This window comes from Pantoea sp. GABEPS69, assembly GCF_045780835.1.
Taxonomy (GTDB): domain Bacteria; phylum Pseudomonadota; class Gammaproteobacteria; order Enterobacterales; family Enterobacteriaceae; genus Pantoea; species Pantoea septica.
The window spans coordinates 2,433,565-2,546,882 of the sequence record NZ_CP118618.1 but is presented as its reverse complement, the minus strand read 5'-3'; the positions used below and the strand labels follow the sequence as shown (position 1 = coordinate 2,546,882).

The window sequence follows — 113,318 nt, the reverse complement described above, 5'->3', positions numbered from 1 at the left end:
GGGCGTGCTGAACGACAGCGTGCAGCTGACTTTAGGCGCGCGCCATCAGAAAGTGGTGGTGCGCAACTACAGCAACGCCACCGGCGCCGAAGATACCTCGAGCCGCTACACCGACAGCCGCTGGATGCCGACCTACGGCATTCTCTATAAACCGCTTGAGTCGGTGGCGCTTTATGCCAACCACACCGAGTCGCTGCAGCCGGGCGAGGTGGCGCCGAACAACGCCACCAACTACGGCACCACGACCGGCATCGCCCATGCGAAACAGAATGAGGTGGGCGTGAAGGTCGATTTCCAGCGCGTGGGCGGATCGCTGGCGCTGTTCGAGATCAAGAAGCCGTCGGGCATTCTTAACGGCGACGGCAGCTATGGCCTGGACGGCGAGCAGCGCAACCGCGGCGTGGAGCTGAATCTCTTCGGCGAGCCGGTGCTGGGCGTGCGTCTCACCGGCAGCGCGACCTGGATCGATCCAGAGATGACCAAAACCGAAAACGGCAGCTACAACGGCAAGGATGCCATCGGCGTGCCGCGCTACAACCTGGTGTTCGGCGGCGAGTATGACATCAGACCGGTTGACGGCCTGACGGCGACGGCCCAGCTGCAGCGCACCGGATCGCAGTGGGCGGACGCCGCCAACAGCAAAAAGATCGACAGCTATACCACGCTGGATCTGGGCATGCGTTACCGCATGAAGGTGAAAGAAAACGATCTGGTGTGGCGCGTCGGCCTCGATAACGTGACCAATGAGAAGTACTGGTCCTCTGTCGACGATACCGGCACCTACCTGTTCCGCGGCGACGGCCGCACGCTGAAGGCCGGCGTCAGCTACGACTTCTGATCCGCTAACGGGACGCGCTTCGCGTCCCGCTTTTTTTGCACAAGAAAAGGCTGGCGGGCGGCCCGGTTTCTATTACACTGGTCGCCGCCGCAAGCCTGCGGCGATCCACCGATTTCCGTTGAGAATCTATGCTTCCACTGTCGCCGCACGATCCGCAAGATGAGCCCCTTCGCCAGACCATGGACGATGCGCACTTCGCCATCGTGGTGCTTGCGGTGACCTCTGTTACGCTTATAATCTTCGTCCTGTTGGTGACGCTCTGGATGAGTTAAAGAGAGAATCGTAAGCGGCAGGGAGGTTCAGAAGGAGAAAGTATGGAATCGCGAGATGACAAACTGATCGCCATTATTGGTCTGCTGGCCGCCTGCTTGATCGGCGTGGTATTTCTCTTTGCTATGACCTGGCTCACCGATGTTCGCCATCCCGCCGATCCGTCGCTTGAAGTACAGAGCTGCACGCCGAAAAAACCGCCCGTTCACCCCTCCTGAAATCTGGTCTGAAACTTAATCTGCTGACTGCGCAACACCAGCGCCAGGCCCTCATGCAGCGTGCGGTTGCCGTTGGGATCGCCCAGCCCGAACAGCGCGCCCGGCGAACGGCGATCGTCAGCCCAGGCAGGATATTCCACCACCGGATAGAGGGAAACGCCCTCCAGGCCCACTCCCTGTTCGAGCGCCAGCATCACCTCTTCGCTGATATGCTGCAGCCAGGCGGCGCGCGCTTCGCCTTCCGCGCCGGTTTCCGCCAGCAGCAGCGGGCGCTGGTAGCGCTGCCAGCACTGCGCCAGCAGGCGATGCAGCGGCTGGCGCAGCGGATGCGTCGCCGACATCGGCTCGCCGGGAAAGAACCAGTGATTGTCGGGATAGTAGTTGAGTCCGAGAATATCGAGGCAATCCTCGCTGCCGCCGAGCTCGCTGTCGATGCGTCCAGCCAGCATATCCCAGGCCTCAAACTGCGCCTGATGCTGCACGTCGGCGTAGGGTTTGCTGTCGGGATTATGGGGATCGCTGGCGATCTGCACCAGCGGATCGGTGAGTACGAAACGCGCTTCGGGATAGACCTCGCGGATAGCGTGGATCGCCGCCAGCGAGGCGCGCACCAGCTGACGCTTTAACTCTCTGCCGCGATTGGCGACGTGGGGATTGAACCAGGCGACGTCGGCTCCGGCCCATGACCAGAATGAAATCTGGTTAATGGGCGTGAAAAACGGGCGCTCGATGCCCTCATCGCGCATTACCTGCGCCATAGCGCGGGCGAAACGGGCGAAATGCTCGATAAACGACGCCTTCCAGATATTCAGATGATCGGGATAGCCGAAGTGCGCCAGTTCCCAGATAATCTCCATCTCATGGCGTCTGGCCGCCTGCACCATCGGCAGGAAGCTGCTCCAGTCGTAGCGGTCCGGCTCTTTTTCAATCAGATACCAGCGTGCGCCGTCGCGCGCCGTATGCAGACGCTGCGCCGCGAGCGCGGCGTAATCTTTATCCAGCAGCATATCGTGGCCGCTGCTGATCACCATGTCCAGCCGCTTGCCCGCGGTGCGGCAGGCGGTAGAGCAGGGGAAGCTGCCCTGAAAAAAACTTTTAAACAGCCGGGGATGGTGGCGCTGAAGCAGGGATGAATCTGACGTCATGGTCCGCTCCTGTAACTGGCCGGTCGTGATAGTCTGGCTAAGTCTAGCTGAAAAAACGGCGCTGTCTGGCTGCTCTCAGACTGCGCGTATAGCCATATCCGGCGAAGCGTTAAATAATAAGAGCGTGTCGATTATTCAGGGAACCCCAATGACCGAAGCGTTAAATCTGCTGACCGAACTGCCTGACGTCAGCTGGCTTGAGGAGATTATCGGCCCGCGCAGTGCCCGCCACCCCGGCCTGAGCGGCATTCATCCGCTGGCGGACGGGCTCGACGCTTTTGCGGCCCGCTATCTGCTGATGGGCAAAGCGGAGCGCACGCTGGATGTGCAGTATTACATCTGGCAGAACGATATGTCGGGACGCCTGCTGTTTAGCGCGCTGCTGGAGGCGGCCGGGCGCGGCGTGAAGGTGCGGCTGCTGCTGGACGACAACAATACGCCGGGCCTGGACGATACGCTGGCGCGTCTCGATCGCCATCCCAATATCACGGTGAAGCTGTTTAATCCGTTCTCGTTCCGCACGCTGCGCGCGCTGGGCTATCTCTCCGATTTCGCCCGGCTGAATCGCCGCATGCACAACAAGAGCTTTACCGTGGACGGCGTGGCGACCATTGTTGGCGGGCGTAACGTCGGCGATGAATATTTCGCCACCGGCAGCGAACCGCTGTTCGCCGATCTTGACGTGCTGGCGATCGGCCCGGTGGTGGAAGAAGTCTCGGAAGATTTCGAACGCTACTGGCAGAGCAAACCGGTGGCACCGCTGAAGAGCGTGCTGGACGAGAGCGAGCATCAGGACGGCGCGGTGGCGCTGCCGCCCGACTGGCGCGACAGCGAGGCGGTACAGCGCTATCTGGCGCGGCTGGAAAGCTCGCACTTCGTCAGCCAGCTGGAGCAGGGCACGCTGAGCATGACCTGGGCGCGCGCGCGTCTGCTGAGCGACGATCCGCGTAAGGGGCTGGGCCGGGCGAAGCGCAGGAGCCTGCTGCCGCAGCGCATGCTGGAGGTGATCGGCGTGCCGCAGCGGCAGTTCGATATCATCTCCGCCTATTTCGTTCCCACGCGCGCCGGCGTCGCCCAGCTGCTGGCGCTGAAACGGCGCGGCGTAAAAATCGCGATTCTGACCAACTCTCTCGCCGCCAACGACGTGTCGGTGGTGCATGCGGGCTACGCCAAGTGGCGTAAAAAGCTGCTGCGGCGCGGCATCGAGCTCTATGAGCTGAAGCCGCAGTCGGGCGTGCCCGACGCGCCGCACGACCGCGGTCTCACCGGTAACTCCGGCTCCAGCCTGCATGCCAAAACCTTTACCGTCGATCAGGAGACGCTGTTTATCGGCTCATTCAACTTCGATCCCCGTTCGGCGGTGCTGAATACCGAAATGGGGCTGGTGATTGAGAGTGAAGCGCTGGCGCGGCAGACTCATCAGCGCTTTAGCGCCGCAATGCGCGATCGCGCCTGGGCGCTGCGGCTCGACAAGTGGGGACGCGTCAACTGGGTCGAGTATGCGGGGGAAGCGCAGGAGATTGTGCATAAGCATGAGCCGCGCTGCACCTGGGTGCAGCGCCTGCTGGTGCGGCTGGTGTGGCGTCTGCCGATCGAGTGGCTGCTATAGGCGTCGACCGCGCGGGCGGCAAAGCGTCCGCGCGGTGGTCTTGCTATTTTTTCTGCGGCTTGCCGGAAAACAGAAAGCGCAGCAGCGGGATGCGCAGATGAATTTCATAGAGCAGAAACGCCACGCCGAACACCATCGCCAGCCCGACAAAGAAGCCCAGCGTGTTGTTGCCGATCTGCGGCGTGATGAAAATGCCGTAGAGCAGCGTCAGCGGATGGTGTACCAGGTAGATAAACAGCGAGGCGTTCACCAGATACATAATGCGCGGCGAATGGGCGTTAAGCATGCGGTGGCCGAAGCTGAAGCAGACGTTGAGCATGCAGAGCCCCATCAGCGTGGTAATCAACGCGTCGAGTTCATAGAGCCAGCCGTCGCCGCTGCTGTAGCGCTGATTAAGGCTATAGGCGATGAAAACCAGAATCGCGCCGAAGCACATCACCGGATTAAAGCGCACGAACAGCTGCTTCAGGGCAGGGTGTTTCCACGCCAGCGCTCCCAGCATAAAGAAGGGCAAAAACAGCAGCGTCTGCATCACCATAATGCTGAACAGGCCGTCCATCAGCAGCGCCGGAAAAAAGGTAAAGATCGCGCGACGGAAAACGTCCCACAGCAGCGCATAGCCCATGATCGCCAGCGTCACCTTGCCCCAGCCGATGCGGCTATAATCGATATGCCGATGCTGGCGGCGCAGCCAGTTAAAGGTCAGCATGCCGAGCGCGGTAAGGATCACCAGCACCACCAGAAACCAGAGGTGCGAAATCAGCTCCCACATCAGGTTATTGAACTTGCCGTACAGCGTCAGCTGATCCCAGTTGCTCATCTTGTCCGACAGCGCGCGCAGCATAAAAAACTGCGGCAGCGTAATCAGCGGCACGGCCGTCAGCAGCGGAATGCCGACGCGCTCCATGCGCACTTTCAGCCAGCGCTTCGCTTCGTAGCGCAGGTAGAGCATGTAGGAAAAGTAGCCTGAGATAACGAAAAAGACCTGCATGCGGAAGGCGTGAATAAAATCATTCAGCACCGTCAGCCAGAGCGACGCTTCCTGACTATTGACGGCCCATTTTTGGGTGGAATAGATGAGGGAAACGTGAAACGGCACCCCCAGCAACATCAAATACGCCCGAATCGAATCGAGGAAATATTCACGTTCAGGTTTTACTGTACTCATAAAGTTCCAGTTTGTTAGTACGTTTCGGCCAGTTTCCCCCTGAAACTGGTTTATGCCGCAGGGAAATTCTACCCGCTGTAAACAGCGTATACTATCAGTTGATTCTGGAACGTTTAATTGTCCTAAAAGCAGGCGTAGCCCTGACGAAACCCTGGAACATTCTTTTGGATATGCTGTCGGAAAAGCGAATAATCCTTTAAGATAAATGGGTTTGTACTTAGCACACGAAAGGGGGGGATGTGCTGATTAATGTAGAAAAAAAAGGCGGACTGATGAAGATGCGCTGGCTTGGCGCGGCAGTTCTGCTGGCGTTGTACGCCAATAATAGCTGGGCGTTTAACCTTGATGATGTCGCAAAAGAAGCCAAAACGCTGGCAGGGAAAAGTTTTGAGGCGCCTAAGAGCAATTTACCCTCTCAGTTTCGTGAAATGAAATTTGCTGACTATCAGCAGATCCAGTTTAACCACGACAAAGCGTACTGGGGCAAACTGCGTACGCCGTTCAAGCTTGAGTTTTACCACCAGGGCATGTATTTCGACACGCCGGTAAAAATCAACGAAGTGACGGCCAACGCGGCGCGCGAAATCAAATACAGCCCTGACTATTTCAACTTCGGCAACGTTAAACACGACGCCGACTCGGTGAAAAATTTAGGGTTCGCCGGTTTTAAAGTGCTTTATCCGCTTAACTCGCGCGATAAAAAAGATGATGAGATCACCAGCTTCCTGGGCGCGAGCTACTTCCGCGTTATCGGCGCCGATCAGGTTTATGGCCTGTCCGCGCGCGGTCTGGCGATCGACACGGCACTGCCGTCCGGGGAAGAGTTCCCGCGCTTTAAGGAATTCTGGATCCAGCGTCCTAAACCGCAGGATAAGCAGCTGGTGATCTATGCGCTGCTCGATTCGCCGCGCGCGACGGGCGCCTATCGCTTTACCGTGCATCCGGGCAAAGAAACCACTGTCGACGTACAGTCGAAAGTCTATCTGCGCGACAAAGTCGGCAAGCTTGGCGTTGCGCCGCTGACCAGTATGTTCCTGTTCGGCGCCAACCAGCCTTCGCCGGTGACCAACTTCCGTCCGGAGCTGCATGACTCCGACGGTCTGTCGATTCACAGCGGCAACGGCGAATGGATCTGGCGGCCGCTCAATAATCCGCGCCATCTGGCGGTGAGCACCTACACCATCGAAAGCCCGAAAGGCTTCGGTTTGCTGCAGCGCAGCCGCGACTTCAACCGCTATCAGGATCTCGACGACCGTTACGATATGCGTCCGAGCGGCTGGGTTGAACCGCTGGGCGACTGGGGTAAAGGCCGCGTCGAGCTGGTAGAAATCCCGACCGCGGACGAAACCAACGACAATATCGTCGCCTTCTGGACGCCGGAGAATCTGCCGGATCCGGGCAAAGAGATGAACTTCAACTACCGCCTGCACTTTACGCGCGACGAGAGCCAGCTTCACTCCGACGATACCGCCTGGGTGAAAAATACGCTGCGTTCGGCGGGCGACGTGAAGCAGTCTAATCTGGTGCGTCAGCCGGATGGTTCTATCGCCTTCACCATCGACTTCGTTGGTAAAGCGATGAGCCAGATGCCGGATAACAGCCAGGTCGCGCCGCAGGTCAGCGTGGGCGAAAACGGCGAAGTGGTTGAGCAGAGCGTACGCTATAACCCGGTCACCAAAGGCTGGCGTCTGGTGCTGCGTCTGCGCGTCAAAGATAACAAACAGCCTACCGAAATGCGCGCCGCGCTGGTTAGCGGCGACAAGACATTGACGGAAACCTGGAGCTATCAGTTACCTGCCAATGAATAATCCGACATTTATTCCTAAAAACTACGTGGAAGCCCTGCCGCTGGATGCGGCAGGGAAGGCCCGGTTAAGCGCCTCGCTGCAGCACGCCGAGGCGTTTCACTTCATTCACGATACGCTTGGCCAGGATGTCGCCGCCAGCGATCGTCCTGACGATGCGCCGCTTAAGTCGGTCTCGGCCCGCGTCAAAATGGCGTGGCCGGATTCGCTGGCCGACGGCGAGCAGTTCGGCAAAGATTATCTCGATCGCACCACGCTGAAGGCGATGCCGAAGGTTAAACGCTCGCTGATGTTCCCGGAAGCCTGGCGGACCAACCCGCTGGTGCGTGCCTGGAGCTCGCTGCGCGGCGAAAAGCTGACGCATCGCTACGCCAATGCGGAAGAGCAGCGCGCCGAGGAGAAGTGGCGTCACGTCGGCTCCATTCGCCGCTATGTGCTGCTGATCCTTACCCTGTTTCAGACCGTCATCGCCACCTGGTACATGAAAACCATCCTGCCCTATCAGGGCTGGACGCTGCTCGATCCGATGGAGATGCTGAATCAGAACTGGCAACAGTCGGTGATGCAGATCCTGCCTTATGTGTTGCAGACCGGCATTCTGTTCCTCTTTGCCATTCTGTTCTGCTGGGTGTCGGCGGGCTTCTGGACCGCGCTGATGGGCTTCCTGCAGCTGCTGATCGGCCGCGATAAGTACAGCATCTCCTACTCGACGGTGGGCGACGAGCCGCTTAATCCTGAACATCGCACCGCGCTGATTATGCCGATCTGCAACGAGGACGTGGAACGCGTCTTCGCGGGCCTGCGCGCCACCTGGGAATCGGTCGCGCGTACCGGCAACGCAGAGCACTTCGACGTCTACGTGCTAAGCGACAGCTACGATCCTGATATCGCCATTGCGGAGCAGAAGGCCTGGATGGAGCTGGTGCGCGACGTGGGCGGGGCCGGCAAAATCTTCTACCGCCGTCGCCGTCGCCGCGTGAAGCGTAAGAGCGGCAACATCGACGACTTCTGCCGTCGCTGGGGCAGCAACTACAGCTATATGGTGGTGCTGGACGCGGACAGCGTGATGAGCGGCGAATGTCTTACCGGCCTGGTGCGCATGATGGAAGCGAACCCTAACGCCGGTATCATCCAGTCGTCGCCGAAGGCGTCGGGCATGGATACGCTCTACGCGCGCTGCCAGCAGTTCGCCACGCGCGTTTACGGTCCGCTCTTTACCGCCGGTTTGCACTTCTGGCAGCTTGGCGAGTCGCACTACTGGGGACATAACGCCATTATCCGCGTGAAGCCCTTTATCGAGCACTGCGCGCTGGCGCCGCTGCCAGGCGAGGGCTCTTTCGCCGGCTCGATCCTGTCGCACGACTTCGTCGAAGCGGCGCTGATGCGCCGCGCCGGCTGGGGTGTCTGGATCGCTTATGACCTGCCGGGTTCCTATGAGGAGCTGCCGCCGAACCTGCTGGACGAGCTGAAGCGCGACCGTCGCTGGTGTCACGGCAACCTGATGAACTTCCGCCTGTTCCTGGTGAAAGGGATGCACCCAGTGCACCGCGCGGTGTTCCTGACCGGCGTCATGTCTTATCTCTCGGCGCCGCTGTGGTTTATGTTCCTGGCGCTCTCCACCGCGCTGCAGGTGGTGCATACGCTGATGGAGCCGCAATACTTCCTGCAGCCGAGGCAGCTCTTCCCGGTCTGGCCGCAGTGGCGTCCTGAGCTGGCGATCGCGCTCTTCTCGACGACGCTGGTGCTGCTGTTCCTGCCGAAGCTGCTCAGCGTGGTGCTGATCTGGTTCAAAGGCGCGAAACCTTACGGCGGCGCGTTCCGGCTCTTTATCTCGCTGCTGCTGGAGATGCTCTTCTCCGTGCTGCTGGCGCCGGTGCGTATGCTGTTCCATACCGTGTTCGTGGTCAGCGCCTTCCTGGGCTGGGAAGTGGTCTGGAACTCGCCGCAGCGCGACGATGACGCTACGCCGTGGAGCGAAGCCTTCCGTCGTCACGGATCGCAGATGCTGCTTGGCATCGTCTGGGCAGTAGGCATGGGCGTGCTGGATCTCAACTTCCTCTGGTGGCTGGCGCCGATCGTCTTCTCGCTGATCCTGTCGCCATTCGTGTCGGTGATGTCGAGCCGCGCGACGGTCGGACTGAAGAGCAAGCGCGCGAAGCTGTTCCTGATCCCGGAAGAGTATGAGCCGCCGAAAGAGCTGGTGGACACCGACCGCTACCTGCAGCTCAACCGCGAGCGCGCCCTGAAGCACGGCTTTATGCATGCGCTGTTCCATCCGGCGTTTAACGCGCTGGCGACCGCGCTGGCGACCTCGCGTCACCGCCAGAGTCAGCTGCTTGATTACGCGCGCGACCGCCGCGTCGATCAGGCACTGAGCGATACGCCCGAGAAGCTGAACCGCGAACAGCGTCTGCAGCTGATCAGCGATCCGGTGGTGCTGGCGCGCGTTCACTCACGCCTGTGGGAGAACGGCGATAAGTATCATCAGTGGGTAGAGAGCTATCAGAAGCTGGCGCTCAATCCGCTGGCGCTACCACCTCAGGCGGGTTAATATTCGCCAACCTAAAGCGGCAGCGATGCCGCTTTTTTTATGCGCGCAATTTAACGCTATTATTACGTTTTGATAGCGTAAGCAGGCGACAAAATAGCTGCGCCATTATCTACACTAGCCGCTGGCTGAAATGAGTATCGCGAGTGAAAAGTTTGCTGAAAACAGTGATGATCGCGCTGATGGCGCTGATATTAAGCGGATGCGGCAGTATTATTAGTCGCGCCGTGCCCGGCCAGGGACACGGCAATCAATACTATCCTGGCGTGCAGTGGGATGTGCGCGACGGTCCATGGCGCGTGCTGACCATTCTCGATCTGCCGCTGTCGCTGGTGGTGGACACCATGCTGCTGCCGGTTGATGCCCACCACGGACCCTATGAGTAATCAGAGCAGGCGATCGGACTCGCTGTTGTCATCTTCCCACTCCTGCGCCGCCGCTTCGCCTTCTTCGCTGTCGATCGGCGGCTCAAGCTGAAACTCGCCCTCGTCCCACTCGTGCAGCGTATTTTCGGCTAACCACTCCTGGCGCAGCTCGACTTCGTCGAAATCGCCGTCAAATATCGCCTGCGCCGCCTCGCCGCTGCGTATAGGCAGACATTCGCCGCTTTCACCTTCCTCTTCAAAGAACTCTGCCTGCCACATAATATCGCCATCCTGCATCACATACTTCTGCAGGCCAAACTGACTGATGCTGGCATCCTCTTCTTCAATGTCGGGATGATCGGCGAGAAATTCTTCACGCGCAGCCTCGATGGCTTCTTCTAAGGTGCTGAACATGCTCATTACTCTTCTCCTTGCCTGATTAACGGGATGTCAGAGAAGGATAGACGAAATTTTTCAGGGGAAAGGGTGAAAAAGAGACGGCGGGCGAGAAACGCCTCCCGCCGTCATCGATCAGAGTGACTTTTGCGGGAAGTGCAGCACCGGCCGCACCGTTTCACGCATAACGGGCGCCGCATAGCGAATACAGCATTTAATACAGGGTTTGACTTTTTTAAAATTAATTCGCGCAATAGATAACGCCTGATTCAAATTATATAACGTGCCGATAAAAACGATGTCCTCTTTATCCGGCATACGTTTACACTCTTTGCGGTGTAAATAATGGTAATTATCCTGATCGGTACTGATTGTCACGTAGTAATAGATGCCTTTATTCATTTTTATGTTCCTGCTAGAGATTCGCTGTGTGTAATCTTTTTATATTTTTTGAAGGACAGTTAAATAATTAACTGTCACGATCGAAATTACCGATATGTGTCTAATTGTTCAAATTCCATAAAAGTATAAAACAGGCAGCTAATTGACATAATGCTTATATGCAACAGGTCTAATCAGACAATGCCTTGTAAAATAAGTTAATTTTACTGGATAGATAAGCTAAGGCAAAGAGTTATCATGGAAGAAATAGGAAAAGACCTGGGGTAATGACTCCAACTTACTGATAGTGTTTTATGTTCAGATAATGCCCGATGACCTTGTCATGCAGCTCCACCGATTTTGAGAACGACAGTGACTTCCGTCCCAGCCTTGCCAGATGTTGTCTCAGATTCAGGTTATGTCGCTCAATGCGCTGAGTGTAACGCTTGCTGATAACGTGCAGCTTTCCCTTCAGGCGTGATTCGTACAGCGGCCAGCCATCCGTCATCCATACCACGACCTCAAAGGCCGACAGCTGGCTCAGAAGACGCTCCAGTGTGGCCAGAGTGCGTTCACCGAAGACGTGCGCCACAACCGTCCTCCGTATCCTGTCATACGCGTAAAACAGCCAGCGCTGACGTGATTTAGCACCGACGTAGCCCCACTGTTCGTCCATTTCAGCGCAGACAATCACATCACTGCCCGGTTGTATGCGCGAGGTTACCGACTGCGGCCTGAGTTTTTTAAGTGACGTAAAACCGTGTTGAGGCCAACGCCCATAATGCGTGCACTGGCGCGACATCCGACGCCATTCATGGCCATATCAATGATTTTCTGGTGCGTACCGGGCTGAGAGGCGGTGTAAGTGAACTGTAGTTGCCATGTTTTACGGCAATGAGAGCAGAGGTAGCGCTGATGTCCGGCAGTGCTTTTGCCGTTACGCACCACGCCTTCAGTAGCGGAGCAGGAAGGACATCTGATGGAAATAGAAGCCACGCAAGCACCTTAAAATTACCATCATACACTAAATCAGTAAGTTGGCAGCATTACCAAGACCTGGAGTGAGTTTAAATCAGATCCAAATAAGATAAATCGCATACATTAATTTCTTAGCCGCTTATTAGCCATATTACGGGATAATGCCTGCTTTTGGCCACTATTAATTTAGCGCGCATGAACAATTAAAAAAAGGGATAAATCAATAGATGCTTCCCTTTAGTTTAGAGTGGATCTTATTAGCAGGCGTAAAAGATTTTTTCATTATGAAACAATAACTTGTTTGAAGTGGCGCACGGTTTTAAGCGTAAGCGAAGATGATGCTTACGGCCGGCGGACGACAGCGCGTCCGCCGGAAGGAGATCAGTAGCGAGAAGGTTCGCCTTCGGGACGGGTTTTGAAGCGACGGTGCAGCCACATATATTGCTCCGGAGCCAGCAGAACGCCTTCTTCCACCACTTTATTCATTTGCGCGGCGGTGGCGACATCGCTGTCGAGCGGGATCCGATCGCTGACGTCGGGCAGGATCAGCATCTGATAGCCGCGGCCGTGCGGCAGGCGGCGCGGAACAAAGGGAATGACGTGCGGCTTGCCGCTGCGGATCAGCAGATAGGTACCTACGGTCGTGGCAGCTTTTTCTACCGCGAAGAAAGGCACGAACACGCTGCTGCGCGGGCCATAATCATGGTCGGGCGCGTACCAGATAATATCGCCGTTTTTCAGCGCGCGGATCATGCCTTTCAGATCTTTGCGGTCGAGCATGCCTTTGTTGGAGCGCATCCGGCCCCAGGTCTGCAGCCAGTCGATCAGTTTGTTGTCATTAGGGCGATAAACGCCGATGCCGGGGTTATAGATGCCGAAAATACGCGCGCCCAGCTCCAGCGTCAGGAAATGCATGCCGATCAGCAGCACACCGCGCTGCTCATCTTTCGCTTTTTGTATATGCTCAAGGCCGGATACATCAAACCACTTCTTGATGCGCCAGTCGGGCCAGAACCACGCCATGCCGGTTTCAATCAGCCCCATGCCTACCGACTCGAAGTTATGCTTTACCATCGCTTCACGTTCGCTGGTCGGCATCTCGGGAAAGCAGAGCTCCAGATTGCGTCGGGCGATGGCGACGCGGCGTTTCAGAAAGCGTATCGCAATACGCCCTAATCCGCAGCCCAGCATATAGAGCAGCGGGTAGGGCAGCAGCACCAGCAGATAAAGAAAGGCGATGCCCAGCCAGGTCAGCCAGTAACGGGGATGAAGGAGTTCTCGGGAAAATTGCGGCAGTTGAGTCATATGAAAAAGCTTATCCTGCGTAATGCGCCTGATGGCGCCAATATCTCGTTGATTTTCCCCTATTGTGCCAGCTTTTCTTCTGCGCTGAAATAAATGCAGGGCGATTGCGCATTCGGCCATTTGAAAAGAAGCGCGCCTGCAGGGGGAATAAAAAGCGATCCAGATCAATTTTCTTTGCATCCTGGCCCATTGCTGTATCATGTGCCGCGCAAATTTTTATCCCAAACAGGAACGAACACCATGCCAGTGTTACATAACCTTGTTAACAATAAAGAGCTGAAGGCGCGCATGCTGGCGGAGACCGAACCGCGCACGACCGTCTCGTTCTACAAATATTTTCACATCTCCGATCCCAAAGCCTTTCGCGACGCGCTCTATCTTGGCCTGACCGGACTCAAGGTCTTTGGCCGCGTCTACGTGGCCAAAGAGGGGATCAACGCGCAGATCAGCGTCCCCGCCAGCCTCTATGAGAAGATGAAAGAGTATCTGTATGGCTTCGATCCGGCGCTGAACAATCTGCGCATGAATATCGCGCTCGACGACGACGGCAAATCTTTCTGGGTGCTGCGCCTGAAGGTGCGCGACCGCATCGTGGCGGACGGCATTGAAGATGAAAGCTTCGACGCCAGCGACGTCGGCACCTATCTGAAAGCGGCGGAAGTCAACGCGATGCTGGACGATCCCGACGCGGTGTTCGTCGATATGCGCAACCACTACGAATATGAAGTGGGCCGTTTCGATAATGCGATGGAGATCCCGGCCGACACCTTCCGCGATCAGCTGCCGATGGCGGTTGAGATGCTGCAGGAGCAGAAAGATAAAAAGATCGTGATGTACTGCACCGGCGGCATTCGCTGCGAGAAAGCGAGCGCCTGGATGCGTCATAACGGTTTCGACGACGTTTACCATATCGAAGGCGGCATTATTGAGTACGCGCGCCGCGCGCGCGAGCAGGGTTTGCCGGTGCGCTTTAAGGGTAAAAACTTTGTCTTCGACGAGCGCATGGGCGAGCGCATCTCCGATGATGTGCTGTCACAGTGCCATCAGTGCGGCGCGCCGTGCGATACGCACACCAACTGCGTTAACGACGGCTGTCATCTGCTGTTTATTCAGTGCCCGAGCTGCGCCGAGAAGTTCCACAACTGCTGCAGCCCGCTCTGTATGGAAGAGTCGCAGCTGTCGCCGGAAGAGCAGCGCGCGCGCCGCGCCGGTCGTGAAAACGGCAATAAGATTTTCAATAAGTCGCGCGGTCGTCTGACTATGGCTATCCCGGCTATCCCGTCGCCGGAGAAAGAGTAACTGCCTGAGCCTGACGCGCGTGCGTCAGGCTTTTTTATCGCTTCAGCGGGTAAAGCGAGCGAGCGAGAAGGGCGTGAGATCAAACGAAAAGGGTTTATCGAGCGCGAACTCCGTCGCCAGCTCCCCCAGCACGCTGGCGAACTTGAATCCATGTCCGCTCAGGCCGGTGATAATCAGACGATTCGGCTCGTCCGGCAGAGTATCGATAATAAAGTCTTCATCCGGACTGATGTCATAGCTGCAGGCTTCGCCGTGCAGACAGACCCCCACGCCAGGCAGAAATTTACGCAGAAACGCAAAGGCGTCGCTGCCGTCTTCGGCAAAGCTGCCGAAGGGTTTGCGATCTTCCGGCTGGCTCATCGGCTGGCCGCCGTCGTGACGTCCCACCTTCAGCGCGTTGTTATCCGCCGGAAAGCCGTAAAAGTGGCTGCCGTTTTCCATCTCTACCGTAAAGCCGGGAAACTTATTGTTTTCGCTATAGCGGCCGTCGGCCTGATACCAGGCGAACACTTTGCGCGTCGGCTTAAGCGGTAAATCCGGTACCAGCTTGCCGACCCAGGTACCGGCGCTGATTAGCATCTTGCGCGCGCGGAAGGTGCCGTCTGCCGTTACCACCTGCTGCAGGTCGCCGTCGCGGCCAATTTGCGACACGCCGCAGTTAAACAGCTGCGCGCAGCCCGCCTTCTCGGCAAGGGCGATCCAGCTGCGTACCGCCTGCTCGCACTTCAGGTAGCCCGACTGCGGTTCGAAAACGCCGATATAGCCGTCCGGCACGCTGATCTGCGGCCAGCGCTGGCGCACCTCTTCCGCCTGCAACAGCTCTACGTCCAGCTTCCAGGCCTGCGCGCTGTCGATAACGTTGCGGATGAATTCAGAGTGAATGGGCGCGAGGTTAATAATGCCGCTGCGGTGCATGATGCGTTCGCCAGCCTGCTGTTCCAGCTGGTCCCAGAGGGTCTGTGCGCGCAGCACCAGCGGAACATAGCGTTCGCCTTCGCCGTAGGCGTGACGGATCAGCCGCGTTTCGCCGTGATGCGCGCCCTGGGTATGGGGCGGATGGCTGGAATCGATCATCAGCACCGACAGGCCCGCCTGGGTGGCGTAAAAGCCCGCGGCGGCGCCAACGGACCCGCTGCCCACCACAATCAGATCATAAATCATTGAAGGATAACTCCTGAAAGCCGTAACACGCCCAGCAGCATACCAGAATCAGAAATGAAAAAGGCACCCCTGAGGGTGCCCGTTCATCTGGCGGAGACTAATGTTTGGACTGGTAACGCTCCATTTGCTCGGCCGATTCGATCTTGGCAATGCCAGCTTCAAGAATAGAAATAAATTGCCTTGCCACGTCTGTTGTCAGCCAGTAGGTCGGTCCGACGTCTGCTTCTTCTTCTTTTTGATCCTGCGAGGAGAGCGAATGCAAACGGATCATCATAGCGTCGTAGCTGTCTACGGTACTGATATCCCAGCCCACCAGCGGGTGAGTCTGAATAACGTCTTTATGATTACTGTCCATTATAACCTCCTTATTACTCGTTAAACGAAGTGCATGATGAGGTTCAATGCGGCTTTTTTATCCGATAGCGAGACAATTATAACAGAAAAAGCGTTCTATCCGATTAAAATGTGCGGCGAACAAAAAGTGAGCGAAATATTCGGCGTTAAAAAAGCGATTAAAAAAAATAAAATGCCTGACGCATCAGGCAGTTTTTTTACGCGCTCGCGCACCGGTAAAAATCAGGCCAGAGGGTCAGCCGGCTGAACGCTGTGAGGCTTTTGCAGCGTCAGCGCCAGACGGGCGAAGTGCTGCTGCAGAGGTTCGTCGTGATTCTGATTTTGCGCCTCAAGCGTCAGATGATGCACCAGCAGCTGGGCGGCGCGCTCGTCGAGGCAGAGGGTAAGGCTGGAGAAGGCGCTTTCCAGCACCGTCAGGCGACGTTGCTGATCGGCGATTAGCGCCAGCAGTTCACCGAAGGTCATGGCCTCTTCCGGGTTTTCTGTCATCATTTCATCTCACCTCCTGTTAAGCATAACGAGCGCAAGAATAGGCGATTGATCGATCAGAGTCTAGATGCAGGAAAAAGTTCTGGCGAGGGGAGAGAGTGATAAAAAAGCCGGATGGCGACACCCGGCAAAAACTGCGCAGTGGCGGTTAATCGGTAATGAACCAGTCGTCAGCGCTTTCCCAGGTTTCCTGTAAAATATCGCTGATTCGATCGCGCGTCTCTTTGCCGCCGCCCAGCACGCTGAGCTGGTTCGCGGTGGCATAGCGCACTTTGACGTGGTTCTGGCCGTCGGGAAATTCTTCATCGATACGGCGGGAAAGTTCTGCCGTCAGCGCTTCCATTGCGCCGGACGGAAGCGGGGACGTTTTGGCAACGGTAATTTCAACACGCATAGCAGCCTCCGGATTAGATGCTGTATATATTTACAGTATATTCAGTCCAGAGGCAAGCGAAAGCGCAGATCAGAGTTTCACGCGCCAGTTCAGAGTTTCGCCGGCGAGGAAGGGCACCAGCGCGTGCTCGCCCATGCTGATGCTCTCTTCGACTTTCCAGGGTTCGCGCACCAGCGTCACGGTTCCTTCGTTCAGCGGCAGGCCGTAAAAGCGTGGGCCGTTCTCCGAGCAGAAGGCTTCCAGCTGCGCCAGGGCGTCCAGCTCTTCGAAAACAGTGGCGTAGGCGGGCAGCGACGTCGGCGCGTTGAAAACGCCCGCGCAGCCGCAGCTCGCCTCTTTGAGATGACGCAGGTGCGGCGCGGTGTCGGTGCCGAGGAAGAAGCGCGGATGGCCGCTGGCGACCACCTTGCGCAGCGCTTCCTGATGCACGTTGCGCTTGAGGATCGGCAGGCAGTAGAGGTGCGGCCGCACGCCGCCCACCAGCATATGGTTGCGGTTGAACATCAGATGCTGCGGCGTAATGGTGGCGCCCAGCTTGTCATTGCCCGCCTCGACGTACTGCGCGGCTTCGCGCGTCGTGATGTGCTCGAAGACGACTTTGAGTTCCGGGTATGTTTTGCGCAGCGGCTCCATTACGCTGTCGATAAAGCGCGCCTCGCGATCGAAAATATCGATGTCGGCGTGGGTCACTTCGCCGTGAATCAGCAGCGGCATGCCGATCTTCTGCATGCGCTCCAGCACGCTGCTGATGGCGGCGATATTGGTGACGCCGTGGCTGGAGTTGGTGGTGGCATGTGCCGGGTAGAGTTTCGCAGCGGTAAACACGCCCGCGTTAAAGCCCTGTTCGATCTCATTGGGATCGAGCGAGTCGGTAAGGTAGCAGGTCATCAGCGGGGTGAAGCGATGTTCCGCCGGCAGCGCGGCCAGGATGCGGTCGCGGTAGGCGACGGCGGCAGCGACGCTGGTGACCGGCGGCACCAGGTTGGGCATCACGATGGCACGTCCGTTAACCGCGCTGGTATAGGGCAGGACCGTATTCAGCATCGCGTCGTCGCGCAGGTGAATATGCCAGTCGTCAGGGCGGCGGATAGTAAGTTGCTGAAGGTGTGCAGTCATCAGTGAAGCTCCGGCTAGTCAGGAAACGTAGAGGCGCGTTTTGGCCGGGTACAAAGCATAAGGTGTCGGGCAACCGTTTGCACTTCTTTTCTTGCAGGGAGGGGGAAAAGAACAGCGGGCACGGCGCCAGACCGCAGATGAGCTTACAGCGCAGGTGACATGGACCGAAGAGCAAAGCGTCCCGCGCAAGGGACAAAAACGCCGGGAGCGTTTTTGAACAACGCAGCGCGTTGGCCCGTTAACGGGCGCACCTCAGGGATGAGGTGCGTAGCACGCGGGCCGAGCCGCCAGGGATGGCGCTTTTGCGTCTTTGCTATCGGGCCATGTCACCCACGCCTGCACCTTGTCACTGCGTAAACGGAATTACCAGCTGGCCAGGCTCGACCTGAAGGCCCTTAGCGAATTTCTTCGCCAGCGCCTCGCCTTTGCTGCGATCGACGCTCAATACATAGGCCGGCTTCTGATTGAAGTAGCTTTTCAGCGACTGATTCAGATAAGGGGTCAGGCTTTTCATCACCGCGGCCATCTTCTCCGGCTGCACCTGCGCGTCGACGATCTCCAGATCGCGCAGATAGACGGCGCCCTGCTGCGCGTCAAATACCGGCTGCGCCTTCATCTTCAGCTGCATATCCGCTTCCTGCGGGCCAAACAGCGAAGTAACGTTGATTTTCGCCTTGCCGGTCAGCGTGACGCGGTCCGGCTCCTCGCGGCCAATCTGGCTGTTGAGGTCGGTCAGCAAAATATGGGCGTTCACCAGGCCGGCGACGCCGATATCCTTCTCATAATTGTTGTGCTTCGCCAGCGCCTGATTCACTTCCTGCTCGCTGATGGTGTATTGCGTAAGCTGATTACAGCCGCTAACCAGCACGGCGAAAAACAGGGCCGTCAGCCCCAGAAATGCCTTCTTCATTGTGTCCTCATCCAGATTGATGCTAATGCAGCGCATAGGGTGCCTGAATGCGGATGAGGTGTCATTAAGAAGGCGATGAGAAACGCCGGCGCGCCTCTCATCGAACGGCGTCAGAGGGCGATAGAGGAGAGCAGGTTGACCTGCGTCTGCTTCGCCATATTGTCGCGATAGTCTGCCACGCGGCTCGGCCAGTCGATGCCGGCCACCAGCGTCAGCGAGCGCAGCAGCGGAAAGAGGTGGATATCATCTTCCGACAGCTCGCCGTTGACCGCGTTCGGTTTGACGATCAGCTTATCGAGCTGGCGCAGATCGTCGCCGATCTTTTTGATCAGACCGGGCGCATGGCTCTTCAGCTCGGCGAAATCGCCGATCGCCGCCTCTTTCTTCTGGCGGAAATATTCGCGCGCCTCCGGCGTGGCGAATTCGGCGAAGGCGGCCTCTGCGATGCGCGGCAACAGCAGCTTATTAACGTAGCCGTTGACGCTGCGCAGCCAGTCGCCGATCGCCGGATTGATTTTGCCGTTCAGCAGCGGCTCCCGGTCGCTTTTATCGATAAAACGCACGATATCGAGGCTTTCCGGCATCGCGCTGCCGTCATCTTTTTGCAGGATGGGCGCCACCTTCTGGCCCACCAGCTTTTTCGGCGTCGCTTCATCGTCGTTTAGCATCACGATGAGCTCTACCGGCAGGTTTTTCAGGCCGAAAATCATGCGCGCTTTGACGCAAAAGGGGCAGTGGTCGTAGATGTAGAGTTTCATCCCGGTCTCCTTTGGCTAGTCAGGGCGACGGGCGTCACCCTGATTGAGGACGTGTCGGAAGTATGGAAGAGATTCCGGGCGAGGGCAAACCAATGCAGCGAGCAGGCCGGGATTTGCAAAATAAAATCAAGGCGTTTCACGCCGGCCGTTAACGAATATTTTACCGCAGCAGGGGCGGCGGTTATAGTGAAAGCAATGTTGTTGGCACCGCTTTCCTTAAGCCTCAGATTTCAGGAGTCATGATGTTTGGCTATCGTTCTGCCGCGCCCAGGGTGCGATTGACCACCGACCGGCTGGTGGTGCGTCTGGTTCACGAGCGCGACGCCTGGCGACTGGCGGATTACTACGCCGAAAACCGCGCTTTCTTAAAACCCTGGGAGCCGGTGCGCGACGAGAGCCACTGTTATCCCTCCGGCTGGCAGGCGCGTCTGGGCCTGATCACCGATATGCATAAAAGCGGCTCCGCTTACTATTTTATTCTGATGGATCCCGAAGAGTCCGAAGTGCGCGGCGTCGCCAACTTCAGCAACGTGCTGCGCGGCTCGTTCCACGCCTGCTACCTCGGCTATTCGCTGGGCGAAAAGTGGCAGGGACAGGGGCTGATGTTCGAGGCGCTGCAGGCCGCTATCCGCTATATGCAGCGCCAGCAGAATATCCACCGTATTATGGCGAACTATATGCCGCATAATCAGCGCAGCGGCGCGCTGCTGGCGCGTCTCGGTTTTGAAAAAGAGGGTTATGCGAAAGACTATCTGTTAATCGACGGCCGCTGGCAGGATCATGTGTTGACCGCGCTGACTCGTCAGGAGTGGACGCCGGACCGGCGTGGCTAATAAGGAGATCGGAATGAAAATGGCGCTTTCGCCGCTGGCGTTGCGTGTATTGGGTTGCCTGCTGGAGAAGCAGGTCACCACGCCGGAGCAGTATCCGCTGTCGCTGAATGCGGTGGTGACCGCCTGTAATCAGAAGTCGAACCGCGAGCCGGTGATGAACCTGACCGAAAGCGAAGTGCAGGAGGAGCTGGATCGGCTGACCAAAAAGCATCTGGCGACCGCCAACAGCGGCTTCGGCCAGCGCGTGGCGAAATATGAGCAGCGCTTCTGCAATTCGACCTTCGGCAACCTGCAGCTCAGCAGCGCCGAGGTGGCGATTCTGACGCTGCTGTTCCTGCGCGGCGCGCAGACGCCGGGCGAGCTGCGCACGCGCAGCGGCAGACTGCACGAGTTTGCCGACGTTGAGGAAGTGGAAAGCGTGCTGGCTGGCTTAACCGAGCGCGAGATGGTGACGCGCCTGCCGCGCGAGCCGGGCAAACGCGAAAGCCGCTATCTGCATCTGTTCGGCGACGAGCAGTCCGTCAGCCAGGCGGAAACGCCGCAGGAAGATAACGGCGATCTCAGCGCGCGCGTCGCCGTGCTTGAGCAGTCGCTCGCCGCCTTACAGGCGCTGGTGCAAACGCTGCTGCATAAAGGAGGCTGAGATGAAACTGCGAATTGGCGTTGTCGGACTGGGTTCGATTGCGCAGAAAGCCTGGCTGCCGGTGCTGGCACAGGCGGAAAGCTGGACGCTGGTCGGCGGCTTCTCGCCGAATCAGCAGAAGGCGCAGACGGTGTGCGACAGCTACCGCATGACCTGTTTCTCCTCGCTGAACGCGCTGGCGGACGCCTGCGACGCGGTGTTCGTTCACACCAGTACCGTCACCCACTACGAGATTGTCAAAGCGCTGCTGCTGGCGGGAAAAGATGTGCTGGTGGATAAGCCGCTGGCCGATAATTTTAGTCAGGCCGAGGCGCTGGTGGCGCTGGCGGAAAAGCGCGGACGCAAACTGATGGTAGGCTTTAACCGCCGCTTTGCACCGCGCTATCAGCAGCTGCGGCTGGCGATGCCGCAGGCCGCCAGCCTGCGCGTGGAGAAACACCGCAGCGACAGCGTCGGACCGAACGATCTGCGCTTTACGCTGCTTGACGACTATCTGCACGTGGTGGATACCGCGCTCTGGCTGGCGGGCGATCGCGCCGTTCAGCGTCATGGTTACATCCACACCAACGAGCGTGGCGAAATGCTCTATGCCGAGCACCACTTCGCCGCCGGCGCTGTGCAGATCGCCACCAGCATGCATCGCCGCGCGGGCAGCCAGCGCGAGCGCGCCAGCCTGGTCGGCGACGGCCGCTGCATCGACGTGCTGGAGATGCGCGACTGGCAGGAGGAGCGCGGCGACGGCGTGCGTATCGATCCGCCGCCCGCCTGGCAAAGCCATCTGACTCAGCGCGGCTTCAGCGGCGCGGCGCACCATTTTATCCAGTGCGTGCAAAATCAGACGATGCCTGAGACGGGCGGCGAACAGGCGCTGCTGGCGCAGCGCGTGGTGGAAAAAATGTGGCGCGAGGCGGAGAAGGAATAACGCCTTGTAACACTCCGCGCTGGTCATTTCCCGCCGTGGCAGTAGACTATCGCCGGGCGCCGCTGGGCGCCCGCGCTAAGTAGCTCATTTTGCCGACTCTTTTCAGGACGCGCCCCAATTATGAATCTGTTGAAATCGCTGGCAGCGGTCAGTTCCATGACCCTGTTTTCCCGCGTATTGGGTTTTGCCCGTGACGCCATTGTGGCGCGGGTGTTCGGCGCCGGGATGGCCACGGACGCCTTTTTCGTCGCCTTTAAGCTGCCTAACCTGCTGCGGCGTATTTTCGCCGAAGGCGCCTTTTCGCAGGCGTTCGTGCCGATCCTCGCCGAGTATAAAAGCAAGCAGGGCGAAGAGGCGACGCGGCTCTTTATCGCCTACGTCTCCGGCCTGCTGACGCTGGCGCTGGCGCTGGTGACCATTGCGGGGATGTTCGCCGCGCCCTGGGTGATTCTGGTCACCGCCCCCGGTTTTGCCGATACCGCCGATAAGTTCGCGCTTACCAGCGCGCTGCTGCGCGTCACCTTTCCCTATATTTTGCTGATTTCGCTGGCCTCGCTGGCGGGCGCGATCCTCAATACCTGGAACCGCTTTTCCGTTCCCGCCTTCGCGCCCACGCTGCTGAATATCAGCATGATTGGCTTTGCGCTCTTCGCCGCGCCGCACTTCCATCCGCCGGTGATGGCGCTGGCGTGGGCGGTGGTCGCGGGCGGCGTGCTGCAGCTTTTCTACCAGCTGCCGCACCTGAAGAAGATCGGCATGCTGGTGCTGCCGCGCATTAACCTGAAGGATGCGGGCGTCTGGCGCGTGATGCGGCAGATGGGACCGGCGATCCTCGGCGTTTCCGTCAGTCAGATTTCGCTGATCATCAATACTATTTTCGCCTCGTTTCTCGTCTCCGGCTCGGTTTCCTGGATGTATTACGCCGATCGCCTGATGGAGTTCCCGTCGGGCGTGCTGGGCGTGGCGCTCGGCACCATTTTGCTGCCGTCGCTGGCGAAGAGCTTTTCCAGCGGCAATCACGACGAATATTCTCGCCTGATGGACTGGGGCCTGCGCCTCTGCTTTTTGCTGGCGCTGCCGAGCGCGGTGGCGCTGGGCATTCTCTCCGGTCCGCTTACCGTCGCGCTGTTTCAGTACGGCAAGTTCACCGCCTTCGACGCCCTGATGACGCAGCGCGCGCTGATTGCCTATTCGGTGGGGCTAATGGGGCTGATCGTGGTAAAGGTGCTGGCGCCCGGGTTCTACTCGCGTCAGGACATCAAGACGCCGGTGAAAATCGCCATGATTACCCTGGTGATGACGCAGCTGATGAACCTGGCCTTTATCGGCCCGCTGAAGCATGCTGGCCTGTCGCTCTCTATCGGTCTGGCAGCCTGTCTTAACGCCGCGCTGCTCTACTGGCAGCTGCGTAAGAAGAAGATTTTTCAACCGCAGCCGGGCTGGGCGAGCTTTCTGCTGCGTCTGGTGATCGCGGTAATCGTGATGGCGGCGGCGCTGGTGGGCATGCTTTACTGGATGCCGGCGTGGGAAGAGGGCGCGATGGTCTGGCGTCTGCTACGTCTGGCGGCGGTCTGCGCGGTGGGCGGCGGCGCCTACTTCCTGACGCTGGGGCTGCTCGGCTTCCGGCTGCGCGACTATGCGCGCCGGGCGCACGCGTAAAACAGCAAAATCCCGCTCTGAGGGCGGGATTTTTTTATGCCTTCCGGCTTAGCGTCGCCTGACCTTTACCCAGCCCGTCCGGGCCGTAAAACGCCTGCGTCTGATGCGGCTTAAGCACGGTCAGCGCCTCTTCGGTAAAGCGGATCTGCTGATTGAGCAGCAGACCGTTATGGGTATTAGCGTCGTTTAAGCGACGCGTCATCAGGCCGATACTCTGCCAGCGGCGCGTCATATCACTGTGACCAGCATAAGGCGCTTGGGTGCCGAGCTGTCGCTCGGTACTGCGACGCATCTCGTCAAGATAGCTTAGCGTCGCCAGCAGCGCGCCTTTATCTTCGGTAATGCGCTGCAGCAGATTATTGTTAATCCTGCCTGCGGCCAGTTGGTGCTGTTCCTCTTCGAGAACGTTCGACAGCGAGGAAAGCACTTCCTGCATCTTATCTAGTGTGGTCAACAGGTTGCTCATGGGGATTATTTACCCTCTAAATACGCCTTAGTGTCGGCAATCAGCGCATCGGCGATCTTGCCGGTATCCATTTTCAGTTCGCCATTGCGAATGGCGGTTTTCAGTTGTTCGACGCGCGCCACGTTAATGTCCTGGCTGCCCGGCTGGGTCAGCTGCGACTGCGCATTGCTCAGGCTGACCTGGGCTGCGGCGGGCGTGGTTGCGGTAGCGTTCGACGCCTGGCGCGTTTTACCGGTTGCGGACTCGTTGCTTTCACGGGTTTGCACGGTAGCGACGGGCTTCAGAGGTTGCGTTCTGTCGATGCTCATATTCGGGCTCCTGTACGGTCAGGGGAAACTGCCACCTGAATCAGAATAGCGTAATCGCTTAATTGATTTCTCTATCGGCAGAAAAACAGCGTTCTTTAGCGCCTTATAGCGATATCAGAATATTCCCATCCGCATCCACTTTCCCGCTCACCACCTGACCGTTGCCCATGCGCACGCGCACCGACTGCGCCAGAATCGCATTGTTTAACGCTTTGCCTTCGCCGCTGGCGTTAAAGCCTTCGCCGCTGGCGATCACCATCACGCTCTGACCCGCCTTCACGCGCCACGGCTGACGCATCATCGACAGCGTCACCGGCTGGCCCGGCTGAATATCGCGCAGCACCACCGCATCCGCGACTGAACCGGCGTCAAGCATGGCGCGCGCCGGCAGAGTGTCGAGGCGGCCGCTCTGCAGGCGAAAATCGTCGGCGCTGACGGTCGAGCCGCGCGCCAGCAGACGCGTCGCCACCAGATACTGGCCGGTAACCTGCACCTGCACCTGAAGAAAACGTCGCGTATCGCCGCAGGTGGCGGCCACGCTCATGGGTCCCCACAGGCGGCTATTGCCAGGCAGGGTGAACTGCGGCGCGTCGCAGGTCGGCCACTGCGCCTGCGGCGTCTTAATCTCAACCGTCATGCCCGCCGCGTGCTGCGCGTCGCGAGCCTGAAAAAAGCCCGTCAGCTGGGCGGAAAGATCGGCGGCGTCGGCGGGCAGGGCGAACAGCGCCAGCAGGCTGGCCAACAGGGCGGTAATAGTACGCATCAAATGACTCCTTGCTGCTAATGGCGACGAGTGTACTCGCGCCGCGACAAAATCAAGGCGAAAAATAGCCGTGGTTTTTAACGTTATTCAGACGATGGCTATTGCTTTTCCCCACATAAGCTGTCCGCTCGAAATTCTCATTTGCGGAGGAAGCATGCTCGACAAACTGGATGCTGCGCTGCAGTTCGGCACTGAAGCTCTCAATCTGCGTGCTCAACGTCAGGAGATCCTGGCGTCAAATATTGCCAACGCCGATACCCCTGGCTATCAGGCGCGGGATATCGACTTTGCCAGCGAGCTGAGTCGGGTAATGAAAAACGGTCGCGCTGAAGGCAGCGGCATGTCGCTGAAGGTCACCTCGCCGCGCCATATCGAAGCGCAGGTCAACTCGGCGGCGTCGGCCAACCTGCTTTATCGCATTCCCGATCAGCCTGCAGCCGACGGCAACACCGTCGATATGGATCGCGAACGTACCCAGTTCGCGGACAACAGTCTGAAGTATCAGACCGACCTCACCCTCATCAGCAGCCAGATCAAAGGCATGATGAGCGTGTTACAAGGGCAATAAACATGGCATTGCTGAATATTTTTGACATTGCCGGGTCAGCGATGACCGCGCAATCCCAGCGTCTCAACGTCAGCGCCAGCAACCTGGCGAACGCCGACAGCGTCACCGGACCGGACGGCAAGCCTTACGTGGCGAAGCAGGTGGTATTTCAGACCGATGCGGCGCCCGGCGCGGCGACCGGCGGCGTCAAAGTGGCGCAGGTGCTGGACGATCCCTCTCCGGCGAAGCTGGTGTACGACCCGGGCAATCCGCTGGCGGACGACAAGGGCTACGTGAAGATGCCGAACGTGGACGTGGTGGCGGAAACCGTCAACACCATGTCGGCGTCGCGCAGCTACCAGGCCAACGTCGAGGTGCTGAACACCGTGAAATCAATGATGATGAAAACCCTGACCATGGGTTCCTAACGGAGAAACGACATGGGCATCGCAGTAGGCGTCAACGAGAAACTGGACCCCACGGTCCTCAGCTCATCCAGCAGCGGCACCAGCAACAGCGCGCAGGATCTGCAGAACCAGTTTCTGACCATGCTGGTTACGCAGTTGCAGAATCAGGATCCCACCAATCCGATGGACAACAGCCAGCTCACCACGCAGCTGGCGCAGATCAACACCCTGAGCGGTATCGAAAAACTCAATACCACGCTGGGTTCGATCTCCGGGCAGATCAGCACCAGCCAGTCGCTGCAGAGCTCGACGCTGATCGGCCACGGCGTAATGGTAAACGGCACCCAGGTGCTGGTCGGCAAAGGCACCACCACGCCGTTTGGCGTCGAGCTGGCCACCGCCTCGACCGCCACCACCGCCACGGTGAAAGATGCTGGCGGCAACGTGGTGCGCACCATCGATCTGGGCGCGCTCTCGGCTGGCGTGCATACCTTCTCGTGGGACGGCACCCTGGCGGACAGCTCCACCGCGCCGGACGGCAAATATACGGTTTCAATCGCCGCCAGCAATGGCAGCACGCAACTGGTGGCCCAGCCGCTTAACTACGCCTACATCAATGGCGTATCGACGGCAGATAACACCACCAAACTGGATCTCGGCACCATGGGCTCCGCAACCCTTGATGAAGTACGTCAGATTCTCTGATTCATCTCTAAACAGGAGAAATAAACATGTCATTTTCCCAAGCGGTGAGCGGCCTGGGCGCTGCCTCCAGCAACCTGGACGTTATCGGCAACAACATCGCCAACTCCGCGACGGCGGGCTTTAAATCAAGCACCATCGCCTTCGCCGATATGTTCGCCGGTTCCAACGTCGGCCTCGGCACTAAAGTGGCGGCGGTGATCCAGAACTTTAACGACGGCGCCACCACCACCACCAGCCGCGGCCTCGACGTCGCGCTGAGCGGCAACGGCTTTTTCCGCATGGCTGACGCCAGCGGCGCGGTTTACTATTCGCGCAACGGCCAGCTGACGCTGGATGAGAACCGCAACCTGGTGAATACCCAGGGCCTGAAAGTCACCGGCTATCCGGTAAGCGGCACGCCACCGACGGTGCAGACCGGCGCCAACCCGGTCGCGCTGAGCATTCCGACCACGCAGATGTCGGCGCGCGCCACCACCACCGCAACCCAGGTGGCGAACCTGAACTCTACCAGCACTATTCCGACCGTAACGCCGTTCAACGCTGCTAATGTCGACAGCTACAACGCGAAAAGCACCATGACGGTTTATGACTCTCAGGGTAACGATCACAACCTTGACATGTACTACGTCAAAACCGCCGACAACAACTGGACGGTGCACGCGATTGACTCCACCACCGGTACCAGCGCAGGGGATTTCACCGCGGCGTTCGACGCGAGCGGTAATCTGACGGGCCTTAACGGCGGCACGACGTCAACCGTCAACCTGACCATCAACGGTTCTAACGGCGCGGCGGCGGGCCAGGTCATTTCGCTGAGCATGCTGGGCAGCCTGCAGCAGAACACCGGCACTACCACCTTCGGCAACCCGGCGCAGGACGGCTACGCGCCGGGCGATCTGACCAGCTACGCCATTAACGACGACGGCACCATTACCGGCAGCTACTCCAACAAAAAGACCCAGCTGCTGGGCCAGATCGTGCTGGCCAGCTTCTCTAACCCGGAAGGGTTGCAGTCGCAGGGCGACAACGTCTGGTCCGCGACCAGCTCCTCTGGTCAGGCGGCGATCGGTCTGGCGAACACCGGCACCTACGGTTCGCTGACCTCCGGCGCGCTGGAAGCGTCGAACGTGGATATGAGCAAAGAGCTGGTGAACATGATTGTGGCGCAGCGCAACTATCAGGCGAACGCCCAGACCATCAAAACTCAGGACCAGATTCTCAACACTTTGGTTAACTTGCGTTAATTCACTAACGGGATTGCTTTATGGATCACGCGATATATACCGCAATGGGCGCGGCCAGCCAGACGCTGGATCAGCAGGCCGTCACGGCCAGCAACCTCGCCAACGCCTCAACGCCGGGCTTTCGCGCGCAGCTCAATGCGCTGCGCGCGGTGCCGGTCAGCGGCTGGTCGCTGCCGACGCGCACCCTGGTAGCCGCCTCGACGCCCGGCGCCGATATGAGCCAGGGCGCAATGGACAATACCGGACGCACGCTGGACGTGGCGATGGGGCAGGACGGCTGGCTGGCGGTGCGTACCGCTGACGGCAGCGAAGCCTATACCCGCAACGGCAATATGCAGATCAGCTCGACCGGCATTCTGACCGTCCAGGGCAATCCCGTCATGGGCGACGGCGGCCCCATCGCGGTGCCGCAGGGCGCCGAGCTGACCATCGCGGCGGACGGCACCATCACCTCGCGCAACGCGGGCGATGCGCCAAACGCCACGGTGCAGATCGGCCGCCTGAAGCTGGTGAAAGCCACCGGCAAAGAGATGCAGCGCGGCGACGACGGCATGTTCCGTCCGAACCAGCAGACCCAGGCGACGCGCGGCGCGGCGCTGGCCGCCGACGCCACGGTGCAGGTGATGCCGGGCGTGCTGGAGGGCAGTAACGTCAAGCCGGTAGAGACCATGGTCGATATGATCGCCAACGCCCGACGTTTCGAGATGCAGATGAAAGTCATCACCAACGTCGACGAAAACGAACAAAAAGCCAACCAGCTGCTGAACATGAGCAGCTAAGGCAGAGGAAAACAGATGATTCGTTCCTTATGGATCGCCAAAACCGGTCTTGACGCCCAGCAAACCAATATGGACGTCATCTCCAACAACCTGGCGAACGTCAGCACCAACGGCTTTAAACGTTCGCGCGCGGTGTTTGAAGATTTGATGTACCAGACCCTGCGTCAGCCGGGCACCCAGTCTTCGGAACAGACTACGCTGCCGTCGGGCCTGCAGATCGGTACCGGCGTGCGTCCGGTCACCACCGAGCGCCTGCATACCCAGGGCAACCTGTCGCAGACCAGCAACTCCAAAGACGTGGCGATCAACGGCCAGGGCTATTTTGAAGTGCAGCTGCCGGACGGCACCTCCGCCTACACCCGCGACGGCTCGTTCCAGGTGGACCAGAACGGTCAGCTAGTCAACAACGCCGGCTATCCGGTGCAGCCGGGCATTACGATCCCGGCCAACGCCACCAGCATCACCATCTCGCGCGACGGCGTGGTGAGCGTGACGCAGCAGGGCCAGACTAACCCGGCGCAGGTCGGACAGCTGACCATCAGCACCTTTATTAACGACGCCGGTCTCGACAGCATGGGCGAAAACCTTTACCAGGAAACCCAGGCGTCAGGCGCGCCGACTCAAAGCACGCCGGGCCAGAACGGCGCGGGCCTGCTCTATCAGGGCTATGTGGAAACTTCTAACGTCAACGTGGCGGAAGAGCTGGTCACCATGATCCAGACGCAGCGCGCTTATGAAATCAACAGCAAGGCGATCAGCACCTCCGATCAAATGCTGCAGAAGTTAACGCAGATTTAATGTCGGTTATCAGGGCCAGCGCTGGCTGGCCTGAAGTCAACACATCTATAAGGTCGTGACTCCGTGGCGAAGCAACTGAACATAAAGCCTGGACATTGGTTGGTGGCGACAATGCTGCTGACCCTTAACGGTTGTGCGTTAGTGCCGCGCACGCCGCTGGTGGAAGGGGCAACGACGGCGCAGCCGCTGCCTTCCGCGCCGCCGGTGGTCAACGGCTCTATTTTTCAGGGCGTCGCGCCGCTCAACTACGGCTATCAGCCGCTGTTTGAGGATCGTCGCCCGCGCAATATCGGCGATACGCTCACTATCGTCCTGCAGGAAAACGTCAGCGCCAGCAAGAGCTCTTCCGCCAACGCGACGCGCGACGGCAGCGCCAGCTTCGGCCTCGACGCTATTCCGACCGGCCTGAACGGCCTGGTGGGCGCAGACGGCTCGAAAGCCAACGTGGGCGCCAACGGCAAAAACGATTTCGCTGGCAAAGGCGGCGCAACCGCCAACAACACCTTTACCGGCACCATTACCGTCACCGTGAATCAGGTGCTGTCGAACGGCAACCTGCGCGTGGTCGGCGAGAAGCAGATCGAGATCAACCAGGGCACCGAGTTTATTCGCTTCTCCGGCGTGGTGAACCCGCGCACGATCAGCGCCAGCAACTCGGTACTGTCGACGGCGGTGGCCGACGCCCGCATCGAATATGTCGGCAATGGATATATTAATGAAGCGCAGACCATGGGCTGGTTCCAGCGTTTCTTCCTGAACATCTCGCCGATGTAATGAGGTCATGATGAAAAGTGTGAAAAGTTTACTGCTTGGCCTGAGTCTGACGCTCGGCCTCTGCCTGAGCGCCCACGCGGATCGCATTCGCGATCTGGCCAGCGTGCAGGGCGTGCGCGACAACCAGCTGATCGGCTACGGCCTGGTCGTGGGCCTCGACGGCACCGGCGACCAGACTACTCAGACGCCGTTTACCACGCAAACCGTCAGCAACATGCTCTCCCAGCTCGGCATTACCGTGCCGCAGGGCACCAACATGCAGCTGAAAAACGTCGCGGCGGTGATGGTGACGGCGCAGCTGCCGGCCTTCGCCCGTCAGGGTCAGACCATCGACGTGGTGGTCTCCTCGCTGGGCAACGCCAAAAGCCTGCGCGGCGGCACCCTGGTGATGACGCCGATGAAAGGCGTCGACAACCAGGTCTACGCGCTGGCGCAGGGCAACATTCTGGTCGGCGGCGCGGGCGCGTCGGCGGGCGGCAGCAGCGTGCAGGTCAACCAGCTTAACGGCGGCCGCATTACCGGCGGCGCCACCGTCGAGCGCGAACTGCAAAGCAACTTCGGCAGCCAGAACACCCTTAACCTGCAGCTGAACAATGAAGATTTCTCGATGGCGCAGCGTATCGCCGACGCCATTAACGGACGCGGCGGCTACGGCCAGGCGACGGCGCTTGACGCCCGCACCGTACAGGTGCGCGTTTCGCCCAACAACAGCTCCCAGGTGCGCATGCTGGCGGAGATCCTGAACATCGACGTTTCGATTCCGATTGAAGACGCCAAAGTGATCATCAACTCGCGCACCGGGTCGGTGGTAATGAACCGCGAAGTGACGCTGAGCACCTGTGCGGTAGCGCAGGGCAACCTGTCGGTCACGGTCAACCAGTCGCAGAACGTCAGCCAGCCGAATACGCCGTTTGGCGGCGGTCAGACGGTGGTGACGCCGCAGACGCAGATCGATCTGCGCCAGAGCGGCGGCGCGCTGCAGCGCGTCAGCGCCAGCGCCAACCTGAACAACGTGGTGCGCGCGCTCAACGCTTTAGGCGCTTCGCCGATCGAGCTGATGTCGATTCTGCAATCGATGGAGAGCGCGGGCTGCCTGCGCGCCAAACTGGAAATTATCTGACGATGGATACGCAATCGCTGACGAAGGCGGCCTTTGACAGCCGCTCGCTGAACGACCTGAAGCGCGAAGCCAGCACCGACCCGAAAGGCAAGGCGCTGCAGGTGGCGAAACAGGTTGAGGGAATGTTTGTGCAGATGATGATGAAGAGCATGCGCGAAGCGCTGCCGCAGGACGGCATCTTCAGCAACGAATCGACCAAAATGTTCACCTCGATGTACGATCAGCAGATTGCGCAGGAGATCGGCAAGCGCGGTCTGGGCATGGCCGATCTTATCGTCAAGCAGATGCAGCCGGCGCAGGAGCCCGACGAGCGCGCCGGCACCGTGCCGATGCCGCTCGACGACAGCTTTATCTACAGCGCAGCGGCCTCCAGCCAGCTGGAGCAGATGGTGCGCAAGGCGGTGCCGCGCCTGCCGGTCTCGCCGGCTAACCTGCCTGCCGACAGCAGCGAGTTTATCGCCCAGCTGGCGCAGCCTGCGCAGGCCGCCAGCGCCGAGAGCGGCATTCCGCACCACCTGATTCTGGCGCAGGCAGCGCTGGAGTCGGGCTGGGGCCAGCGCCAGATCCTGACCCGCGACGGCAAACCAAGCTACAACGTGTTCGGCATCAAGGCGAGCGGCAACTGGACCGGCGAAACCACCGATATCATGACCACGGAGTATGAGCAGGGCGAGGCGAAGAAGGTGCGCGCCAGCTTCCGCGTCTACCACTCCTATTTCGAGGCGCTTACCGACTACGTCAAACTCCTCTCGAACAACCCGCGCTACGCCGCCGTCACCAGCGCGCAGACCGCCGAGCAGGGCGCGCACGCGCTGCAGGCCGCCGGTTACGCCACCGATCCGAAATATGCGCAGAAGCTGGTAGGAATGATCCAGCAATTCAAAAGCATGGGCGAGAAAGTGGTGAAGGCGTACAGCAAAGATTTAAACGATCTCTTCTAGCGGCTCAGCCTCAAGTTTCACTCAGGCGCGCCGATAATATCAGCAGATGCCAGACGCGTTTTCGCGCACGGGCGAGCATTGATGAGTGCGAGCCCGCTTAACGGGAAAGAAAGGAACCGAGATGTCCAGCATAATAAACTCTGCGATGAGTGGGTTAAGCGCCGCACAGGCGGCGCTCAGCACCACCAGCAATAACATTACCAACTACACGGTCGCGGGCTACTCGCGCCAGACGATTCTGCTGTCGCAGGCGAACAGCACCCTGCAGGGCAGCAGCTATTACGGCAACGGCGTAAACGTTACCGGCGTGCAGCGCGAATATGACGAGTTCATTACGGCGCAGCTGCGCAGTTCCAGCGCCACCTACAGCGCGGCCAATACCCAGTACTCGCAAATCTCCAACATCGACGATCTGCTTTCCACCTCAACCACCAGTCTCTCGACGTCGATTCAGGGCTTCTTTACTAACCTGCAGAACGTGGTGAGCAACGCGAACGATCCGTCGGCGCGTCAGTCGATGCTGAGCAACGCCCAGGGGCTGGTGAACCAGTTCCAGACCACCGCGCAGTATCTGACCAATATGCAGAGCAGCGTCAATACCGATGTCGCCTCGAACGTTGACCAGATCAACACCTTTACCAGCCAGATCGCCGATCTCAACAAACAGATCGGCAAGCTGAGCACCGCAAGCGGCGCGCAGCCGAACGATCTTCTGGATCAGCGCGATCAGCTGGTAAATAGCCTGAATAATATCGTTGGCGTAACCGTCTCTAAGCAGGACGGCAATTATATCGTCGCCATGGGCAGCGTAACGCTGGTCAACGGCAACAAATCCACCAGCCTGGTCGCGATGCCCTCCAGCAGCGATCCGACGCGCACCGCCGTCGGCTATGTGGATAACAGCGCCGGCAACGTCGAGATTGCTGAAAAGAACATCACTACCGGCTCGCTGGGCGGCCTGCTGGCTTTCCGCTCCCAGGACCTGGACAGCGCGCAGAACCAGCTCGGTCAGCTGGCGGCCGCCTTTACCACCAGCTTCAACGCGGTGCATAAGCAGGGCTACGACAGCAACGGCGATCAGGGCACGGACTTTTTCACCATCGGCAGCCCAACGGTGCAGAGCAACAGTAAAAACAGCTCCGCCACGACCCTGACGGCGAGCTGGACCGATACCAGCGCGCTGAAAGCCTCTAACTATACCGTCAGCTATGACGGCGCGAACTGGAACGTCACGCGCGCATCCGACAATGTGAAAATTACCGCCACGGCCGGCACCGACGCCTCGGGCAACGCCACGCTGAGCTTCGACGGCGTGCAGCTGACCGTGAACGGCACGCCGAACGCGCAGGACAGCTTCCTGGTGAAGCCGGTGCAGAACGTCATCAGCGGCATGTCGGTCGCCATTACCAAGGAGTCGCAGATTGCGGCGGCGGGCGCGACGGGCGGCGAGAGCGACAACCGCAACGCCCAGAAGCTGTTGGCGCTGCAGGACGCGAAGGTGGTGAACGGCAACGCGACGCTGTCGCAGGCTTACGCCAGCATCGTCAGCACCGTCGGCAACAAAACCAGCACGCTGGAAACCGCCAGCACCACGCAGAAAAACGTCGTGACGCAGCTGACCGATCGCCAGCAGTCGGTATCTGGCGTCAACCTCGATGAAGAGTACGCCAACCTGACCAAGTATCAGCAGTACTACATGGCGAACGCGCAGGTGCTGCAAACCGCCAGCTCGATTTTCGACGCGCTGCTTAATATTCGCTAAGGAAAAGAACCATGCGACTCAGTACCAATATGATTTTTGACCAGCAGGTGCGCGGCATCAGCGATTCGCAATCCTCCTGGCTGAAAGTGGGCGAGCAGCTCTCCAGCGGCCGCCGCGTCAATAATCCCTCAGACGATCCTATCGCCGCGTCGCGCTCGGTCGTGCTGGCGCAGACCCAGGCGCAGAGCAGCCAGTACTCACTGGCGCGCACCTTTGCGACTCAGGGATTGTCGATGGAAGAGAACACGCTCACCGGCGTGACCAGCACCATTCAGGATGCGCAGACGCTGATCGTAAACGGCTCGACCGGCACGCTGAGCGACGACGACCGCGGCTCTATCGCCACCCAGCTGGAGGGCCTGCGCTCGCAGCTGCTGAACCTGGCGAACAGCAAAGACGGCAACGGCCGTTATATCTTCGCCGGTTATAAAACCGATAGCGCGCCTTTCGTCGACAACGGCAGCGGCGCGGTGACCTATGCGGGCGGCAGCGACGCCATTACGCAGAAAGTGGATACCAGCCGCACCATGACCGTGGGCCACACCGGCGACGACATCTTTATGTCGATCACCGGCAACGCCAAAAAAGAGCCGGACGGTAGCGCCAGCGAAACCAATATCTTCAATATGCTCGACAGCGCTATCGCCGCGCTGAAGACGCCGCTGGCGGACGCCGACGACGCCGCTAAAAAGACGTTTCAGGATGCGATGGATAAAACCAACCGCGGCCTTGGCAATGCGCTAAACAATGTTCTGACCGTGCGCTCCGAGATCGGCACTCAGCTCTCTGAACTGAGCACGCTGGATGGGCAGGGCGGCAACCGCGACGTGATCCTGAGCAGCGAAATGAGCGACCTGGTCGACACCGACTACACCTCGGCCATCTCCAGCTATACCATGCAGCAGACGGCGCTTCAGGCCTCTTATAAAACCTTTACCGACATGTCCAAGATGTCGCTGTTCCAGCTCAACGCCTGACAAAACCTGATTCGAGCATGCCTGAACCGGACATGCTCATTTTGTCCCACGACCCTGACCGGCATCGTGGGATTTTTTTTATCCGTAAGAAATAAAAAACCCCGGCAAGCCGGGGTTTTTTGTAGGTCGCGTCAGGTGGTTACGCGCTCTCAGGTCGGGTCGCCGGAGCGGTGGCCTGATGCGTCGCGCTGTGACCGCCCGCTGCGCCTTTGCCTTCGAAGGCGAACGGCGCGCGTACCCAGTCGCTGTGGCGTGCCGGCTCCGGCTGCCAGGCTGGCGCCGGCGCTTTGGTCATCGGCGCGGAAGCGTGATGGGTAAAGCGGACGGCGGATTCCTGCGGCGCGGCGTCGCGTGCCGGAACTGGCGCATGCGGCTCGCTGATCGGCTCAGGCGTGCTCTCTGCCGCAACCGGGGCGTTCAGCACTTCCTCAACCTGCGCTTCTGCTTCCGGCGTCACGTCGTGCGCTGATTCAGCGGCGATCTCGGTGGCGTCGGCGGCTGGCGTCGCTTCTTCAACAACCGGCGCAGCCGGAACAGCCTGCTCAGCGATCGCTTCCGCTACGGCTTCATCAGCAGCCGGGATAACGGCAGGTTCATGATTTACCGGTGCCTCAATCGGCGCGGTGTTATCAGTATTCACCAGCGGGACCGGCGTTTCCGCCTGAGGTTCAGCCTGCTGCACGTCATCAGCCGGTTGCGCTTCAGCGGCATTGACCTGCGGCGCAGCGTCAGCCTGCGGCGCGGCTTCGATGGATGGCGCGGCTTCGACAGCGGCGACCGGCAGGGCGATAGCGCCTGCGGTCTCTTGCTGGCTGTAGTCCGGCGCATCCTGCTGCGGCTCCTGCATCTCTACCGGCTGAGCGACCGGATAGCGTACCCAGACCTTGCCGGATGCCATTTCTGGCGACGCTGCGGCGGCAGCCAGCGGCATGGCTGACTCGGTCGGATAACGCTCGTCGCGATAGCGACGGCGACGCTGCCCGCTGACGCGCAGGTGGCGCGGCGAACGGCGCGAACGTCGCGGCATATTGCCGTTGTCGCGGTTTTCCGTCTCATCCTGCTCGAACTGCGCTGGCTCTTCGATCTGCGGCGCGTTGCGTACGGCCTCTGGCTGCGTTTCCACAGCTCCCGCTGTCGGCTGCTCCGTCTCGCCGCCGATACGCACTTTCTGCGTCAGCTGGCGCGGCTTGCGGCGCGGCATAACCTGAACGCGCTCATCTTCCTGCGCTTCCGGGGTCTCGACGACGTCAGCGACGGCGGCGGACTCAACGGCTTTGCTCGCTTCCTGCTGCGCGCGCTTCTCTTCCTGGCGACGACGCTGGCGCTCGGCGCGCTGTTCGCGACGCTGCTGCTGCTGCTCTTCGCGCTGCTGGCGCGCTTCGTCGCTCAGAACCGGGCTGCGCTCTTCGCGCGCTTCGTTCTGCGGTGACTGGCGCTTGTTGCGACGCGCATCGGCGTTGTCGCGCGGCTCGCGATTTTCACGCGGCTCACGGCTCTCGCGCGGTTCGCGATTCTCACGCGGCTCGCGGCTCTCGCGCGGTTCACGGTTTTCACGCGGCTCGCGGCTGTCGCCGTTGCGCGGCGTACGCTCGCGACGGTTGTTGTTGCGGCGATTGTTGCGACGATCGCCGCGCTCTTTGGCGCTGCTGTCGTTGTCGCTCTCTTCGCTGCTGGCCTGCGGAGCTGGTGTCGCTTCCGCGGCTGGCGTCGGGGCAGGCTCGTTGCCGCCGAACAGTTTTTTCAGCAGACGGCTAAAGAAGCCGGTACCGCTGGCGGCGGCTGGCGCGGCGGCAGCCGGTTTGGCTTCAGGCTGCGGCTCAACGGCTTTAGGCTGCTCCGCTGGGGTTTCGGCCGGCGCCGGCGGCGCGTCAGGCATAACGAAGGCGGCCAGCGCAGGTTGCTCAGGACGACGGCGCTCGGCGTGCTCCTCTTCCGACGGCATCGCCATTTCGGCTTCATGCAGCTTCGGCAGGTGATAGCTGAGGGTCTGCGTCTCTTCGCCTTTGCGCACGCGCAGCACGGAGTAGTGCGGCGTTTCCATGCGATCGTCCGGCACGATAATCGCGCGAACGCCGCCCTGGCGCTTCTCAATCGCGTTCACCGCTTCACGTTTTTCGTTCAGCAGGTAAGAGGCGATCTGCACCGGGACAATGGCGTGCACCTCTTTGGTGTTGTCTTTCAGCGCTTCTTCTTCAATCAGGCGCAGAATCGACAGCGACAGCGATTCGTTGTCGCGGATGGTGCCGGTGCCGCTACAGCGCGGACAGACGTGATGACTCGACTCGCCCAGCGACGGGCTGAGACGCTGACGCGACATCTCCAGCAGGCCGAAGCGCGAAATATGGCTGATCTGAATGCGCGCGCGATCCTGACGCACCGCTTCGCGCAGGCGATTTTCCACCGCGCGCTGGTGACGCACCGGCGTCATATCGATAAAGTCGATAACGATCAGACCGCCCAGGTCGCGCAGGCGCAGCTGACGCGCGATCTCATCGGCGGCTTCCAGGTTGGTGTTGAACGCCGTCTCTTCGATATCGCCGCCGCGCGTGGCGCGCGCCGAGTTGATGTCGATGGCGGTCAGCGCTTCGGTGCTGTCGATAACGATCGAACCGCCCGACGGCAGGCGCACTTCGCGCTGGAAGGCGGACTCAATCTGCGATTCGATCTGATAGTGGCTGAACAGCGGGATCTCGCCGGTGTAGAGCTTGATCTTGCTGCTGAAATCGGGACGGCCGAGGGCGGCGATATGCTGGCGCGCCAGCTCGAGCACTTTCGGGTTGTCGATCAGGATTTCGCCGATGTCCTGGCGCAGGTAGTCGCGGAAGGCGCGCACAATAACGTTGCTTTCCTGATGGATCAGGAAAGGCGCAGGGCGGTTTTCAGCGGCTTTTTTGATTGCTTCCCAGTGTTTCAGACGGAAGCTCAGGTCCCACTGCAGCGCCTCGGCGGATTTGCCTACGCCTGCGGTGCGTACGATCAGGCCCATGCCGTCCGGCAGCTCCAGCGACGAGAGCGCCTCTTTCAGCTCGGTGCGATCGTCGCCTTCGATGCGGCGAGAGATGCCGCCCGCGCGCGGATTGTTCGGCATCAGCACCAGATAGCTGCCCGCCAGAGAGATAAAGGTAGTCAGCGCCGCGCCTTTGTTGCCGCGCTCTTCTTTATCGATCTGAACGATCACTTCCTGACCTTCGCGCAGCACCTCTTTGATATTCGGACGGCCTTGCGCGTTATAGCTGGATGGGAAGTATTCGCGGGAGATTTCTTTCAGGGGGAGAAAACCGTGGCGCTCGGCGCCGTAATCGACAAACGCAGCTTCGAGGCTGGGTTCAATGCGGGTGATCTTACCTTTGTAGATGTTGGCTTTTTTCTGTTCGTGTCCGGGGCTTTCAATATCCAGATCGTACAGGCGTTGTCCATCAACCAGGGCAACGCGCAACTCCTCCTGCTGAGTTGCATTAATTAACATTCTTTTCATCGTTTCTGACTCGTTATTCTCACATGAGTGATAAAGCTGCGGGCATAGTTACCCTGGACGAGTTCTGACCGATGGCCCCGTGACTAAGTGCCTTACGTCAACCTCCCGGTTGTCGACTGCGCGAGGGGCGCAAATAACGTCGGTGGCCTGTTTTTCATAAGGAAAAACAGCGCCGTTGCGCTGAAATGCCTGAGAGAAATTGATAACTCCTGCATTTCAAACTTCCGTCCAGGCTGCAACCCGCAGCCCGCTAAGTGCCTGAATAAACATCACGTCTTACGCCATTGCTGCGTGTGCGTTTCATTCGGCAAAATGACTAATTAGCTCTTTTTCTGGCCTGAAATGCATCAGACGAGAAACTCAAGCATTATTCCATTGCTAACCTTCATATAGCAAGGCGACTTTTACCGCCAGATGAAGATTAGTGATACATAACACCTTAATATGTCGGACGAATGAGCAGGCTGCTGAAAAAGCCAGCGCACGCTGCGCTTTTTCGCGCGACAAGAGGAGAGTTAAGCACAGAAAAAGGGGTGGCGCTATCACAGGACACTATTTAGAATCGCCGCCATGAAAACAGAGAATCCTGGCGTACAGCTTGTCGCCATTTCGGCTGAAAATGCCGGACAACGCATCGATAACTTTTTACGCACCCAGCTTAAAGGCGTGCCGAAAAGCATGATTTACCGCATCCTGCGCAAAGGCGAGGTGCGGGTGAATAAAAAACGCATTAAGCCGGAATATAAGCTGGAAGAGGGCGACGAAGTGCGCATCCCGCCGGTGCGCGTCGCCGAGCGCGAAGAGCAGGCGGTGTCGCCGAAGCTGGAGAAAGTCGCGGCGCTGGCGGAGGCGATCATCTTCGAAGACGATCATATCCTGGTGCTCAACAAGCCTTCCGGCACGGCAGTGCACGGAGGCAGCGGGTTGAGCTTCGGCGTGATCGAAGGGCTGCGCGCGCTGCGTCCCGAGGCGCGCTTCCTCGAACTGGTGCATCGCCTCGATCGTGACACCTCCGGCGTGCTGCTGGTCGCCAAGAAGCGGTCGGCGCTGCGCTCGCTGCATGAGCAGCTGCGCGAAAAGGGGATGCAGAAGGATTATCTGGCGCTGGTGCGCGGCAGCTGGCCGTCGCACCTCAAGAGCGTACAAGCGCCGCTGCTGAAGAATATCCTGCAGAGCGGCGAGCGCGTGGTGCGCGTCAGCAGCGAAGGGAAACCGTCGGAAACGCGCTTTAAAGTGGAAGAGCGCTTCACCTTCGCCACGCTGGTCAAGGCGAGCCCGGTCACGGGCCGCACCCATCAGATCCGCGTGCATACCCTGCATGCCGGTCATCCTATCGCCTTTGACGATCGCTACGGCGAGCGCGAATTTGACAGTCAGCTGGCCGCTACCGGATTGCGTCGTCTGTTTCTGCACGCCGCCGCGCTGACCTTTACCCACCCCGGCAGCGGCGAAACGCTGCGTTTAGAGGCGCCGCTCGATAACGAACTCAAGCGCTGCCTGCAGGCGCTGCGTCAGCAAAAAAGCTGACGCGCTTTCGGCGTCATTCCAGCGGATTGATGCCGACTGCCCGCAACATGCCGCTGAGCGCAATCAGCGGCAGCCCTACCAGGGTATTGGGATCGCGCCCCTCCAGCCGCTCGAACAGGCAGATGCCCAGCCCCTCGCTCTTGAAACTCCCGGCGCACTGCAAAGGCTGCTCCTTCTCTATATAGGCGCGGATCTCCGCATCGCTGAGCGCGCGGAAGTGCACCACAAAAGGTTCGCAGCACTGCATCAGCGTCCCGCTGCGCGGCTGGTAGAGCGCCAGTCCGGTATAAAAGGTGACGGCGTAGCCGCTCGCCTGACGCAGCTGCGCGAAAGCGCGGTCGGGCGTGTGCGGCTTGCCGGTAATGGCGTCGTTGAGCACGCATACCTGGTCCGAACCGATAATCCAGCTGTCGGGATAGTCGGCGGCCAGCGCCTGCGCTTTGGCGACGGCGAGGCGGGTCACCAGGGCGTCGGCGGCTTCGCCAGCGCGCGGCGTTTCGTCAACGTCTGGCGCCGCGGTAATAAAAGGCAGGCCGAGTTTGCCCAGCAGCGCCTGACGAAACGGCGAGGTTGAGGCTAAAAGAAGAGAGACAGGCATTTTTTCACAATAGTAATGGCGAATTGGTGACACTCATTTTAAACTGTGCGCCGCACTGGATGCGAATAACTGGTGAAAGATGCTGTGAAACGGCCTTTTTCTTTGACTCTATGACGTTACAAAGTTAATATGCGCGCCCTATGCAAAAGGTAAAATTACCCCTGACGCTGGATCCGGTCCGCGCCGCTCAAAAACGCCTGGATTATCAGGGCGTTTACACCCCTGAACAGGTGGAGCGCGTAGCCGAATCAGTTGTTAGTGTGGACAGTGACGTGGAATGTACCATGTCGTTTGCGGTTGACAGCCAGCGCCTCGCCGTACTGCAAGGTACAGCGGACGTGCAGGTTACATTGCGCTGCCAGCGCTGCAACCAGACATTCCCTCACGCTGTCCACGTAAGCTATTGCTTCAGTCCTGTCTCAACCGATGAGCAGGCCGAGGCACTGCCGGAAGCCTACGAGCCGATCGACGTCGATGATTTTGGCGAAGTCGATCTGCTGGCGGTGATAGAGGATGAAATCATCCTCGCGCTGCCGGTCGTTCCGGTGCATGATTCTGAACACTGTGAAGTGTCCGAGGCGGACATGGTCTTTGGCAAATTGCCTGCAGAGGCGGAAAAACCAAACCCATTTGCCGTATTAGCCAGTTTAAAGCGTAAGTAATAGGAGTAAGGTCCATGGCCGTACAACAGAATAAACCCACCCGTTCTAAGCGTGGCATGCGTCGTTCGCACGATGCGCTGACCACTGCAACTCTGTCTGTAGATAAAGTTTCTGGCGAAACGCATCTGCGTCACCACATCACTGCGGATGGTTACTACCGCGGTCGCAAGGTCATCACCAAGTAAGACTTGCGCTTAGCAAGGTGATACTTTGACACGTTTGACCCTGGCTATTGATGCCATGGGCGGGGATTTCGGTCCCTGCGTGACAGTGCCTGCAGCTTTGCAGGCACTGGCCTCTCATTCGCATCTCAATCTTCTTCTGGTCGGCATTCCCGACGACATCACTCCATTGCTTGCCAAAGCGGATTCCTCGTTAACAGAACGTTTGCAGGTCATTCCTGCGGAGTCAGTTATTGCAAGCGATGCGCGACCCTCTCAGGCGATCCGCGCCAGTCGCGGCAGCTCGATGCGTATTGCGCTGGAGCTGGTGAAAGAGGGACGAGCGCAGGCCTGCGTCAGCGCTGGCAACACCGGCGCCCTGATGGGGCTGGCAAAATTAATGATAAAACCGCTGGACGGCATTGAGCGCCCGGCGTTAATGACCGTGCTGCCGCATCAGCAGCGCGGCAAAACGGTGGTGCTCGATTTAGGCGCCAACGTGGACTCCGACAGCGAGATGCTGGTGCAGTTTGCCGTAATGGGCGCGGTGATGGCGGAAGAGGTGTTAGCGATCCCCAATCCCCGCGTCGCGCTGCTCAATATTGGTCAGGAAGAGACCAAAGGGCTGGAGAGCATACGCGCCGCCGCCAGCATGCTGAAAGCGTCCGGGCAGATTAACTATATTGGTTACCTGGAAGGCAACGACCTGCTTACCGGCAAGACAGATGTGCTGGTGTGTGACGGTTTCGTCGGCAACGTCACGCTGAAAACCATGGAAGGCGTGGTAAGAATGTTCCTTTCCCTGCTGAAGTCTTCAGGGGAGGGGAAAAAACGGTCATGGTGGCTGAAGCTGCTGGGGCGCTGGATTCAGAAACGTCTGGCTAAGCGCTTCGGGCATCTCAACCCCGACCAGTACAATGGCGCTTGTCTGTTAGGATTGCGCGGAACAGTGATCAAAAGCCATGGCGCGGCCAATCAACGCGCCTTTGCCGTGGCGATAGAACAGGCAGAGCAGGCGGTGCGACGGCAGGTTCCCGAACGAATCGCCGCGCGTCTTGATGCTGTATTAGCCAGGAGTGACAAAGCCTAGATGTTTACCAAAATTATCGGTACGGGCAGCTATTTGCCTAGCCAGGTGCGTTCGAATGCGGATCTGGAAAAAATGGTGGAGACGTCGGACGAGTGGATCGTAACCCGCACCGGCATCCGCGAGCGCCGCATTGCCGCGCCGGATGAAACCGTCGCCAGCATGGGCTTCGCGGCTGCGCAGCGCGCGCTGGAGATGGCGGGCGTAGAGGCAGGCGACATCGGACTGATTATCGTTGCCACCACCTCGTCCAGCCACGCTTTTCCCAGCTCGGCCTGCATGATCCAGCAGATGCTGGGCATCAACGACTGCGCCGCCTTCGACCTCGCGGCCGCCTGTGCGGGCTTTACCTATGCGCTGAGCGTCGCGGACCAGTACATTAAAAACGGCGCGGTGAAGCATGCGCTGGTGATTGGCTCCGACGTGCTGGCGCGCACCCTCGATCCCAACGATCGCGGCACCATTATTCTGTTCGGCGACGGCGCGGGCGCGGTGGTATTAGGCGCAAGCGAAGAGCAGGGCATCATCTCTACGCATCTGCATGCCGACGGCCGCTACGGCCAGCTGCTGACGCTGCCTTACCAGAATCGCGCTAATCAGGACGAGCCAGCCTATCTCACCATGGCCGGCAACGAAGTGTTCAAGGTGGCGGTAACCGAGCTGGCGCACATCGTTGACGAAACCCTGCAGGCCAATAATCTCGATCGCGAAATGCTCGACTGGCTGGTGCCGCATCAGGCTAACCTGCGCATCATCAGCGCGACGGCGAAAAAACTCGGCATGGGCATGGATAAAGTGGTGGTCACGCTGGATCGTCACGGCAATACCTCGGCGGCGTCGGTGCCCAGCGCGCTGGATGAAGCCGTGCGCGACGGCCGTATCAAACCCGGACAACTGATTCTGCTGGAGGCCTTTGGTGGCGGGTTCACCTGGGGTTCCGCACTGGTTCGCTTTTGATTCACAGGAAAAAAAGATGACGCAATTTGCCTTTGTTTTTCCCGGTCAGGGATCACAGACCGTCGGCATGCTCTCTGAGCTGGCGGCGGCCTATCCGCTGGTGGAAGCGACCTTCCGCGAAGCGTCTGACGCGCTGGGATACGATCTGTGGCAGCTGGTCAACGCTGGCCCGGCTGAAGAGCTGAACAAGACCTGGCAGACGCAGCCTGCGCTGCTGGCCGCTTCCGTGGCGATCTATCGCGTCTGGCAGCAGCAGGGCGGCGCGCAGCCGACGCTGATGGCCGGCCATAGCCTCGGCGAATACTCCGCGCTAGTTTGCGCCGGCGTGCTTGATTTCGCCGACGCCATCAAGCTGGTGGAGCTGCGCGGTAAGCTGATGCAGGAAGCGGTGCCGGAAGGCACCGGCGCGATGCAGGCGATTATCGGCCTCGACGACGCCTCTATTCGCAAAGCCTGCGAAGAGAGCGCGCAGGGCCAGGTGGTCTCGCCGGTTAACTTTAACTCGCCGGGCCAGGTGGTCATCGCGGGCAATAAAGAAGCGGTCGAACGTGCGGGCGCAGCCTGTAAAGCCGCAGGCGCCAAGCGCGCGCTGCCGCTGCCGGTCAGCGTGCCGTCGCACTGCGCGCTGATGAAGCCTGCCGCAGACAAACTGGCGGTAGCGCTGGAAGAGATTGCGTTCAACGCGCCGTCCGTTCCGGTGGTGAATAACGTTGACGTAAAATGCGAAAGCGACGCGGCGGCGATCCGCCACGCGCTGGTGCGCCAGCTTTACAGCCCGGTTCGCTGGACCGAGAGCGTAGAATTTATGGCGTCGCAGGGCGTTACCCAGCTGCTGGAAATGGGGCCGGGTAAAGTGCTGACGGGTCTGACCAAACGTATTGTGGACAGCCTGACGGCGGCAGCGGTCAACGACCCGACGTCGCTTTCTGCAGCACTTGAACAGGAATAAGAGGATAAACATGAGCTTTGAAGGTAAAGTTGCGCTGGTAACAGGCGCGAGCCGCGGCATCGGCCGCGCGATCGCTGAAACGCTGGTCGCGCGCGGCGCTAAAGTTATCGGCACCGCGACCAGCGAAAGCGGCGCAGAAGCCATCAGCGCTTACCTCGGCGATAACGGCAAAGGTCTGCTGCTGAATGTGACCGATCCCGCATCGATCGACAGCGTGCTGGAGAAGGTTCGCGCAGAATTTGGCGAAGTAGACATTTTGGTCAATAATGCAGGCATTACGCGTGACAATCTGTTGATGCGCATGAAAGACGACGAGTGGGCGGATATCCTTGATACCAACCTGACGTCGGTCTTCCGTCTTTCGAAGGCGGTATTGCGCGCCATGATGAAAAAACGCGTGGGTCGTATCATTACCATCGGTTCCGTTGTTGGCACCATGGGCAACGCGGGCCAGGCAAACTACGCAGCAGCCAAGGCGGGTTTGATTGGCTTTAGCAAATCACTGGCGCGCGAAGTTGCGTCACGTGGCATTACCGTAAACGTCGTGGCTCCGGGCTTTATCGAGACGGACATGACGCGTGCACTGAGCGAAGATCAACGTTCCGGCATTTTGACGCAGGTTCCCGCAGGTCGTTTAGGCGACGCGCAGGAAATCGCCAATGCTGTTGCATTCTTAGCCTCTGACGAAGCAGCCTACATCACGGGTGAGACGCTGCACGTCAATGGCGGCATGTACATGGTCTGATAATCACGAAATCATTTGCATTGTTTGCGGTAAAAACCGCAAAATAGCGTAAAATCGTGGTTCGACCAGCCGGGATTTTGTTGCATCTTTTTCAACATTTTATACACTACGAAAACCATCGCGAAAGCGAGTTTTGATAGGAAATTAAATAGTATGAGCGATATCGAACAACGCGTTAAGAAAATCATTGCTGAGCAGCTGGGTGTGAAAGAGGACGAAGTAACAAACTCTGCATCTTTCGTTGAAGACCTGGGTGCTGATTCTCTTGACACCGTTGAGCTGGTAATGGCTCTGGAAGAAGAGTTTGATACTGAAATTCCAGACGAAGAAGCTGAGAAAATCACTACCGTTCAGGCAGCGATCGACTACATCAATAGCCACCAAGGCTAATGAATATCTTCAGGCGGTCGCTCGACCGCCTGAGTTTTATGCTAGTTCCTTAGAGTTTTTATTCCCCCTCCCTGGAGGACGAACGTGTCTAAGCGTCGTGTAGTTGTGACCGGTCTTGGCATGTTGTCTCCTGTCGGCAAAACCGTAGAGTCTACCTGGAGTGCTCTCCTTGCCGGTCAGAGCGGCATTAACCTGATCGACCATTTTGATACGAGTGCCTACGCAACCCGTTTTGCTGGCATCGTAAGAGATTTCAATTGTGATGAAATCATCTCGCGCAAAGATCAGCGCAAGATGGATGACTTCATCCAATACGGCATTGTTGCCGGCGTGCAGGCTATGCAGGATTCGGGTCTGGTCGTGACCGATGAAAACGCTGGACGCATCGGCGCGGCAATTGGTTCCGGCATCGGCGGACTGGGTCTGATCGAAGAGAACCATACCTCGCTGGTCAACGGCGGTCCGCGCAAAATCAGTCCGTTCTTTGTACCTTCGACCATTGTGAACATGATCGCCGGCCATCTGACGATTATGTATGGCATGAAAGGTCCCAGCATCTCTATCGCTACTGCCTGTACCTCCGGCGTGCACAACATCGGTCATGCGGCGCGTATCATCGCCTATAACGATGCTGACGTGATGCTGGCGGGCGGCGCAGAGAAAGCCAGCACCCCGCTGGGCGTGGGCGGCTTCGGCGCAGCGCGCGCGCTCTCTACGCGCAACGATAACCCGCAGGCGGCAAGCCGTCCGTGGGATAAAGATCGTGACGGTTTCGTACTGGGCGACGGCGCGGGCATTATCGTGCTGGAAGAGTATGAGCACGCGAAAAAACGCGGCGCGAAAATCTATGCGGAAATTGTCGGCTTCGGCATGAGCAGCGATGCTTACCACATGACGTCGCCGCCGGAAAACGGCGCTGGCGCCGCGCTGGCGATGGAAAACGCGCTGCGCGACGCGCAGCTGTCGGCAGAGCAGATCGGCTACGTCAACGCGCACGGCACCTCTACGCCAGCGGGTGACAAAGCGGAAGCGCAGGCGGTGAAAACCATTTTCGGCGCCTCGGCGAAAACCGTTATGGTCAGCTCGACTAAATCGATGACCGGCCACCTGCTGGGCGCGGCAGGCGCGGTAGAGTCAATCTACTCGATTCTGGCGCTGCGCGACCAGGCCGTTCCGCCGACCATTAACCTGGATAATCCGGATGAGGGCTGCGATCTCGACTTCGTGCCTCACACGGCACGTCAGGTTAGCGGCCTGGAGTACACGCTGTGTAACTCCTTCGGCTTCGGCGGCACGAACGGCTCATTGATTTTCCGTAAGATCTGACGATTCACGTTCTGGCAAAAGGCCCGCAAATGCGGGCCTTTTTTCTATCTGGAAAGGCTCTGAAACGGATTATCACACCACAACGCGCTACCATAGCGCTTTTGCCTGCGGGAGAGCCCTATGTGGGTAAATGGAACGGAGCAGCGCACGCTGCCTGTCAGCGATCGCTCGACGCAGTTCGGCGACGGCTGCTTTACCACGGCAGCGGTGCATAACGGCCGCATTCAGCTGTTGGCGGCGCATCTGCGCCGTCTGCGCGAGGGATGCGAACGCCTGATGATGCCCGACGTCGACTGGGGGCGGCTGGAAAAAGAGATGCGCGCAGCCGCGCAGCCGCACGCCCAGGCGGTCCTGAAAGTCATTCTCAGCGCCGGCGCTGGCGGACGCGGCTACAGCCGTAATGGCAGCAGCGGCGCCACGCGCGTCGTCTCGGTTGCGCCCTGGCCGCACCACTATCAGCCGCTGCAAACCCTGGGCGTCAGGCTGCAGACCAGTCCGGTGCGGCTGGCGCAGAACCCGCTGCTGGCGGGCATCAAACACCTGAATCGCCTGGAGCAGGTGATGATCCGCGCGCATCTCGAGCAGAGCGACGCCGACGAGGCGCTGGTGCTTGACACTGCGGGCTACGTGGTGGAATGCTGTGCGGCCAATTTATTCTGGCGGCAGGGCGAACGCGTTTTTACGCCCGATTTGACGCACGCTGGCGTCGACGGCGTGATGCGGCGCTATCTGATGGCGCAGATGGCCGCCGCAGGTCTGCATTGCGATGTGGTGCGCTGTGAAGCGGCGCAGCTGCAGGCGGCCGACGAAATCGTCATCTGCAATGCCCTGATGCCGGTTTTGCCGGTACGACAGCTGGACGACAAGGCGTTCAGCGAGCGCGCGCTCTACCACCGGTTTCAGCACAGCTGCTATTTAATGGAAGCAAAATGAGTCGAACGAAAAAAATTTTCGCCGTCGTCGCGGCGGTTCTGGTGCTGGCGGCAGCCTTCAGCTACTGGCAAATTCAGCGCTTCGCCGCGACGCCGTTAACCATTGACCAGGAAACGATCTATACCTTACCAGCGGGCACCGGCCGGGTGGCGCTGGAGGCGCAGCTGGAGAGCCAGCATCTGATCCCGCAGAGCATCTGGTTCGGTCCGCTGCTGAAGCTCGAGCCGGATCTGGCGCGATTTAAAGCGGGTACCTACCGGCTGGAGAAGGGGATGACGGTGCGCGCGCTGCTGCAGCTGCTCGCTAGCGGCAAAGAGGCACAGTTCCCGCTGCGGCTGGTAGAGGGCCAGCGCCTGATCGACTGGCTTGCCGAGCTGCGCGCCGCGCCCTATATCAAACACCAGCTGAAAGATGACCAGTTCGCCACGCTGGCGAAGACGCTGAACATCAATCCGCAGGCGCTGGAAGGCAGTTTCTATCCGGATACCTATCTCTATACCGCCAACACCAGCGATATCGCACTGCTGCAGCGCGCGCACGCCCGCATGACGGCGCTGGTGGATCAGATCTGGAAAAATCGCATGCCGGACCTGCCCTATAAAAATCCGCAGGAGATGGTGACCATGGCGTCGGTGATTGAAAAAGAGACCGCCGTCAGCGCTGAACGCGCGCGCGTCGCGTCGGTGTTTATTAACCGGCTGCGCACCGGCATGAAGCTGCAAACCGATCCGACGGTGATTTACGGCATGGGCGAGAAGTATACGGGCACGCTGACGCGTAAAGACCTCGAGATGCCGACCGATTACAATACCTATACCATAAACGGCCTGCCGCCTGGCCCCATCGCCGCGCCGAGCAAAGCCTCGCTGGAAGCGGCCGCGCATCCCGAAAAAACCGATTACCTCTATTTTGTCGCCGACGGCAAGGGCGGCCATACCTTTACCACCAACCTTGCCAGTCATAATCAGGCGGTACAGGCTTACCGGCAAACGCTGAAGGAAAAAGATGAAAAGTAAGTTTATCGTCATTGAAGGCCTGGAAGGCGCCGGAAAAACCACGGCGCGCGAGGCGGTAGTCGCCGTGCTGCGCGAGCGAGGCGTTCAGGATATCGTCTTTACCCGCGAACCGGGCGGCACGCCGCTGGCGGAGCAGCTGCGCGTACTGGTGAAGCAGGGCATCGAGGGCGAACAGGTCACGGACAAAGCGGAGCTGCTGATGCTCTACGCCGCCCGCGTGCAGCTGGTGGATACCGTGATCAAGCCCGCGCTGGCGCGCGGCGCCTGGGTCATCGGCGACCGGCACGACCTCTCTTCGCAGGCCTATCAGGGCGGCGGACGCGGGCTGGACGCCGCGCTGATGCGCACGCTGCGCGACGCCGTGCTGGGCGATTTTCGCCCCGATCTTCAGCTTTACCTCGACGTCACGCCGGAAATCGGCCTGCAGCGCGCCCGCGCCCGCGGCGAGCTGGATCGCATCGAGCAGGAGTCGCTGCGCTTTTTCGAGCGCACCCGCGAGCGCTATCTGGCGCTGGCTGCCGAAGACGAGCGCATCCTGACCGTGGATGCCACGCAGCCGCTCGACAGCGTCACCCAGGCGATTAAAGCGACCCTGACGCGCTGGCTGGATCGGCAGGCATGAACTGGTATCCGTGGCTGAATCAGCCTTACCGCTACATTATCGGCCAGCATCAGGCGGGGCGCGCGCATCACGCGCTGCTGATCCAGGCGATTGACGGCATGGGCGAGGAGGCGCTGGTATGGGGCGTCAGCCGCTGGCTGATGTGCCAGCAGAAGGATGGGCTGAAGAGCTGCGGCCAGTGCCACGGCTGTCAGCTGATGCAGGCGCAGACGCATCCCGACTGGTATCGCCTGGAGGCAGAGAAGGGCAAAAGCACCCTGGGTATCGACGCGGTGCGCCAGGTGACCGAGAAACTCTACCATTTCGCCCAGCAGGGCGGCGCGAAAGTGGTCTGGCTGCCCGATGCCGCGCAGCTGAGCGAATCGGCGGCTAACGCGCTGCTGAAAACGCTGGAAGAGCCGCCGGCCAACAGCTGGTTCTTCTTAGGCAGCCGCGAATCGTCGCGTCTGCTGGCCACGCTGCGCAGCCGCTGTATGGCGCTCTCGCTGGCGCCGCCGGACGAAGCGCAGAGCCTGCAGTGGCTGAGCAAGCAGCTGCCGCACGAGTCTGTCGCGCTGCAGACCGCGCTGCGCCTCAGCGCGGGCGCCCCGGCGGCGGCGCTACAGCTGCTGGAGCCGGCGCGCTGGCAGGCGCGCCAGAACCTGTGCGATGCATTGCCCGCCGCGCTGCGGCAGGATATTTTGCTGATGCTGCCGCTTCTCAATACAGAGGATGTCGCCGCGCGCATCAGCTGGCTGATGGCGCTGCTGGTGGATGCGATCAAATGGCAGCAGGGCGCCGTGCGCTGGCTAAGCAATCCCGACCGTCAGGATGTGGTCGCGCTGCTGGCAGAGACCTTTTCCGCCCGCGCGCTGGATGAGAGCGCGCGCGCATGGATGCAGTGCCGGGAACAGCTGATCCACGTGGCCGCCGTCAACCGCGAACTGCTGTTAACCGACCGACTTCTCAGCTGGGCTGATCAACGCAAGCCCGGCTTAGTCGCTTAACGACCAAACGAGACACCTTATGTTTATTGTGGATTCACACTGCCATCTTGATGGCCTGGATTATGAAAAGAACCATCGTGACCTCGACGATGTGCTGGCCAAAGCCGCCGCGCGCGACGTGAAGTTTATGCTGGCGATAGCCACCACGCTGCCGGGTTTTCATACCCTGAAGGCGCTGGTGGGCGAGCGTGAAAATATCGCGCTCTCGGTTGGCGTGCACCCGCTGAATCAGGAAGAGCCGTACGACGTCGAGGAGTTTCGTCGTCTGGCCGCCGATCCGCGCGTGGTGGCGCTGGGCGAAACCGGCCTCGACTACTATTATCAACAGGAAACCAAAGCGCAGCAGCAGGCGTCGTTTCGCGAGCATATCCGTACCGGCATCGCGCTGAACAAGCCGATTATCGTGCATACCCGCGACGCGCGCGACGATACGCTGGCGATTCTGCGTGAAGAGCAGGTTGAGCGCTGCGGCGGCGTGCTGCACTGTTTTACTGAGGATCAGGCGACGGCGGCGAAGCTGCTCGATATGGGCTTCTATATCTCCTTTTCCGGTATCGTTACCTTCCGTAACGCCGAACAGCTGCGCGAAGCGGCGCGCTATGTGCCGCTGGATCGCATGCTGGTGGAGACCGACTCTCCCTATCTGGCGCCGGTGCCGTATCGCGGCAAAGAGAACCAGCCAGCCTATACGCGCGACGTGGCGGAATACCTCGCCGTGCTGAAAGGGGTCGATATCGAGACGCTGGCTGCTGCGACCACGCAAAACTTCTCGACGCTTTTCCAGGTGCCGTTAAGCCGACTCGGCGGTTAAGGTTTTATTTCAAAGCCTGTAATAATTCGGTAATACCGACTGATGCCCTGCTTTTTATCGCAGGGCTACGCTTTTATGGGGGCAAAACGGGCGCTGTCAGTCAGAATATACTGATATCAGGGCGAGCCGATCCAGGAAACGTGATAGTCGTCAAAGTAACGCCGGCTTATTTATTTTACCCTTCGTAATAATTAAAAGGCGGTCACCGTCAAACGGGTTGCGGATCCTCCCCCGCGTCCCAGCGCACTGCGCAAAATCGCACTCATACTCAGGAGCTTCAGGCTATGTTCAAGAACGCATTTGCGAACCTGCAAAAGGTCGGTAAATCGCTCATGCTGCCGGTATCGGTTCTGCCGATCGCCGGCATTTTATTAGGTGTTGGTTCGGCAAACTTTAGCTGGCTGCCGGCCGTCGTTTCCCACGTGATGGCGGAAGCGGGCGGTTCGGTGTTTGCTAATATGCCGCTTATCTTCGCTATCGGCGTGGCGCTCGGCTTTACCAACAACGACGGCGTCTCCGCGCTGGCGTCGGTGGTGGCGTACGGCATCATGGTGAAAACCATGGCGGTGGTCGCGCCGCTGGTGCTGCATCTCTCCGCTGAGGAGATTGCTGCGCACCATCTGGCGGATACCGGCGTACTGGGCGGCATTATCGCCGGTGCGATAGCGGCCTATATGTTCAATCGCTTCTACCGTATCAAGCTGCCGGAATATCTCGGCTTCTTTGCCGGTAAGCGCTTTGTGCCGATTATCTCCGGCCTGGCGGCGATCGTGCTGGGCGTGCTGCTCTCCTTTATCTGGCCGCCGATTGGCTCGGCGATTCAGGAGTTCTCGCAGTGGGCAGCCTATCAGAACCCGGTTGTGGCATTCGGTATCTATGGCGTGGTTGAACGTGCGCTGGTGCCTTTCGGCCTGCACCATATCTGGAACGTGCCTTTCCAGATGCAGATCGGCGAGTTCACCAACGCGGCGGGTCAGGTATTCCACGGCGATATTCCGCGCTATATGGCGGGCGATCCGACTGCGGGCAAACTCTCTGGCGGCTTCCTGTTCAAAATGTACGGCCTGCCGGCGGCGGCAATCGCCATCTGGCATTCGGCGAAGCCTGAAAACCGCGCCAAAGTGGGCGGCATCATGATCTCCGCCGCGCTGACCGCGTTCCTGACCGGTATCACCGAGCCGATCGAGTTTTCGTTTATGTTCGTTGCGCCGATCCTCTACGTGATCCACGCGATTCTGGCCGGTCTGGCGTTCCCGATCTGTATCCTGCTCGGCATGCGTGACGGTACCAGCTTCTCGCACGGCCTGATCGACTTTATCGTACTGAGCGGCAACAGCAGCAAAATCTGGCTCTTCCCAATCGTCGGCATTATCTACGGTCTGGTTTACTACACCATTTTCCGCGTGCTGATTGTGAAGCTGAACCTGAAAACGCCGGGCCGTGAAGAGACCACCACCGAGTCCTCTTCAGCGACCGGCAGCGAAATGGCGGGCAAGCTGGTTTCCGCCTTCGGCGGCAAAGAGAACATCACCAACCTGGATGCCTGTATTACTCGTCTGCGCGTCAGCGTGGCGGACGTCAGCAAGGTTAACCAGAACGAGCTGAAAAACCTCGGCGCCCGTGGCGTGGTGGTGGCAGGCTCTGGCGTTCAGGCGATTTTCGGCACCAAGTCAGATAACCTGAAAACCGATATGGATGAGTACATCCGCAGCATGTAATGCGTGATAAGAAAAAAGCCCCGCACAAGCGGGGCTTTTTTTTATCGGCGATCAAGGGTTCAGAGATAGACGCGCAGGTATTCCGTCAGGCACAGCAGCGCCATCGCCTGACCGTAAGGCATCGAGGTTAGCGGCACGTTGCGGTAGTAGTCGAGATCGCTGCCCATCGCGGTGCCGAATGAAACCTGTTTCAGCTCGCCATCCTCGTCGATATTGGCGATCACGCCGCGCAGCGCGTTCAGGCCGGTGGGCAGATAATCCGCGCTGAGGTAGCGCTTGCGCACCGCCTTGATAATGCCGTAGGCGAAGCCTGCGGTCGCCGACGCTTCCAGATAGCTATCAGGATCGTCCAGAAGCGTATGCCACAGACCGCTCGGATGCTGGCAGGCGCGCAGCGCTTTCACCTGGCTCTCCAGCACCTGCAGCAGGAAGCGGCGCGTCGCATGCTGTTCCGGCCAGTTCATCATCTCCAGGAAATCGGGAATAACGATGGTGAGCCAGCTGTTGCCGCGCGCCCAGCGCGCATTGGCGAAATTATGGCGGCCCTCGAAGTTCCAGCCGTGGAACCAGAGCCCGGTCTGGCGATCCATCAGATATTGCGTATGCAGCAGGAACTGATAGCTCGCCTCTTCGATAAACTCCTGCCGATTCAGCAGCTGGCCGATTTTCGCCAGCGCCATCACGCTCATCATCAGCGTATCGTCCCAGAGCTGCTGGTGGTTTTCATTGTTGTAGACGATATGCTGCAGGCCGCCCTGTTCGGTGCGCGGCATCTCATACATCACCCATTCCGCCCAGCGCTCCAGCACCGGCCGCCAGGCGGCGTTGCCGGTCTCTTCGTAGCGATAGGCCAGCGTCAGGAAAGGCGCGACGGTATTCACGTTCTTGGTCGGCGTGCCTTCCTCAAGGCGCGCGGCGAACCAGTCGTCGATAATGCTCAGCGTCTGCTGGTCGCCGGTTTGCTGATAATAGTGGAGCATGCCGTAGAGGCCGATGCCGTGGGTCCACTCCCAGCCTGCCCAGCCTTTGGTATCAATCACGCGCCCGTCATCGAGGTGCAGCAAAAATTCTCCCGTCTCGTCAGTGATGTTCACCAGGTTTTGCGTCAGCTTGTGAATCAGTTGCAACAGCTCCCGGCGCGGCAGCAGAAATTCTGGTTGGCACAAAAGAGCACTCTGTTTCACAGGAAATACAGTCATGGTTCATTCCTATCGTTTCAAGGTCGTAGTAAGGGAAGAAGCGATCGGACGCGCGGCCTTAAGCGGCGGCGCGGCCGGTTTATGACGGTTAAGGAAGCCGATGTTGTTGTTGCCCCACAGATTCTCATAAGGCATGCCGGCCAGGGTTTCGACAATTTCTCGCGCTTCCGGCGTGATGCGCTCCGGCAGGACGCGGTCAGCTTCGCGCATCTTCAGCGTCTCTTCGCGCAGCACGGTGTGGGTCTGCAGATTGAGTTTAAAGCGCAGCGAAACCAGGAAGCCGCATGCCAGCACGCACAGCGTACCGAGGCTGAGGATACCGAGAATGGTATGGCTGACGCCCGGCGGTTGCGTCGCCTGCCCGGAGACGAAACCGGAGAGCTGCAGCACGATGCCGACCAGCATCACCGCGCCCGCCTGTGAGGCTTTGCGGGTCAGGGTCATAATACCGGCGAAAATCCCCTCGCGGCGCTGACCGGTAATCACCTCGTCGACGTCGGCGATATAGGTGTAGATATTCCAGGGCACATAGTTGATGCCGCCGCGTCCCAGACCAGCCAGCGCGGAGATCAGCAGCAGCAGCGAGAAGCTGTCGTTCATGCCCGCATACCAGAGGCCGGCGTAAGAGAGGGCAGCAATGCCGAACAGCGTGACGACCAGACGGTAGGCTGGCGCCGGCCCCATACGGATGCAGAGCGGGATCATGCCCATCACGGCGACAAACTGTAACACCGCCATAGTGCCCATCAGGTTGGAAGCGATCTGTGCGCTCTGCATCAGCACGAACACCACATACCAGGTGAAGACGGCGTTAAAGACATCCTGCGCGATATAGCCGCCCAGATACATGCCGAGATGCTGACGGAAAATGCGGATGCGCAGCGTAGAGGCGAGTTCGACATAGAGACGCTTCAGGCTCTGCATCAGCGACAGCTGCCGCTTCTCCTCTTCAGCGCGACGCGACTCCTCGGAGAAATCACCGGGATCGCGCTCCCAGGTAAAGAGCCAGACCAGCGTCAGCACCAGCGCGCAGATAATGGAAAATACCAGGCTGGCGTAGAAAAAGGAGAGCGGATTATCTTTGCCCAGCGCGCCGATCAAAATGCCCGGCAGGAAGGCGGCAAGAATCGCCGACAGCTGCGCCAGCGCGATACGCGCGCCGGAAAAGCGGGTCTTCTGTTTGAAATCGTCGGTCATCTCCGGCACCAGGGTTTCATAGGGCACCAGAATCATGGTGTAGACCATATCGAACAGCAGATAGGTGGCGAGATACCACCAGAAGCTCATATCGCCGATCCACATCAGGCTGTAGCTGAAGACGCAGGGAATGCCGAGCAGAATAAAGAATTTGCGGCGGCCGAAGCGCTTGCCCAGCCAGGTCGAGCCGAAGTTATCGGTCAGAAAGCCCATCAGCGGGCTGACCACCGCGTCCAGCACGCGCGCGGCGGCGAAGATAAAGGTCGCTTCGATAGGCGTCAGACCGCAGAAGGTGGTATAAAAATAGAGCAGCCAGGCGGCGGTAAGCGCCGTGGTGCCTGCGCCGAGAAAATCCCCGGAGCCGTAAGCCAGATAGTGGCCAAAACCAATTTTACGTGAGCGCATACGGATGCTCCTTTGTAGCCATAGTCATTACATCCTTTGTTATCCGGACCACACACTCGGAATAGATAGAAAGTAGAGCCGCAGCGCGGGGCAAACCTTCGCGATTTCGACAGGCGTCGCCTCTGGCTGGCAATGAAGCAAAGAAAAGGGCGGCGCGTTTCTAATTTATGAAACAGCGTTTCATTTTATCTTCGGGCAGGGCAGGAATTTGCGAAGCGGCGCACAGTTAAAAGAAGCGGTGAAAATGGCGCAAAGGCAGGCAGTTAATCGGGGAAAAGTGGTCCTGAGCTTGAAAGAAAACAAATTCCTCACGCATACTGATTGACTGTCCATCAGGCTTAAGGAAATGCACCATGGCTGAAGAAACGATTTTCAGTAAAATCATCCGTCGCGAAATCCCTGCCGACGTGGTGTATCAGGATGAACTGGTCACTGCGTTTCGTGATATCTCTCCCAAAGCGCCGACGCATATTTTGATTGTCCCCAACGTGTTGATCCCCACCGCTAACGACGCGCTGCCCGCTCATGAGCAGGCGCTGGGCCGCCTGTTTACCGTTGCCGCGAAAATCGCGCGCGCCGAAGGCATCGATCAAGACGGCTATCGGCTGATCGTTAACTGCAATCGTCACGGCGGTCAGGAGGTTTATCACATTCATATGCATTTACTCGGCGGACGTCCGCTGGGTCCGATGCTGGCCGACTGATCCTCCATACGGAAGCGAGTTATGCGTCAATGGCTGACAGGCCTGCCGCTCCTGCTGACTCTGGCAGGTTGCAGCAGCGATAAACCGATGATCGACACGTCGCAGTCGCTGGTGATGGAGTCCTCTGTGCTCTCTGCCGGCATCATCACCGACGAGCCGGTGGTAGACGAGCAAGATGGGCAGCAGCGCGCGCGCAGCGTGCTCTATAATCAGCGCGAGACGCCGGTGGTGATTCACTATCGTTATTACTGGTACGACGACAAAGGGCTGGAAATTATGCCGGGCGAACCGGCGCAGCGGGTCACCGTTCCGGCGCACGGCAGCATTGTCGCCGCTTCCCAAATGGGCAACCTGACGGCCAGCAAGGTTCGTCTCTACCTTTATCTCTGAGGATTGTTAAGTGATTCGCCGACTCCCTCGTTCCGGAGCGCTCCTGATGGCGCTCATTCTTTCCGGCTGCGTAATTAAACAGCAGCAGCCTGCGCCCGTTGAACCGACGCAGCCCGCCGAACCTACTCAGCCGCAGCCCGTGCCGCAGCCGCAGCCCGTGCCAGAGCCGACGCAGCCTGTGCCGCAGCCACCGAAGCTGAAAACCATTAACTGGGACGCCAGCGTGCAGCCGCTGGTGGCGCAGATGCTGGGTTCCGCCAACGGCGTCACGCCGGGCAGCGTGCTGATGGTCGATCGCATTAAAAACAGCACCAACGGCGCGTTGCAAAGCGAAAAAGCCACCGACGCGATTCAAAACGCGCTGGCCAACAACGGCAAGTTTACGCTGGTGACCAACGATCAGCTGGCGCAGGCCAAGCAGACGCTGGGCCTGTCGCCAGACGACAGCCTGAACTCGCGCAGCAAAGCGATTGGCCTGGCCCGCACGCTGAACGCGCAGTATGTGCTCTACAGCACCGCGCAGGGCGACGTGAAAACCCCGACGCTGCAGATGCAGCTGATGCTGGTGCAGACCGGCGAGATCGTCTGGTCAGGCAAAGGTGTCGCCCAGAATTGATCCCTCACAGCTGGCGCGCATAGAAAAACGGCTGCCGGGTGTCGCGCTGGAGAAGGCTGCGCCGCTGCAGGGGCTCACCGGCCACAGCAGTAAACTGGAAAGCGGGCAGGGCGCGTTTGTCGCGCGCCCTGCGCCGCAGCCGCCGATCCCCTTTGTCGATCGCCAGCGCGAAGCCCGCCTGCTGCGCAAACTGCATCCCAGCGGCCTGACGCCGCGTCCGTTGCTCGGCGACGCGCAGCTGCTGCTGCTGCCGTGGCGCGTGGGCGAACCGCTGTCGCCGCAGACGTTTCACCAGCGGCGCGACGAGGTGGTGGCGCTGCTGCTGCGGCTGCATCGCCAGCCGCCGACGGGCTACCGCCTGCAGCTGCTGCCGCTGCTGCTGCGCTACTGGCAGCTGTGCCGACAGCGGCATCTGGGCTGGCAGCGCGCCCTGCGTCAGCTGGCGCGTGCGGGTGAACCCGCGCCGCTGCGGATGGCGCCGCTGCATATGGATGTCCATGCTGGCAACCTGATCGCGGATGCGGAAGGGCTGCACCTGATCGACTGGGAGTACGCCGCCGATGGCGACGTGGCGCTGGAGCTGGCGGCGCTGTGCGCCGCCGATCCCGAGCGGGCAGAGAGCTGGCTGGCGGCCTATGCCGAGGCGGCGCGCCTGCCGCCAGCGGCGCTGGCGCGGCAGGTTGCGCGCTGGCAGCCCTGGCTGCGGCTGCTGATGGCCAGCTGGTATCAGCTGCGCGCCGAGCAGAGCGACGATGCGGAGCTGCGTCAGCTGGCGCGGCAGAGCTGGCAAACCCTTTAATTCGCGCGGCGAGAGCGCCGCGTCAGGAACTGATTATGACGACACAACTTCCCGGCCCGCTGATGCTGGATGTCGAAGGTTTTGAACTGGACGCCGAAGAGCGCGAGATCCTGCGGCATCCTACCGTCGGGGGCGTGATCCTCTTCGCGCGCAACTACCACGATCCGGCGCAGCTGGCTGAACTGGTGCGCCAGATCCGCAGCGCGTCGCGCTCGCGGCTGGTGGTAGCGGTCGACCAGGAGGGCGGACGCGTCCAGCGCTTCCGCGACGGTTTCACCACGCTGCCCGCGATGCAGTCTTTCGCGGCGCTGCACGATGCAGAAAGCGGCGGCGAGCTGGCGCAGCAGGCAGGGTGGCAGATGGCGGCGGAGATGATCGCCATGGATATCGACATCAGCTTCGCGCCGGTGCTGGACCTCGGCCATATCAGCGCGGCGATCGGCGACCGCTCCTTCCATGAGGATCCGCAGATTGCGCTGGCGATGGCGCGCCGCTTTATCGCCGGCATGCATGAAGCGGGCATGAAAACCACCGGCAAGCATTTTCCCGGCCACGGCGCGGTCAGCGCCGACTCGCACAAAGAGACGCCGCGCGACCCGCGCGATCTGGAGACGCTGCGTCGTCACGACATGGCGATTTTCCAGGCGCTGTTCGACGAGGGCGCGCTGGATGCGGTCATGCCGGCGCACGTTATCTATACTGAGGTGGATCCGCTGCCCGCCAGCGGTTCGCCTTACTGGCTGAAGAGGGTGCTGCGGGAAGAACTGGGCTTTGACGGCGTTATCTTCTCTGACGATCTCTCGATGGAGGGCGCCGCCATCATGGGCAGCTACGCGGAGCGCGCGCAGCAGTCGCTGTCGGCCGGGTGCGACATGATCCTGGTCTGCAACCATCGCGCAGGCGCGATCAGCGTGCTGGATAATTTGATCGCGATCGGCGCCGAACGCGTGCCGCGGCTGTACCATCGGGGAACCTTTACCCGCCAGAGTCTGCAGCAGAGCGCGCGCTGGAAGCAGAACGCGCAGCAGCTGAGCAACCTGCAGGCGCGCTGGCTGGAACACAAAGCGTCAGGGAAGTAATCTCTCCTCCCGGCGCGCACAACGCTGAGGAGTGTCATGATTATCTATCTGCACGGTTTCGATTCCAACAGTCCGGGCAACCATGAAAAGGTGCTGCAGCTGCAGTTTATCGATCCTGACGTCAGGATGATCGGCTACAGCACCCGCCACCCTAAACACGATATGCAGTTCCTGCTGAAAGAGACCGACAAGCTGCTGACGCGCGGCGGCGGCGCCCAGCCGCTGATATGCGGCGTCGGGCTAGGTGGTTACTGGGCGGAGCGCATTGGCTTTCTCTGCGGCATTCGCCAGGCGATTTTCAATCCCAATCTCTTTCCCTTCGAAAATATGGAGGGAAAAATCGACCGGCCGGAAGAGTATCTCGACATCGCCACCAAATGCGTCAGCGACTTTCGCGAAAAGAACCGCGATCGCTGCCTGGTGTTTCTGTCGCGCCGCGACGAGGCGTTAGATAGCCAGCGCAGCGCAGAGACGCTGCACCCTTTCTACGAAATTGTCTGGGATGAGCAAGAAGGCCATAAGTTCAGGAACATCTCTCCGCATCTTCAGCGAATTAACGCTTTTAAAACATTAGGTTAAGCATGCGGGCGCCAGCCGGGCGCCCGCGCGTTTTGCGTATTAATCTGAGTTATCCGCCGAGTAATTGATGTAAATCAATTTTGGTATGACCATCTTCCCTGCCCATGCTATTCTGCCTTCAGCAGCGATTTTAACTTCGCCAACCCTATGTTTATTAAGGTTTAATTTAACCATTGATTAACTATTGGTTCACATTTTGAGGGGGTCTTGTTGACTACATCCATGAAAAAAATCGTTATTGTCGGTGGCGGCGCGGGCGGGCTGGAGATGGCAACGCAGCTGGGTCACAAGCTGGGCCGCAAGAAAAAGGCCGAGATTATTCTGGTAGATCGCAACCACAGCCACCTGTGGAAGCCGCTACTGCACGAAGTGGCGACCGGATCGATGGACGAAGGCATCGATGCGTTGAGCTATCTGGCGCATGCGCGCAATCACGGCTTTCAGTTCCAGCTCGGCTCGCTGACCAATATCAATCGCGAGCGCAAAACCATTGAGCTGGCGGAGATGCGCGACGACAACGGCGAAGTGCTGGTGCCGCAGCGCGAGGTGGCCTACGACACCCTGGTGATGGCGCTTGGCAGCACCTCGAACGATTTCGGCACGCCGGGCGTGAAAGATCACTGCATCTTCCTCGACAACCCGCACCAGGCGCAGCGTTTCCACAATGAGATGCTGAACCAGTTCCTGAAATTCTCCGCCAGCGAAGGCCGGCTGGAGAAGGTCAATATCGCTATCGTCGGCGGCGGGGCGACCGGCGTCGAGCTGTCAGCCGAGCTGCACAACGCGGTCAAGCAGCTGCACAGCTACGGCTATAAAGGTTTGAGCAGCGAAGCGCTTAACGTCACGCTGGTGGAAGCGGGCGAGCGTATTCTGCCTGCGCTGCCGCCGCGCATCTCTGCCGCGGCGCACAGCGAGCTGACCAAGCTGGGCGTGCGCGTGCTGACGCAAACCATGGTGACCAGCGCCGATAAAAACGGTCTGCACACCAAAGGCGGCGAATTTATCGAGGCGGATCTGATGGTATGGGCGGCGGGTATTAAAGCGCCGGACTTCCTGAAAGAGATTGGCGGGCTGGAGACCAACCGCATCAACCAGCTGGTGGTGAAAGAGACGCTGCAAACCACGCTGGATGACGATATCTACGCCATCGGCGACTGCGCCTCCTGCGCGCTGCCGTCGGGCGGCTTTGTGCCGCCGCGCGCCCAGTCGGCGCACCAGATGGCATCGCGCGCGATGGAGAATATCCTCGCCCAGCGTAGCGGCAAGCCGCTGAAAGCCTACGTCTATAAAGATCACGGCTCGCTGGTGTCGCTGTCGCGTTTCAGTACCGTGGGCAGCCTGATGGGCAACCTGATGCGCGGCTCCATGATGGTAGAGGGCCGCATCGCGCGCTTTGTCTACATCTCTTTATATCGTATGCATCAGATTGCGCTCCACGGCTATTTCAAGACCGGCCTGATGATGCTGGTAGGCAGCCTTAACCGCGTGATCCGTCCGCGCCTCAAGCTGCACTAATGATTTCCAGGCGGCGCAAGCCGCCTTTTCCCCTTTCCGGCGTTGGTTAAGCTCCTGAGACATAACGCAAATTAATCTAAACTCTGCGGTTCATTCTGCTCAGAACTCTCCGAAAAGCTGGTCCTGATCCGCTTCCGGTGCGTTTTCCTCCATTAATCTGATGTTGCAATTTCGGGCCATCTGCAAAACTTCCTGCAACGATACGGCGGGTCGTGCACGCCGTTCTGTGCCATAGCGACAGGGGACATCGTCGCGGCACGCATGCACGGTAACAACTTCAGGAGGACAATCCTGTGAATAAATCAATGTTAGCGGGTATCGGTATCGGCGTTGCAGCAGCTTTAGGTGTGGCCGCCGTTGCCAGCATGGATGTATTTGACCGTGGTCCGCAGTATGCGCAAGTGCTTTCAGCGACGCCAATCAAAGAGAGCATTAAGCAGCCGCGTCAGGAATGTCGCAACGTGACGCTGACCCATCGTCGCGCGGTACAGGATGAGAACCGCATCGCCGGTTCGGTGCTGGGCGCGGTCGCAGGCGGCGTGCTGGGTCATCAGTTCGGCGGCGGACGGGGACGCGATGTGGCGACGGTCGCAGGCGCGCTGGCGGGCGGCTACGCCGGCAACCAGGTGCAGGGCGGTTTGCAGGATCGCGACACCTACACCACCTCAGAGCAGCGCTGCAAAACGGTATACGATAAGCAAGAAAAGATGCTGGGTTATGACGTGACCTATAAAATAGGCGACCAGCAGGGCAAAATCCGCATGGAAAACGACCCTGGCACCCGCATCCCGCTGGACCGTAACGGCCAGCTCATCCTGAACAGCAATCAGGCTTAACTGGGCAAAGATTCCCACACAGCACACACATAGTAAAAAGGCACATCTTACGATGTGCCTTTTTTTTAGCTTTGCTCTTTATGCCGGCTTATCCGCCGGCGAGATTAATCAACCGATGGTCATCAGGCTGGCGTTGCCGCCGGCCGCCGCGGTGTTGACGCTCAGCGAGCGCTCAATCAGCAGACGCTCCAGCAGCAGCTGTGTATCGCCGCGGGCGAAGCCCTGCACCGACACAATCGCGCCGTCGCGCGCCGCGATCTGCTCGCACAGCGTGCGCAGCTGATCGGCGTCGCCGTGGTAGATCACCGCGTCGAAATGGGTGGCGAACAGATCTTTCGCCAGCGCGATGCGCGCCTGTACCGCCTGCGGCAGCGCCTGGCGCAGCTTGCGGTGCAGCTCATCGTCCGGCCAGAGCGCCTGACTGCCGACGCTGGTCACCGCCGCCAGCTGCACCAGCGCGTCCTGCTCGTTATCGGCGAGGCAAAGCACGCGTTCGCGCGGCAGCAGCGAGAAGGTGTTGCGCTCGCCGGTCGGACCGGTCAGCAGCCGCACGGTGCCCGCCTGCGCCAGCGTGGCGTAGCGCTGACAGATCGCGGCCAGTTCCGGCTTGTCCTGTTGCGCCCAGGCCGCCAGGGCTTTATGCGGCTCCAGCAGCGCCTCGCGCAGCGTGCCGTCCGCTGGACGCTCGGCGTCCTGGCGATCAAAGGTGGTGCTCAGCGCCGTTTCCGGGCGGCTGGAGAGCAGGCGGTAGAGATAGAGCGGGCCGCCCGCTTTCGGGCCGGTGCCGGAGAGTCCTTCGCCGCCGAACGGCTGCACGCCGACCACGGCCCCCACCATATTGCGGTTAACGTAGAGGTTGCCGACTTTAGCGCTGGCGGTGACCTGCGCGATGGTTTCATCAATGCGGGTATGCACGCCCAGCGTCAGGCCGTAGCCGCCGGCGTTGATCTGGTCGATCAGCTGCGGCAGCGCATTGCGCGCGAAGCGCACCACGTGCAGCACCGGGCCGAAGATCTCTTTATCGAGATCGCTGACCTGATCGAGCTCGATCAGCGTCGGCTTGATAAAGGTGCCGCTTTGCCACTCCGCGCGATCCTGCGGATGCTCCTGCACCGCCTGGTAGACGGCATTGCCTTTGTTGCGCATCGCCTGGATATGGCGCTCGATATTGGCCTTCGCCTCGGCGTCGATCACCGGGCCGATATCGGTAGAGAGACGCTCTGGATTGCCCATGCGGCATTCGGCCATCGCGCCGCGCAGCATTTTCAGGGTGTGATCCGCCACATCCTCCTGGATGCAGAGCAGACGCAGCGCCGAACAGCGCTGTCCGGCGCTGTCGAACGCCGAGGCGAGGATATCCACCACCACCTGTTCAGTCAGCGCGGAAGAGTCGACGATCATCGCGTTAAGCCCGCCGGTTTCGGCGATAAGCGGCGTCGGACGGCCCTGGGGATCCAGGCGGCCGGCCAGGTTGCGCTGCAGCAGCGTCGCCACCGCGGTAGAGCCGGTAAACATCACGCCGCGCACGCGCGCGTCGCGCGTCAGCTGCGCGCCAACGGTTTCGCCGTCGCCCGGCAGCAGTTGCAGCACACCCGCAGGCACGCCGGCATCCAGCAGAATGCGCACCGCCTGCGCGGCGATCAGCGGAGTCTGCTCCGCCGGCTTGGCCAGCACGCTATTGCCCGCCGCCAGCGCGGCCGCGATCTGGCCGGTAAAGATCGCCAGCGGGAAGTTCCACGGGCTGATACAGACCACCGGGCCAAGCGGGCGATGCGTTTCATTGTCGAAATCGTCACGCACCATACCGGCGTAGTAGCGCAGGAAATCAACCGCTTCGCGCACTTCGGCGATGGCGTTGTTATAGGTTTTGCCCGCTTCGCGCACCAGAATGCCGATCAGCTGCTGCATGCCGTCTTCCATATACTGCGCGGCGCGATCGAGGATCGCCGCGCGCTCGTCCGGCGGCGTCGCGAACCAGATTGGACCGGCGTTCACCGCCGCATCCAGCGCCAGCGACACTTCCGCTTCGCTGGCTTCACGCACCTGACCGACGATATCGCCCGGCGCGGCTGGATTGATTACCGGACGGGTTTCGCCGTCGCCCAGCTCGCCGTCGATAATTGGCTGCGCCAGCCAGGGCTGCGCGGCGCTGCTCAGCAGGGCGCTGGAGAGTGACGCCAGACGATGTTCGTTGGCCATATCGATGCCCGCCGAGTTGCTGCGTCCCGCGCCGTAGAGATCGCGCGGCAGCGGGATCTTGGGATGCGGCAGGCCAATCGCCCCTTCGCTCGCGCCCAGTTTTTCCACTGCCGCCACCGGATCGGCCACCAGTTCGTCAATCGGCAGCGAGGTATCGGCGATACGGTTAACGAAAGAGGTATTGGCGCCGTTTTCCAGCAGGCGACGCACCAGGTAGGCGAGCAGGGTTTCATGGGTGCCCACCGGCGCATAAATACGGCACGGACGATTGAGCTTGCCGTCCGCCACTTTGCCGACCACCTGCTCGTAGAGCGGTTCGCCCATGCCGTGCAGGCACTGGAACTCATACTGGCCCGGATAGTAGTTATTGCCCGCCAGCTGGTAGATGGCCGCCAGCGTATGGGCATTGTGCGTAGCGAACTGCGGATAGATCAGGTTCGGCACCGCCAGCAGCTTGCGCGCGCAGGCGAGATAGGAGATATCGGTGTAGACCTTGCGGGTATAGACCGGATAACCTTCGAGACCTTCCACCTGGGCGCGTTTGATTTCGCTGTCCCAGTAGGCGCCTTTCACCAGGCGGATCATCAGGCGGCGGCGACTGCGCTGCGCCAGATCGATCAGCGAGTCGATGACGAACGGGCAACGCTTCATATAGGCCTGGATCACGAAGCCGATGCCGTTCCAGCCCTCCAGCTCCGGCTCAAAGCAGAGCTTCTCCAGCAGATCGAGCGACAGCTCGAGGCGATCCGCCTCTTCGGCGTCGATATTGATGCCGATGTCGTAAGAGCGCGCCAGCAGCGTCAGGGATTTCAGAATAGGGTAGAGCTCCTCCATCACGCGATCGTACTGCGCGCGGCTGTAGCGCGGGTGCAGGGCGGAAAGCTTGATCGAGATGCCGGGGCCTTCATAAATGCCGCGTCCGTTAGAGGCTTTGCCGATAGCGTGGATCGCCTGCTGGTAGGAGACCAGGTAGGCTTTGGCGTCGCTGGCGGTCAGCGCCGCTTCGCCCAGCATATCGTAGGAGTAGCGGAAGCCTTTCTCTTCCAGCTTGCGCGCGTTCGCCAGCGCCTCGGCGATGGTTTCGCCGGTAACAAACTGTTCGCCCATCAGGCGCATCGCCATATCGACGCCTTTGCGCACCAGCGGCTCGCCGCTCTTGCCGATAATGCGGTTCAGCGAGCGCGACAGATTGGCTTCGTTGTGCGTGGAGACCAGACGTCCGGTAAACAGCAGACCCCAGGTGGCGGCGTTAACGAACAGAGAAGGGCTGCGGCCCAGATGCGACTGCCAGTTGCCGTTGCTGATTTTGTCGCGGATCAGCGCGTCGCGCGTCGGCTTATCGGGAATACGCAACAGCGCTTCCGCCAGGCACATCAGCGCCACGCCCTCCTGAGAGGAGAGCGAGAACTCCTGCAGCAGGCTTTGCACCATGCCGGCGCGTCCGGTTGCCCCTTTCTGGTGCCGCAGCTTGTCGGCGAGGCTGTAGGCGAGCTGATGCGTTTTCTCCGCCAGCGCCGCCGGCAGACGCGCCTGCTCCAGCAGCATCGGCACCGCGTCGGTCTCGGGGCGACGCCAGGCGGCGGTGATCGCGGCGCGCGCCACAGACTGCGGCAGAATATGCTCGGCGAAATCGAGGAACGGCTGATGCGTCTCTTCCGGGGCGATCTCTTCCTGCTCTACCTGCGCGCCCGCCGTCATGGGGACCTCCGGCAGGGCGTCGCCGCTCTCCAGCTGGCCGAGGTAGTTGAAAATCGCCTGCTTAATCAGCCAGTGCGGCGTGCGGTCAACCTTCTGCGCCGCCAGTTTAATGCGTTCGCGGGTGGCCTCATCCAGCTTCACCCCCATCGTTGTCGTGCCCATGACCTGTCTGCTCCTGTCTTTAGCTCTCATACTGCGTGGCCAGCACTATCTCTGATGTTGCAACTTTGTGCAACCGTGTTAAGTGTGACCTGCTTAACAGCCTTTTTAATGATTAATTTGTTAACGCTCGAAAAGGCGGCATGGAACTTGCTGCAAGAATCTCGCCACAATTGCGCGGCGCTAACTTACTGCACTGTAGGCGGTTTACCGGGGTGCAACTGTGGAACTGTGAGCGAGTGCAACCTGTTAACAAAATTTAGTGATTAACAGGTGAAATCGCTGTAATGCCTGTGTTAAATCCATTGTGCGCATCGCGCCTTTCCGGCAGGATACCGCGCCTCAGGAAAGAGCAGGCGCCTGAATCTGGAAAAAAACCTGCGGCCCCGTCCCGTTCCGACGCGGCCACAGCGTGCGGTTTCTCTCGGGAAATCAACTATAAAGTGGAGAGACGAATGAGTGTAAGCACACCGATGCTGGTGACTTTTTTAATTTATATCCTTGGGATGGTGCTGATAGGCTTCATCGCTTACCGTTCCACCAAAAACTTCGACGATTACATTCTGGGCGGCCGCAGTCTGGGCAGTTTTGTGACCGCGCTGTCGGCGGGCGCCTCTGATATGAGCGGCTGGCTGCTAATGGGGCTGCCGGGCGCGATTTTTCTCTCCGGCATTTCGGAAAGCTGGATCGCCATCGGTCTGACGATCGGCGCCTGGCTGAACTGGAAGATCGTAGCGGGGCGTCTGCGCGTGCAAACCGAGCACCATGACAATGCCCTGACGCTGCCCGATTTCTTCACCAGCCGCTTCGAAGATAAAAGCAAAATCCTGCGCGTTATCTCTGCGCTGGTGATCCTGATCTTCTTCACCATCTATTGCGCCTCGGGCGTAGTGGCGGGCGCGCGCCTGTTTGAAAGCACCTTTGGCATGAGCTATGAAACCGCGCTGTGGGCCGGTGCGGCGGCGACCATCCTTTATACGCTGGTGGGCGGCTTCCTTGCGGTGAGCTGGACCGATACCGTGCAGGCAACCCTGATGATTTTCGCGCTGATCCTGACGCCGGTGATCGTGATTGTCGCCGTTGGCGGACTGGACGACTCGCTGGCGGTCATTGAGGCGAAAAGCATCGAAAACCTCAATATGCTGAAAGGGCTCGATTTCGTCGCGGTGATTTCGCTGCTGGGCTGGGGACTAGGCTATTTTGGTCAGCCGCACATCCTGGCGCGCTTTATGGCGGCGGATTCGCATCGCTCGATCCGCACTGCGCGCCGCATCGGCATGGCCTGGATGGTGCTCTGCCTGGCAGGCGCGGTGGCGGTCGGCTTCTTCGGCATCGCCTACTTCCAGAACCACCCGGAGCAGGCGGCGAACGTCAGCGGCAACGGCGAGCGTGTCTTTATCGAGCTGGCGCGCATTCTGTTCAATCCGTGGATCGCCGGCATTCTGCTCTCGGCCATCCTGGCGGCGGTGATGTCGACCCTCAGCTGTCAGCTGCTGGTCTGCTCCAGCGCGCTGACCGAAGATCTCTATAAAGGCTTCCTGCGCAAAAACGCCAGCCAGAAAGAGCTGGTGTGGTTTGGCCGCGCCATGGTGCTGCTGGTGGCGCTGATCGCCATCGCGCTTGCCTCGAACCCGGATAACCGCGTGCTGGGGCTGGTAAGCTACGCCTGGGCCGGTTTCGGCGCCGCCTTTGGTCCGGTGGTACTGTTCGGCGTCTGCTGGAAACGCATGACACGCAACGGCGCGCTGGCGGGCATGGTGATCGGCGCGGCGACGGTGCTGATCTGGAAACAGTATGGCTGGCTGGGCCTGTATGAAATCATTCCGGGCTTCGCCTTCTCCAGCATCGCCATTGTGCTCTTCAGCCTGCTGGGTCGCGAGCCGTCCGCCGCTGCGCAGCAGCGTTTCGACGCGGCCGAAGCGGAATACCTGACCAAATAATTCATTACAACATACAAACCCGCTTCCCGTAGGGGAGCGGGCTTTTTTGCGTCTTCAGCTGGAGAAATAATTTCGCTGCATTACTTGTTTTTTCCTGCGCGATAATGATAATCGGTATCGTTCGCATTTTACCTAACTTTACCTGCGATTGACGCTGCTTAACATTCAAGAGGTCGGCGATGTTTGTTCCCTTTCTTATCATGCTGCGCGAAGGCCTGGAAGCGGCGCTGATCGTCAGCCTGATCGCCAGCTATCTGAAGCGTACCGGCCGTACCCGCTGGTTTCCCGCGCTGTGGGCGGGCGTGTTTATCGCGGCGGCGCTCTGCCTCGCGCTCGGCATTATCATCAACCAGACCACCGGCGAATTCCCGCAGAAGCAGCAGGAGCTGTTCGAGGGCATCGTGGCCGTGGTCGCGGTGGCGATCCTGACCTCGATGGTGTTCTGGATGCGCAAAGTGGCGCGCAATATGCGCGCGCAGCTTGAACAGGCGGTCGATCAGGCGCTGAATCAGAGCGGACGCGGCGGGCTGGCGCTGGTGCTGATGGTGTTTCTCGCCGTGGCGCGTGAAGGGCTGGAGTCGGTGTTCTTTCTGCTGGCGGCTTTTACCCAGGATGTCGGCTACGCGCCGCCTGTGGGCGCCGTGCTCGGGCTGGCGACGGCGGTAGTACTGGGCATGCTGCTCTACTGGGGCGGCGTACGCCTGAATATGGCGCACTTCTTCCGCTGGAGCAGCCTGTTTATTCTGTTCGTCGCCGCCGGGCTGGCGGCGGGCGCTGTGCGCGCCTTTCATGAGGCGGGCCTGTGGAACCATTTTCAGACTGTCGCATTCGACCTGAGCAACGTGCTCTCTACTCATTCGCTGGCGGGCACGCTGCTTGAGGGCGTGCTGGGCTATCAGGAAGCGCCGAGCGTCAGCGAAGTGGCGGCCTATTTTCTCTATCTTATTCCGGCGCTGCTGCTGTTTTTACTGCCGGCGCGTCCGGCGCGCCAACTCTCGACTAAACAGGGATAACTCTATGATGATTCGCTTTCGCCGCAAAACCCTGCTGGCTTCGCTGCTGGCGCTGACGGGAACCGCTGCGGCCGCCGATATTCCGCAGGTCGCCGTCAGCGTGACGGATACCCAGTGCGAACCGATGCAGCTGACGGTCAAGCCAGGCAAAACCCAGTTTCTGATCAAGAACAACAGTCAGAAAGCGCTGGAGTGGGAGATTTTGAAAGGCGTGCTGGTGGTGGAAGAGCGCGAAAATATCGCGCCGGGCTTCAGCCAGAAGCTCACCGCTAACCTTGAGCCGGGCGAGTATGAGATGACCTGCGGCCTGCTGAGCAATCCGAAAGGCAAACTGATCGTGCAGGGCGAGGCGTCGCCAGCCGCGAAAGCGGGCAAACCCGACGTGCTGGCATTGGCCGGTCCCATCACCGCCTATAAAGCCTACGTGACGCAGGAAGTAACGCAGCTGGCGGCGAGCACCGAAGCCTTTACCCATGCGGTTAAAGCGGGCGATATCGAGAAAGCGAGAGCGCTCTATGCGCCGACCCGCCAGCACTACGAGCGTATCGAGCCTATCGCCGAGCTTTTCTCCGATCTTGACGGCAGCATCGACGCGCGCGAAGACGATTACGAGAAGAAAGCGGAAGATCCGAAATTCACCGGCTTCCACCGCCTGGAAAAAGCGCTGTTCAGCGATAACAGCACCAAAGGCATGGAGGGCTACGCCACCCAGCTCAACCGCGACGTGCAGGATCTGCAGACCCGTATCAGCGAGCTGGCGTTCCCGCCGGTGAAAGTGGTCGGCGGCGCGGCCGGGCTAATCGAAGAGGTCGCCTCCAGTAAAATCTCCGGCGAAGAGGATCGCTACAGCCGCACCGACCTGTGGGATTTCCAGGCGAACATCGACGGCGCGCAAAAGATTGTCGATCTGCTGCGTCCGCAGCTGCAGCAGGCGAATCCGCAGCTGCTGGCGAAAGTCGACGGTAACTTCAAAAAAGTCGACGCCATTCTGGGCAAGTATCGCGAGGGAGAGGGCTTCGCCTCCTACGAAAAACTCACCAGCGCGGATCGCAATGCGCTGAAAGGTCCGGTTACCGCGCTGGCGGAAGATCTCTCTTTACTGCGCGGTACCTTAGGTCTCGATTGATATGAGTCGTCAACAGGATGAGGCGCAGCCCGCGCGGCGACGCCTGTTAAAAGGGCTGGGACTGATGGGCGGCGCGGCCGCCCTGAGCGGCGGCTGCCCGTTCCACGCGGCGGCCGACAGCTTTTCTCCCGGTACGGTTGCGCCCGACGCGCGACGCCAGGTGCAACCTTTCTACGGAGAGCATCAGGCGGGCATCATCACGCCGCAGCAGGCGTCGATGATGCTGGTCGCCTTTGACGTGCTGGCCAGCGATAAGGCCGATCTGGTGCGCTTGTTTCAGCTGCTCACCGCGCGCATCGCCTTTTTGACCAGCGGCGGTCCGGCGCCGGCGGTGACTAATCCTAAGCTGCCGCCGATGGATTCAGGCATTTTGGGGGCAGAGATCGCGCCGGACAATCTGACGATGACGGTTTCGGTAGGCGCGTCGCTGTTCGACGAGCGTTTTGGCCTGCAGGCGCTGAAGCCGAAGAAGCTGCAAAGCATGACGCGCTTTCCCAACGATTCGCTGGATGCCGCCCAGTGCCATGGCGATCTGCTGCTGCAGATCTGCGCCAACACCCAGGACACGGTGATCCACGCGCTGCGCGATATCGTGAAATACACGCCCGATCTGCTGGGCGTGCGCTGGCGGCGCGAAGGCTTTATCGCCGATCACGCCGCGCGCAGCCAGGGGAAAGAGACGCCCATCAACCTGCTGGGCTTCAAGGACGGCACGGCCAATCCCGACACGCAGGATAAGCCGCTGATGGATAAGCTGCTGTGGGTGACGGCCGATCAGGACGAGCCGGCGTGGACGCGCAGCGGCTGCTATCAGGCGGCGCGGATTATTCGCTTCCGCGTTGAGATGTGGGACCGCACGCCGCTCGGCGAACAGCAGGCCATCTTCGGCCGCGACAAGCTGAGCGGCGCGCCGCTGGGCATGCAGCACGAGCGTGACGTGCCGGATTATACGAAAGATCCGGATGGCGAGGTTATCGCGCTCGACGCCCATATCCGCCTGGCCAATCCGCGCACGCCCGAGACGGAGAGCAGCCTGATGCTGCGCCGCGGCTACAGCTATTCGGCGGGCACCACCGCATCGGGGCAGCTCGATATGGGACTGCTGTTCGTCTGCTATCAGCACGACCTGGAAAAAGGCTTTATCGCGGTACAGAAGCGGCTTAACGGCGAAGCGCTGGAAGAGTATGTTCGTCCCATCGGCGGCGGCTACTTCTTTGTTTTGCCGGGCGTTCCCGACGCTAAGCACTATCTGGCACAGCCGCTGCTGGAAGCCTGACGACACCTGCGCCGCCGCATCGGCGGCGCGGTTTCGGCGCGCCATGCAAAATATTTGTTTCCCGCCTAAAAATCTAATCCCTTGATTGCTATGAGAAAGCCCTTTTTTGCCTGCCTGCCCGTTGCTGTTATTTCTGAATTCTGGGTATGGTCGTAAAATTAATGTTGCCAACTCTGTTAAAATTAGTGCAGTTTAATGGATAAGCGTGTTGTATCGCAGACTGGAGTCGCGCATGGGAAGGTCCTTTACAGGACAGACAGTTTTACCTCAGGTTCCACACTCTTCAGCGAGGGCATGCGCGCCTTCGACAGCCTCTTCTTCTTTATCAAATTGTTTCTCTATCTTCGATTTTACCGGTGTGCCTTTGCGCCTCGGTGCGGCGACACATCTTTATCAACGGTACGTCATGGCTCGAAAGGAAGCCAATCAAACCTCTAAAGCGTTCAGTTAATCGTGGCGGGCAGCGGCCCAACGCGGGAAATGAAACCAACTGTAAGGTGCGACTATGGGAAGACAGAAAGCAGTGATCAAAGCGCGTCGTGAAGCCAGAAGAGTGCTTCGTAGTGACTCTCGCAGTCATCGTCAGCGCGAAGAAGAATCGGTCACTTCGCTGGTGCAGATGGGTGGGCTGGATGCTATCGGTATGGCGCGCGACGTGCGCGACCGTTCGCCGATCGCCGCCAGGAACGATGCTCAGGCGCACTATCTCCAGGCCATAGAATCGAAGCAGCTGATCTTTGCAACCGGCGAAGCTGGATGCGGTAAAACCTGGATCAGCGCCGCGAAAGCGGCAGAGGCCCTGATACATAAGGATATCGACAGGATTATCGTCACACGTCCGGTGCTACAGGCCGATGAAGATCTGGGATTCCTGCCAGGGGATATCTCAGAAAAATTCGCCCCGTACTTCCGGCCGGTCTACGACGTTCTGGTTAAACGTCTTGGCGCTTCCTTTATGCAGTACTGTCTGCGACCCGAAATTGGCAAGGTGGAAATCGCGCCTTTCGCCTATATGCGCGGTCGTACCTTTGAAAATGCGGTGGTGATCCTCGATGAGGCGCAAAACGTGACCGCGGCCCAGATGAAGATGTTCCTGACGCGCCTTGGCGAAAACGTTACGGTGATTGTTAACGGCGATATTACCCAGTGCGACTTGCCCGCTGGGGTCTCTTCCGGTCTCGCGGACGCGCTGGCACGGTTCGAAGAGGACGAGATGGTCGGCATTGTACGTTTCGGCAAAGACGACTGCGTGCGTTCGGCGCTCTGTCAGCGCACGCTGCATGCGTATGGTTGATTGATTTGAGTAAGTCTGTGTAGCAAGCAAACCCGGCGCAAGCCGGGTTTTTTTATGGGGCAGCATCGCAGGCTCCGCTGTCCAACGGGCTGCGCCCGTTGTCGAACCCCGGCGGGGATTCTCATACCCCTCTCATCGAGGAATATGCAAAAAAAATGCCTGAACGTTAGTTCAGGCATTTTCTTGAATTTGTGGCGGTGAGAGGGGGATTCGAACCCCCGATACGTTGCCGTATACACACTTTCCAGGCGTGCTCCTTCAGCCACTCGGACACCTCACCACATTTTTTCCGCTGACCTTGCTGGGTCAACGGGGCGCTACTATAGGGAGTCGGCCCAAAAGGGTCAAGCACTATTTTTCTCTTTTTTTCTATCCGCTTAAGCTCTGTTCGAATCGATTTATCCCTGCGCGTTCCGGCCAGATTGTCATCAAAAAGAAATCCCGCAGCCACAAAAATGTCACCAAAGCATCACAGACTTAACGCCTGAAACTTCTGGTAAATTTTTCTTATAAAGGAATACAGGATGAAACCGATGCGCCTCTTTACCTGTTCGCTGCTCGCCTCGCTGGTGAGTTTATCCGTACACGCTGAAACTGCCAGCACGCCCGCAGATACAGGCTACTCGCGTGCTGCCACCGGCGACATTACCCAGCATGGCGGAGCGCGTCGCCTGACTGGCGATCAGACCGAGGCGCTGAAAGCGTCGCTGCGCAACACCACGGCGAAAAACGTCATTCTGCTGATTGGCGACGGCATGGGCGACTCGGAGATCACCGCGGCGCGCAACCTGGCGGAGGGCGCAGGCGGCTTCTTTAAAGGCATTGATGCGCTGCCGCTTACCGGCCAGTACACCCATTACTCGCTGGACAAGAAAACCCATAAGCCGGATTACGTGACCGATTCCGCCGCATCCGCCACCGCGTGGGCCACCGGCACCAAAAGCTATAACGGCGCCATCGGCGTCGACGTCAACGGCAAGGATCAGCAAACCCTGCTGGAGATCGCCAAATCGGCAGGCAAAGCGACCGGCAACGTCTCCACCGCAGAGCTGCAGGACGCTACGCCCGCCGCGCTGATGGCGCACGTCACCAGCCGCAAATGCTACGGCCCGGAGAAAACCAGCGAGCTGTGCGCCAGCAACGCGCTGGAGCAGGGCGGCAAAGGCTCGATCAGCGAGCAGATACTGAAAACCCGCGCCGACGTGGTACTGGGCGGCGGCGCGAAATCCTTTAACGAGGTGGCGAAAGCGGGCGACTATCAGGGCAAAACCCTGCGCGAACAGGCGCAGGCGCTGGGATACCAGCTGGTGAGCGACTGGCAGGGACTCAACGCCGTTACCGTGGCCGACAAGGACAAACCGCTGCTCGGCCTGTTTGCCGACGGCAATATGCCGGTGCGCTGGAAAGGGCCGAAGGCGAGCCACTATGGCAACATCGAGCAGGCGGCAGTGACCTGCGAGGTGAATAAAGAGCGCCCGGTCGCGACTCCGACGCTGTCGCAGATGACCGCCAAAGCGATCGATCTGCTGAAAACCAATCCGAACGGCTTCTTCCTGCAGGTTGAAGGCGCGTCGATCGATAAAGAGGATCACGCGGCGAACCCGTGCGGCCAGATCGGCGAAACCGTGGATCTCGACGAAGCGGTGCAGCAGGCGCTCGCGTTTGCGCGCGAAGAGGGCAATACGCTGGTGGTGGTGACGGCGGATCATGCGCACAGCAGCCAGATTATCGCTAATGGGACGAAAGCGCCCGGCCTGACGCAGGCGCTGAACACCAAAGACGGCGCGGTAATGACCATCAGCTACGGCAACTCCGATACCGATTCGCAAGGCCACACCGGCACGCAGCTGCGCGTCGCAGCCTATGGTCCCTGGGCGGCTAACGTGGTGGGGCTGACCGATCAGACCGATCTCTTCTTTACGCTGCGCGATGCGATGGCGCTGAAGTAAGGGAAGTAACGTCTCCCGCTTGCGGGAGACGTTGTCGCATCGCTAAATGCGGTTTTCGCGCAGCTGCGCCATAAAGTTCTGCACCCACTCCATACGCAGCTTGCGCTCGGCCAGATCGCGCGTAAAGCGCAGTCGGGTCGGGCCATCGAGTTTCCACTGCTGCGGATCTTTCTGCAGCAGGCTAATCAGCCAGCCAGGGTCAACGCTGTTCTGCGGCGCAAAGTCGAAGAAGCCGCCTTTGTCGCTCACCTCGATCTTGCGAATGCCGAGACTGCGCGCCACCAGCCGCAGCGTGGCGATATCCAGCAGATTGCGCGCCGCGTCCGGCAGCACGCCGAAGCGGTCGATCATCTCCACCTTCAGCTCCTGCAGCTCCTCTTCGCTGTCGGCGCTGGCGATGCGCTTGTAGAGCGACAGGCGGGTATTGACGTCGGGAATAAACTCCTCCGGCAGCAGGGCAGGCATGCGCAGCTCGATTTCGGTCTGATTGCTGGTGAGATCCTCCAGCGACGGCTCGCGTCCCGCCTTCAGCGCATCTACCGCGTTCTCCAGCAGCTCCATATAGAGCGAGAAGCCCAGCGTCTCCATCTGGCCGCTCTGCTCCTCGCCGAGCAACTCGCCCGCACCGCGGATCTCCAGGTCGTGCGTCGCCAGCGCAAATCCCGCGCCCAGATCCTCCAGTGAGGCGATCGCCTCCAGGCGCTTCTGCGCGTCGCTGGTCATCGCTTTAGGGTGCGGCGTCAGCAGCCAGGCGTAGGCCTGATGGTGCGAACGCCCGACGCGGCCGCGTAGCTGATGCAGCTGCGCCAGGCCGAAGTGGTCGGCGCGCTCGATGATAATGGTGTTGGCGGTCGGGATATCGATGCCGGTCTCAATAATGGTGGTGCAGACCAGCACGTTGAAACGCTGGTGATGGAAGTCGTTCATCACCCGCTCAAGGTCGCGCTCGCGCATCTGGCCGTGGCCGATGGCGATACGCGCCTCTGGCACCAGCTCCGTCAGTCGCTGCGCCGCCTTTTCGATATTCTCGACGTCGTTGTAGAGGTAGTAAACCTGACCGCCGCGCAGCACTTCGCGCAGGATCGCCTCGCGCACCACCAGCGCGTCGTACTCGCGCACGAACGTCTTCACCGCCAGGCGGCGCGCCGGCGGCGTGGCGATAATCGACAGGTCGCGCATGCCGCTCATCGCCATGTTCAGGGTGCGCGGGATCGGCGTCGCGGTGAGCGTCAGGATATCGACGTCGGCGCGCATCGCCTTGATACGCTCTTTGTGGCGCACGCCGAAGCGGTGCTCTTCATCGACAATCAGCAGCCCTAAGTCGTGCCATTTAAGATCGCTCATCAGCAGCTTGTGGGTGCCGATCAGGATATCGATCTTGCCCTCGCTCGCCGCCTGCAGCACCTGCGTCTGCTCTTTGGCGCTGCGGAAGCGCGACAGCATCTCGATGCGCACCGGCCAGTTGGCGAAGCGGTCGCGGAAGTTGTCGTAGTGCTGCTGCGCCAGCAGCGTGGTCGGCACCAGCACCGCCACCTGTTTATGGTTCTCTACCGCAAGGAAAGCGGCGCGCATCGCCACTTCAGTTTTGCCGAAGCCGACATCGCCGCACACCAGACGATCCATCGCCAGCGGCTGGCACATATCGCTCAGCACCGCGTTGATCGCCTGCGCCTGATCCGGCGTGGTTTCAAACGGGAAGCTCTCACAGAAGAGCTGATACTGCTCGCGATCGTGCTTAAAGGCGTAGCCCGCTTTCGCCGCGCGCTGAGCGTAGATATCCAGCAGCTCGGCGGCGACGTCGCGCACTTTCTCCGCCGCTTTCTGCCGCGCGCGCGTCCAGGCGTCGCTGCCCAGCTTGTGCAGCGGCGCGTTTTCATCCGCGCCGCCGGCGTAGCGGCTGATGAGATGCAGCGAGGAGACCGGCACGTAGAGCTTGGCGTCGTTGGCGTAGGAGAGCATCAGATACTCCGCCATGATGCCGCCCGCTTCCAGCGTGGTCAGGCCGATATAGCGTCCGACGCCGTGCTCCAGATGCACCACCGGCTGCCCGGGCGTCAGCTCGGCCAGGTTGCGGATCAGAATATCGGGGTTGATGGTGCGGCGCGTATCCTGGCGGCGTCGGCTAACGCGTTCGCCCAGCAGATCGCTTTCGCAGATCAGGGCGCGGTCGCGCTGCGTATCGACAAAGCCGCGCTCGCTGGCGCCGATCATCAGGGTATAGCGCTCGCTGTTCGCCTCATCGAAGCGCCGCACCGTCTGCGGACGCAGCTTAATGCGCGCCAGCAGCTCCTGCAGGCTTTCGCGGCGGCCTTCGCTCTCGACCGAGAAGGTGACCTGGCCGCTGAAGTCGTCGAGAAACTGGCGCAGCGGATCGAGCGGCGCTTTGGCCTGCGCCTGCACGGCGATATCGGGCAGCGGCTGGTAGCCGAGATTAGTGTTGCCCGCTTTCTCCGGCAGCGTCTCGTTGGTCATCTGCATGCGCGGCCAGCGGTTGAGCTCGCCCAGCAACTCATCCGGCCGCAGCCAGAGCGTGGTCGGCGTCAGCAGCGGGCGCATCGGGTCGACGCGGCGATTTTCATAGCGCGCCTCTACGTCCTGCCAGAAACGTTCCGCGCTGCCGTTAAGATCGCCGCAGTTCACCACCAGCGTATTGTCGGGCAGATAGCTGAACAGCGTCGGCAGCGCCTGCTCGAAGAAGAGCGGCTGCCAGTATTCGATGCCGGCGGGCAGGGTGCCTTTGCTCACCTGCTGATAGATATGCTCCGGTTCGCGGCGCACGTCGAACAGCTCGCGCCAGCGGGTGCGGAACAGCTCGATCGCCGCTTTGTCGGTAGGGAACTCATGGGCTGGCAGCAGATTAATCGCCGGCACCGCTTCCAGCGTACGCTGGCTGTCGACGTCAAACAGCCGCAGGCTGTCGATCTCGTCGTCGAAAAAGTCGATGCGGTAGGGCTGATCGCTGCCCATTGGAAAGAGATCGAGCAGCGCGCCGCGCGTGGCGTATTCGCCATGCTCCATCACCTGGTCGACGTGACGATAGCCCGCCTGTTCCAGCTGATCGCGCAGGCGATCGCGCGACAGCTTCTGTCCCTGCTTCATCACCAGCGCGTGGCCGTGCAAAAAAGGATGCGGACAGACGCGCTGCATCAGGGTGTTCACCGGCATAATCAGCATGCCGCGCGTCATAGTCGGCAGCTGATACAGCGTCGACAGACGCGCCGAAATAATGTCCTGATGCGGCGAGAAGCTGTCGTAGGGCAGCGTTTCCCAGTCGGCGAGATGGCTGACGGGAAGATCGGTGAACTGGCGGATTTCATCCAGCAGGCGCAGCGCGGTTTGCATATCGGGGGTGATCATCAGCACCGGGCCGGCGTGGCGCTCGGTAATGCTGGCGCACTCCACCGCGTGCGCGGCGCCGATCAGCTGACCGAGCTGGCGACGATCGCCGGATTTTACGGGCAGGGCATAGCGGGTCTGTTCGGACATGGGATCTTGTGGTTCTCTCCATTTTTTCCAGGGCGTCATGATTCCACATTACGCCCTGGCGATCACCTGCTGCGACGGTTTTTCCTTTGCGCGGTGGCCGAGTTATTTAGCGGATGGTTGGGTGTAGTGCATGCGCGGACGATCGACGTTCGCCCAGCTCAACTCCATTTCCAGATGGTAGCTGTGGTTGCCGTCGTCCCACTTGACGTAGTAGCCGGTGGGCGCGTCTCCCTGTTCAAAAACGTTAACAATCTCGCCTTTTATCTCTCCCGATTTGTGTTTCACAATGCTGCCTTTGGGATATTTGAACATGGTGTTTCCTCCAGCGCCTCAGGAGCACGTTGCTGACTCCACCTTATAGTGTAGCCTACCCGGACGGCAGGCGATTAAACGTACAGACGGGAGCGCCGGGATTTCTTTTTGGCAAAAATCGGCCACACTTTGCCGCGTACTCAGAGGGTTAGAGGTTTCATAAACCGAACGCCTCCTTTATCATCACTAGTCTACTTTCAGGCAACTGCCAAGACGGAATACATGTATCAACCTGTCGCGCTATTTATCGGCCTGCGCTATATGCGCGGGCGAGCATCGGATCGCTTTGGTCGCTTCGTTTCCTGGCTCTCCACTATCGGCATCACGCTCGGCGTGCTGGCCCTGGTCACCGTACTGTCGGTGATGAACGGCTTTGAACGCGAGCTGGAGGGCAATATTCTCGGCCTGATGCCGCAGGCGCTGGTCACCAGCGAGAAGGGCAGCATCAACCCGCAGCAGCAGCCCGCGGCGAGCCTTAAGCTAGCGGGCGTCAGCCGCATGGCGCCGCTCACCACCGCCGACGTGGTATTGCAGAGCGCGCATAACGTGTCGGTCGGCGTGATGCTCGGCATTCAGCCTGACGAAAAAGATCCGCTCACGCCGTATCTGGTCAATACGTCGCAAAGCGTGCTGCAGTCGGGCCAGTACAACGTCATCCTCGGCGAACAGCTGGCGACGCAGCTCGGCGTCAAGCGCGGTGACGAGCTGCGCCTGATGGTGCCGTCGGTCAGCCAGTTTACCCCGATGGGCCGCGTGCCGAGCCAGCGCCTCTTCACCGTGGCGGGGACTTACGCCGCCAACAGCGAGGTGGACGGCTATCAGATTCTGGTCAACCAGCAGGACGCCTCGCGCCTGATGCGCTATCCGGCGGGCAACGTCACCGGCTGGCGTCTGTGGCTGGATAAACCGCTGGCGGTGGATGCGCTGAGCCAGCAGGCGCTGCCTGCCGGACTGGTGTGGAAAGACTGGCGCGAGCGCAAAGGCGACCTGTTCCAGGCGGTGCGCATGGAGAAAAACATGATGGGGCTGCTGCTGAGCCTGATCGTCGCCGTCGCCGCCTTTAATATCATTACCTCGCTCGGCCTGCTGATCATGGAGAAGCAGGGCGAGGTGGCGATCCTGCAAACCCAGGGACTAACGCGCCGGCAGATTGTCGCGGTCTTTATGGTGCAGGGCGCCAGCGCCGGGATTATCGGCGCGCTGCTCGGCACGCTGCTGGGCGTGCTGCTGGCCAGCCAGCTCAATAATCTGATGCCGGTTATCGGCCTGTTTTTAGATGGCGCGGCGCTGCCGGTCGACATCAATTTCTGGCAGGTGGTGACCATCGCCGTCACGGCGATGGCCGTCGCGCTGCTGTCGACGCTCTATCCCTCCTGGCGCGCCGCCGCCGTTCAACCCGCTGAGGCTTTACGTTATGAGTAACACCCCTTTGTTGCAGTGCCGCGAGCTGTGCAAACGCTATCAGGAAGGCAGCGTGCAGACTGACGTGCTGCGCAACGTCACCTTTAGCCTGCAGCCCGGCGAGCTGGTGGCGATTGTCGGCAGCTCCGGCTCCGGCAAAAGTACGCTGCTGCATCTGCTGGGCGGCCTGGACGCGCCGACCTCCGGCGACGTGGTGTTTGACGGCCAGTCGCTGAACGCCATGTCCTCTTCCGCCAAAGCGTCGCTGCGCAACCGCGAGCTGGGCTTTATCTACCAGTTCCATCATCTGCTGCCCGACTTCAACGCGCTGGAAAACGTGGCGATGCCGCTGCTGATCGGCAAAGTCGGCAAGGCGGAGGCGCAGCAGCGCGCCCGCGAAATGCTGGCGGCGGTGGGGCTGGAGAAGCGCGCGCATCATCGTCCGTCAGAGCTGTCGGGCGGCGAGCGCCAGCGCGTCTCTATCGCCCGCGCGCTGGTGAACCGGCCGCGTCTGGTGATGGCGGATGAGCCGACCGGCAACCTCGACGCGCGCAACGCCGACGCGATTTTTGAGCTGCTGGGCGAGCTGAATGTCCGTCAGGGCACCGCCTTTCTGGTGGTGACGCACGATCTGCATCTGGCGAAGCGCCTGTCGCGTCAGATGGAGATGCGCGACGGTCAGTTAAGCGAGCAGGTGACCTTAGCAGGAGCGCTCTGATGGGTTCGTCGTTATCCCTGTTGTTAGGGCTGCGCTTCAGCCGCGGCCGCCGCGGCGGCGGCATGGTGTCGCTGATTTCGATTATTTCCACCCTCGGTATCGCGCTGGGCGTGGCGGTGCTGATCATCGGCCTGAGCGCCATGAACGGCTTCGAGCGCGAGCTGAACAACCGCATTCTTGCGGTAGTGCCGCACGGCGAGATCGAAGCAGTGAATCAGCCGTTCCGCAACTGGCAGTCGCTGATTGCGCCGGTAGAGCAGGTGCCCGGCATCGCCGCCGCCGCGCCCTACGTGAACTTCACCGGGCTGATCGAGAGCGGCGCAAAGCTGCAGGCGCTGCAGGTGAAAGGGGTCGATCCGGCGCAGGAGCCGCGTCTTAGCGCGCTGCCGCAGTTTGTTGAAGGCGACGGCTGGAAAACCTTCGCCGCTGGCAAGCAGCAGATTATTTTAGGCGGCGGCATCGCCCGCACGCTGAACGTCAAGCAGGGCAGCTGGATTACGATCCTGATCCCCAACAATGACGGCGGCACGAAGCTGCTGCAGCCGAAACGCATTCGCCTGCAGGTGAGCGGTATTCTGCAGCTGAGCGGCATGCTGGACCACAGTCTGGCGCTGGTGCCGCTGGCGGACGCGCAAAACTACCTCGATATGGGTGACAGTGTCACGGGTATCGCCCTGAAGATGCAGGATCCCTTTCAGGCGGTGAAGCTGGTGCGCGACGCGGGCGAGGCGACCCACGGCTACGTCTATATTCGCAGCTGGATTGGCACCTTTGGCTATATGTACCGCGATATTCAGATGATCCGCGCCATTATGTATCTGGCGATGGTGCTGGTGATTGGCGTAGCCTGTTTTAATATCGTTTCGACGCTGGTGATGGCGGTGAAGGATAAGAGCAGCGACATTGCGGTGCTGCGCACGCTGGGCGCGAAAGATGGGCTGATCCGCGCCATCTTTATCTGGTACGGCCTGCTGGCCGGACTGCTCGGCAGCGTCAGCGGCGTGATCATCGGCGTGCTGGTGGCGCTTAATCTCACCCCCCTGGTGCGCGGGCTGGAATCGCTGACCGGCCATCATTTGCTCGCGGGCGATATCTACTTTATCGATTTTCTGCCCTCGGAGCTGCACTGGCTCGACGTCGGCTCCGTGCTACTGACGGCCATTGTGCTGAGCCTGCTGGCGAGCTGGTATCCGGCGCGGCGCGCCAGCCGCATCGATCCGGCGCGCGTGCTGAGCGGGCAGTAACCCGGCGAAAACGGCGGCATCGCGCTGTCATACGCGGCCGCTACACTTGAGAGTTCTGGCGGCGACCCGACGTCGCCCATAAGGAGTTTTTATGCGCACACCGCGTCGACGCTTGCGCCTCGCCCGCTATAAGAAGACCCGCCGCAAGGTGCAGCAGCGTTTTCGCCAGCGTATTTTCGAGCGCGATCGCCAGGCGGAGCTGGCGGCCCATCCGCAGCCGTTCGTGGTGGTATTGACCGGCGCGGGCATTTCGGCCGAGTCGGGCATCCAGACGTTTCGCGCCGCCGATGGCCTGTGGGAAGAGCATCGCGTAGAGGATGTGGCGACGCCGGAGGGCTATCGTCGCGATCCCGAGCTGGTGCAGCGTTTTTATAACGCGCGCCGCCGCGCGCTGCAGTCCAGCGAGATCCAGCCCAACGCCGCGCACAAGGCGCTGGCCGAGCTGGAGCAGGTGCTGGGCGATAACTTTTTGCTGGTGACGCAGAATATCGACAACCTGCATGAGCGCGCGGGCAACAGTCGCGTGCTGCATATGCACGGCGAGCTGCTGAAAGTGCGCTGCACCGGCAGCGGACAGGTGATTGCATGGAGCGGCGATCTCACCACCGACGATCGCTGCACCTGCTGCCAGTTTCCTGCGCCGCTGCGCCCGCATGTGGTGTGGTTTGGCGAGATGCCGATCGGTATGGAGGAGATTTACCATGCGCTGGAGCAGGCGGATCTTTTTATCGCTATCGGCACCTCAGGGCATGTCTATCCGGCGGCGGGCTTCGTGCATGAAGCCAAACTGCAGGGCGCGCATACGGTGGAGCTGAATCTGGAGCCGAGCCAGGTGGGCAATGAGTTCGCCGAGCGCCACTACGGGCTGGCGAGCCAGGAAGTGCCGCAGTTTGTGGATGGGTTTTTGCGCAGTTTGTATAAGTAAGTGCAGTGAAAAGCTGCTGTGGGACAGGTGCTCACAGCGGGTGACTGGGCCCGATCGCAAAGACGCAAAAGCGGCATCCCTGCCGGCTCGGCCCGCGACATCCTTGTCGCGGGACGCTTTGCTCTTCGGTCTCAGTCACCCGCTGTTAAGCTCTGGCGTGGCTGTCAGGCGACAATCCCTGCGCCCTGCCTTTTTATTATCGACCCGCCTTTAGCTTCTGGAACAGCGTCTCATACTGCACGCTGGCGTCGCCGACGTCGTTCTGCCATTCGCCATTCTTAATCACCTCGGCGGAAGGATAGAGCGACGGATCGCTCGCCACCGCTTTGGGCAGCAGCGCCTTCGCGGCCAGGTTCGGCGTCGGGTAGCCGATGGTTTCCGCCACCTTCGCCGCCACGTCGGGACGTAGCAGGAAGTTGATCAGCTTGAGCGCGCCCGCCTTATTTTTCGCGTTGGCCGGGATCGCCAGATTATCCATCCAGAAAATGCCGCCTTCTTTCGGCCAGACCACCTCCAGCGGCGTGCCCGCCTGACGCGCCACATAGGCGGAACCGTTCCAGATCATGCCGAGATTCACTTCCCCTTCCATATAAGGGTTGCCGGGGTTATCGGAGTTAAAGGCGAGCACGTTCGGCATCAGCTTCTTCAACTCTTCATAGGCGGCGTTAATCTCTTTGGGATCGCGCGTATTGCCGGAGAGACCCAGCTTGCGCAGCGCCATCTGGAACACCTCGCGCGCGTCGTCGGTCAGCAGCAGGCTCTGCTTATACTCCGGCTTCCACAGATCGGCCCAGCTCTGCACCGACTTTGCGTCCACCGCGTCGGTATTGACGCCGATCGCCGTCGCGCCCCAGATATAGGGGATCGAATAGTCGTTATTGGGATCGAACGGCTTATTCAGCAGATTCGGGTCGAGATTGTGGAAGTTGCTCAGCTGCGCCTTGTCGATCTTCTGCAGCATGCCTTCGTTACGCATCTTCGCCACGAAGTAGGTCGAGGGCACCACCAGATCGTAGGCGCCGTCTTTCCAGGTCTTCAGCTTGGCGTACATGCTCTCGTTGGACTCGTAGGTCGAGTAAATCACCTTGATGCCGGTCTCTTTGGTGAACTGCTCCAGCAGCCCCGGCGGCACATATTCGGTCCAGTTATAGAAGTAGAGCGTGTTGCCGTCGTCAGCCTGCGCGCCCTGCATGCCCAGCGCCAGCGCCCCAGCCGCCAGCCAGTGAGACCATCTCTTCATCATCAATCCTCTATTTGGTTTTATCACGGAGCAACAGCTGGCTGATGCCGACCAACAGCAGCGACAGCAGCAGCAAAATGGTCGCCAGCGCGTTCACCTCCGGCGAGACGCCGACTTTCACCATCGAATAGATCTTCAGCGGCAGGATCTCAAAGGTCGGCCCGGTGACGAACGAGGAGACCACCACGTCGTCCATCGACAGGGTAAAGCTCAGCAGCCAGCCCGCCGCCACCGCCGGCATCGCCAGCGGCAGAATAATTTTACGTAAAATGGTGGTCTCGCTGGCGCCCAGATCCTTCGCCGCCTCCAGCATGCGCACGTCAAAACCCTTCAGCCGCGAGTAGACGGTAATCACCACAAAGGGCAGACAAAAAGTGATGTGCGAAAAGAGCAGCGACCAGAAGCCGAGCGAAATGCCGAGCAGCATAAACAGCACCAGCAGGGAGATCGCCATCACGATATCGGGCGACATCATCACCACGAACAGCATGCCGCTGACGAAGGGCTTGCCGCGAAAGCGGTAGCGGTAGAGCGCCACGGCGGTGAGCGAGCCGATCAGCGTCGCGCAGCTGGCAGAAAGCACGCCCATCATCAGCGAATGCTGGGCCGCCTGAATCAGGCTGTCGTTATTCACCAGCAGGCTGTACCACTGGGTGCTGAAGCCCTGCCAGTTGATGCCGAAGCGCGAGGCGTTGAACGAGTTAACGATCAGAATGGCGATAGGGATATAAAACCAGGCGTAAATCGCGGCCATAAAGCCGCCGCGTAGCAGGCGCGCGATCATTCCAGCTCCACCTTTTTATTCAGCAGGCGCGCGGCGCGCCAGTAAAACAGCAGCATCAGCCCCATCAGCAGCGTCATCACGATGCTGGTCGCCGCGCCGAACGGCCAGTCGCGGATGTTGAGGAACTGGCTCTTGATGACGTTGCCGATCAGCAGGTTCTTCGCGCCGCCCATCAGGTCCGCCACGTAGAACAGCCCCATCGCCGGGATCAGCACCAGCAAACAGCCTGCGACGATGCCCGGCATGGTCAGCGGCAGAATAATGCGGAAAAAGGTCTGCGTTTTGCTGGCGCCGAGGTCGCGCGCCGCTTCAAGGCAGGCGCGATCCAGCTTTTCCAGGCTGGAGTAGAGCGGCAGCACCATAAAGGGCAGCAGAATGTAGATCAGGCCGAGCACCACCGCCTGCGGCGTATACATAATGCGAAACGGCGTCTCGATAACGCCAAGCCACAGCAGAAAGTCGTTCAGCCAGCCGCGCGTGCTGAGAAAGATTTTCAGCCCGTAAATGCGGATCAGGGAATTGGTCCAGAAGGGCACGATCAGCAGAAACAGCATCAGCGGCCGCAGGCGCGCCGGCAGCTTCGTCAGGCACCAGGCGAAGGGATAGCCCAGCAGCAGGCAGCAGAGCGTGGCGATAACCGCCATATTGAGCGAATGCAGCAGCACTTCGCCATAGAGCGGATCGAGCAGCCGCGTATAGTTGCTGAGGGTAAACGCCATGCGAACGAAGTGCGCATCGTCGCGCGTCAGAAAGCTGGTGACGAAGATCATCAGGTTCGGCAGCAGCACGAAAAGCGCCAGCCAGCCGACGATCAGCGCCGTGACGCCTTTCTGGAAACGGTTACGCATCAGCTTCATAGGGCAGCACCACCTCCCAGCTGGGAACCCAGTTCACCGCCATCTTTTGATTAAGGGAGTGATCGAAGTCGGGATCGTCCTCGTTAAAGAATTCGCTGACCGTCACCAGCTTGCCGTTTTCCAGCTCGACGGTCGATTCCAGCGTCATACCTTTGTAGTTGCGCTCGCGCACGTAGCCGATCAGGCCTTCTACCGCCTGGTCGCTGTGCACCTCGTCGACGCGCAGATCTTCCGGACGCAGCAGCACATGCAGGCGATCGCCGACGCTGACCGGGAAGGTGCAGTGAATATCGCATTCGCGGCCCTCTACGCGGGCGCGCACGCGCGGCGCGGCGCTGGCGTCGAGAACGTCGGCGTCAAATACGTTGATCTCGCCGATAAAGCGCGCCACGAACAGGTTCTTCGGCTCTTCGTAAATTTCGCGCGGCGTGCCGTCCTGCTCAATCTTGCCGTCGCGCATTACCACGATGCGGTCGGACATGGTGAGCGCCTCTTCCTGGTCGTGGGTCACGAACACAAAGGTGATGCCGAGCTTGCGCTGCAGCGCCTTCAGCTCGTTCTGCATCTGCTTGCGCAGCTTGTAGTCGAGCGCCGAAAGCGATTCGTCGAGCAGCAGCACTTTGGGGCGGTTCACCACCGCGCGCGCGATGGCGACGCGCTGCTGCTGACCGCCGGAAAGCTGATGCGGGCGGCGATCGGCGAAGCTCTCCAGCTGCACCATCGCCAGCGCCTCGCTGACGCGCGCGGCGATCTCCGTATTCGGGGTTTTCTGCATGCGCAGGCCGAAGGCGACGTTTTCAAACACCGACATGTGCGGGAAGAGCGCGTAGCTCTGAAAGACGGTGTTAACGTGGCGATGTTCGGCGGGCGTATCGGTGATATCGCTGTCATCCAGCATCACGCGGCCGCTGTCGACCTCTTCCAGCCCGGCGATCAGCCGCAGAATGGTGGTTTTGCCGCAGCCCGACGGACCGAGCAGGGTGATGAATTCGCCATGGTCGATGGTCAGGTTGAAGTCGCTGATAATCGACTTGCCGTCGAAAGCTTTACTGATGCCAGAAAGCGTAACCAGCGCCTGCTGCGCGCGTGTTTGCGTCATTTTAGTCACTCAGTCGGTAATAGGGTCGAACAGGTTACAGCATAGCCGTTTGCGTCGGCCAGCCAGCGAGAGGGCGCGATGATACCTGAAAAATGTGGCAATGCCATGTTTTGGCGGTGAAAAGAGGCGATCGGGCTGCGATCCGCTATCCTGACCACAGATGTTAACAACTATGTTAAAAGTTCCTTCTGCAAACGCGCCGCGCGGGTTAACCTGTCAGATAATGATGTGACGCAACATGCGTCGGACGCGACTGTTGATAATGATGGTCGGCTTCTTTTGAAGGATGGCATATGGATCAGTTACTTGAACGTTTTTTAAGTTACGTGGCGGTAGAGACGCAGGCAAAACCGCAGGCGCGTCAGGTGCCCAGCAGCGAAGGGCAGTGGACGCTGGCGCGCAAGCTGCAGGAAGAGCTGATTGCGCTCGGTTTTATCGACGTCTCGCTCAGCGATCACTGCTGCGTAATGGGCACGCTGCCCGCCAACGTCGACTGGCCGACGCCGGTGATCGGGTTTATTTCGCATATGGATACGTCGCCCGATTTTACCGCGAAGAATGTGAACCCGCAGATTATTGAGAACTACCGCGGTGGCGATATCGCGCTCGGCACGGGCGAAGAGGTGCTGTCGCCGGTGATGTTCCCGATCCTGCATAAGCTGATTGGCCATACCCTGATCACCACCGACGGCAAGACGCTGCTCGGCGCCGACGACAAGGCGGGCATCGCCGAGATCATGACGGCGATGGCGCGCCTCGCCAAAAGCGATATTCCGCACGGCGCCATTCGCGTCGCCTTTACCCCGGATGAAGAGATTGGGCGCGGCACCTCGCACTTCGACGTCGAGGGTTTCGCCGCCGACTGGGCCTACACCATCGACGGCAGCGATCTCGGCGAGTTCGAATATGAGAACTTCAACGCGGCCTCAGCAGTGGTGAAGATCGTCGGCAATAACGTGCACCCCGGCTCGGCGAAAGGGGTGATGGTGAACGCGCTCGACGTGGCGACGGCGTTTCATGCCGACGTGCCGGCGAAAGAGCGTCCGCAGTTTACCGACGGCTACGAGGGCTTTTACCATCTGCATCAGATCAAGGGCACCGTTGAGCACGCCGAGCTGCAGTACATTATTCGCGATTTCGATACAGACGCGTTTGAACAGCGCAAGCAGGTGCTGACGGCGATTGCCGAGCGCATTAACGCCGGGCTGCATAAAGACTGCTCCGTCACGGTGGAGATCAGCAACAGCTATCGCAATATGCGCGAGAAGGTGGAACCGCATCCGCATATTATCGAGCTGGCGCTGCAGGCGATGCGCGACTGCGGCATCGAGCCGAAGGTGAAGCCGATTCGCGGCGGCACTGACGGTTCCGCGCTGTCGTGGAAAGGACTGCCGTGCCCGAATATCTTTACCGGCGGCTATAACTACCACGGCAAGCACGAGTTCGCCTCGCTCAATATTATGGCGCAGTCGGTGGATGTGATTGTACGGCTGGCGGAGCTGGCGGCGGAGAAAAAGGGGTAAAGCGCGTACTGCATCCAGAACTTACAGGCAGCGCAATAACCTGCGTTAGCCCCTTGTTGCATACTTTAACGCTCCCGACAGGGAGCGTTTTGTTTTCTATTACTCAGCGTCACCAAAGTACCAGTATCCGGCGTTCACCAGCGCGGCAAGCTGCGCCAGCAGCGACGGATCGTCCAGCGCCTCGCCAAAATCCTCCAGGCTTAGCGTATGGCGGTGCGCCAGCGCCGTCAGCACCTCCGGCTGCGAACATTCGACGCGCTCGCCGTTGACAAACACCGCCTCGCCAATGGTCAGCACGCGCAGGCCGCCAAGACGCGACAGCGTATCGCCCTGCTGCAGCGCATCATAAATCTCATCGGGCTGATAGGGCGGCTCCGGCGGCGCGACGTCCAGCTCATGACGCGACTGGGAGATGAACTCCCCGAACCAGCTGGCGAAATGCTCCGGCTGGTCGATCACGTCGAGCATCACCTTGCGAATGCCTTCAATCTCCTGCGGCAGGATCTGCGACGGGCAGTCGCGCGCGGGCACGTCAGGATCGCTGTAGCGATAGCTGCCCAGCTCGCGCGCCAGCACGTAATCGGCGAAGCCGCTGATCAGCTCGCGGCCGCTCGGCGCGCGGAAGCCGACAGAGTAGTTGATGGCGTTCTCCAGCGAATAGCCTTCGTGCGGGAATCCCGGCGGAATATAGAGAATATCGCCCGGCTCCATCTCTTCATCGATAATGGCGTCGAACGGCTCGACCTGCAGCAGGTCAGGGTGCGGGCAGTGCTGCTTCATCGGCACTTTCTCGCCGACGCGCCAGCGACGACGGCCGGTGCCCTGAATAATAAACACGTCGTACTGATCGAAGTGCGGACCGACGCCGCCGCCCGGCACGGCGAACGAAATCATCAGATCGTCGATGCGCCAGTCAGGCAAAAAGCGGAACGGGCGCATCAGCGCCGCAGAAGGCTCATGCCAGTGGTTCACCGCCTGCACCAGCAGCGACCAGTTGTTTTCGCCCAGATGATCGTAGCTCTCGAAGGGACCGTGGCTCACCTGCCACTTGCCGTCGTTATGGCTGACCAGACGGCTGTCCACCTCGTTTTCCATCGCCAGTCCGGCCAGCTCGTCAGGAGAAATGGGATCGACAAAGTTTTTAAAACCGCGCTTCAGCAGCACCGGGCGTTTTTGCCAGTAGCGCTGAATAAAGTCGGGCCAGTTAAGATCGAGCTGATAGTCCATAGAGGGGTTCCATGCAGGGCTGTAAATGCTGCCAAGTATAACAGCCCGCGCGCCTTTCTACTCGCGGCGATGTTCGACTTCCTGGCGGCGGAAGATCACTTCCATACGCGCGCCGCCCAGCGGGCTGGATGTGGCGATAATCTGGCCCTCATACTGCTCCAGAATATCGAGCGCTACCGCCAGGCCCAACCCCTGACCGGGTCGCAGCGTATCGGCGCGCTGGCCGCGCACAAAGACGAGATCGCGCTTGCTTTCGGGAATGCCGGGGCCGTCGTCGTCGATAAACAGATGCAGCGCCTGATCGGTCTGCCGCGCGCTCACCTCGATAAACTCCAGGCAATATTTGCAGGCGTTGTCCAGCACGTTGCCCAGCACCTCCATAAAGTCGTTTTTATCGCCGATAAAGGTCACCTCCGGCGAAACGTCCAGCGTAATCTCCACGCCTTTGTGCTGATAAACTTTATTCAGCGCCGAACAGAGGCTGTCGAGCAGCGCCGACACTGGATGCAGGTCGCGCAGCAGCGGATTGTGGTCCGCCTGCATGCTGGCGCGGTGCAGGTAGTAGCCGATCTGCTGCGAAATACGGCTGATCTGCTCCAGCATCACCGGCTCGGCCTGCTCAATGGTGAGATCCTTGCCGTTGCGCAGCGAGCGCAGCGTGCTTTGCAGCACCGCCAGCGGCGTTTTCAGGCTGTGCGTCAGATCGGAAAGGGTGGTGCGGTAGCGCGTATAGCGCTGACGTTCGTTGCTCAGCAGCAGGTTAAGATTGCGCACCAGACTGCGCAACTCCTGCGGCGGGGCATCGTCGAGATTCTCACGCTGGCTGGTTTCCAGTTCGCGTATCTGCGTGGCGAGATGGCCGATCGGGCGCAGGCTCCAGTGCGCCGCCAGCCACAGCAGCGGGATCACCAGAATCAGGTTGGCGGCCAGCACGTAGCTGAACCAGGACCACACCACGTCCGAATGCTGCAGCTCCTGCGGTATCGAATCCACCACCACGATGGTCAGCGCAGGCAGGTTGGTGGTGGCGTCATAGCGGTTGACCGCGACGGAGTGGGTAAAGGTGTCGTTACTGTCGTTATCGATGGCATGCAGCCGCTTCTGCGCCGACAGATCGTTGCCAATCGCCATGGCGCTGGTGCGATTGCTGGTGTCGATTTCGTAGAAGTCGGGCTTCAGTAGCCACTCATGCTGAATTTTGGCGCGGATCTCCGGCACGTCGCGCTGCTGCCACAGCAGCTTACCCTGTTCGTCGTAGATGAATACCAGCGTCGGGAAGTTAAGCGTCATGCGCTCTGGTTGCGCGATGGTCAGGCGGTTATTTTGCCACTGCGCCAGCGTAAAGAAGAGATTGCTTTCGCCGCGCATCACGCGATAGGTATTCTTATCGAAGCTGACCACGTAGCCGATCACCGCCACCATGCCGTAAGAAAGTGAGAGAAACAGCACGATAGCGGAACAGGCCAGCAAAAAGCGGGCGCGTAGCGACAGCGGACGGTAGCGTTGAAACCAGCCCATCAGAGATCGAAGCGGTATCCCTGACCGCGTACGGTGGTGATCACTTCATCCGCATGCAGCGCCTGAATTTTTTTACGCAGTCGGCCCATCAGCACGTCGATAGTATGGCTTTCGCGCAGTTCGGCGTCGGGATAGAGCTGCAGCATCAGGGAGTCTTTGCTCACCACTTTGCCCGCGTTGCGGATCAGCGTTTCGACGATGGTGTACTCAAAGGCGGTCAGCTTGACCGGCTGGTCGTGGATAGTCAGCTCGCGACGCGAGAGATCGACCTGAAACGGCGCCATGTCGATGATTTGCGAGGCGTGCCCGCTGTTGCGGCGCATCAGCGCCTGCAGGCGCGCGGCCACTTCTTCAATATGAAAAGGTTTGGTGACGTAGTCGTCGGCGCCCGCTTCCAGCGCTTCGACTTTGGCCTGCCAGCCTTCGCGCGCGGTGAGCACCAGAATCGGCTGCCGCACCGACTGGCCGCGCCAGCGGCGGATCAGCGACATGCCGTCTTCATCCGGCAGGCCCAGATCGACCAGCGCGATATCGGGCAGATGCTCCTGTAAAAAATAGTCGGCTTCCTTTGCGTCCTCTGCGGCGTCTACCTGATGGCCCATCTCGCGCAGTTGAACGGCAAGATGATGGCGCAGCAGAGCATTATCTTCCACAACCAAAACACGCATGGCTTTTCCTTACTCTCAGAGCATTTAAGTAAAGATAAAGTATACGCAAAAACATCTAAACAATAGCTTAACGCAGGCGGGTCCGGCCCGCCTGCGTCTGCGCTTATTTCAGATCGTCGACCATCTGCACGGCGCGGCCGAGATAGTTAGCCGGCGTCATCTGCTTCAGGCGCGCTTTTTCCTCTTCCGGCAGCGCGAGGCTGTCGATAAAGGTCTGCATGCCCGCCGCGTCGACACGTTTGCCGCGCGTCAGCTCTTTCAGCTTCTCGTACGGCTTCTCGATGCCGTAGCGGCGCATCACGGTCTGGATCGGCTCCGCCAGCACTTCCCAGTTATGATCCAGCTCGTCCAGCAGACGCTCGCGGTTCACTTCCAGCTTGGAAATGCCTTTCAGCGTCGCCTGATAGGCGATCAGCGCGTAGCCGACGCCGACGCCGAGGTTGCGCAGTACCGTTGAGTCGGTGAGGTCGCGCTGCCAGCGCGAAACCGGCAGCTTGCTCGCCAGATGCTGCATCACCGCGTTCGCCAGGCCCAGATTGCCTTCGGAGTTTTCGAAATCGATCGGGTTGACCTTGTGCGGCATGGTGGAGGAGCCGATTTCGCCCGCGATGGTTTTTTGTTTGAAGTGGTTGAGCGCGACGTAGCCCCAGATATCGCGATCGAAGTCGATCAGGATGGTGTTGAAGCGCGCCATGCAGTCAAACAGCTCGGCGATATAGTCGTGCGGCTCGATCTGGGTGGTGTAGGGGTTCCAGGTAATGCCCAGCGAGGTGACAAACTGCTCGCTCAGCTGGTGCCAGTCCACTTCCGGATAGGCGGCGATATGGGCGTTGTAGTTGCCCACCGCGCCGTTGATCTTGCCCAGAATCTCGATTTTGCTCAGCTGGCGCTGCTGACGCTCCATGCGGTAGGCGACGTTCGCCATCTCTTTGCCCATGGTAGAGGGCGTGGCCGGCTGGCCGTGGGTGCGCGACAGCAGGGGAATATCGCGGTATTCATGCGCCAGGCGCTTAACCGCGTCGATGATCTGCTGCCAGTAGGGCAGGATCACGTCGCGGCGCGCGCTTTCCAGCATCAGCGCGTGCGACAGGTTGTTGATATCTTCGGAGGTGCAGGCGAAGTGGATGAATTCCGACACCGCGTGCAGCGCCGGCACGCTTTCGACTTTCTCTTTGAGAAAATATTCGACCGCTTTTACGTCGTGGTTGGTGGTGCGCTCAATGGTTTTGATGCGCGCCGCATCCTCTTCGCTGAAATTAGCGACGATTGTATCGAGGAAAGCGTTTGCGTCAGCGTCAAATGCAGGAACTTCCTTGATCTCTGCGGTGGACGCCAGTTTTTGTAACCAGCGTACTTCAACCTCGACGCGGAACTTCAGCAAACCGTATTCGCTGAAAATAGCGCGCAGCGGGCTGACTTTATCGCCGTAACGACCATCGACGGGTGAGACGGCGGTCAGAGAGGATAATTCCATCAGTGCAACTCCTGAATCGTTAACAGTATGGACTTCGCCGGCTTAATAAGCCGGAGAGAGCCGGGATAAAATGGTTTTCGCTTCGCGCAGCAAACGCTGGCGCGACAACATCAGCTGAAAGCGGCCGCCGCCGACCTGCTGCCACAGCACGGCGGCGCGAATGCCCGCCAGCAGCGTAGCGCGCACTTTGCTCTGCAGCAGCGGATTCTGCAGCACAGCCGGCGAGCCGGTAACCTGAATGCGCGGGCCGAGCGGGCTGACGACGTCGACATAGATCGCCGCCATGGCGCTGGTGATGGTTTCCGAGCCAAGCTCATAGTGCGCCAGCTGGCGATCGAGCTGGCCGATGCGCTGCGCCAGGGTGTCGAGCGCGCTTTTGTTGCCGCTCAGCTTACGCTCCAGCACCATCATGCTCAGCGTATAGCGCGTCAGCTCCGCGCCCATGCCCTGACGGCTGCTGCTGTTGAGCACCGCCATCAGCGTTTCCAGCCCGAGGCGCAGGTTAGCCTCGTCATTGCCGAACACCGCCAGCGTCGAGCCGGGGTTGAGATCAATCACGCTGCGCAGCGAGACGTTAAGCGCGTCCGGCTGGCACTGGCCCTGATGCGCCAGCTGCTGAACCAGATGCGCCGACTGGCAGATGCCCGCCAGCGCCAGCGTAATATCGTAATAATTTTTAGCCACGGTTACTCCTGTCTACGCGTCAGCCAGGCCGACTTAGCCTGCGCTCAGCGGCAGGCGCTCTTCGATAATGCCGCCGCCAAGGCACACGTCGCCGAGATAGAACACGGCGGACTGGCCAGGGGTCACCGCCGCGACCGGCGCGTCGAAGCGCACTTCGATGCGATCGTCGCCGCGCGGTACGATGTCGCAGGGAATATCCGTCTGGCGATAGCGGGTTTTCACCGTGCAGCGCAGCGGGGCAGCGATTGGCTGGCGATCGACCCAGTGCAGCTGCTGGGCGATCAGGCCCACCGACATCAGGCGCGGATGATCGGCGCCCTGCGCCACGATCAGGCGGTTGCGCGCTACGTCTTTATCCACCACGTACCAGGGATCGTCGTTGCTCTCTTTCAGCCCGCCGATGCCCAGCCCTTTGCGCTGGCCCAGCGTGTGATACATCAGGCCCTGATGCTCGCCGATTACCTGGCCGTCCACGGTTTCAATCGCGCCCGGCTGCGCCGGCAGATAGCGGCCGAGGAAGTCGCGGAACTTGCGTTCGCCGATAAAGCAGATGCCGGTGGAGTCTTTTTTCTTCGCGGTGACGAGATCGAGCTGCTCGGCGATGCGGCGCACCTCCGGCTTCTCCAGCTCGCCGACCGGGAACAGGCTCTGGGCGATCTGCTGGTGGCTCAGCGTGTAAAGGAAGTAGCTCTGATCCTTGTTGCCGTCGAGGCCGCGCAGCAGCTGGCTTTTGCCGTCGACGTCCGCGCGGCGCACGTAGTGGCCGGTGGCGATGTAGTCTGCGCCGAGATCGTCCGCCGCGAACTCCAGGAAGGCTTTGAATTTGATCTCTTTGTTGCAGAGAATATCGGGATTGGGCGTGCGGCCCGCTTTGTACTCTTCAAGGAAGTGCTCGAAGACGTTGTCCCAGTACTCTGCGGCAAAGTTGATTTTATGCAGCTTGATGCCGAGTTTGTCGCACACCGCCTGCGCGTCCGCCAGATCGTCCGCGGCAGTGCAATACTCCTCGCCGTCGTCTTCCTCCCAGTTCTTCATGAACAGGCCTTCTACCTGATAGCCCTGCTGCTGCAGGAGCCAGGCGGAAACGGAAGAATCGACGCCGCCGGACATACCGACGATCACTTTTTTCTGGCTGTTGTCAGACATGACGCACTCTTGATTACGATAAAAAAACAGGCGGCATATTCTATCACGCGTCGGCGTGGCGCGCACCCTCGCGAAACGGCCACTGGAACGGCGCGATCAGATGCAGCGGATAGCGCGCGCCCTGTTGCCACAGCCTGACGCTTTCGGCGACCAGCGGCGAACGCAGGTTATCTGCAGCGATAATCTGCTCAGGCGCAAGCCACCAGCAGCGGTCGATATCGCTGTCCTGCGGCGCGGTCGCGCGCTTTTCCGGCAGGTCGACGCCAAACAAAAAACGCACGAAAGGCGTATTGTCCGGCGCGATCCACTGCTGGACGCCGAGAAAATAGTCGAGCGCGCACTCAAGGCCGGTCTCTTCGCGCAACTCGCGCCGCGCCGCCTCCAGCAGCGTTTCGTCCGCTTCGAGATGACCGGCGGGCTGATTCCAGGTGGCGCGGCCCTTTACCCGCTCTTCCACCACTAACAGTTCGCCTTCGGCCTGCACAATGCAGGCGACGGTGACATGAGGTTTAAACATCGATCCTCCGGGATTGTTAACCTGACGTTATCGAAAAACGCGGCGGTGCTTACGCCGAATCGGTGATGTCGCGCCACTCGCCCGGCGCTAAAGCGTCGAGCCGATAGTCGCCCATCGCATAGCGAATCAGGCGCAGAGTAGGGTGGCCGATATGCGCCGTCATGCGGCGCACCTGGCGGTTGCGGCCCTCGTAGAGCGTCACCTTCAGCCAGCTGGTCGGAATCGCTTTGCGTTCGCGAATCGGCGGCTGGCGCGGCCATAGCCAGGCGGGCGCCTCGACCTTTTCGACCCCTGCGGGCAGCGTAGGGCCATCTTTCAGATTAACGCCACTGCGCAGCGCCGCAAGATCCGCTTCCTGCGGCTCGCCTTCGACCTGAACGTAGTAGATTTTGCCGGTGCGCTTGCCGGGCTGCGTCAGCGCCGCCTGCAGCGCGCCGTCGTTGGTCAGCACCATCAGGCCTTCGCTGTCGCGGTCCAGACGACCGGCGGCATAGACGTCGGCGACCGGGATAAAATCCTTCAGCGTCTGGCGGCCAGCTTCGTCGCTAAACTGTGGCAGAACATCGAATGGTTTGTTAAATAATATGACGCGTCGCGGTCCACGCGCGCGCGGCGGTTTGCGCTGAGCGCCGCGTGGCGCGCGGTCAGGGCGTTTATGCTGGTGAATTTGCTGAGAACTTTTTCGCATGAGCTTTGCAGTCGGTGACAATCGGCGCATTATAACGCGAAACAGTGACGATTGGCGCGGCGTAAATATTCAAGTATCATGACCCCACATCTTACAATTTATTAACAAAACGCCCAGGAGAGGTTAATGGAAAGCAAAGTAGTTGTTCCGGCGGAAGGTCAGAAAATCACCCTGGATCAGGGCAAGCTCAATGTGCCGAATAACCCGATCATTCCTTACATTGAAGGCGACGGCATCGGCGTTGACGTTTCTCCGGTGATGCTGAAAGTCGTCGACGCTGCGGTGAAAAAAGCCTACAACGGCGAGCGCAAAATCTCCTGGATGGAGATCTACACCGGCGAGAAATCGGTAGAGCTCTACGGCCAGGATGTCTGGCTGCCGCAGGAAACTCTCGACCTGATCAAAGAGTATCGCGTCGCCATTAAAGGCCCGCTGACGACGCCGGTTGGCGGCGGCATCCGTTCTCTGAACGTGGCGCTGCGTCAGGAGCTCGACCTCTACGTTTGCCTGCGTCCGGTTCGCTATTACAAAGGCACGCCGAGCCCGGTGAAACGTCCTGAAGATACCGACATGGTGATCTTCCGTGAGAACTCAGAAGATATCTACGCCGGTATCGAGTGGAAAGCCGGTTCTGCCGAAGCGGACAAAGTGATCAAGTTCCTGCGCGAAGAAATGGGCGTGAAGAAAATCCGCTTCCCGCAGGATTGCGGCATCGGCGTGAAGCCGTGTTCGGAAGAGGGCACCAAACGTCTGGTGCGCGCAGCGATTGAGTATGCGATCACTAACGACCGCGACTCGCTGACGCTGGTGCACAAAGGCAACATCATGAAGTTCACCGAAGGCGCGTTCAAAGACTGGGGCTACCAGCTGGCGAAAGAAGAATTCGGCGCTGAGCTGGTGGACGGCGGCCCGTGGATGAAGATTAAGAACCCGAACACCGGCAAAGATATCATCGTGAAAGATGTGATTGCCGATGCGTTCCTGCAGCAGATCCTGCTGCGTCCGGCGGAGTATGACGTTATCGCCTGTATGAACCTGAACGGCGACTACATCTCCGACGCCCTGGCGGCGCAGGTTGGCGGCATCGGTATCGCACCGGGCGCGAACATCGGCGACGAATGCGCGCTGTTCGAAGCGACCCACGGCACCGCGCCGAAATATGCCGGTCAGGATAAAGTGAACCCGGGTTCCGTTATTCTTTCCGCAGAGATGATGCTGCGTCACCTGCAGTGGTTCGAAGCGGCCGACCTGATCGTTAAAGGTGTGGAAGGCGCGATCGCTAACAAAACCGTGACCTATGACTTCGAACGTCTGATGGAAGGCGCTAAACTGCTGAAATGTTCAGAGTTCGGCGACGCTATCATCGAAAATATGTAATCTGCCTCTCTCCGATCGCCTCTGCAGCGATCGGAGTTTTTCCTCACCGCGCTTTTCCCTGATGCCTTTCCCTGTTTTTAACTAAACGTGTCTTTTTCTTGCGTCTGCCGCTTTGTAAAAGCCATGCGCGATTGCCTGCGCGCCGCGGAATAAATAGTCTCAGTCAGGCATTAATCTGTTTTTTTATTTTCCCCTCTTTTTTTTATTCATGCCGGACGTTGCTTTTTATCGTGAGAACCAGGTTATAGTGACGACGGATAAACCCATATATGCGTTTTAACAAGGAGTTAACTTATATATGAAAAAGAAAATGGCTGTATTTTTTTTTGCGGCCGCGCCGCTGTTCGCTGTTGCGGCTACCGATTCCTGCAGCGATCAACTTTCCGCCCTGAATACTAAAATCGAGCAGGCTAAAAAATATAACAACAGCGCAGAGCTCTCCCGGCTTAATATTGCGCGGGATAAGGTGAAAACCTATTGCACCGAAGATCGCCAGGCGCAGCGAGCGAATCAGGATGTCAACAAGCAGCAGCGAAAGGTGAAAAAGGCGGAGCTTGAGCTGCAGGAAGCGCAGCAGGAGCTGGAAGAGGCGAAAGCAGACGGACGGCTGGATAAAATTTCTAAAAAAACGCACAAGGTAGAAGAGAAAAAATTAAAGGTGGAATCGGCAAAGAGTGAATTAGCCCAGGCGCAGGCTGACGCCGCGCGGCTCAATTAATCGTCCGGCCTGATAATGGCTGAGGCAGGCTCACTGATGTGGGCCTTTTTTATGCGGATTAACCTTGCGCCGCGCTGTCGTCATTCTGGACTCTCTTTAACGCAACAGCGCACATAAGCGCCTTGTTGCGGCAACAGGGGCGGGAATAACATCGCCCGGCGACAATGATGTTTAACGATGAAGGGAGAACACAATGAAAAGAGAGAGACTGGCGGCGCTATTAATGGCGCTCAGCGCGATCGGCACCGCCTGCGCCTCGGCGCCGCACTGGAGCTACGAGGGCAAAGCGGGGCCGGCACACTGGGGCGAGCTGGCGGCAGATTATCAGACCTGCCACAACGGCAAGTTTCAGTCGCCGATCGATATTAAAAACGCCATCGACGGCAAGCTGCCGCCGCTGGGACTGGAGTTTCACACCTCTGCCGAAACGCTGGTGAACAATGGCCACACCATACAGGTCAGCGTTGATGACGAAGATGATTTCATGCTCGATGGCGAGGTCTTTCAGCTGAAGCAGTATCACTTTCATACCCCCAGCGAGAACCAGATAGAGGGACGCAGCTTTCCGCTGGAGGCGCATTTCGTTCATAGCAATGCGGCAGGGGAGCTGGCGGTAGTGGCAGTCATGTTTGATATTGGCAAAGAGAATCCGGCGCTTAATCCGATTCTGGCCGCGATCCCGCCGCAGTTAAATCACACCGTGGCCGTCGACAAACAGGTGAACCTGCGTCCGCTCTTTCCCTCCGACCTGCACTATTATCGCTTCAGCGGCTCGCTTACTACGCCGCCATGCAGCGAAGGGCTGCGCTGGCTGATAATGAAACAGCCCGTCACGCTGTCTGAGGCGCAGCTGGACGCTTTCCGTCAGGCGCTGAAGACGAGTAATAACCGGCCGCTACAGCCTTTGCATGGACGGTTAATTGTGGAATAACGCGCTGTCCTTCCCGCTTTATAAGCTTTTTTGCCATGCAACGAATAATTAATTACGCGCCTGCAACTAATCTTCTCATTTGAGAAGAACAGAGAAAAGCAGGGCCGGCGAAAGTTGATTGAGATCATAAAATAAAACCTCGAGAAGGCTATTATTAGCGGCGTGTGTTGTTAAGTGACCCGGCTCAAACAACCTCATCAAAATGTAATCTTTGTATTTTTGGCTTTTGAAAACTTACCCTGTTTATTCAGGGTATTTTTTTGTCGATTTTCAGGGCTGCGAGGAAACAGCGGAAAGCGAAGACTGGCAGGCATTATTTAATCGCAAAAGTTAGTCAGGATTAATCCTTTATTCATGCTGGCGGGCTGGAAATTTATGCCCGCCATTAACGTTGCAAGAAACCAGGGGTAAATGATGTTAAAAAAAACTGCGGCTGAATTTTTCGGCACGTTCTGGCTGGTATTCGGCGGCTGCGGAAGCGCGGTGCTCGCCGCGGCCTATCCGCAATTAGGCATCGGATTCGCCGGCGTGGCGCTCGCATTTGGTCTGACGGTGTTAACTATGGCCTATGCAGTCGGGCATATCTCCGGCGGCCATTTCAATCCTGCGGTCACGCTGGGGCTGTGGGCGGGCGGCCGCTTTAGCGCGAAAGGCGTTGTGCCTTATATTATCGCGCAGGTTATCGGCGGTATGGCGGCGGCCGGCGTTCTTTATCTTATCGCCAGCGGCAAAGCGGGCTTCGACGCCACCGCCAGCGGCTTCGCCTCAAATGGCTTTGGCGAGCATTCGCCGGGCGGCTATTCTCTGCAGTCAGCCGTTATTATCGAACTGGTGCTGACCGCGTTCTTCCTGATCGTTATCCACGGCGCGACCGATAAAAAAGCGCGGGCGGGCTTTGCGCCTGTCGCGATTGGTCTGGCGCTGACGCTGATTCACCTGATCAGCATCCCGGTGACCAATACGTCGGTCAACCCGGCGCGCAGTACGGCGGTTGCGCTTTTTCAGGGAACCTGGGCGCTGCAGCAGCTTTGGCTCTTCTGGCTGGTGCCGATTGTCGGCGGCTGTCTCGGCGGGCTTATTTACCGTTTCCTGCTGCAGAGTAAAGATTAATTTTCACTCTGCTTAACACTTTGCCAAAACCTCGCTATCCGGCGAGGTTTTTTATCGGGTAAAGGTAGCGGAAAAGGGCATTAATTATTGCTGCTAAAAAACCAGAAAAATGCGGCGATTAAGCGCCACTCAATAACAGAATAAGCGGCAGGCACGCGGCGCAAATAGTATTTTCGCCTTGTTTATCGGTGAGTCAGCATAAAGACTGCTACTCTTTATTTTCTGGGTACGTTGTCATGAACGCAGGAAAACCCGCTGCGACGCTATATGCAGGCGCCGCTCACGATTAGACATGCATGAGTGTCTTTAAAGCAGCATTAGCTGATCGAGCCACTGATGAAAGAAGGTTTCTACTGGGTTAGACCGGGTAACGAGCCGCTGCAGGTCTGGTACTACTTACCTCAGTTCGGCTGGTACCGACCGCAAAGCGCCATCCCGATAACGGCGGCGTATTTTCGCCAGATGGACTTTGAAATAATCGGCAACCGCTTATTGCCGCCATCCTCTCCTGATATGACAAATAATATGTCGTAATCTTCTAAAGCGAAACGGTAATAAACGAAGCGGCAAGCAGGCCGCTGCGTCTGTCGCGTCGCCGCAGTGAAAATGTAACTGTTTTTAATAAGGCGGCTTTATTTGATTTAAAGCAAAGTTACGTATGCCGGATGAAAGGTTAAATGCGGAATGACTTTTTTTAACACTCATAATTTGTCTACTGGCATTATAATGATCAGGCCCGACTAATAGCCGGGTGTGCGCATTAAATTATTATCAGGTGAATAAAGTGAATTATAAGCAGTTTGAAAACAAACTTGAGTCTTGGGAGAAAATCTCTTTTACCGCCATTATATACAGCAAATATGGCGTGGATTTTGAAGTGTATGCCATTGATGAACACAGCAATACTAAAAGCCGCATTTTTCTCTGCTATGCCGAAAATGAAGCGGACGCGCAAAAAAAGGTTGACCAGTATTCCGTATGGCTGGCGAAGTTCAACAGCCTTGCACGCAAACGTCTCAGCAACGAACAGGCGATGAGGGGAGCGTTACTGCAGCAGGAGTAGCGGCGCCTGCGTCGCCAGGCCTGGAGGCGCGTTAACCAGGCGCCGATGCCGTCTCTCCGCGCAGCCAGCTGCCAGCTGGCTGCGCCCCTCGGCCACATGCCGGCGCAGCAGCCAGCACGCCAAAACGTTCTTGCCAGACTCATTTACTTTTAACTTGCTTAAGTATGGCGGACATGCGTTAATAGCTCGTCGGTCTGATTAGCAGACAGTTTCAGAGTTAGTTCATATTGTATTTCTCATCTCAGTTAGTGCCGCTTCAAGCCTTTCTTTTTGAGTCTACCTCAGGTTCTGATTTATTTCTGCAATTCAGCCTCTTATGCCGAAAGGCGAACTAAAAAGGTCATATATTATGTCGAATAAAATTCTTGGAACCGTGAAGTGGTTTAACTCAGAAAAAGGTTTTGGTTTTATCTCTCCGGAGAATGGCAGCAAGGACGTTTTCGTCCACTTCTCTGCTATCCAGGGCACTGATTACCGCTCGCTTGACGAAGGTCAGCGCGTTGAGTTTTCTGTTGAGCAGGGTCCGAAAGGCCCGTCAGCAGTAAACGTTGTAGGGCTTTAATATTAGCCTTTCAGCCAGACGCTTCCGATGCCCGTGCTGCCAGAGTTCACAGTATCGTGTCTCTGCGTTCGATCAGAGTAAAAGCAATCCCCATGGCGCAAAATGCATTTTTTGCAAAAGCGCGATGATCCTTGCAGGCGTGTTCGATCGTTAACCGTTTCGCCGCTGTCGTGCAGCTCCTGCAGGCAGGGTGACAAGCCGTGCATCAGCTTATTAAGGCATCCTTCGGGATGCCTTTTTTATTGCCGGAACAGCAGCGGCATGCCCGATCGCATCATGGCCTGGCTTCGACGAAAAAAAGCCCCCAAAAGGGGGCAAGGGGTTGGAGTAACAGCCGCTCAGTAAGCATTGTGGATTTCATTACCGAGCCGCTTAAATATAGCTAACGCCAGCGATTATTGCCTGTCTGAAGGGTAATATTATAAATTTAGAGTTCTAATTATTAGATCCCTGAGGAAGCGGAACGATTGAATTATAGCGGTTTTTTATTTCTGAAAACGATTACTAAGAATGGTCTGCAACTCATATCTGACAGGCGCGATAGCTAAGCTGTTCTGGATGGGCCATTATTTCCTGTTGAGCAGCGCCCGCAGCGGACACGCCGCACGTGGCCGGGGGAAAGTGGCAGGAGAAAGTGATATTGATATTTAGCAAAGCGAAATAAAAAATGCCCCCGCAATGCAGGGGAGAGTCATATTGGATATAAAACGGACTCGTAGAGCAATATCTCTGGTGGAGGCTTGGGCTCAGAATTCATTTTAAGCATAACATAGTTAATAAGCGCCGCCACTGATTTAAAAATAAATAATTACCTTAATCTCTAACGGTTAGAACTCTACCTTTCACGCATTCTCTGTTATTTGACCGCTATTCATATCGCGTTTTTAATCCTTCTTTTTTACAAAAGAGAAATGTGCTGATTGATATTCTCAAAGGGAGTGACTACGCCTCTTCAGGATAAAGAAAAGCCCACATGAGTTTTGACCGGGCGATTAAACATTTAACATTCAGGGATCGAAAGCGATGCGGCAAATGAGAGAAAAGGCGTCTTGCGGCGTCACCGCCAGGTAAAGCAGATGACAGTGTGAAAAGTAGTGGAGACGGTGAAAAACACAAACCGGGCGAGAGCCTGTTTCATCCGCGTTTTAACGCTCATATTATCGCCATATCAGTTTGAATTAAGTCGATATTTTGCTCATGAGACAGGTTAACCTCTCAGCCTTACAAAAAATAATCCCTTCAGCGTCAGTGGGTTTACCATTTTTACCACCGCTGCGCCTTGATTAAATCATGAGTTTGATATTACTGTATTTATATACAGTATCCAGAAGAAGGAGTCTTTCTCATGAAGTTATATCGCCCCGCGGAAGTCCGCGAGCTGCTGCCTTTGCCGCTTTACATTGAGCGCGTGCCCTGCGGTTTTCCGTCGCCGGCGCAGGATTACATCGAAAAACGCATCGACCTGAATGACCTGATGGTGCAGCACCCTAGCGCAACCTACTTTCTCCGCGTCAGCGGCGATTCTATGATCGAGGCGGGCATCTGCGAAGGGGATATGATTGTCGTCGACTCCTCTCTTACGGCGAAGCACGGCGATATTATCGTCGCCGCTATTGATGGCGAATTTACTATTAAGCAGCTGCGCATCCATCCCTCAGTGCTACTGATGCCGGCCAACAGCAAACACAGCCCAATCCCTATCAATACCCCCGAAGGACTCCAGGTCTTCGGCGTCGTGACCTACGTTATTAAATCGACGCACTAATATGTACGCGCTGGTCGACGTAAACAGCTTCTACGCCAGCTGTGAAATCGTCTTTCGCCCCGACTTACGCGGGGTGCCCGTCGTGGTGCTCTCCAACAACGACGGCTGCGTTATCGCCCGCAGCGCAGAGGCCAAAGCGCTTGGCATTAAGATGGGTGCGCCTTTTTTTAAGCTGAAAGAGACGCTGCGCCAGCACCGGGTGCAGGTTTTCAGCTCCAACTATGCGCTCTATGCCGATATGAGCCTGCGCGTGATGACTACGCTGGAGGAGATGGCACCGTCGGTTGAGATCTACAGCATCGATGAGGCCTTTCTCAACCTGAGCGGCGTCAGCTTCTGCCAGCCGCTTGAGGCGTTTGGCCGCGCGGTTCAGGCGCGCGTGAAGCAGGAGCTGCATCTGCAGGTGGGGGTCGGGATTGCGCCCACCAAAACGCTGGCGAAGCTGGCCAACTTTGCCGCGAAAAAGTATCGCGGCACAAAAGGGGTGGTCGACCTGTCGCACGCCGAGCGGCAGCGTAAGCTGATGGCGCTGGTGCCGGTAGAAGAGGTGTGGGGCGTCGGCGCGCGCATCGCTAAAAAGCTGCATCAGATGGGCATTGAGAGCGCGCTGCAGCTGGCAGACAGCTCTACCTGGGTCATCCGCAAGCACTTTAACGTAGTGCTTGAGCGCACGGTGCGCGAACTGCGCGGCGAAGCCTGCCTGGACCTGGAAGAGGTGGTGCCGACGAAGCAGCAAATCGTCTGCTCGCGCTCGTTTGGCACGCGGCTCACCGATTACGACGCGGTGCGGCAGGCGGTTTGTCAGTATGCCGAGCGGGCGGCGGAAAAGCTGCGGCAGGAGAATCAGTATTGTCGGCAAATCGCGGTGTTTCTGAAAACCAGCCCGCACGCGGAAAACGAGCCCTATTACGGCAACCAGGCAATGGGGCAGCTGCTGACCCCTTCAAACGACACGCGCGATATTGTCCGCATCGCCACAGAGGCGCTGGATCGCATCTGGCTGGACGGCTACCGCTATATGAAGGCGGGCGTCATGCTGGGGGATTTTTTCAGCCAGGGCGTGGCGCAGCTGCATCTGTTTGACGCCTGTGGGCCGAGAGCCAACAGTGAGGCGCTAATGCAGGTGGTAGATAAGATTAATCAGGCGGGCAGGGGAACGCTCTGGTTCGCCGGGCAGGGCATTGAAAAGAGCTGGGCGATGAAGCGCGACATGCTGTCGCCAGCTTATACCACCCGCTTTTCAGATTTGCCGATCGTCAGATAAGCGACGGCCTGAGGCCTCAGTGTTTCTTTGCGCTGGACGAAAGCGGTTCGTTATAGCCGCGCGGCGGTTCGCTGACGGCGCGCGCCGAGGGAAATTCCTGGCGTATCTCTGCCAGCGCCAGCGCCAGCGCCTGTTTTCTTTCGCTGTCGCGCTCCGTCATCGCCATGGCTTTCAGGCGATTCGCCAGCGAGGCGCCCGAAATCGAGGCATTTTGCTCAAGCAGCGCGGCGACGGCTTCGCCAATCAGATAATCGGTGAGTTTTTCAATCTTACTTCTGTGCATACCCGCATCTCTTATTACAGTGTTTGCCCGTTGACGGGGGAGAGTGACCAGACGCAAAACCGGCTGTGCGAGATCTCGCCTGCGGCGTATGTCCGTCAAAATGCTCTCCCTGACACGTTCCACTGTGAATCATGCTGCGGGCAGGGGGTGAACGCAATGGTCAGCCTGCAAATTATAATTAACGCTTAAACAAAAAACCTATAAGCTTTTGATAATGCTGCTCTTCTTCCGGGCTGGTTGCCAGCTCAAGGCGGGCAAGCAGTTTGGTACAAAGCGTTTTCCTGTTGAGCTGTTTACCCGCGCGCAGGATCTCGACCACGATCTGGCCTAAGGTTTCCTGCTCGCACGGCAGCGTCGCCTTCTTGAAATAGTGGGCGATATCGCTGCCTGTGGTTGGTCTGTCTCCAGTCTGAAGCATAAACAACCCTTAAAGTCCGTGTGATTAAAAGATAATCAGTTAAGTCAGGCCTAAAGTTATACAATTTCCAAGAGGTTGTACAGGATTACCTGTGCAGGCCGACGTTTATTTTTTGAACTTTGCTATGTTGTCATTATTAACAACGGGTTACCCAAAATCTCGGACAGGCAGATAAGTGGATAACAGCCTTGCGTCAGTTTAATTTACTGGCCAGCAGCCGAATGGCGCGCTCGCAGGCGGCCTCGATTTCCGGATCTTCCGCGCGCGCGCCAGCGCGATAGAGCGCGCCAATGATTTCCTGTAAGGGAAGGGCTTCGCCAGGCTGCAGGAGCTGCGCCACAACACGGCCTAGCAGAGCGTAAACTTCCTGATTATCAGCAGTTTCATTGTGGTTCACTCTGTCTCCTGAAGGGCGATGACGACCGGGTAATTTTGAAGGCATTATCTCTTTTACTGTTTAATCGGGAAAAGCACAGCAATAACGGTCGCCTGAGAAAAAGCGCGCTGTGCGTAATATATTTAGGAAATACTTATTTCCTAATAGGGCGAATCAATTAATCCAGAATACCAAGCAGCATATTAATCGTTTCTGCGCCATTAGTCACATCCTGAACTTTACCCACCACGCGCATGCCGAACGCTACGCATAGCAGCAGGCCCGCCGCCGTCTCCGCATCCAGCGAGGCAGAGACCGACCCGTCCTGCTGGCCTTCGCGAATCAGTGCGATCAAAAAATTACGGTTGCGCAGCACCGCCTGGCGCACCAGCTCGGAAAGCTCCTCGTCCAGACTCTGCAGTTCGACGGTGCTGCCGACCACCAGGCAGCCGCGCCGCCCCTCGATTTCACGGGCGGAGTCGAGATAAAACTGCAGCAGTTCGCCGATGCGCGCCCTGCCGGTAGGGTAGTGCTGCAGGCGCGCGCGCAGGTCGGCGCCGCGCACGCTGATATAGCGTTCGAACACGCGCAGGAACAGGGTGCGCTTATCTTTAAAAGCCTTGTAGATACTGCCCGCCGTCAGATTCATGGCTTCGCTGAGATCGGCTACCGACGAGGCGTGGAAGCCTTTCTGCCGGAAGACGATCATGGCGTTATCCAGGGCGGTATCGGTATCGAAAGTTCTTGGTCTGCCACGCTCCCTGGCGGGCGCGGCGGGGATATGGGATGTGGTCATCGCTCAACTTAAGGGAATATTTGCTACCAAATTACCATAACCGCACGCGGCAGGAAAAAATAAAAACGTCGCGCCGCAGCAGGCGTGCGAAAACAAACAGGCCAGAAAAGCGCGGGCCAGGGAAATAAGCAGGCTAAATAATAATTTTTATTAACCACAGCAGCAGGAGAATATACCGCGCTGCGCTTCTCGGAAATTTCAGATATGCAACGAAAATGGGTACGTTGCGCCGCATGCTGGCTTAACCTGTGGTCCTCAACATAAAAAAGGACGACTTATGAAATCTCTCTCAATGTTTGGTGCCGTCGCGCTGGCGGCTTTCGCTTTCTCCGCCACGGCGGCGGAACCTGCCGCGATGAAAAACCCGATCAGCGTTCACGTGCTGAATTTACAAACCGGCATTCCTACCGCTGGCGTAACGGTAGAGCTGGATCAAAACCGCAACGGCGACTGGGTCAAGCTCGCTACCGGCGTCACCGACGCCAACGGCCGCATTAGCGCGCTCTATCCGGCGGGCAAACAGGCGGAACAGGGCACCTATAAAGTGGTGTTCAAAACCGGTGACTACTATGCCGGCGTGAAGCAAAAGACCTTCTTCCCGGAGATTCCGGTGATCTTCACGATCGAGAACACCAGCCAGCACTACCACATCCCCCTGCTGCTGAGCCCTTACGGCTACTCGACCTATCGCGGCAACTAAGCGGCAAAACGTAAATACCCAGGCCTGACGCGCAATGCCGCCTCAGGCCTTTTTTGTTTCGCGCAAAGGCGAGTCGCGAAACGGCGCGGCGAAATTAAGCGAAAACTAATCTTTATTCCGTAGGCTGCACCCACTGCTAACGCCAGGTCAGGATCCTGCCCAGGGGAGAAGGAACGCCCGGTGCCGTCGCGCATGTTGTCCGGCAAACCAGACGTTGATTGTTTTGACGGGAGCCACCCTCTTTGCTGCGATTGCTTTTTTTATTAATGGGCGGGCCGATGCTGCGCGCCAGCTGGCCAGGTCTGCTGGCGGCCGGCACGCTCTGCCTCGCCGCCAGCGCGGGCATCGTGCTGGAAAGCCTTTACCACGGCACGCTCTCCGTTCCGCTCTGTTTGCTGAGCGTTTTCCTGCTCTCCGAAGGCGTCATACAGGCCTGGCGCGCGCGAACCGGGTTCGACAGCGGCTGGGCGGCGCAGAGCAAAGCGCTGACGCTGCTGCTGCTCGGCACCGCTTTGCTGGCCGCGCCGCACGAGAAGGGCAGCTGCGTCGCCTGGCTATTCGCGCTCGCCTTTTTGCTGGACGGCGGCTTTCGCATCATCGCCTGCGCGCTGATGCGCTGTCGCCGCTGGCACAGCAAGCTGGCGATCGGCGGCGGCGAGTGGCTGCTCAGCCTGATGATCGTCACCGACTGGCCGCTGCCCCATCGCGTGCTGATCCCGATGGGATTCGCCCTGGTGCTGCTGGGCTGGGCCTTCTCGCTGTTGCAGATGGTCTGGCAAATCCGCGCGCTGCCGCCGGAGACCAGCGTAGCGGCGCTGCCGCTCTTTACCCGCAAAGGGGTGCGTAAACCACACGGGCTCGATTATCGCCACGTTCCCTGCGACGCCGCGCCTGCAAGCGAGCCGCTTACCATCTATATCTGGACGCCGCTGGGGTCGGGCAGCGTCGCCGGACGGCGTCCCTGGTTTGACCGCTGGGTTGCCGCTATCGATCATCGCGGTCAGGTTTCCACCGGCCACACCTCGCTGGCGATGGGCGACGCGCTCTACGTCAGCCTCTATCCTGTCGAGGATATGACCGGCTCCCTGAGCGGCGTGCTGCAAATGCTGCACGCGCGCGAAGAGAATGACGTCGCCGGCTTTCACCAGCGCTCCCTCGAGCGGGAGATCAAAGAGTGGTGCCTGCCCGACAAGCGCCTCTCGCTGCCGCATTACAACCAGCAGGCGCTGATCAACTACTGGGCGCGCCATGGTCAGGATTGCCGTTATAACCTGACGTCGCGCAACTGCTCCACCAGCGTGATGCAGGCGCTGGACGTCGCCACCGAGGGGCTGCTGGGACTGCGCGGTATGCGCGGCTACGCGGCGCTGCTCGAGCCCGATTTCTGGCTGCTGAGCCTGATCCGCAGCCGGGCGGAGGGTATGACCTGGACGCCGGGTCTGGTAATGGATTACGTGCAGGTGCTGCGCCGGGTGCTGGCGTCTCAGCCGAACGGCTACGGCAGCAAATATTTATTTCCGGAGCGCGCAGGAAAATAACAACGGCTGTCGCACAGAACGCGGTTAATTATCTTTCGTGTGAGGTCGGTGTTATTTAAGAGGGAAGGGGTTGCGCAGAATAAAGCGTGCTGTTGCAAGAGTAAATTAAATAAATGCCGGGAGGTAATTTCCCGGCGCAACTTTATTTTTAACTGGCGCTTTTATCCGCGGCAGAGCGGCGGCTGAGTTTGCCGCCGACGCGTCCTGCCTCGACCGCGCGCTCGCGGTTATATTTAAAATTACCGCTGCTCATCTGCCCGCCTTTTTTACCCGCTTCACGCGCTCTGTCGGGATTTTCAGCAAAATTACCTGCTCCACCACGTCGCTGAGTCATATCAATTCCTCTCTGTATAAAATAATAATAATTAAAAGAGTTTCAATGCGCTTTAACTATGTAAGCAGAATGGCGATTTAGCAATGTGACATCTGAGATGAATATTTACTTTTTTCTCTGCCGGTAATAAGAGAGCAGAAAAAAGCGAAGCCTAATTACATATCAGCTAAAGAAAAAAAAGCTAAATTTGTACAACTATCAATATAGCTGTACAATTTAGCCGTTAGTGCTAATTTGTGATGTTGATCACATTTAATTTGCGGATTTGCGTGCGAAACGGGGTAAAGCGCAGCGGCCCGACGGGCGGGACGCTGCGTGCATTTATCGTCGCGGTTCAGGGCCGGCGGAACAGCGCCAGGCTGCGACCTTCCAGCTCGAAATCCTTCTCTTTAGTAATCACCAGTCCGCGATTATCGTTGTCAGAGGTGGTCAGCTCCAGCACCCAGCCGCCTTCGCCAAACTGCGGGATGCGGAACGGCACCGTGCCCTCAAACGGGTTGATCAGCATCAGCACGTCGTGCCAGATGCCCTCTTCGGTTTGCAGGTCAGGACGGCCGATATAGACGCCCAGCGTCGAGCCTTCCTCCCACTGCTCTTCCTGCTGGAAGCCGCCGCCGGCGTTGAACCACTTAATCTCCATGCCGTCGCGCCAGTTCTCGCGGCGCAGCAGCGGCTGCTCGGCGCGCAGGCGGATAACGTGGCGCGTAAACTCGCGCAGCGCCTCCGCGCTGGCGGGGAGGTTGTCCCAGTGCACCCAGGAGATCTCGCTGTCCTGGCAGTAGCCGTTGTTGTTGCCCAGCTGGCTGCGGCCGAACTCGTCGCCTGCCAGCAGCATCGGCGTGCCATGGGAGAAGAAGAGCGTAGCAAGAAAGTTACGCTTCTGGCGCTCGCGCACCGCGTTAATGCCTTCATCTTCGGTCGCGCCTTCCGCGCCGTAGTTGTAGGAGCGGTTGTCGTTGTGGCCGTCGTTGTTATCCTCGCCGTTCTCGTCGTTGTGCTTCTCGTTGTAGGAGACCAGGTCGTTCAGCGTGAAGCCGTCGTGGGCGGTGATAAAGTTGACGCTCGCCCAGGGACGGCGGCCGCGCTGATCGTAGAGATCGCCGGAGCCAAGCAGGCGGGCGGCGAAGTCGGTCGAGACGTTATCGCCTTTCCAGTATTCGCGCACCGTATCGCGGTATTTATCGTTCCACTCCGCCCAGCCGGGCGGGAAGCCGCCAACCTGATAGCCGCCGGGGCCGATATCCCAGGGTTCGCCGATCAGTTTCAGCTTCGACAGCACCGGATCCTGCATAATGGCGTCGAAGAAGCCGCCGCGCTGGTCGAAGCCTTCCGGCTCGCGTCCGAGAATGGTGCCGAGGTCGAAACGAAAACCGTCGATATGCATCGACTCCGCCCAGTAGCGCAGCGAATCCATGACCATCTGCAGCACGCGCGGATGCGAGGTATTCACCGTGTTGCCGGTGCCGGTATCGTTGATGTAGTAGCGGTGCTGGTCAGGCAGGGTGCGGTAGTAGGAGAAGTTGTCGATGCCCTTAAAGGAGAGCGTCGGCCCCAGCTCGTTGCCTTCCGCCGTGTGGTTGTAGACCACGTCGAGGATCACCTCGACGCCGGCGTCGTGGAAGGCGCGCACCATGTCGCGGAAGCCTTGAATGCCGCGCGGGCCGTAGTAGCGCGGCGCAGGGGCGAAAAAGCCGATGGAGTTGTAGCCCCAGAAGTTTTTCAGCCCGCGGTCCAGCAGATGCTGATCGTCCGGGAACCAGTGCACCGGCAGCAGCTCAACCGAAGTGATGCCCAGGCTTTTGATATAGTCGACCGTGGCCTGATGTCCCATGCCCTCATAGGTGCCGCGCAGCACCTCCGGCAGCGCCGAATTCAGCTGGGTGAACCCCTTCACGTGCGTCTCGTAGATCACCGTATTCGGCCAGGCGATGCTCGGACGGTTATCGTCCTGCCAGTCGAACTCGTTGGGATCGATGACCCGGCACTTGGGCATAAAAGGGGCGCTGTCGCGCGTGTCGAACGTCAGATCTTTATCTTCATGCAGCAGCTCGTAGGCGAAGTGCGCCTCGTTCCACTCGATATCGCCCGCCAGTTCGCGCGCGTAGGGGTCGATCAGCAGCTTGTTGGGGTTAAAGCGATGTCCGTTCTCTGGGTCGTAAGGACCGTAAACGCGATAGCCGTAAAGCGCGCCGGGCTTCAGACCCGGCACATAGCCGTGCCACACCTCGTGGGTGAACTCCGGCAGCTCCAGGCGGGCGATCTCATTCTTGCCGCTCTCATCAAACAGACAGAGCTCGATACGCTCGGCGTGGGCGGAAAAAATGGCGAAATTCACCCCTTCGCCGTCATAGTTGGCGCCTAGCTGCTGGCCCGATCCCGACGTAATAGTAAACTCTGTAGCTTCAGACATTTATCCCTCTCCATTCAGTAAAATGCTATCCACAACAACTGCGTTGAATCACCTGTTTTTTTCATCTTGTCAGACGCCGATCAGCACCAGCGGCGCGCCGCTGTTAAGGGCTTCAAGGCTAAGCCGGTCGGTCAGCTCACACTCTTCTCCAGTAAACATGTTGCGATAACGGCGCTGTGCCAGGGGTTCTTTCAGGGTAATCGAGGTGGCGTCGCTGTAACGCTGACGGGCGAAAGCCAGACGCGGCACCACGACGATCAGCGCGTGCTGCGCATCGGCGCGGGCGAAGGCGACCGCATGCGAGGCTTCGGTGCCGTTGACCACCAGCGGCAAATAGTCGCCGTGGCGGAACAGGGCGTGATACTGCTGACGCAGCGGCAGCAGCGTGGCGATGGTCTGCTGTTTAAGCTGGCCGCTTTGCCATCCCTCCGGCGCGGAGAAATCGCCGCGTTCGTCAAGCATGCGCTGCAGCGCGTCGAAGTCGGGCTCCAGGCGGTTATCGGGATCGACCAGGCTGAAGTTGAGCGCTTCGCTGCCCTGATAGATATCGGGCACGCCGGGCGCGGTAAGCTTAATCACCGTCTGGCTGAGGGAGTTGATCAGGCCAGCGGCGATAAAGGGCAGCAGCGCCTGGCTGAAGTCGGCGAGGAACTCGGCGTTATCCGGCGAGATCAGGCGGCGCGCATAGTCGAGCACCGCCGTTTCGTAGGCCTCATCGCCGTCCGCCCAGTTGGTGCGCAGCTTGGCTTCGCGCAGCGCTTTTTCGACAAAGGCGGTAAAGCGCGGTTCGAGCGCCGCAAGCTGAGCGGCATCCGCCACGCCGGAGGCGGGCCAGACGCCCGCCAGCGCCTGATAAAGCATCCACTCTACCGCCGGTTCCGGCGCCGGGCCGCCGTCGAGCGCCACCACCGCGCCGCGGTTCATCTGCCGCCAGCGCGCCACATGCAGCGCCCAGCGCTGCGGCGACTCCGTCAGGGTATAGAGGCGGGCGCGCGCGTCTTCGCCGCGCTTGGTGTCGTGCGTCGAGGTGCCGGTCAGGCCGTCCGGCTGACGCTCGCGACGTATCACCAT

The 113,318-nt window shown here is 59.3% G+C and carries 112 protein-coding genes and 1 tRNA gene (2 of these 113 only partly in view); 69 read left to right on the top strand and 44 right to left on the bottom strand.

The window, feature by feature from the left end; translation table 11 throughout:
- Both PVE98_RS12520 and PVE98_RS12515 read left to right on the top strand, forming a co-directional pair.
- Positions 1-838, top strand: partial view of a TonB-dependent siderophore receptor gene (locus tag PVE98_RS12520; protein WP_096072924.1) — the 3' end only. It extends 1,373 nt beyond the left edge of the window; only the last 838 of its 2,211 coding nucleotides appear in the window; its start codon lies beyond the left edge, outside the window; its stop codon occupies positions 836-838.
- A gap of 314 nt (positions 839-1,152) precedes the next feature.
- Positions 1,153-1,326: a hypothetical protein gene (locus tag PVE98_RS12515; RefSeq protein WP_187143625.1), complete on the top strand. Its 174-nt coding sequence runs from the start codon at positions 1,153-1,155 to the stop codon at positions 1,324-1,326.
- Here PVE98_RS12515 and PVE98_RS12510 read toward each other — a convergent pair.
- The gene (locus tag PVE98_RS12510) at positions 1,314-2,471 is read right to left on the bottom strand and encodes a beta-glucosidase (RefSeq protein ID WP_096072925.1); all 1,158 of its coding nucleotides are present in this window, start codon (positions 2,469-2,471) and stop codon (positions 1,314-1,316) included. The two genes, PVE98_RS12515 and PVE98_RS12510, sit on opposite strands and share 13 nt — an antisense overlap.
- A gap of 148 nt (positions 2,472-2,619) precedes the next feature.
- Here PVE98_RS12510 and PVE98_RS12505 point away from each other — a divergent pair, with 148 nt between their 5' ends.
- Positions 2,620-4,080 carry a phospholipase D family protein gene (locus tag PVE98_RS12505; RefSeq protein ID WP_033751050.1) on the top strand — a complete coding sequence of 487 codons (1,461 nt, stop codon included), beginning with the start codon at positions 2,620-2,622 and terminating at the stop codon, positions 4,078-4,080.
- Positions 4,081-4,123: 43 nt separating this feature from the next.
- Here the strand turns inward: PVE98_RS12505 and mdoC are convergent, their stop codons facing one another.
- Positions 4,124-5,248 (bottom strand): glucans biosynthesis protein MdoC, encoded by a 1,125-nt coding sequence (gene mdoC, locus PVE98_RS12500; RefSeq protein WP_033751047.1) that lies wholly within the window; start codon positions 5,246-5,248, stop codon positions 4,124-4,126.
- A 269-nt stretch (positions 5,249-5,517) separates the two neighbouring features.
- On the opposite strand from mdoC, the gene PVE98_RS12495 reads away from it, so the two are divergent.
- From PVE98_RS12495 to PVE98_RS12485, 3 genes are all read left to right on the top strand, one after another.
- Positions 5,518-7,056, top strand: coding sequence for a glucan biosynthesis protein G (locus tag PVE98_RS12495; protein WP_193390109.1), 1,539 nt, complete (start codon positions 5,518-5,520; stop codon positions 7,054-7,056).
- The gene (mdoH, locus tag PVE98_RS12490) at positions 7,049-9,604 is read left to right on the top strand and encodes a glucans biosynthesis glucosyltransferase MdoH (RefSeq protein WP_096072927.1); all 2,556 of its coding nucleotides are present in this window, start codon (positions 7,049-7,051) and stop codon (positions 9,602-9,604) included. The genes PVE98_RS12495 and mdoH overlap by 8 nt, the downstream gene beginning before the upstream one ends.
- Before the next feature lie 167 nt (positions 9,605-9,771).
- Positions 9,772-9,987, top strand: a complete 216-nt coding sequence (locus PVE98_RS12485; protein WP_096073890.1) for a YceK/YidQ family lipoprotein — start codon at positions 9,772-9,774, stop codon at positions 9,985-9,987.
- Here the strand turns inward: PVE98_RS12485 and PVE98_RS12480 are convergent, their stop codons facing one another.
- The 5 genes from PVE98_RS12480 to PVE98_RS12460 form a co-directional block, all read right to left on the bottom strand.
- Entirely contained in the window at positions 9,988-10,386 is a 399-nt protein-coding gene (locus PVE98_RS12480) for a MysB family protein (RefSeq protein WP_033751038.1), read from the bottom strand.
- A 111-nt stretch (positions 10,387-10,497) separates the two neighbouring features.
- Positions 10,498-10,764, bottom strand: coding sequence for a hypothetical protein (locus PVE98_RS12475; RefSeq protein WP_033751035.1), 267 nt, complete (start codon positions 10,762-10,764; stop codon positions 10,498-10,500).
- Between the two features lie 277 nt (positions 10,765-11,041).
- Positions 11,042-11,739 (bottom strand): IS1 family transposase gene (locus tag PVE98_RS12470; protein ID WP_249927722.1). Its coding sequence is split into 2 segments (ribosomal slippage): positions 11,042-11,490 and positions 11,490-11,739, totalling 699 coding nucleotides; the frame shifts between segments, so codons are not numbered across the junction.
- A gap of 363 nt (positions 11,740-12,102) precedes the next feature.
- The gene (locus tag PVE98_RS12465; RefSeq protein ID WP_096072928.1) at positions 12,103-13,026 is read right to left on the bottom strand and encodes a Kdo(2)-lipid IV(A) acyltransferase; all 924 of its coding nucleotides are present in this window, start codon (positions 13,024-13,026) and stop codon (positions 12,103-12,105) included.
- Between the two features lie 10 nt (positions 13,027-13,036).
- Positions 13,037-13,216 carry a hypothetical protein gene (locus PVE98_RS12460; protein ID WP_127908372.1) on the bottom strand — a complete coding sequence of 60 codons (180 nt, stop codon included), beginning with the start codon at positions 13,214-13,216 and terminating at the stop codon, positions 13,037-13,039.
- Between the two features lie 50 nt (positions 13,217-13,266).
- On the opposite strand from PVE98_RS12460, the gene PVE98_RS12455 reads away from it, so the two are divergent.
- Positions 13,267-14,325, top strand: a complete 1,059-nt coding sequence (locus PVE98_RS12455; protein WP_096072929.1) for a rhodanese-related sulfurtransferase — start codon at positions 13,267-13,269, stop codon at positions 14,323-14,325.
- 42 nt (positions 14,326-14,367) lie between these two features.
- On the opposite strand, the gene solA is transcribed toward PVE98_RS12455, so the two are convergent.
- Positions 14,368-15,486 carry an N-methyl-L-tryptophan oxidase gene (gene solA, locus PVE98_RS12450; protein ID WP_033751025.1) on the bottom strand — a complete coding sequence of 373 codons (1,119 nt, stop codon included), beginning with the start codon at positions 15,484-15,486 and terminating at the stop codon, positions 14,368-14,370.
- Between the two features lie 97 nt (positions 15,487-15,583).
- Positions 15,584-15,841: a biofilm formation regulator BssS gene (gene bssS, locus PVE98_RS12445; protein WP_033751022.1), complete on the bottom strand. Its 258-nt coding sequence runs from the start codon at positions 15,839-15,841 to the stop codon at positions 15,584-15,586.
- A 33-nt stretch (positions 15,842-15,874) separates the two neighbouring features.
- On the opposite strand from bssS, the gene PVE98_RS12440 reads away from it, so the two are divergent.
- A complete protein-coding gene (locus PVE98_RS12440) occupies positions 15,875-16,087 on the top strand; it encodes a hypothetical protein (RefSeq protein WP_127908373.1) in 213 nt (70 codons plus the stop codon).
- Here PVE98_RS12440 and PVE98_RS12435 read toward each other — a convergent pair.
- The 5 genes from PVE98_RS12435 to grxB all read right to left on the bottom strand — a co-directional run bounded on the left by PVE98_RS12435 (position 16,063) and on the right by grxB (position 19,507).
- Positions 16,063-16,332, bottom strand: a complete 270-nt coding sequence (locus tag PVE98_RS12435; protein ID WP_033751017.1) for a hypothetical protein — start codon at positions 16,330-16,332, stop codon at positions 16,063-16,065. The two genes, PVE98_RS12440 and PVE98_RS12435, sit on opposite strands and share 25 nt — an antisense overlap.
- Positions 16,333-16,477: 145 nt before the next feature.
- Positions 16,478-16,723 carry a DNA damage-inducible protein I gene (gene dinI / locus PVE98_RS12430; RefSeq protein ID WP_033751014.1) on the bottom strand — a complete coding sequence of 82 codons (246 nt, stop codon included), beginning with the start codon at positions 16,721-16,723 and terminating at the stop codon, positions 16,478-16,480.
- Positions 16,724-16,792: 69 nt separating this feature from the next.
- Positions 16,793-17,839 carry a dihydroorotase gene (pyrC, locus tag PVE98_RS12425; RefSeq protein ID WP_096072931.1) on the bottom strand — a complete coding sequence of 349 codons (1,047 nt, stop codon included), beginning with the start codon at positions 17,837-17,839 and terminating at the stop codon, positions 16,793-16,795.
- A 346-nt stretch (positions 17,840-18,185) separates the two neighbouring features.
- Complete coding sequence (locus PVE98_RS12420; protein WP_033751916.1) at positions 18,186-18,749, bottom strand: lipoprotein; 564 nt, start codon at positions 18,747-18,749, stop codon at positions 18,186-18,188.
- A gap of 110 nt (positions 18,750-18,859) precedes the next feature.
- A complete protein-coding gene (gene grxB, locus PVE98_RS12415; RefSeq protein WP_096072932.1) occupies positions 18,860-19,507 on the bottom strand; it encodes a glutaredoxin 2 in 648 nt (215 codons plus the stop codon).
- A gap of 242 nt (positions 19,508-19,749) precedes the next feature.
- Between grxB and rimJ the strand changes: the two genes are divergently transcribed.
- The 4 genes from rimJ (at position 19,750) to murJ (ending at position 23,564) form a co-directional block, all read left to right on the top strand.
- On the top strand, positions 19,750-20,340 hold the full coding sequence (rimJ, locus tag PVE98_RS12410; protein WP_033751007.1) for a ribosomal protein S5-alanine N-acetyltransferase: 591 nt from the start codon (positions 19,750-19,752) through the stop codon (positions 20,338-20,340).
- Positions 20,341-20,353: 13 nt separating this feature from the next.
- Positions 20,354-20,983: a YceH family protein gene (locus PVE98_RS12405; RefSeq protein ID WP_033751005.1), complete on the top strand. Its 630-nt coding sequence runs from the start codon at positions 20,354-20,356 to the stop codon at positions 20,981-20,983.
- A 1-nt stretch (position 20,984) separates the two neighbouring features.
- Positions 20,985-21,905 (top strand): Gfo/Idh/MocA family protein, encoded by a 921-nt coding sequence (locus PVE98_RS12400; RefSeq protein WP_033751001.1) that lies wholly within the window; start codon positions 20,985-20,987, stop codon positions 21,903-21,905.
- Between the two features lie 120 nt (positions 21,906-22,025).
- On the top strand, positions 22,026-23,564 hold the full coding sequence (gene murJ / locus PVE98_RS12395; RefSeq protein ID WP_033750998.1) for a murein biosynthesis integral membrane protein MurJ: 1,539 nt from the start codon (positions 22,026-22,028) through the stop codon (positions 23,562-23,564).
- A gap of 34 nt (positions 23,565-23,598) precedes the next feature.
- Here the strand turns inward: murJ and flgN are convergent, their stop codons facing one another.
- From flgN to flgA, 3 genes are all read right to left on the bottom strand, one after another.
- A complete protein-coding gene (flgN, locus tag PVE98_RS12390; RefSeq protein ID WP_033750995.1) occupies positions 23,599-24,030 on the bottom strand; it encodes a flagellar export chaperone FlgN in 432 nt (143 codons plus the stop codon).
- 5 nt (positions 24,031-24,035) lie between these two features.
- A complete protein-coding gene (flgM, locus tag PVE98_RS12385) occupies positions 24,036-24,338 on the bottom strand; it encodes a flagellar biosynthesis anti-sigma factor FlgM (protein WP_033750992.1) in 303 nt (100 codons plus the stop codon).
- A 103-nt stretch (positions 24,339-24,441) separates the two neighbouring features.
- Positions 24,442-25,101 carry a flagellar basal body P-ring formation chaperone FlgA gene (gene flgA, locus PVE98_RS12380; protein ID WP_033750989.1) on the bottom strand — a complete coding sequence of 220 codons (660 nt, stop codon included), beginning with the start codon at positions 25,099-25,101 and terminating at the stop codon, positions 24,442-24,444.
- A gap of 154 nt (positions 25,102-25,255) precedes the next feature.
- On the opposite strand from flgA, the gene flgB reads away from it, so the two are divergent.
- From flgB to flgL, 11 genes are all read left to right on the top strand, one after another.
- A complete protein-coding gene (flgB, locus tag PVE98_RS12375; protein ID WP_033750987.1) occupies positions 25,256-25,669 on the top strand; it encodes a flagellar basal body rod protein FlgB in 414 nt (137 codons plus the stop codon).
- 2 nt (positions 25,670-25,671) lie between these two features.
- The gene (gene flgC / locus PVE98_RS12370) at positions 25,672-26,076 is read left to right on the top strand and encodes a flagellar basal body rod protein FlgC (RefSeq protein WP_048784492.1); all 405 of its coding nucleotides are present in this window, start codon (positions 25,672-25,674) and stop codon (positions 26,074-26,076) included.
- 12 nt (positions 26,077-26,088) lie between these two features.
- Positions 26,089-26,760: a flagellar hook assembly protein FlgD gene (gene flgD / locus PVE98_RS12365; protein ID WP_033750980.1), complete on the top strand. Its 672-nt coding sequence runs from the start codon at positions 26,089-26,091 to the stop codon at positions 26,758-26,760.
- A gap of 26 nt (positions 26,761-26,786) precedes the next feature.
- Positions 26,787-28,004, top strand: a complete 1,218-nt coding sequence (gene flgE / locus PVE98_RS12360; protein WP_033750977.1) for a flagellar hook protein FlgE — start codon at positions 26,787-26,789, stop codon at positions 28,002-28,004.
- Between the two features lie 20 nt (positions 28,005-28,024).
- Complete coding sequence (locus PVE98_RS12355; protein WP_033750975.1) at positions 28,025-28,783, top strand: flagellar basal body rod protein FlgF; 759 nt, start codon at positions 28,025-28,027, stop codon at positions 28,781-28,783.
- A 15-nt stretch (positions 28,784-28,798) separates the two neighbouring features.
- Positions 28,799-29,581 carry a flagellar basal-body rod protein FlgG gene (gene flgG / locus PVE98_RS12350; protein ID WP_033750971.1) on the top strand — a complete coding sequence of 261 codons (783 nt, stop codon included), beginning with the start codon at positions 28,799-28,801 and terminating at the stop codon, positions 29,579-29,581.
- 111 nt (positions 29,582-29,692) lie between these two features.
- Positions 29,693-30,355: a flagellar basal body L-ring protein FlgH gene (locus PVE98_RS12345; RefSeq protein ID WP_253296959.1), complete on the top strand. Its 663-nt coding sequence runs from the start codon at positions 29,693-29,695 to the stop codon at positions 30,353-30,355.
- 19 nt (positions 30,356-30,374) lie between these two features.
- Positions 30,375-31,475, top strand: a complete 1,101-nt coding sequence (locus PVE98_RS12340) for a flagellar basal body P-ring protein FlgI (RefSeq protein ID WP_369799161.1) — start codon at positions 30,375-30,377, stop codon at positions 31,473-31,475.
- A gap of 2 nt (positions 31,476-31,477) precedes the next feature.
- Positions 31,478-32,416 carry a flagellar assembly peptidoglycan hydrolase FlgJ gene (gene flgJ, locus PVE98_RS12335; protein WP_096072933.1) on the top strand — a complete coding sequence of 313 codons (939 nt, stop codon included), beginning with the start codon at positions 31,478-31,480 and terminating at the stop codon, positions 32,414-32,416.
- Between the two features lie 121 nt (positions 32,417-32,537).
- Positions 32,538-34,178, top strand: coding sequence for a flagellar hook-associated protein FlgK (flgK, locus tag PVE98_RS12330; RefSeq protein WP_096072934.1), 1,641 nt, complete (start codon positions 32,538-32,540; stop codon positions 34,176-34,178).
- An 11-nt stretch (positions 34,179-34,189) separates the two neighbouring features.
- Positions 34,190-35,155 (top strand): flagellar hook-associated protein FlgL, encoded by a 966-nt coding sequence (gene flgL, locus PVE98_RS12325; RefSeq protein ID WP_033750963.1) that lies wholly within the window; start codon positions 34,190-34,192, stop codon positions 35,153-35,155.
- A gap of 139 nt (positions 35,156-35,294) precedes the next feature.
- Here the strand turns inward: flgL and rne are convergent, their stop codons facing one another.
- Complete coding sequence (gene rne / locus PVE98_RS12320; RefSeq protein ID WP_096072935.1) at positions 35,295-38,630, bottom strand: ribonuclease E; 3,336 nt, start codon at positions 38,628-38,630, stop codon at positions 35,295-35,297.
- A 570-nt stretch (positions 38,631-39,200) separates the two neighbouring features.
- On the opposite strand from rne, the gene rluC reads away from it, so the two are divergent.
- Positions 39,201-40,157: a 23S rRNA pseudouridine(955/2504/2580) synthase RluC gene (gene rluC / locus PVE98_RS12315; protein WP_096072936.1), complete on the top strand. Its 957-nt coding sequence runs from the start codon at positions 39,201-39,203 to the stop codon at positions 40,155-40,157.
- 13 nt (positions 40,158-40,170) lie between these two features.
- On the opposite strand, the gene PVE98_RS12310 is transcribed toward rluC, so the two are convergent.
- Positions 40,171-40,755, bottom strand: coding sequence for a nucleoside triphosphate pyrophosphatase (locus PVE98_RS12310; protein WP_096072937.1), 585 nt, complete (start codon positions 40,753-40,755; stop codon positions 40,171-40,173).
- Between the two features lie 140 nt (positions 40,756-40,895).
- Between PVE98_RS12310 and yceD the strand changes: the two genes are divergently transcribed.
- The 14 genes from yceD to ptsG all read left to right on the top strand — a co-directional run bounded on the left by yceD (position 40,896) and on the right by ptsG (position 53,118).
- Complete coding sequence (yceD, locus tag PVE98_RS12305) at positions 40,896-41,417, top strand: 23S rRNA accumulation protein YceD (RefSeq protein WP_033750954.1); 522 nt, start codon at positions 40,896-40,898, stop codon at positions 41,415-41,417.
- 14 nt (positions 41,418-41,431) lie between these two features.
- Positions 41,432-41,602: a 50S ribosomal protein L32 gene (gene rpmF / locus PVE98_RS12300; protein WP_017348070.1), complete on the top strand. Its 171-nt coding sequence runs from the start codon at positions 41,432-41,434 to the stop codon at positions 41,600-41,602.
- A 25-nt stretch (positions 41,603-41,627) separates the two neighbouring features.
- On the top strand, positions 41,628-42,668 hold the full coding sequence (gene plsX / locus PVE98_RS12295) for a phosphate acyltransferase PlsX (RefSeq protein WP_065426301.1): 1,041 nt from the start codon (positions 41,628-41,630) through the stop codon (positions 42,666-42,668).
- On the top strand, positions 42,669-43,622 hold the full coding sequence (locus PVE98_RS12290; protein WP_033750948.1) for a beta-ketoacyl-ACP synthase III: 954 nt from the start codon (positions 42,669-42,671) through the stop codon (positions 43,620-43,622).
- A 16-nt stretch (positions 43,623-43,638) separates the two neighbouring features.
- The gene (gene fabD / locus PVE98_RS12285; RefSeq protein WP_096072938.1) at positions 43,639-44,571 is read left to right on the top strand and encodes an ACP S-malonyltransferase; all 933 of its coding nucleotides are present in this window, start codon (positions 43,639-43,641) and stop codon (positions 44,569-44,571) included.
- A 10-nt stretch (positions 44,572-44,581) separates the two neighbouring features.
- A complete protein-coding gene (fabG, locus tag PVE98_RS12280) occupies positions 44,582-45,316 on the top strand; it encodes a 3-oxoacyl-ACP reductase FabG (protein WP_033750943.1) in 735 nt (244 codons plus the stop codon).
- 153 nt (positions 45,317-45,469) lie between these two features.
- Positions 45,470-45,706: an acyl carrier protein gene (acpP, locus tag PVE98_RS12275; RefSeq protein ID WP_025901771.1), complete on the top strand. Its 237-nt coding sequence runs from the start codon at positions 45,470-45,472 to the stop codon at positions 45,704-45,706.
- Between the two features lie 84 nt (positions 45,707-45,790).
- Positions 45,791-47,032: a beta-ketoacyl-ACP synthase II gene (gene fabF, locus PVE98_RS12270; RefSeq protein ID WP_033750934.1), complete on the top strand. Its 1,242-nt coding sequence runs from the start codon at positions 45,791-45,793 to the stop codon at positions 47,030-47,032.
- A gap of 120 nt (positions 47,033-47,152) precedes the next feature.
- Positions 47,153-47,965: an aminodeoxychorismate lyase gene (gene pabC, locus PVE98_RS12265; RefSeq protein WP_096072939.1), complete on the top strand. Its 813-nt coding sequence runs from the start codon at positions 47,153-47,155 to the stop codon at positions 47,963-47,965.
- Positions 47,962-48,981: an endolytic transglycosylase MltG gene (gene mltG / locus PVE98_RS12260; RefSeq protein ID WP_096072940.1), complete on the top strand. Its 1,020-nt coding sequence runs from the start codon at positions 47,962-47,964 to the stop codon at positions 48,979-48,981. Before pabC ends, mltG begins: the two co-directional genes overlap by 4 nt.
- Entirely contained in the window at positions 48,971-49,603 is a 633-nt protein-coding gene (gene tmk / locus PVE98_RS12255; RefSeq protein WP_033750924.1) for a dTMP kinase, read from the top strand. The genes mltG and tmk overlap by 11 nt, the downstream gene beginning before the upstream one ends.
- Positions 49,600-50,589, top strand: coding sequence for a DNA polymerase III subunit delta' (holB, locus tag PVE98_RS12250; protein WP_096072941.1), 990 nt, complete (start codon positions 49,600-49,602; stop codon positions 50,587-50,589). Before tmk ends, holB begins: the two co-directional genes overlap by 4 nt.
- A gap of 19 nt (positions 50,590-50,608) precedes the next feature.
- Positions 50,609-51,400 (top strand): metal-dependent hydrolase, encoded by a 792-nt coding sequence (locus PVE98_RS12245; RefSeq protein WP_033750918.1) that lies wholly within the window; start codon positions 50,609-50,611, stop codon positions 51,398-51,400.
- Positions 51,401-51,684: 284 nt separating this feature from the next.
- A complete protein-coding gene (gene ptsG, locus PVE98_RS12240) occupies positions 51,685-53,118 on the top strand; it encodes a PTS glucose transporter subunit IIBC (protein WP_033750915.1) in 1,434 nt (477 codons plus the stop codon).
- A gap of 59 nt (positions 53,119-53,177) precedes the next feature.
- On the opposite strand, the gene PVE98_RS12235 is transcribed toward ptsG, so the two are convergent.
- Both PVE98_RS12235 and PVE98_RS12230 read right to left on the bottom strand, forming a co-directional pair.
- Positions 53,178-54,317 carry a glycoside hydrolase family 105 protein gene (locus PVE98_RS12235; RefSeq protein WP_033750912.1) on the bottom strand — a complete coding sequence of 380 codons (1,140 nt, stop codon included), beginning with the start codon at positions 54,315-54,317 and terminating at the stop codon, positions 53,178-53,180.
- 9 nt (positions 54,318-54,326) lie between these two features.
- The gene (locus tag PVE98_RS12230; protein ID WP_096072942.1) at positions 54,327-55,919 is read right to left on the bottom strand and encodes an MFS transporter; all 1,593 of its coding nucleotides are present in this window, start codon (positions 55,917-55,919) and stop codon (positions 54,327-54,329) included.
- Between the two features lie 353 nt (positions 55,920-56,272).
- On the opposite strand from PVE98_RS12230, the gene hinT reads away from it, so the two are divergent.
- The 8 genes from hinT to PVE98_RS12190 all read left to right on the top strand — a co-directional run bounded on the left by hinT (position 56,273) and on the right by PVE98_RS12190 (position 62,437).
- Positions 56,273-56,623 (top strand): purine nucleoside phosphoramidase, encoded by a 351-nt coding sequence (gene hinT / locus PVE98_RS12225; protein ID WP_033750906.1) that lies wholly within the window; start codon positions 56,273-56,275, stop codon positions 56,621-56,623.
- 21 nt (positions 56,624-56,644) lie between these two features.
- A complete protein-coding gene (locus tag PVE98_RS12220) occupies positions 56,645-57,013 on the top strand; it encodes a YcfL family protein (protein ID WP_033750903.1) in 369 nt (122 codons plus the stop codon).
- Positions 57,014-57,023: 10 nt separating this feature from the next.
- Entirely contained in the window at positions 57,024-57,629 is a 606-nt protein-coding gene (lpoB, locus tag PVE98_RS12215; RefSeq protein ID WP_096072943.1) for a penicillin-binding protein activator LpoB, read from the top strand.
- Between the two features lie 19 nt (positions 57,630-57,648).
- On the top strand, positions 57,649-58,428 hold the full coding sequence (gene thiK / locus PVE98_RS12210; protein ID WP_096073891.1) for a thiamine kinase: 780 nt from the start codon (positions 57,649-57,651) through the stop codon (positions 58,426-58,428).
- 35 nt (positions 58,429-58,463) lie between these two features.
- Positions 58,464-59,507: a beta-N-acetylhexosaminidase gene (gene nagZ, locus PVE98_RS12205; RefSeq protein WP_096072944.1), complete on the top strand. Its 1,044-nt coding sequence runs from the start codon at positions 58,464-58,466 to the stop codon at positions 59,505-59,507.
- 36 nt (positions 59,508-59,543) lie between these two features.
- Positions 59,544-60,086 carry an alpha/beta hydrolase YcfP gene (gene ycfP / locus PVE98_RS12200; protein WP_096072945.1) on the top strand — a complete coding sequence of 181 codons (543 nt, stop codon included), beginning with the start codon at positions 59,544-59,546 and terminating at the stop codon, positions 60,084-60,086.
- 210 nt (positions 60,087-60,296) lie between these two features.
- Complete coding sequence (locus PVE98_RS12195) at positions 60,297-61,601, top strand: NAD(P)/FAD-dependent oxidoreductase (RefSeq protein ID WP_096072946.1); 1,305 nt, start codon at positions 60,297-60,299, stop codon at positions 61,599-61,601.
- A gap of 293 nt (positions 61,602-61,894) precedes the next feature.
- A complete protein-coding gene (locus PVE98_RS12190) occupies positions 61,895-62,437 on the top strand; it encodes a glycine zipper 2TM domain-containing protein (protein ID WP_033750889.1) in 543 nt (180 codons plus the stop codon).
- A gap of 108 nt (positions 62,438-62,545) precedes the next feature.
- Here the strand turns inward: PVE98_RS12190 and putA are convergent, their stop codons facing one another.
- The gene (putA, locus tag PVE98_RS12185; RefSeq protein WP_096072947.1) at positions 62,546-66,496 is read right to left on the bottom strand and encodes a trifunctional transcriptional regulator/proline dehydrogenase/L-glutamate gamma-semialdehyde dehydrogenase; all 3,951 of its coding nucleotides are present in this window, start codon (positions 66,494-66,496) and stop codon (positions 62,546-62,548) included.
- Positions 66,497-66,948: 452 nt separating this feature from the next.
- Here putA and putP point away from each other — a divergent pair, with 452 nt between their 5' ends.
- The 5 genes from putP to phoH all read left to right on the top strand — a co-directional run bounded on the left by putP (position 66,949) and on the right by phoH (position 73,142).
- Positions 66,949-68,433, top strand: coding sequence for a sodium/proline symporter PutP (gene putP / locus PVE98_RS12180; protein WP_033750882.1), 1,485 nt, complete (start codon positions 66,949-66,951; stop codon positions 68,431-68,433).
- A gap of 179 nt (positions 68,434-68,612) precedes the next feature.
- Positions 68,613-69,446: an iron uptake transporter permease EfeU gene (gene efeU, locus PVE98_RS12175; RefSeq protein WP_096072948.1), complete on the top strand. Its 834-nt coding sequence runs from the start codon at positions 68,613-68,615 to the stop codon at positions 69,444-69,446.
- A gap of 4 nt (positions 69,447-69,450) precedes the next feature.
- Positions 69,451-70,572, top strand: a complete 1,122-nt coding sequence (efeO, locus tag PVE98_RS12170; RefSeq protein ID WP_096072949.1) for an iron uptake system protein EfeO — start codon at positions 69,451-69,453, stop codon at positions 70,570-70,572.
- A 1-nt stretch (position 70,573) separates the two neighbouring features.
- Positions 70,574-71,848: an iron uptake transporter deferrochelatase/peroxidase subunit gene (gene efeB / locus PVE98_RS12165; protein ID WP_313619650.1), complete on the top strand. Its 1,275-nt coding sequence runs from the start codon at positions 70,574-70,576 to the stop codon at positions 71,846-71,848.
- Positions 71,849-72,353: 505 nt separating this feature from the next.
- A complete protein-coding gene (gene phoH, locus PVE98_RS12160) occupies positions 72,354-73,142 on the top strand; it encodes a phosphate starvation-inducible protein PhoH (RefSeq protein WP_033750871.1) in 789 nt (262 codons plus the stop codon).
- A gap of 192 nt (positions 73,143-73,334) precedes the next feature.
- Here the strand turns inward: phoH and PVE98_RS12155 are convergent.
- Positions 73,335-73,422 (bottom strand) — tRNA-Ser (locus tag PVE98_RS12155).
- Positions 73,423-73,666: 244 nt separating this feature from the next.
- On the opposite strand from PVE98_RS12155, the gene phoA reads away from it, so the two are divergent.
- Positions 73,667-75,091: an alkaline phosphatase gene (gene phoA, locus PVE98_RS12150; protein WP_096072951.1), complete on the top strand. Its 1,425-nt coding sequence runs from the start codon at positions 73,667-73,669 to the stop codon at positions 75,089-75,091.
- Between the two features lie 42 nt (positions 75,092-75,133).
- Here phoA and mfd read toward each other — a convergent pair whose 3' ends face one another.
- Positions 75,134-78,577 carry a transcription-repair coupling factor gene (mfd, locus tag PVE98_RS12145; protein WP_033747911.1) on the bottom strand — a complete coding sequence of 1,148 codons (3,444 nt, stop codon included), beginning with the start codon at positions 78,575-78,577 and terminating at the stop codon, positions 75,134-75,136.
- A gap of 102 nt (positions 78,578-78,679) precedes the next feature.
- Positions 78,680-78,889 (bottom strand): hypothetical protein, encoded by a 210-nt coding sequence (locus PVE98_RS12140; RefSeq protein ID WP_033747909.1) that lies wholly within the window; start codon positions 78,887-78,889, stop codon positions 78,680-78,682.
- A 222-nt stretch (positions 78,890-79,111) separates the two neighbouring features.
- Here PVE98_RS12140 and lolC point away from each other — a divergent pair, with 222 nt between their 5' ends.
- From lolC to cobB, 4 genes are all read left to right on the top strand, one after another.
- Entirely contained in the window at positions 79,112-80,311 is a 1,200-nt protein-coding gene (gene lolC, locus PVE98_RS12135; protein ID WP_096072952.1) for a lipoprotein-releasing ABC transporter permease subunit LolC, read from the top strand.
- Positions 80,304-81,008, top strand: a complete 705-nt coding sequence (lolD, locus tag PVE98_RS12130) for a lipoprotein-releasing ABC transporter ATP-binding protein LolD (protein ID WP_033747905.1) — start codon at positions 80,304-80,306, stop codon at positions 81,006-81,008. Before lolC ends, lolD begins: the two co-directional genes overlap by 8 nt.
- Positions 81,008-82,252 (top strand): lipoprotein-releasing ABC transporter permease subunit LolE, encoded by a 1,245-nt coding sequence (gene lolE / locus PVE98_RS12125; protein WP_096072953.1) that lies wholly within the window; start codon positions 81,008-81,010, stop codon positions 82,250-82,252. Before lolD ends, lolE begins: the two co-directional genes overlap by 1 nt.
- 91 nt (positions 82,253-82,343) lie before the next feature.
- A complete protein-coding gene (gene cobB, locus PVE98_RS12120; RefSeq protein WP_096072954.1) occupies positions 82,344-83,177 on the top strand; it encodes a Sir2 family NAD+-dependent deacetylase in 834 nt (277 codons plus the stop codon).
- Between the two features lie 196 nt (positions 83,178-83,373).
- Here the strand turns inward: cobB and potD are convergent, their stop codons facing one another.
- From potD to potA, 4 genes are read right to left on the bottom strand one after another with little or no spacing between them, the layout of a single operon-like run.
- Entirely contained in the window at positions 83,374-84,417 is a 1,044-nt protein-coding gene (gene potD, locus PVE98_RS12115; RefSeq protein WP_033747899.1) for a spermidine/putrescine ABC transporter substrate-binding protein PotD, read from the bottom strand.
- A 10-nt stretch (positions 84,418-84,427) separates the two neighbouring features.
- Entirely contained in the window at positions 84,428-85,201 is a 774-nt protein-coding gene (gene potC, locus PVE98_RS12110; protein WP_048785231.1) for a spermidine/putrescine ABC transporter permease PotC, read from the bottom strand.
- The gene (gene potB / locus PVE98_RS12105) at positions 85,198-86,058 is read right to left on the bottom strand and encodes a spermidine/putrescine ABC transporter permease PotB (RefSeq protein WP_033747893.1); all 861 of its coding nucleotides are present in this window, start codon (positions 86,056-86,058) and stop codon (positions 85,198-85,200) included. Before potB ends, potC begins: the two co-directional genes overlap by 4 nt.
- Entirely contained in the window at positions 86,042-87,157 is a 1,116-nt protein-coding gene (gene potA / locus PVE98_RS12100) for a spermidine/putrescine ABC transporter ATP-binding protein PotA (RefSeq protein WP_096072955.1), read from the bottom strand. The genes potB and potA overlap by 17 nt, the downstream gene beginning before the upstream one ends.
- Before the next feature lie 293 nt (positions 87,158-87,450).
- Here potA and pepT point away from each other — a divergent pair, with 293 nt between their 5' ends.
- Positions 87,451-88,680, top strand: a complete 1,230-nt coding sequence (gene pepT, locus PVE98_RS12095) for a peptidase T (RefSeq protein WP_033747889.1) — start codon at positions 87,451-87,453, stop codon at positions 88,678-88,680.
- A 99-nt stretch (positions 88,681-88,779) separates the two neighbouring features.
- Here the strand turns inward: pepT and PVE98_RS12090 are convergent, their stop codons facing one another.
- From PVE98_RS12090 to rluE, 8 genes are all read right to left on the bottom strand, one after another.
- On the bottom strand, positions 88,780-89,907 hold the full coding sequence (locus PVE98_RS12090; RefSeq protein ID WP_033747886.1) for a cupin domain-containing protein: 1,128 nt from the start codon (positions 89,905-89,907) through the stop codon (positions 88,780-88,782).
- 57 nt (positions 89,908-89,964) lie between these two features.
- Complete coding sequence (phoQ, locus tag PVE98_RS12085; RefSeq protein WP_033747883.1) at positions 89,965-91,425, bottom strand: two-component system sensor histidine kinase PhoQ; 1,461 nt, start codon at positions 91,423-91,425, stop codon at positions 89,965-89,967.
- Positions 91,425-92,093, bottom strand: coding sequence for a two-component system response regulator PhoP (phoP, locus tag PVE98_RS12080; RefSeq protein ID WP_033747880.1), 669 nt, complete (start codon positions 92,091-92,093; stop codon positions 91,425-91,427). Before phoP ends, phoQ begins: the two co-directional genes overlap by 1 nt.
- A gap of 103 nt (positions 92,094-92,196) precedes the next feature.
- Positions 92,197-93,567 (bottom strand): adenylosuccinate lyase, encoded by a 1,371-nt coding sequence (gene purB / locus PVE98_RS12075; protein ID WP_096072956.1) that lies wholly within the window; start codon positions 93,565-93,567, stop codon positions 92,197-92,199.
- Positions 93,568-93,609: 42 nt separating this feature from the next.
- Positions 93,610-94,251: a high frequency lysogenization protein HflD gene (gene hflD, locus PVE98_RS12070; RefSeq protein ID WP_033747876.1), complete on the bottom strand. Its 642-nt coding sequence runs from the start codon at positions 94,249-94,251 to the stop codon at positions 93,610-93,612.
- Positions 94,252-94,284: 33 nt separating this feature from the next.
- On the bottom strand, positions 94,285-95,397 hold the full coding sequence (gene mnmA, locus PVE98_RS12065; protein WP_096072957.1) for a tRNA 2-thiouridine(34) synthase MnmA: 1,113 nt from the start codon (positions 95,395-95,397) through the stop codon (positions 94,285-94,287).
- A 43-nt stretch (positions 95,398-95,440) separates the two neighbouring features.
- Positions 95,441-95,914, bottom strand: a complete 474-nt coding sequence (locus tag PVE98_RS12060) for an NUDIX domain-containing protein (RefSeq protein WP_033747870.1) — start codon at positions 95,912-95,914, stop codon at positions 95,441-95,443.
- Positions 95,915-95,963: 49 nt separating this feature from the next.
- Positions 95,964-96,632 carry a 23S rRNA pseudouridine(2457) synthase RluE gene (rluE, locus tag PVE98_RS12055; protein ID WP_096072958.1) on the bottom strand — a complete coding sequence of 223 codons (669 nt, stop codon included), beginning with the start codon at positions 96,630-96,632 and terminating at the stop codon, positions 95,964-95,966.
- Positions 96,633-96,728: 96 nt separating this feature from the next.
- Between rluE and icd the strand changes: the two genes are divergently transcribed.
- The 10 genes from icd (at position 96,729) to umuC (ending at position 105,392) form a co-directional block, all read left to right on the top strand.
- Positions 96,729-97,979 (top strand): NADP-dependent isocitrate dehydrogenase, encoded by a 1,251-nt coding sequence (gene icd, locus PVE98_RS12050; RefSeq protein WP_096072959.1) that lies wholly within the window; start codon positions 96,729-96,731, stop codon positions 97,977-97,979.
- Positions 97,980-98,277: 298 nt separating this feature from the next.
- The gene (locus tag PVE98_RS12045; protein WP_096072960.1) at positions 98,278-98,697 is read left to right on the top strand and encodes a DUF1090 family protein; all 420 of its coding nucleotides are present in this window, start codon (positions 98,278-98,280) and stop codon (positions 98,695-98,697) included.
- Between the two features lie 193 nt (positions 98,698-98,890).
- Positions 98,891-99,628 carry a carbonic anhydrase gene (locus tag PVE98_RS12040; protein WP_096072961.1) on the top strand — a complete coding sequence of 246 codons (738 nt, stop codon included), beginning with the start codon at positions 98,891-98,893 and terminating at the stop codon, positions 99,626-99,628.
- 414 nt (positions 99,629-100,042) lie between these two features.
- On the top strand, positions 100,043-100,738 hold the full coding sequence (gene aqpZ / locus PVE98_RS12035) for an aquaporin Z (RefSeq protein WP_096072962.1): 696 nt from the start codon (positions 100,043-100,045) through the stop codon (positions 100,736-100,738).
- A 336-nt stretch (positions 100,739-101,074) separates the two neighbouring features.
- The gene (locus PVE98_RS12030; RefSeq protein WP_127908375.1) at positions 101,075-101,272 is read left to right on the top strand and encodes a hypothetical protein; all 198 of its coding nucleotides are present in this window, start codon (positions 101,075-101,077) and stop codon (positions 101,270-101,272) included.
- A gap of 250 nt (positions 101,273-101,522) precedes the next feature.
- On the top strand, positions 101,523-101,801 hold the full coding sequence (locus tag PVE98_RS12025; protein ID WP_048782952.1) for a hypothetical protein: 279 nt from the start codon (positions 101,523-101,525) through the stop codon (positions 101,799-101,801).
- 349 nt (positions 101,802-102,150) lie between these two features.
- Entirely contained in the window at positions 102,151-102,363 is a 213-nt protein-coding gene (locus PVE98_RS12020; RefSeq protein ID WP_033747854.1) for a cold-shock protein, read from the top strand.
- 1 nt (position 102,364) lies between these two features.
- Positions 102,365-102,517 carry a hypothetical protein gene (locus PVE98_RS12015; RefSeq protein ID WP_227741509.1) on the top strand — a complete coding sequence of 51 codons (153 nt, stop codon included), beginning with the start codon at positions 102,365-102,367 and terminating at the stop codon, positions 102,515-102,517.
- Positions 102,518-103,708: 1,191 nt separating this feature from the next.
- Entirely contained in the window at positions 103,709-104,128 is a 420-nt protein-coding gene (gene umuD, locus PVE98_RS12010) for a translesion error-prone DNA polymerase V autoproteolytic subunit (protein WP_033747851.1), read from the top strand.
- 1 nt (position 104,129) lies between these two features.
- Positions 104,130-105,392 carry a translesion error-prone DNA polymerase V subunit UmuC gene (gene umuC / locus PVE98_RS12005; protein ID WP_033747850.1) on the top strand — a complete coding sequence of 421 codons (1,263 nt, stop codon included), beginning with the start codon at positions 104,130-104,132 and terminating at the stop codon, positions 105,390-105,392.
- Between the two features lie 16 nt (positions 105,393-105,408).
- Here umuC and PVE98_RS12000 read toward each other — a convergent pair whose 3' ends face one another.
- The 4 genes from PVE98_RS12000 to PVE98_RS11985 form a co-directional block, all read right to left on the bottom strand.
- Positions 105,409-105,675 (bottom strand): hypothetical protein, encoded by a 267-nt coding sequence (locus tag PVE98_RS12000; protein WP_033747847.1) that lies wholly within the window; start codon positions 105,673-105,675, stop codon positions 105,409-105,411.
- A 178-nt stretch (positions 105,676-105,853) separates the two neighbouring features.
- The gene (gene ycgZ, locus PVE98_RS11995; RefSeq protein WP_096072963.1) at positions 105,854-106,093 is read right to left on the bottom strand and encodes a regulatory protein YcgZ; all 240 of its coding nucleotides are present in this window, start codon (positions 106,091-106,093) and stop codon (positions 105,854-105,856) included.
- Between the two features lie 193 nt (positions 106,094-106,286).
- The gene (locus PVE98_RS11990; RefSeq protein ID WP_033747840.1) at positions 106,287-106,490 is read right to left on the bottom strand and encodes a hypothetical protein; all 204 of its coding nucleotides are present in this window, start codon (positions 106,488-106,490) and stop codon (positions 106,287-106,289) included.
- Positions 106,491-106,647: 157 nt separating this feature from the next.
- Positions 106,648-107,265 carry a TetR/AcrR family transcriptional regulator gene (locus PVE98_RS11985; protein WP_096072965.1) on the bottom strand — a complete coding sequence of 206 codons (618 nt, stop codon included), beginning with the start codon at positions 107,263-107,265 and terminating at the stop codon, positions 106,648-106,650.
- Positions 107,266-107,542: 277 nt separating this feature from the next.
- Here PVE98_RS11985 and uraH point away from each other — a divergent pair, with 277 nt between their 5' ends.
- Positions 107,543-107,965: a hydroxyisourate hydrolase gene (gene uraH, locus PVE98_RS11980; protein ID WP_096072966.1), complete on the top strand. Its 423-nt coding sequence runs from the start codon at positions 107,543-107,545 to the stop codon at positions 107,963-107,965.
- A gap of 242 nt (positions 107,966-108,207) precedes the next feature.
- Positions 108,208-109,503 carry a hypothetical protein gene (locus PVE98_RS11975; RefSeq protein WP_127908376.1) on the top strand — a complete coding sequence of 432 codons (1,296 nt, stop codon included), beginning with the start codon at positions 108,208-108,210 and terminating at the stop codon, positions 109,501-109,503.
- 148 nt (positions 109,504-109,651) lie between these two features.
- On the opposite strand, the gene PVE98_RS11970 is transcribed toward PVE98_RS11975, so the two are convergent.
- The 3 genes from PVE98_RS11970 to treY all read right to left on the bottom strand — a co-directional run.
- Positions 109,652-109,837, bottom strand: coding sequence for a general stress protein (locus tag PVE98_RS11970; RefSeq protein ID WP_033747833.1), 186 nt, complete (start codon positions 109,835-109,837; stop codon positions 109,652-109,654).
- 334 nt (positions 109,838-110,171) lie between these two features.
- Positions 110,172-112,247: a glycogen debranching protein GlgX gene (glgX, locus tag PVE98_RS11965; protein ID WP_033747830.1), complete on the bottom strand. Its 2,076-nt coding sequence runs from the start codon at positions 112,245-112,247 to the stop codon at positions 110,172-110,174.
- A 69-nt stretch (positions 112,248-112,316) separates the two neighbouring features.
- Positions 112,317-113,318: the 3' end of a malto-oligosyltrehalose synthase gene (gene treY / locus PVE98_RS11960; protein WP_096072968.1), read on the bottom strand. Its footprint extends 1,497 nt past the window's final position; the window shows 1,002 of its 2,499 coding nt (coding positions 1,498-2,499); its start codon lies off the right edge, out of view; it ends in the stop codon at positions 112,317-112,319.

Excerpts from the sequence above, each read along its gene's own strand:
- PVE98_RS12515 (WP_187143625.1), top strand. The coding sequence starts at position 1,153 with ATGGAATCGCGAGATGACAAACTGATCGCCATTATTGGTCTGCTGGCC.
- PVE98_RS12510 (WP_096072925.1), bottom strand. The coding sequence starts at position 2,471 with ATGACGTCAGATTCATCCCTGCTTCAGCGCCACCATCCCCGGCTGTTT.
- PVE98_RS12505 (WP_033751050.1), top strand. The coding sequence starts at position 2,620 with ATGACCGAAGCGTTAAATCTGCTGACCGAACTGCCTGACGTCAGCTGG.
- mdoC (WP_033751047.1), bottom strand. The coding sequence starts at position 5,248 with ATGAGTACAGTAAAACCTGAACGTGAATATTTCCTCGATTCGATTCGG.
- mdoH (WP_096072927.1), top strand. The coding sequence starts at position 7,049 with ATGAATAATCCGACATTTATTCCTAAAAACTACGTGGAAGCCCTGCCG.
- PVE98_RS12485 (WP_096073890.1), top strand. The coding sequence starts at position 9,772 with ATGATCGCGCTGATGGCGCTGATATTAAGCGGATGCGGCAGTATTATT.
- PVE98_RS12480 (WP_033751038.1), bottom strand. The coding sequence starts at position 10,386 with ATGAGCATGTTCAGCACCTTAGAAGAAGCCATCGAGGCTGCGCGTGAA.
- PVE98_RS12475 (WP_033751035.1), bottom strand. The coding sequence starts at position 10,764 with ATGAATAAAGGCATCTATTACTACGTGACAATCAGTACCGATCAGGAT.
- PVE98_RS12465 (WP_096072928.1), bottom strand. The coding sequence starts at position 13,026 with ATGACTCAACTGCCGCAATTTTCCCGAGAACTCCTTCATCCCCGTTAC.
- PVE98_RS12460 (WP_127908372.1), bottom strand. The coding sequence starts at position 13,216 with ATGGGCCAGGATGCAAAGAAAATTGATCTGGATCGCTTTTTATTCCCC.
- PVE98_RS12455 (WP_096072929.1), top strand. The coding sequence starts at position 13,267 with ATGCCAGTGTTACATAACCTTGTTAACAATAAAGAGCTGAAGGCGCGC.
- solA (WP_033751025.1), bottom strand. The coding sequence starts at position 15,486 with ATGATTTATGATCTGATTGTGGTGGGCAGCGGGTCCGTTGGCGCCGCC.
- bssS (WP_033751022.1), bottom strand. The coding sequence starts at position 15,841 with ATGGACAGTAATCATAAAGACGTTATTCAGACTCACCCGCTGGTGGGC.
- PVE98_RS12440 (WP_127908373.1), top strand. The coding sequence starts at position 15,875 with ATGATGAGGTTCAATGCGGCTTTTTTATCCGATAGCGAGACAATTATA.
- PVE98_RS12435 (WP_033751017.1), bottom strand. The coding sequence starts at position 16,332 with ATGATGACAGAAAACCCGGAAGAGGCCATGACCTTCGGTGAACTGCTG.
- dinI (WP_033751014.1), bottom strand. The coding sequence starts at position 16,723 with ATGCGTGTTGAAATTACCGTTGCCAAAACGTCCCCGCTTCCGTCCGGC.
- pyrC (WP_096072931.1), bottom strand. The coding sequence starts at position 17,839 with ATGACTGCACACCTTCAGCAACTTACTATCCGCCGCCCTGACGACTGG.
- PVE98_RS12420 (WP_033751916.1), bottom strand. The coding sequence starts at position 18,749 with ATGAAGAAGGCATTTCTGGGGCTGACGGCCCTGTTTTTCGCCGTGCTG.
- grxB (WP_096072932.1), bottom strand. The coding sequence starts at position 19,507 with ATGAAACTCTACATCTACGACCACTGCCCCTTTTGCGTCAAAGCGCGC.
- rimJ (WP_033751007.1), top strand. The coding sequence starts at position 19,750 with ATGTTTGGCTATCGTTCTGCCGCGCCCAGGGTGCGATTGACCACCGAC.
- PVE98_RS12405 (WP_033751005.1), top strand. The coding sequence starts at position 20,354 with ATGAAAATGGCGCTTTCGCCGCTGGCGTTGCGTGTATTGGGTTGCCTG.
- PVE98_RS12400 (WP_033751001.1), top strand. The coding sequence starts at position 20,985 with ATGAAACTGCGAATTGGCGTTGTCGGACTGGGTTCGATTGCGCAGAAA.
- murJ (WP_033750998.1), top strand. The coding sequence starts at position 22,026 with ATGAATCTGTTGAAATCGCTGGCAGCGGTCAGTTCCATGACCCTGTTT.
- flgN (WP_033750995.1), bottom strand. The coding sequence starts at position 24,030 with ATGAGCAACCTGTTGACCACACTAGATAAGATGCAGGAAGTGCTTTCC.
- flgM (WP_033750992.1), bottom strand. The coding sequence starts at position 24,338 with ATGAGCATCGACAGAACGCAACCTCTGAAGCCCGTCGCTACCGTGCAA.
- flgA (WP_033750989.1), bottom strand. The coding sequence starts at position 25,101 with ATGCGTACTATTACCGCCCTGTTGGCCAGCCTGCTGGCGCTGTTCGCC.
- flgB (WP_033750987.1), top strand. The coding sequence starts at position 25,256 with ATGCTCGACAAACTGGATGCTGCGCTGCAGTTCGGCACTGAAGCTCTC.
- flgC (WP_048784492.1), top strand. The coding sequence starts at position 25,672 with ATGGCATTGCTGAATATTTTTGACATTGCCGGGTCAGCGATGACCGCG.
- flgD (WP_033750980.1), top strand. The coding sequence starts at position 26,089 with ATGGGCATCGCAGTAGGCGTCAACGAGAAACTGGACCCCACGGTCCTC.
- flgE (WP_033750977.1), top strand. The coding sequence starts at position 26,787 with ATGTCATTTTCCCAAGCGGTGAGCGGCCTGGGCGCTGCCTCCAGCAAC.
- PVE98_RS12355 (WP_033750975.1), top strand. The coding sequence starts at position 28,025 with ATGGATCACGCGATATATACCGCAATGGGCGCGGCCAGCCAGACGCTG.
- flgG (WP_033750971.1), top strand. The coding sequence starts at position 28,799 with ATGATTCGTTCCTTATGGATCGCCAAAACCGGTCTTGACGCCCAGCAA.
- PVE98_RS12345 (WP_253296959.1), top strand. The coding sequence starts at position 29,693 with ATGCTGCTGACCCTTAACGGTTGTGCGTTAGTGCCGCGCACGCCGCTG.
- flgJ (WP_096072933.1), top strand. The coding sequence starts at position 31,478 with ATGGATACGCAATCGCTGACGAAGGCGGCCTTTGACAGCCGCTCGCTG.
- flgK (WP_096072934.1), top strand. The coding sequence starts at position 32,538 with ATGTCCAGCATAATAAACTCTGCGATGAGTGGGTTAAGCGCCGCACAG.
- flgL (WP_033750963.1), top strand. The coding sequence starts at position 34,190 with ATGCGACTCAGTACCAATATGATTTTTGACCAGCAGGTGCGCGGCATC.
- rne (WP_096072935.1), bottom strand. The coding sequence starts at position 38,630 with ATGAAAAGAATGTTAATTAATGCAACTCAGCAGGAGGAGTTGCGCGTT.
- rluC (WP_096072936.1), top strand. The coding sequence starts at position 39,201 with ATGAAAACAGAGAATCCTGGCGTACAGCTTGTCGCCATTTCGGCTGAA.
- PVE98_RS12310 (WP_096072937.1), bottom strand. The coding sequence starts at position 40,755 with ATGCCTGTCTCTCTTCTTTTAGCCTCAACCTCGCCGTTTCGTCAGGCG.
- yceD (WP_033750954.1), top strand. The coding sequence starts at position 40,896 with ATGCAAAAGGTAAAATTACCCCTGACGCTGGATCCGGTCCGCGCCGCT.
- rpmF (WP_017348070.1), top strand. The coding sequence starts at position 41,432 with ATGGCCGTACAACAGAATAAACCCACCCGTTCTAAGCGTGGCATGCGT.
- PVE98_RS12290 (WP_033750948.1), top strand. The coding sequence starts at position 42,669 with ATGTTTACCAAAATTATCGGTACGGGCAGCTATTTGCCTAGCCAGGTG.
- fabD (WP_096072938.1), top strand. The coding sequence starts at position 43,639 with ATGACGCAATTTGCCTTTGTTTTTCCCGGTCAGGGATCACAGACCGTC.
- fabG (WP_033750943.1), top strand. The coding sequence starts at position 44,582 with ATGAGCTTTGAAGGTAAAGTTGCGCTGGTAACAGGCGCGAGCCGCGGC.
- acpP (WP_025901771.1), top strand. The coding sequence starts at position 45,470 with ATGAGCGATATCGAACAACGCGTTAAGAAAATCATTGCTGAGCAGCTG.
- pabC (WP_096072939.1), top strand. The coding sequence starts at position 47,153 with ATGTGGGTAAATGGAACGGAGCAGCGCACGCTGCCTGTCAGCGATCGC.
- mltG (WP_096072940.1), top strand. The coding sequence starts at position 47,962 with ATGAGTCGAACGAAAAAAATTTTCGCCGTCGTCGCGGCGGTTCTGGTG.
- tmk (WP_033750924.1), top strand. The coding sequence starts at position 48,971 with ATGAAAAGTAAGTTTATCGTCATTGAAGGCCTGGAAGGCGCCGGAAAA.
- holB (WP_096072941.1), top strand. The coding sequence starts at position 49,600 with ATGAACTGGTATCCGTGGCTGAATCAGCCTTACCGCTACATTATCGGC.
- PVE98_RS12245 (WP_033750918.1), top strand. The coding sequence starts at position 50,609 with ATGTTTATTGTGGATTCACACTGCCATCTTGATGGCCTGGATTATGAA.
- ptsG (WP_033750915.1), top strand. The coding sequence starts at position 51,685 with ATGTTCAAGAACGCATTTGCGAACCTGCAAAAGGTCGGTAAATCGCTC.
- PVE98_RS12235 (WP_033750912.1), bottom strand. The coding sequence starts at position 54,317 with ATGACTGTATTTCCTGTGAAACAGAGTGCTCTTTTGTGCCAACCAGAA.
- PVE98_RS12230 (WP_096072942.1), bottom strand. The coding sequence starts at position 55,919 with ATGCGCTCACGTAAAATTGGTTTTGGCCACTATCTGGCTTACGGCTCC.
- hinT (WP_033750906.1), top strand. The coding sequence starts at position 56,273 with ATGGCTGAAGAAACGATTTTCAGTAAAATCATCCGTCGCGAAATCCCT.
- PVE98_RS12220 (WP_033750903.1), top strand. The coding sequence starts at position 56,645 with ATGCGTCAATGGCTGACAGGCCTGCCGCTCCTGCTGACTCTGGCAGGT.
- nagZ (WP_096072944.1), top strand. The coding sequence starts at position 58,464 with ATGACGACACAACTTCCCGGCCCGCTGATGCTGGATGTCGAAGGTTTT.
- ycfP (WP_096072945.1), top strand. The coding sequence starts at position 59,544 with ATGATTATCTATCTGCACGGTTTCGATTCCAACAGTCCGGGCAACCAT.
- putA (WP_096072947.1), bottom strand. The coding sequence starts at position 66,496 with ATGGGCACGACAACGATGGGGGTGAAGCTGGATGAGGCCACCCGCGAA.
- putP (WP_033750882.1), top strand. The coding sequence starts at position 66,949 with ATGAGTGTAAGCACACCGATGCTGGTGACTTTTTTAATTTATATCCTT.
- efeU (WP_096072948.1), top strand. The coding sequence starts at position 68,613 with ATGTTTGTTCCCTTTCTTATCATGCTGCGCGAAGGCCTGGAAGCGGCG.
- efeO (WP_096072949.1), top strand. The coding sequence starts at position 69,451 with ATGATGATTCGCTTTCGCCGCAAAACCCTGCTGGCTTCGCTGCTGGCG.
- efeB (WP_313619650.1), top strand. The coding sequence starts at position 70,574 with ATGAGTCGTCAACAGGATGAGGCGCAGCCCGCGCGGCGACGCCTGTTA.
- phoH (WP_033750871.1), top strand. The coding sequence starts at position 72,354 with ATGGGAAGACAGAAAGCAGTGATCAAAGCGCGTCGTGAAGCCAGAAGA.
- phoA (WP_096072951.1), top strand. The coding sequence starts at position 73,667 with ATGAAACCGATGCGCCTCTTTACCTGTTCGCTGCTCGCCTCGCTGGTG.
- mfd (WP_033747911.1), bottom strand. The coding sequence starts at position 78,577 with ATGTCCGAACAGACCCGCTATGCCCTGCCCGTAAAATCCGGCGATCGT.
- PVE98_RS12140 (WP_033747909.1), bottom strand. The coding sequence starts at position 78,889 with ATGTTCAAATATCCCAAAGGCAGCATTGTGAAACACAAATCGGGAGAG.
- lolC (WP_096072952.1), top strand. The coding sequence starts at position 79,112 with ATGTATCAACCTGTCGCGCTATTTATCGGCCTGCGCTATATGCGCGGG.
- lolD (WP_033747905.1), top strand. The coding sequence starts at position 80,304 with ATGAGTAACACCCCTTTGTTGCAGTGCCGCGAGCTGTGCAAACGCTAT.
- lolE (WP_096072953.1), top strand. The coding sequence starts at position 81,008 with ATGGGTTCGTCGTTATCCCTGTTGTTAGGGCTGCGCTTCAGCCGCGGC.
- cobB (WP_096072954.1), top strand. The coding sequence starts at position 82,344 with ATGCGCACACCGCGTCGACGCTTGCGCCTCGCCCGCTATAAGAAGACC.
- potD (WP_033747899.1), bottom strand. The coding sequence starts at position 84,417 with ATGAAGAGATGGTCTCACTGGCTGGCGGCTGGGGCGCTGGCGCTGGGC.
- potC (WP_048785231.1), bottom strand. The coding sequence starts at position 85,201 with ATGATCGCGCGCCTGCTACGCGGCGGCTTTATGGCCGCGATTTACGCC.
- potB (WP_033747893.1), bottom strand. The coding sequence starts at position 86,058 with ATGAAGCTGATGCGTAACCGTTTCCAGAAAGGCGTCACGGCGCTGATC.
- potA (WP_096072955.1), bottom strand. The coding sequence starts at position 87,157 with ATGACGCAAACACGCGCGCAGCAGGCGCTGGTTACGCTTTCTGGCATC.
- pepT (WP_033747889.1), top strand. The coding sequence starts at position 87,451 with ATGGATCAGTTACTTGAACGTTTTTTAAGTTACGTGGCGGTAGAGACG.
- PVE98_RS12090 (WP_033747886.1), bottom strand. The coding sequence starts at position 89,907 with ATGGACTATCAGCTCGATCTTAACTGGCCCGACTTTATTCAGCGCTAC.
- phoQ (WP_033747883.1), bottom strand. The coding sequence starts at position 91,425 with ATGGGCTGGTTTCAACGCTACCGTCCGCTGTCGCTACGCGCCCGCTTT.
- phoP (WP_033747880.1), bottom strand. The coding sequence starts at position 92,093 with ATGCGTGTTTTGGTTGTGGAAGATAATGCTCTGCTGCGCCATCATCTT.
- purB (WP_096072956.1), bottom strand. The coding sequence starts at position 93,567 with ATGGAATTATCCTCTCTGACCGCCGTCTCACCCGTCGATGGTCGTTAC.
- mnmA (WP_096072957.1), bottom strand. The coding sequence starts at position 95,397 with ATGTCTGACAACAGCCAGAAAAAAGTGATCGTCGGTATGTCCGGCGGC.
- PVE98_RS12060 (WP_033747870.1), bottom strand. The coding sequence starts at position 95,914 with ATGTTTAAACCTCATGTCACCGTCGCCTGCATTGTGCAGGCCGAAGGC.
- rluE (WP_096072958.1), bottom strand. The coding sequence starts at position 96,632 with ATGCGCCGATTGTCACCGACTGCAAAGCTCATGCGAAAAAGTTCTCAG.
- icd (WP_096072959.1), top strand. The coding sequence starts at position 96,729 with ATGGAAAGCAAAGTAGTTGTTCCGGCGGAAGGTCAGAAAATCACCCTG.
- PVE98_RS12045 (WP_096072960.1), top strand. The coding sequence starts at position 98,278 with ATGAAAAAGAAAATGGCTGTATTTTTTTTTGCGGCCGCGCCGCTGTTC.
- PVE98_RS12040 (WP_096072961.1), top strand. The coding sequence starts at position 98,891 with ATGAAAAGAGAGAGACTGGCGGCGCTATTAATGGCGCTCAGCGCGATC.
- aqpZ (WP_096072962.1), top strand. The coding sequence starts at position 100,043 with ATGTTAAAAAAAACTGCGGCTGAATTTTTCGGCACGTTCTGGCTGGTA.
- PVE98_RS12030 (WP_127908375.1), top strand. The coding sequence starts at position 101,075 with ATGAAAGAAGGTTTCTACTGGGTTAGACCGGGTAACGAGCCGCTGCAG.
- PVE98_RS12020 (WP_033747854.1), top strand. The coding sequence starts at position 102,151 with ATGTCGAATAAAATTCTTGGAACCGTGAAGTGGTTTAACTCAGAAAAA.
- umuD (WP_033747851.1), top strand. The coding sequence starts at position 103,709 with ATGAAGTTATATCGCCCCGCGGAAGTCCGCGAGCTGCTGCCTTTGCCG.
- umuC (WP_033747850.1), top strand. The coding sequence starts at position 104,130 with ATGTACGCGCTGGTCGACGTAAACAGCTTCTACGCCAGCTGTGAAATC.
- PVE98_RS12000 (WP_033747847.1), bottom strand. The coding sequence starts at position 105,675 with ATGCACAGAAGTAAGATTGAAAAACTCACCGATTATCTGATTGGCGAA.
- ycgZ (WP_096072963.1), bottom strand. The coding sequence starts at position 106,093 with ATGCTTCAGACTGGAGACAGACCAACCACAGGCAGCGATATCGCCCAC.
- PVE98_RS11985 (WP_096072965.1), bottom strand. The coding sequence starts at position 107,265 with ATGACCACATCCCATATCCCCGCCGCGCCCGCCAGGGAGCGTGGCAGA.
- uraH (WP_096072966.1), top strand. The coding sequence starts at position 107,543 with ATGAAATCTCTCTCAATGTTTGGTGCCGTCGCGCTGGCGGCTTTCGCT.
- PVE98_RS11970 (WP_033747833.1), bottom strand. The coding sequence starts at position 109,837 with ATGACTCAGCGACGTGGTGGAGCAGGTAATTTTGCTGAAAATCCCGAC.
- glgX (WP_033747830.1), bottom strand. The coding sequence starts at position 112,247 with ATGTCTGAAGCTACAGAGTTTACTATTACGTCGGGATCGGGCCAGCAG.